This is a genomic window from Streptomyces sp. NPDC001270 (genome assembly GCF_042896695.1).
Lineage (GTDB): Bacteria > Actinomycetota > Actinomycetes > Streptomycetales > Streptomycetaceae > Streptomyces.
Map to the genome: position 1 here is coordinate 155651 of NZ_JBIAXM010000012.1, position 115343 is coordinate 270993.

General features: G+C 71.0%; 96 protein-coding genes, 1 tRNA gene and 1 pseudogene (2 of these 98 running past the window's edge). 55 read left to right on the top strand and 43 right to left on the bottom strand.

The genetic code is table 11. The features are described from left to right. The 6 genes in view from ACFY2B_RS21710 to ACFY2B_RS21735 are tightly spaced (at most 47 nt apart) and all read left to right on the top strand, a layout consistent with a single transcriptional unit that may run on beyond the window. A protein-coding gene (locus ACFY2B_RS21710) for a DUF881 domain-containing protein (RefSeq protein WP_390764716.1) crosses the window boundary here: on the top strand, positions 1-547 show its 3' portion. The gene continues 260 nt to the left of window position 1, outside the view; only the last 547 of its 807 coding nucleotides appear in the window; its start codon lies off the left edge, out of view; its stop codon occupies positions 545-547. A gap of 45 nt (positions 548-592) precedes the next feature. After that, a complete protein-coding gene (locus tag ACFY2B_RS21715; RefSeq protein ID WP_390764717.1) occupies positions 593-1288 on the top strand; it encodes a class E sortase in 696 nt (231 codons plus the stop codon). A 16-nt stretch (positions 1289-1304) separates the two neighbouring features. Beyond that, a complete protein-coding gene (locus tag ACFY2B_RS21720) occupies positions 1305-1502 on the top strand; it encodes a hypothetical protein (RefSeq protein WP_376525650.1) in 198 nt (65 codons plus the stop codon). Further along, positions 1499-2173: an aminodeoxychorismate/anthranilate synthase component II gene (locus tag ACFY2B_RS21725; protein WP_390764718.1), complete on the top strand. Its 675-nt coding sequence runs from the start codon at positions 1499-1501 to the stop codon at positions 2171-2173. Before ACFY2B_RS21720 ends, ACFY2B_RS21725 begins: the two co-directional genes overlap by 4 nt. Continuing rightward, positions 2170-3291: a class E sortase gene (locus ACFY2B_RS21730; RefSeq protein ID WP_390764719.1), complete on the top strand. Its 1122-nt coding sequence runs from the start codon at positions 2170-2172 to the stop codon at positions 3289-3291. The genes ACFY2B_RS21725 and ACFY2B_RS21730 overlap by 4 nt, the downstream gene beginning before the upstream one ends. A 47-nt stretch (positions 3292-3338) precedes the next feature. Next, positions 3339-4052, top strand: a complete 714-nt coding sequence (locus ACFY2B_RS21735) for a class E sortase (RefSeq protein ID WP_390764802.1) — start codon at positions 3339-3341, stop codon at positions 4050-4052. Between the two features lie 310 nt (positions 4053-4362). On the opposite strand, the gene pknB is transcribed toward ACFY2B_RS21735, so the two are convergent. The 7 genes from pknB to ACFY2B_RS21770 all read right to left on the bottom strand — a co-directional run bounded on the left by pknB (position 4363) and on the right by ACFY2B_RS21770 (position 13314). Beyond that, positions 4363-6363, bottom strand: coding sequence for a Stk1 family PASTA domain-containing Ser/Thr kinase (gene pknB, locus ACFY2B_RS21740; RefSeq protein ID WP_390764720.1), 2001 nt, complete (start codon positions 6361-6363; stop codon positions 4363-4365). Between the two features lie 170 nt (positions 6364-6533). Continuing rightward, positions 6534-8003 (bottom strand): peptidoglycan D,D-transpeptidase FtsI family protein, encoded by a 1470-nt coding sequence (locus ACFY2B_RS21745; RefSeq protein WP_390764721.1) that lies wholly within the window; start codon positions 8001-8003, stop codon positions 6534-6536. A 270-nt stretch (positions 8004-8273) separates the two neighbouring features. Further along, positions 8274-8624: a hypothetical protein gene (locus ACFY2B_RS21750; RefSeq protein ID WP_390764722.1), complete on the bottom strand. Its 351-nt coding sequence runs from the start codon at positions 8622-8624 to the stop codon at positions 8274-8276. A 113-nt stretch (positions 8625-8737) separates the two neighbouring features. Next, a complete protein-coding gene (locus ACFY2B_RS21755) occupies positions 8738-10198 on the bottom strand; it encodes an FtsW/RodA/SpoVE family cell cycle protein (protein ID WP_390764723.1) in 1461 nt (486 codons plus the stop codon). Positions 10199-10224: 26 nt separating this feature from the next. Then, positions 10225-11775: a Stp1/IreP family PP2C-type Ser/Thr phosphatase gene (locus ACFY2B_RS21760; RefSeq protein WP_390764803.1), complete on the bottom strand. Its 1551-nt coding sequence runs from the start codon at positions 11773-11775 to the stop codon at positions 10225-10227. Between the two features lie 143 nt (positions 11776-11918). Next, entirely contained in the window at positions 11919-12443 is a 525-nt protein-coding gene (locus ACFY2B_RS21765; RefSeq protein WP_390764724.1) for an FHA domain-containing protein, read from the bottom strand. Between the two features lie 10 nt (positions 12444-12453). Then, complete coding sequence (locus ACFY2B_RS21770; protein WP_390764725.1) at positions 12454-13314, bottom strand: FhaA domain-containing protein; 861 nt, start codon at positions 13312-13314, stop codon at positions 12454-12456. 499 nt (positions 13315-13813) lie between these two features. Between ACFY2B_RS21770 and ACFY2B_RS21775 the strand changes: the two genes are divergently transcribed. The 3 genes from ACFY2B_RS21775 to ACFY2B_RS21785 all read left to right on the top strand — a co-directional run bounded on the left by ACFY2B_RS21775 (position 13814) and on the right by ACFY2B_RS21785 (position 16687). Continuing rightward, a tRNA-Leu gene (locus tag ACFY2B_RS21775) sits at positions 13814-13897 on the top strand. A gap of 884 nt (positions 13898-14781) precedes the next feature. Next, positions 14782-15468, top strand: coding sequence for an SDR family oxidoreductase (locus ACFY2B_RS21780; protein WP_390764726.1), 687 nt, complete (start codon positions 14782-14784; stop codon positions 15466-15468). A gap of 394 nt (positions 15469-15862) precedes the next feature. After that, positions 15863-16687: an enoyl-CoA hydratase/isomerase family protein gene (locus ACFY2B_RS21785; protein WP_390764727.1), complete on the top strand. Its 825-nt coding sequence runs from the start codon at positions 15863-15865 to the stop codon at positions 16685-16687. A gap of 198 nt (positions 16688-16885) precedes the next feature. On the opposite strand, the gene ACFY2B_RS21790 is transcribed toward ACFY2B_RS21785, so the two are convergent. The 4 genes from ACFY2B_RS21790 to ACFY2B_RS21805 all read right to left on the bottom strand — a co-directional run bounded on the left by ACFY2B_RS21790 (position 16886) and on the right by ACFY2B_RS21805 (position 21707). Further along, entirely contained in the window at positions 16886-17476 is a 591-nt protein-coding gene (locus ACFY2B_RS21790; protein WP_390764728.1) for a TetR/AcrR family transcriptional regulator, read from the bottom strand. A gap of 225 nt (positions 17477-17701) precedes the next feature. Then, complete coding sequence (locus ACFY2B_RS21795; RefSeq protein WP_390764729.1) at positions 17702-18142, bottom strand: winged helix-turn-helix transcriptional regulator; 441 nt, start codon at positions 18140-18142, stop codon at positions 17702-17704. Positions 18143-18405: 263 nt separating this feature from the next. Beyond that, positions 18406-20976, bottom strand: a complete 2571-nt coding sequence (locus ACFY2B_RS21800) for an FtsX-like permease family protein (RefSeq protein ID WP_390764730.1) — start codon at positions 20974-20976, stop codon at positions 18406-18408. Beyond that, entirely contained in the window at positions 20970-21707 is a 738-nt protein-coding gene (locus ACFY2B_RS21805; protein ID WP_390764731.1) for an ABC transporter ATP-binding protein, read from the bottom strand. The genes ACFY2B_RS21800 and ACFY2B_RS21805 overlap by 7 nt, the downstream gene beginning before the upstream one ends. A gap of 475 nt (positions 21708-22182) precedes the next feature. Between ACFY2B_RS21805 and ACFY2B_RS21810 the strand changes: the two genes are divergently transcribed. From ACFY2B_RS21810 to ACFY2B_RS21830, 5 genes are all read left to right on the top strand, one after another. Then, entirely contained in the window at positions 22183-23343 is a 1161-nt protein-coding gene (locus ACFY2B_RS21810) for a sensor histidine kinase (protein ID WP_390764732.1), read from the top strand. Next, positions 23343-23975: a response regulator gene (locus tag ACFY2B_RS21815; RefSeq protein WP_390764804.1), complete on the top strand. Its 633-nt coding sequence runs from the start codon at positions 23343-23345 to the stop codon at positions 23973-23975. Before ACFY2B_RS21810 ends, ACFY2B_RS21815 begins: the two co-directional genes overlap by 1 nt. Positions 23976-24311: 336 nt before the next feature. Beyond that, positions 24312-25754, top strand: a complete 1443-nt coding sequence (locus tag ACFY2B_RS21820) for a DUF2252 domain-containing protein (RefSeq protein ID WP_390764733.1) — start codon at positions 24312-24314, stop codon at positions 25752-25754. A gap of 193 nt (positions 25755-25947) precedes the next feature. Next, complete coding sequence (locus tag ACFY2B_RS21825) at positions 25948-26760, top strand: hypothetical protein (RefSeq protein WP_390764734.1); 813 nt, start codon at positions 25948-25950, stop codon at positions 26758-26760. A 227-nt stretch (positions 26761-26987) separates the two neighbouring features. After that, positions 26988-27317 (top strand): rhodanese-like domain-containing protein, encoded by a 330-nt coding sequence (locus ACFY2B_RS21830; protein WP_390764805.1) that lies wholly within the window; start codon positions 26988-26990, stop codon positions 27315-27317. A 31-nt stretch (positions 27318-27348) separates the two neighbouring features. Here the strand turns inward: ACFY2B_RS21830 and ACFY2B_RS21835 are convergent, their stop codons facing one another. From ACFY2B_RS21835 to paaA, 6 genes are all read right to left on the bottom strand, one after another. Continuing rightward, entirely contained in the window at positions 27349-28482 is a 1134-nt protein-coding gene (locus ACFY2B_RS21835) for an acyl-CoA dehydrogenase family protein (RefSeq protein WP_390764735.1), read from the bottom strand. A gap of 288 nt (positions 28483-28770) precedes the next feature. Next, positions 28771-29835, bottom strand: a complete 1065-nt coding sequence (locus ACFY2B_RS21840; protein ID WP_390764736.1) for a 2Fe-2S iron-sulfur cluster-binding protein — start codon at positions 29833-29835, stop codon at positions 28771-28773. Further along, positions 29835-30458 carry a 1,2-phenylacetyl-CoA epoxidase subunit PaaD gene (paaD, locus tag ACFY2B_RS21845; RefSeq protein WP_390764737.1) on the bottom strand — a complete coding sequence of 208 codons (624 nt, stop codon included), beginning with the start codon at positions 30456-30458 and terminating at the stop codon, positions 29835-29837. The genes ACFY2B_RS21840 and paaD overlap by 1 nt, the downstream gene beginning before the upstream one ends. Next, positions 30452-31189 carry a 1,2-phenylacetyl-CoA epoxidase subunit PaaC gene (gene paaC / locus ACFY2B_RS21850; protein WP_390764806.1) on the bottom strand — a complete coding sequence of 246 codons (738 nt, stop codon included), beginning with the start codon at positions 31187-31189 and terminating at the stop codon, positions 30452-30454. Before paaC ends, paaD begins: the two co-directional genes overlap by 7 nt. A 38-nt stretch (positions 31190-31227) precedes the next feature. Next, complete coding sequence (gene paaB / locus ACFY2B_RS21855) at positions 31228-31515, bottom strand: 1,2-phenylacetyl-CoA epoxidase subunit PaaB (protein WP_094218582.1); 288 nt, start codon at positions 31513-31515, stop codon at positions 31228-31230. Next, on the bottom strand, positions 31512-32534 hold the full coding sequence (paaA, locus tag ACFY2B_RS21860; protein WP_390764738.1) for a 1,2-phenylacetyl-CoA epoxidase subunit PaaA: 1023 nt from the start codon (positions 32532-32534) through the stop codon (positions 31512-31514). The genes paaB and paaA overlap by 4 nt, the downstream gene beginning before the upstream one ends. A 437-nt stretch (positions 32535-32971) precedes the next feature. Here paaA and ACFY2B_RS21865 point away from each other — a divergent pair, with 437 nt between their 5' ends. From ACFY2B_RS21865 to ACFY2B_RS21875, 3 genes are all read left to right on the top strand, one after another. Beyond that, a complete protein-coding gene (locus ACFY2B_RS21865; RefSeq protein WP_390764739.1) occupies positions 32972-34102 on the top strand; it encodes a DUF5819 family protein in 1131 nt (376 codons plus the stop codon). Next, positions 34099-35427 carry an HTTM domain-containing protein gene (locus ACFY2B_RS21870; RefSeq protein WP_390764740.1) on the top strand — a complete coding sequence of 443 codons (1329 nt, stop codon included), beginning with the start codon at positions 34099-34101 and terminating at the stop codon, positions 35425-35427. The genes ACFY2B_RS21865 and ACFY2B_RS21870 overlap by 4 nt, the downstream gene beginning before the upstream one ends. A gap of 257 nt (positions 35428-35684) precedes the next feature. Beyond that, entirely contained in the window at positions 35685-36440 is a 756-nt protein-coding gene (locus ACFY2B_RS21875; protein ID WP_390764741.1) for a TrmH family RNA methyltransferase, read from the top strand. Between the two features lie 228 nt (positions 36441-36668). Here the strand turns inward: ACFY2B_RS21875 and paaN are convergent, their stop codons facing one another. After that, the gene (gene paaN / locus ACFY2B_RS21880; protein WP_390764742.1) at positions 36669-38360 is read right to left on the bottom strand and encodes a phenylacetic acid degradation protein PaaN; all 1692 of its coding nucleotides are present in this window, start codon (positions 38358-38360) and stop codon (positions 36669-36671) included. Positions 38361-38520: 160 nt separating this feature from the next. Between paaN and ACFY2B_RS21885 the strand changes: the two genes are divergently transcribed. Both ACFY2B_RS21885 and ACFY2B_RS21890 read left to right on the top strand, forming a co-directional pair. Continuing rightward, positions 38521-40038: a 3-hydroxyacyl-CoA dehydrogenase gene (locus ACFY2B_RS21885; RefSeq protein ID WP_390764743.1), complete on the top strand. Its 1518-nt coding sequence runs from the start codon at positions 38521-38523 to the stop codon at positions 40036-40038. Continuing rightward, the gene (locus ACFY2B_RS21890; protein ID WP_390764744.1) at positions 40035-40622 is read left to right on the top strand and encodes a TetR/AcrR family transcriptional regulator; all 588 of its coding nucleotides are present in this window, start codon (positions 40035-40037) and stop codon (positions 40620-40622) included. The genes ACFY2B_RS21885 and ACFY2B_RS21890 overlap by 4 nt, the downstream gene beginning before the upstream one ends. A gap of 2 nt (positions 40623-40624) precedes the next feature. Here ACFY2B_RS21890 and ACFY2B_RS21895 read toward each other — a convergent pair whose 3' ends face one another. After that, complete coding sequence (locus ACFY2B_RS21895; protein WP_376525642.1) at positions 40625-41110, bottom strand: Lrp/AsnC family transcriptional regulator; 486 nt, start codon at positions 41108-41110, stop codon at positions 40625-40627. Between the two features lie 190 nt (positions 41111-41300). On the opposite strand from ACFY2B_RS21895, the gene pdhA (ACFY2B_RS21900) reads away from it, so the two are divergent. The 5 genes from pdhA (ACFY2B_RS21900) to ACFY2B_RS21920 all read left to right on the top strand — a co-directional run bounded on the left by pdhA (ACFY2B_RS21900) (position 41301) and on the right by ACFY2B_RS21920 (position 47326). After that, on the top strand, positions 41301-42449 hold the full coding sequence (gene pdhA / locus ACFY2B_RS21900) for a pyruvate dehydrogenase (acetyl-transferring) E1 component subunit alpha (protein WP_390764745.1): 1149 nt from the start codon (positions 41301-41303) through the stop codon (positions 42447-42449). Continuing rightward, a complete protein-coding gene (locus ACFY2B_RS21905; RefSeq protein WP_390764746.1) occupies positions 42446-43450 on the top strand; it encodes an alpha-ketoacid dehydrogenase subunit beta in 1005 nt (334 codons plus the stop codon). Before pdhA (ACFY2B_RS21900) ends, ACFY2B_RS21905 begins: the two co-directional genes overlap by 4 nt. Further along, the gene (locus ACFY2B_RS21910) at positions 43450-44874 is read left to right on the top strand and encodes a dihydrolipoamide acetyltransferase family protein (RefSeq protein WP_390764747.1); all 1425 of its coding nucleotides are present in this window, start codon (positions 43450-43452) and stop codon (positions 44872-44874) included. Before ACFY2B_RS21905 ends, ACFY2B_RS21910 begins: the two co-directional genes overlap by 1 nt. A 119-nt stretch (positions 44875-44993) precedes the next feature. Beyond that, positions 44994-45959 carry an NTP transferase domain-containing protein gene (locus tag ACFY2B_RS21915; protein WP_390764748.1) on the top strand — a complete coding sequence of 322 codons (966 nt, stop codon included), beginning with the start codon at positions 44994-44996 and terminating at the stop codon, positions 45957-45959. Next, the gene (locus tag ACFY2B_RS21920) at positions 45956-47326 is read left to right on the top strand and encodes a molybdopterin molybdotransferase MoeA (RefSeq protein ID WP_390764749.1); all 1371 of its coding nucleotides are present in this window, start codon (positions 45956-45958) and stop codon (positions 47324-47326) included. Before ACFY2B_RS21915 ends, ACFY2B_RS21920 begins: the two co-directional genes overlap by 4 nt. 106 nt (positions 47327-47432) lie before the next feature. Here ACFY2B_RS21920 and ACFY2B_RS21925 read toward each other — a convergent pair whose 3' ends face one another. Further along, on the bottom strand, positions 47433-48524 hold the full coding sequence (locus ACFY2B_RS21925; protein WP_390764750.1) for a potassium channel family protein: 1092 nt from the start codon (positions 48522-48524) through the stop codon (positions 47433-47435). Positions 48525-48961: 437 nt separating this feature from the next. Between ACFY2B_RS21925 and ACFY2B_RS21930 the strand changes: the two are divergent. Then, positions 48962-49654: pseudogene (locus tag ACFY2B_RS21930) on the top strand (potassium channel family protein); the annotation flags it as partial. Between the two features lie 160 nt (positions 49655-49814). Further along, complete coding sequence (locus ACFY2B_RS21935) at positions 49815-50798, top strand: NAD(P)H-quinone oxidoreductase (RefSeq protein ID WP_390764751.1); 984 nt, start codon at positions 49815-49817, stop codon at positions 50796-50798. Positions 50799-51167: 369 nt separating this feature from the next. On the opposite strand, the gene ACFY2B_RS21940 is transcribed toward ACFY2B_RS21935, so the two are convergent. Then, entirely contained in the window at positions 51168-51803 is a 636-nt protein-coding gene (locus ACFY2B_RS21940; RefSeq protein WP_390764752.1) for a hypothetical protein, read from the bottom strand. A 132-nt stretch (positions 51804-51935) separates the two neighbouring features. On the opposite strand from ACFY2B_RS21940, the gene ACFY2B_RS21945 reads away from it, so the two are divergent. Beyond that, entirely contained in the window at positions 51936-52478 is a 543-nt protein-coding gene (locus tag ACFY2B_RS21945; protein WP_376525470.1) for a bacterial proteasome activator family protein, read from the top strand. Positions 52479-52571: 93 nt separating this feature from the next. Here the strand turns inward: ACFY2B_RS21945 and ACFY2B_RS21950 are convergent, their stop codons facing one another. Continuing rightward, entirely contained in the window at positions 52572-54218 is a 1647-nt protein-coding gene (locus tag ACFY2B_RS21950; protein ID WP_390764753.1) for a protein kinase, read from the bottom strand. A gap of 329 nt (positions 54219-54547) precedes the next feature. Here ACFY2B_RS21950 and ACFY2B_RS21955 point away from each other — a divergent pair, with 329 nt between their 5' ends. After that, the gene (locus ACFY2B_RS21955; protein WP_390764754.1) at positions 54548-56128 is read left to right on the top strand and encodes a protein kinase; all 1581 of its coding nucleotides are present in this window, start codon (positions 54548-54550) and stop codon (positions 56126-56128) included. A gap of 185 nt (positions 56129-56313) precedes the next feature. Here the strand turns inward: ACFY2B_RS21955 and ACFY2B_RS21960 are convergent, their stop codons facing one another. Together ACFY2B_RS21960 and ACFY2B_RS21965 are read right to left on the bottom strand one after the other, a co-directional pair. Then, the gene (locus ACFY2B_RS21960) at positions 56314-57330 is read right to left on the bottom strand and encodes a phosphotransferase (protein ID WP_390764755.1); all 1017 of its coding nucleotides are present in this window, start codon (positions 57328-57330) and stop codon (positions 56314-56316) included. Positions 57331-57495: 165 nt separating this feature from the next. Next, complete coding sequence (locus tag ACFY2B_RS21965; RefSeq protein WP_390764756.1) at positions 57496-58155, bottom strand: response regulator; 660 nt, start codon at positions 58153-58155, stop codon at positions 57496-57498. Between the two features lie 324 nt (positions 58156-58479). On the opposite strand from ACFY2B_RS21965, the gene pdhA (ACFY2B_RS21970) reads away from it, so the two are divergent. The 3 genes from pdhA (ACFY2B_RS21970) to ACFY2B_RS21980 are packed head-to-tail and all read left to right on the top strand — an operon-like array spanning position 58480 to position 62145. After that, positions 58480-59703, top strand: a complete 1224-nt coding sequence (pdhA, locus tag ACFY2B_RS21970; RefSeq protein WP_390764757.1) for a pyruvate dehydrogenase (acetyl-transferring) E1 component subunit alpha — start codon at positions 58480-58482, stop codon at positions 59701-59703. A 2-nt stretch (positions 59704-59705) separates the two neighbouring features. Continuing rightward, positions 59706-60701, top strand: a complete 996-nt coding sequence (locus ACFY2B_RS21975) for an alpha-ketoacid dehydrogenase subunit beta (protein ID WP_376525481.1) — start codon at positions 59706-59708, stop codon at positions 60699-60701. Between the two features lie 10 nt (positions 60702-60711). Next, a complete protein-coding gene (locus ACFY2B_RS21980; RefSeq protein WP_390764758.1) occupies positions 60712-62145 on the top strand; it encodes a dihydrolipoamide acetyltransferase family protein in 1434 nt (477 codons plus the stop codon). A gap of 122 nt (positions 62146-62267) precedes the next feature. Here the strand turns inward: ACFY2B_RS21980 and ACFY2B_RS21985 are convergent, their stop codons facing one another. Beyond that, positions 62268-63143 carry a D-alanyl-D-alanine carboxypeptidase family protein gene (locus ACFY2B_RS21985; RefSeq protein ID WP_376525485.1) on the bottom strand — a complete coding sequence of 292 codons (876 nt, stop codon included), beginning with the start codon at positions 63141-63143 and terminating at the stop codon, positions 62268-62270. Between the two features lie 421 nt (positions 63144-63564). Here ACFY2B_RS21985 and ACFY2B_RS21990 point away from each other — a divergent pair, with 421 nt between their 5' ends. From ACFY2B_RS21990 to ACFY2B_RS22000, 3 genes are all read left to right on the top strand, one after another. Further along, positions 63565-64236: a GntR family transcriptional regulator gene (locus ACFY2B_RS21990; RefSeq protein WP_390764759.1), complete on the top strand. Its 672-nt coding sequence runs from the start codon at positions 63565-63567 to the stop codon at positions 64234-64236. Further along, positions 64233-65528 carry a nitrate/nitrite transporter gene (locus tag ACFY2B_RS21995; protein ID WP_390764760.1) on the top strand — a complete coding sequence of 432 codons (1296 nt, stop codon included), beginning with the start codon at positions 64233-64235 and terminating at the stop codon, positions 65526-65528. The genes ACFY2B_RS21990 and ACFY2B_RS21995 overlap by 4 nt, the downstream gene beginning before the upstream one ends. A gap of 243 nt (positions 65529-65771) precedes the next feature. Continuing rightward, positions 65772-66332 (top strand): hypothetical protein, encoded by a 561-nt coding sequence (locus ACFY2B_RS22000; protein ID WP_390764761.1) that lies wholly within the window; start codon positions 65772-65774, stop codon positions 66330-66332. Positions 66333-66386: 54 nt separating this feature from the next. On the opposite strand, the gene ACFY2B_RS22005 is transcribed toward ACFY2B_RS22000, so the two are convergent. Both ACFY2B_RS22005 and ACFY2B_RS22010 read right to left on the bottom strand, forming a co-directional pair. Then, complete coding sequence (locus ACFY2B_RS22005) at positions 66387-67238, bottom strand: SAM-dependent methyltransferase (protein WP_390764762.1); 852 nt, start codon at positions 67236-67238, stop codon at positions 66387-66389. Between the two features lie 355 nt (positions 67239-67593). Further along, positions 67594-68418, bottom strand: a complete 825-nt coding sequence (locus ACFY2B_RS22010) for a maleylpyruvate isomerase family mycothiol-dependent enzyme (RefSeq protein WP_390764763.1) — start codon at positions 68416-68418, stop codon at positions 67594-67596. 218 nt (positions 68419-68636) lie between these two features. Between ACFY2B_RS22010 and ACFY2B_RS22015 the strand changes: the two genes are divergently transcribed. Beyond that, positions 68637-69443 (top strand): carbon-nitrogen family hydrolase, encoded by an 807-nt coding sequence (locus tag ACFY2B_RS22015; protein WP_390764764.1) that lies wholly within the window; start codon positions 68637-68639, stop codon positions 69441-69443. Positions 69444-69552: 109 nt separating this feature from the next. Here ACFY2B_RS22015 and ACFY2B_RS22020 read toward each other — a convergent pair whose 3' ends face one another. Continuing rightward, the gene (locus ACFY2B_RS22020) at positions 69553-70047 is read right to left on the bottom strand and encodes an LURP-one-related/scramblase family protein (protein WP_390764765.1); all 495 of its coding nucleotides are present in this window, start codon (positions 70045-70047) and stop codon (positions 69553-69555) included. A 128-nt stretch (positions 70048-70175) separates the two neighbouring features. On the opposite strand from ACFY2B_RS22020, the gene ACFY2B_RS22025 reads away from it, so the two are divergent. Next, positions 70176-72002, top strand: coding sequence for a thioredoxin-like domain-containing protein (locus tag ACFY2B_RS22025; protein ID WP_390764766.1), 1827 nt, complete (start codon positions 70176-70178; stop codon positions 72000-72002). Positions 72003-72246: 244 nt separating this feature from the next. Here ACFY2B_RS22025 and ACFY2B_RS22030 read toward each other — a convergent pair whose 3' ends face one another. Further along, positions 72247-73500 carry a M18 family aminopeptidase gene (locus ACFY2B_RS22030; RefSeq protein ID WP_390764807.1) on the bottom strand — a complete coding sequence of 418 codons (1254 nt, stop codon included), beginning with the start codon at positions 73498-73500 and terminating at the stop codon, positions 72247-72249. 202 nt (positions 73501-73702) lie between these two features. Next, entirely contained in the window at positions 73703-75529 is a 1827-nt protein-coding gene (locus tag ACFY2B_RS22035) for an acyl-CoA dehydrogenase (protein WP_390764767.1), read from the bottom strand. Between the two features lie 295 nt (positions 75530-75824). On the opposite strand from ACFY2B_RS22035, the gene ACFY2B_RS22040 reads away from it, so the two are divergent. The 3 genes from ACFY2B_RS22040 to ACFY2B_RS22050 all read left to right on the top strand — a co-directional run bounded on the left by ACFY2B_RS22040 (position 75825) and on the right by ACFY2B_RS22050 (position 78879). Continuing rightward, entirely contained in the window at positions 75825-76298 is a 474-nt protein-coding gene (locus ACFY2B_RS22040) for an SseB family protein (RefSeq protein WP_376525502.1), read from the top strand. 292 nt (positions 76299-76590) lie between these two features. Beyond that, positions 76591-77562 carry a pirin family protein gene (locus ACFY2B_RS22045; protein ID WP_390764768.1) on the top strand — a complete coding sequence of 324 codons (972 nt, stop codon included), beginning with the start codon at positions 76591-76593 and terminating at the stop codon, positions 77560-77562. 282 nt (positions 77563-77844) lie between these two features. Further along, entirely contained in the window at positions 77845-78879 is a 1035-nt protein-coding gene (locus tag ACFY2B_RS22050; protein WP_390764769.1) for an AI-2E family transporter, read from the top strand. 15 nt (positions 78880-78894) lie between these two features. Here the strand turns inward: ACFY2B_RS22050 and ACFY2B_RS22055 are convergent, their stop codons facing one another. After that, complete coding sequence (locus tag ACFY2B_RS22055; protein WP_390764770.1) at positions 78895-81030, bottom strand: SpoIIE family protein phosphatase; 2136 nt, start codon at positions 81028-81030, stop codon at positions 78895-78897. Positions 81031-81176: 146 nt separating this feature from the next. On the opposite strand from ACFY2B_RS22055, the gene aspS reads away from it, so the two are divergent. After that, positions 81177-82940 (top strand): aspartate--tRNA ligase, encoded by a 1764-nt coding sequence (aspS, locus tag ACFY2B_RS22060; protein ID WP_390764771.1) that lies wholly within the window; start codon positions 81177-81179, stop codon positions 82938-82940. Between the two features lie 112 nt (positions 82941-83052). On the opposite strand, the gene ACFY2B_RS22065 is transcribed toward aspS, so the two are convergent. The 3 genes from ACFY2B_RS22065 to ACFY2B_RS22075 all read right to left on the bottom strand — a co-directional run bounded on the left by ACFY2B_RS22065 (position 83053) and on the right by ACFY2B_RS22075 (position 88234). Further along, entirely contained in the window at positions 83053-83589 is a 537-nt protein-coding gene (locus ACFY2B_RS22065) for a hypothetical protein (RefSeq protein ID WP_390764772.1), read from the bottom strand. A 471-nt stretch (positions 83590-84060) separates the two neighbouring features. Then, a complete protein-coding gene (gene metG / locus ACFY2B_RS22070; protein WP_390764773.1) occupies positions 84061-85776 on the bottom strand; it encodes a methionine--tRNA ligase in 1716 nt (571 codons plus the stop codon). Between the two features lie 214 nt (positions 85777-85990). Next, positions 85991-88234 (bottom strand): VWA domain-containing protein, encoded by a 2244-nt coding sequence (locus ACFY2B_RS22075; protein WP_390764774.1) that lies wholly within the window; start codon positions 88232-88234, stop codon positions 85991-85993. A gap of 254 nt (positions 88235-88488) precedes the next feature. On the opposite strand from ACFY2B_RS22075, the gene ACFY2B_RS22080 reads away from it, so the two are divergent. After that, on the top strand, positions 88489-90555 hold the full coding sequence (locus ACFY2B_RS22080) for a PhoX family protein (RefSeq protein WP_390764775.1): 2067 nt from the start codon (positions 88489-88491) through the stop codon (positions 90553-90555). Between the two features lie 215 nt (positions 90556-90770). Here ACFY2B_RS22080 and ACFY2B_RS22085 read toward each other — a convergent pair whose 3' ends face one another. Both ACFY2B_RS22085 and ACFY2B_RS22090 read right to left on the bottom strand, forming a co-directional pair. After that, positions 90771-91781 (bottom strand): hypothetical protein, encoded by a 1011-nt coding sequence (locus ACFY2B_RS22085; protein ID WP_390764776.1) that lies wholly within the window; start codon positions 91779-91781, stop codon positions 90771-90773. 176 nt (positions 91782-91957) lie between these two features. After that, the gene (locus ACFY2B_RS22090) at positions 91958-92440 is read right to left on the bottom strand and encodes a hypothetical protein (RefSeq protein WP_390764777.1); all 483 of its coding nucleotides are present in this window, start codon (positions 92438-92440) and stop codon (positions 91958-91960) included. Positions 92441-92636: 196 nt separating this feature from the next. On the opposite strand from ACFY2B_RS22090, the gene ACFY2B_RS22095 reads away from it, so the two are divergent. Both ACFY2B_RS22095 and ACFY2B_RS22100 read left to right on the top strand, forming a co-directional pair. Continuing rightward, on the top strand, positions 92637-93803 hold the full coding sequence (locus tag ACFY2B_RS22095) for a PP2C family protein-serine/threonine phosphatase (protein WP_390764778.1): 1167 nt from the start codon (positions 92637-92639) through the stop codon (positions 93801-93803). 62 nt (positions 93804-93865) lie between these two features. After that, positions 93866-94924 (top strand): hypothetical protein, encoded by a 1059-nt coding sequence (locus ACFY2B_RS22100; protein ID WP_390764779.1) that lies wholly within the window; start codon positions 93866-93868, stop codon positions 94922-94924. A 108-nt stretch (positions 94925-95032) separates the two neighbouring features. Here the strand turns inward: ACFY2B_RS22100 and ACFY2B_RS22105 are convergent, their stop codons facing one another. Both ACFY2B_RS22105 and ACFY2B_RS22110 read right to left on the bottom strand, forming a co-directional pair. Then, on the bottom strand, positions 95033-96997 hold the full coding sequence (locus ACFY2B_RS22105; protein WP_390764780.1) for an Ig-like domain repeat protein: 1965 nt from the start codon (positions 96995-96997) through the stop codon (positions 95033-95035). Between the two features lie 138 nt (positions 96998-97135). After that, positions 97136-98401 (bottom strand): amidohydrolase, encoded by a 1266-nt coding sequence (locus tag ACFY2B_RS22110; protein WP_390764781.1) that lies wholly within the window; start codon positions 98399-98401, stop codon positions 97136-97138. A 122-nt stretch (positions 98402-98523) separates the two neighbouring features. On the opposite strand from ACFY2B_RS22110, the gene ACFY2B_RS22115 reads away from it, so the two are divergent. The 3 genes from ACFY2B_RS22115 (at position 98524) to ACFY2B_RS22125 (ending at position 100512) form a co-directional block, all read left to right on the top strand. Further along, positions 98524-99372: a Scr1 family TA system antitoxin-like transcriptional regulator gene (locus ACFY2B_RS22115; RefSeq protein ID WP_390764782.1), complete on the top strand. Its 849-nt coding sequence runs from the start codon at positions 98524-98526 to the stop codon at positions 99370-99372. After that, positions 99350-99523 carry a DUF397 domain-containing protein gene (locus tag ACFY2B_RS22120; protein WP_390764783.1) on the top strand — a complete coding sequence of 58 codons (174 nt, stop codon included), beginning with the start codon at positions 99350-99352 and terminating at the stop codon, positions 99521-99523. The genes ACFY2B_RS22115 and ACFY2B_RS22120 overlap by 23 nt, the downstream gene beginning before the upstream one ends. Before the next feature lie 272 nt (positions 99524-99795). Beyond that, the gene (locus ACFY2B_RS22125; protein WP_390764784.1) at positions 99796-100512 is read left to right on the top strand and encodes a DUF4232 domain-containing protein; all 717 of its coding nucleotides are present in this window, start codon (positions 99796-99798) and stop codon (positions 100510-100512) included. Between the two features lie 14 nt (positions 100513-100526). Here ACFY2B_RS22125 and ACFY2B_RS22130 read toward each other — a convergent pair whose 3' ends face one another. Next, positions 100527-100733, bottom strand: coding sequence for a hypothetical protein (locus ACFY2B_RS22130; RefSeq protein ID WP_390764785.1), 207 nt, complete (start codon positions 100731-100733; stop codon positions 100527-100529). A gap of 110 nt (positions 100734-100843) precedes the next feature. Between ACFY2B_RS22130 and ACFY2B_RS22135 the strand changes: the two genes are divergently transcribed. Then, positions 100844-102187, top strand: a complete 1344-nt coding sequence (locus tag ACFY2B_RS22135; protein WP_390764786.1) for a tetratricopeptide repeat protein — start codon at positions 100844-100846, stop codon at positions 102185-102187. 21 nt (positions 102188-102208) lie between these two features. On the opposite strand, the gene ACFY2B_RS22140 is transcribed toward ACFY2B_RS22135, so the two are convergent. The 3 genes from ACFY2B_RS22140 to ACFY2B_RS22150 form a co-directional block, all read right to left on the bottom strand. Continuing rightward, a complete protein-coding gene (locus ACFY2B_RS22140) occupies positions 102209-103012 on the bottom strand; it encodes a hypothetical protein (RefSeq protein WP_390764787.1) in 804 nt (267 codons plus the stop codon). Between the two features lie 1062 nt (positions 103013-104074). Further along, complete coding sequence (locus ACFY2B_RS22145) at positions 104075-104416, bottom strand: transposase (protein WP_376525545.1); 342 nt, start codon at positions 104414-104416, stop codon at positions 104075-104077. Between the two features lie 266 nt (positions 104417-104682). Next, positions 104683-106029: a transcriptional regulator gene (locus tag ACFY2B_RS22150; protein WP_390764788.1), complete on the bottom strand. Its 1347-nt coding sequence runs from the start codon at positions 106027-106029 to the stop codon at positions 104683-104685. Positions 106030-106207: 178 nt separating this feature from the next. On the opposite strand from ACFY2B_RS22150, the gene ACFY2B_RS22155 reads away from it, so the two are divergent. The 8 genes from ACFY2B_RS22155 to ACFY2B_RS22190 all read left to right on the top strand — a co-directional run bounded on the left by ACFY2B_RS22155 (position 106208) and on the right by ACFY2B_RS22190 (position 115045). Next, the gene (locus tag ACFY2B_RS22155; RefSeq protein WP_390764789.1) at positions 106208-106834 is read left to right on the top strand and encodes an ATP-binding protein; all 627 of its coding nucleotides are present in this window, start codon (positions 106208-106210) and stop codon (positions 106832-106834) included. A gap of 308 nt (positions 106835-107142) precedes the next feature. Beyond that, positions 107143-108237: a radical SAM protein gene (locus tag ACFY2B_RS22160; protein ID WP_390764790.1), complete on the top strand. Its 1095-nt coding sequence runs from the start codon at positions 107143-107145 to the stop codon at positions 108235-108237. A 21-nt stretch (positions 108238-108258) separates the two neighbouring features. Further along, a complete protein-coding gene (locus ACFY2B_RS22165) occupies positions 108259-108804 on the top strand; it encodes a class IV adenylate cyclase (RefSeq protein WP_390764791.1) in 546 nt (181 codons plus the stop codon). Positions 108805-109312: 508 nt separating this feature from the next. Continuing rightward, the gene (gene thrS / locus ACFY2B_RS22170) at positions 109313-110644 is read left to right on the top strand and encodes a threonine--tRNA ligase (RefSeq protein ID WP_390764792.1); all 1332 of its coding nucleotides are present in this window, start codon (positions 109313-109315) and stop codon (positions 110642-110644) included. Between the two features lie 218 nt (positions 110645-110862). After that, entirely contained in the window at positions 110863-111849 is a 987-nt protein-coding gene (locus ACFY2B_RS22175) for a nucleoside hydrolase (protein ID WP_390764793.1), read from the top strand. Positions 111850-112140: 291 nt separating this feature from the next. Next, the gene (locus tag ACFY2B_RS22180) at positions 112141-113793 is read left to right on the top strand and encodes a glycoside hydrolase family 13 protein (RefSeq protein WP_390764794.1); all 1653 of its coding nucleotides are present in this window, start codon (positions 112141-112143) and stop codon (positions 113791-113793) included. A gap of 100 nt (positions 113794-113893) precedes the next feature. Beyond that, on the top strand, positions 113894-114580 hold the full coding sequence (locus tag ACFY2B_RS22185; RefSeq protein ID WP_390764795.1) for a DUF6445 family protein: 687 nt from the start codon (positions 113894-113896) through the stop codon (positions 114578-114580). A gap of 291 nt (positions 114581-114871) precedes the next feature. Continuing rightward, positions 114872-115045, top strand: coding sequence for a hypothetical protein (locus ACFY2B_RS22190; protein WP_390764808.1), 174 nt, complete (start codon positions 114872-114874; stop codon positions 115043-115045). Positions 115046-115148: 103 nt separating this feature from the next. On the opposite strand, the gene tnpA is transcribed toward ACFY2B_RS22190, so the two are convergent. Further along, positions 115149-115343, bottom strand: the end of a protein-coding gene (tnpA, locus tag ACFY2B_RS22195; protein ID WP_390764796.1) for an IS200/IS605 family transposase. The gene runs 234 nt beyond the window's last position; 195 of the gene's 429 nt are visible here — the last part of the coding sequence; its start codon lies beyond the right edge, outside the window; it ends in the stop codon at positions 115149-115151.

Sequence of the window (115343 nt, forward strand, 5' to 3'; positions counted from 1 at the left end):
GGGAGCGCACGACGAGATCGAGGCGCTGGCCGAGCGCGACGACGGCAGCAGCAAGGCGCAGGACGATCGGCTCTCCGGGCTGGAGAAGGACACGGGCACCCAGAAGCTCACCGGCAAGGCGGTCACGGTGACGCTCAACGACGCCCCGCCCAACGCCACCGCCAGGCTTCCCGGCTACCCGGAGCCGCAGCCGGACTACCTGGTCATCCACCAGCAGGACCTGCAAGCCGTGGTGAACGCCCTGTGGCAGGGCGGCGCCGAAGGGATCAAGGTCATGGACCAGCGGCTGATCGCCACCAGCGCCGTGCGCTGCGTGGGCAACACGCTGATCCTCCAGGGCCGCGTCTACTCACCCCCGTACAAGATCACGGCGGTGGGCGATCCGGCGAAGCTGCGCAAGGCGCTCACCGATTCCCCGGCCATCCAGAACTACCTGGTGTACGTCAACGTCTACGGCCTCGGCTGGAAAGTCACCGACGACGGGGCGGTGACTCTGCCGGGTTACTCGGGCACAGTGGATCTGCACTACGCGAAACCCGTCGAGTAGGAGCCCGCCGATCAGTACGTGAGGGCGTCCGTACAGGAGCTGCCGGTGCGCGTGATCGTGAGAACCGTCAGCGAGCTGTGCATCACCGTCGGTGCCTTGATCGTCCTCTTCGTCGCGTACGTGCTGTTCTGGACCGGGGTGAAGGCCGACAGTGCCATGAGCGCCCAGATCGACCGGCTCCAGCAGCAGTGGTCGCAGGGCGCCGTGCACGAGCCGGCGGACCCCAAAACCGCCACGGGCACCGCCCCACCCGCCCGGCCCGCCCCGTACCGCGACGGCAAGGCTTTCGCGATCATGTACATCCCGCGGTTCGGTTTCACGTGGAACAAGCCGGTGCTGGAGGGCACCGGCACGGACGTCCTGAAGGAAGGACTGGGCCACTACGCGAGCACCGCTCAGCTGGGCGGGACGGGTAACTTCTCGGTCGCCGGGCACCGGCGCACCTACGGAGATCCGTTCAAGGACTTCCCCGAACTGCGGCGCGGGGACGCGGTGGTGCTCACGGACGGGACCACTTGGTTCACCTATCGGATCGACAAAGGCCCCTACAAAACACTTCCGACCGATGTCGCGGTGATCGACCCGGTGCCGCGTATGTCCGGATACTCTCGTCCGGGCCGCTATCTGACGCTGACCACGTGTGATCCCGAATGGGGCCACAGTCACCGGTTGATCGTCTGGGCGCATTTGGACTCCACACAGCCCGTGGAGGCAGGCAAACCGAAGGCGCTGCGCCGTTAGTCTGGTGGCGTACGGCGTGAGTCTGGTGCCGTGGCGCTACGGAAGGGGCGGCATGTACGGCTGGATCTGGCGGCATCTGCCGGGCAACGCGTGGGTGAAGGCGATGATCTCCCTCGTGTTGGTCGTGGCCGTGGTCTACGTCTTGTTCCAGTACGTCTTTCCCTGGGCCGAACCGCTGCTGCCCTTCAACGATGTGACGGTGGACAACCAGTGAGTGCGCGGATTCTCGTCGTCGACAACTACGACAGCTTCGTCTTCAACCTGGTCCAGTACCTGTACCAGCTGGGCGCCGAGTGCGAGGTGCTGCGCAACGACGAGGTGTCGACGGCGCACGTCCCCGGGGGCACCTCCCGCTTCCGCTCGGCCGGGAGCGGGGGAGGATTCGACGGCGTCCTGCTGTCGCCCGGCCCCGGCACTCCCGAGGACGCCGGGGTCTGCGTCGAGATGGTCCGGCACTGCGCCGCCACCGGCGTCCCGGTCTTCGGCGTCTGTCTCGGCATGCAGTCGATGCAGGTGGCGTACGGCGGTGTCGTGGACCGCGCGCCCGAACTGCTGCACGGCAAGACCTCACCGGTCGAGCACGGGGGCAAGGGAGTCTTCGCCGGGTTGCCCTCCCCCTTCACGGCGACCCGGTACCACTCGCTGGCCGCCGAGCCGGCCACCGTCCCGCCGGAGCTGGAGGTCACGGCCCGCACCCACGACGGCATCATCATGGGCCTGCGGCACCGGGAACTGCCCGTCGAGGGCGTGCAGTTCCACCCCGAGTCGGTGCTGACCGAGCACGGCCACCGGATGCTCGCCAACTGGCTGGTGGAGTGCGGGGACCAGGGCGCGGTGGCGAGGTCGGCGGGGCTCGCCCCGGTGGTGGGCAGGGCCACGGCGTGACCGCGCTGCGCCCGGAGCGCGAGACCGACGCCTCGTACGGGGATCAGTCGTACGAGGTTTCCGGCGCTCCCGCGGACCGGCGCGATCAGGGCGAGCGGGAGGCGCCGTACCTGCCCCCGGCCGACGAGCCGGGCATGTCCCCGGCCGGGCGGGAGGAGACCTACCTGCCCCCGGCCGACGACGAGACGGTCGCGCTGCGGATACCGCCTCCGCTGTTGGCTGCCGACGGGTCCACGGCCGCCGCTGAATCGCCTTCTGGCGCCTTTCCCGGCTCATCGGCCACGGGACCCGAGCCGGGCGGCCGTGCGGCCCGCAGAAAGGCCGCCAAACGGCGCGGCGGGCGTCACGGCGGCGGCGCCAGAGCGGCCGAGCCGGCGCCGCAGGGGGACGAGCCCAGGGCGCCGCTGTCCCGGGTCGAGGCCCGGCGGCAGGCCCGGCTGCGCAGACCGAGCCCGGCCGTGGTCGCGAGCCGGGTGATAGGCGAGGCGTTCATCACCACCGGTGTGCTGATGCTGCTGTTCGTCACCTACCAGCTGTGGTGGACGAACGTCCGGGCGCACGCACAGGCCGGCAACGAGGCCAACAACCTCCAGCAGGACTGGGAGAGCGGCAAGCGGGCACCGGGGGTGTTCGCGCCGGGACAGGGCTTCGCCATCCTGCACATCCCGAAACTGGACGTCGTGGTCCCGATCGCCGAGGGCGTCAGCAACAAGAAGGTCCTCGACAAGGGCATGGTCGGGCACTACTCCGAGGAACCGCTGAAGACCGCGATGCCGTCCGACAAGACCGGCAACTTCGGGCTCGCGGGCCACCGCAACACCCATGGCGAACCGTTCAGGTACATCAACAAGCTCACGCCCGGTGACGATGTCGTGGTCGAGACGCAGGAGGAGTACTTCGTGTACAAGGTGGCGTCGACCCTGCCGGTGACGTCGCCGTCGAACACGAGCGTGCTGAACCCGATACCGAACGGGTCGGGTCTCACCGCGCCGGGCCGCTACATCACCCTGACCACCTGCACGCCGGAGTTCACCAGCAAGTACCGGTTGATCGTCTGGGGCAAGATGGTCGAGGAACGGCCGCGCAGCAAGGGCAAGCCGGATGCACTCGTCCAGTAAAGGACAGATGAACTGTGTCAGCGACCGCCGACGACACCCAGGACCAGATGTCCGCACCCGGGGCGGTGCCGGAGCCGGGACGCCGGAGGACGGGCCGGATCGCCCTGGCGATCAGCGTCTTCGGTGAACTCCTCATCACCGCGGGCCTGGTGCTCGCCCTGTTCGTCGCCTACTCCCTGTGGTGGACGAACGTCGTCGCCGACCGCGCGGCCGGCAAACAGTCCGACAAGGTCCGCGACCACTGGGCCAAGGACACCGGACCCGGCGCGCTGGACACCAAGGACGGCATCGGCTTCCTGCACGTGCCCGCGATGAAGAACGGGGAGGTGCTGGTCGAGAAGGGCACGTCGACGGAGGTCCTGAACGACGGCGTGGCGGGTTACTACACCGACCCGGCCAAGGCTGTCCTCCCCATGACCGGCAAGACGGGCAACTTCACCCTCGCCGCCCACCGCGACGGCCACGGCGCCAAGTTCCACAACATCGACAAGATGAAGAAGGGCGACCCGATCGTCTTCGAGACGAAGGACGACTGGTACGTCTACCGGACGTACGCCGTCCTCCCCGAGACCTCGAAGTACAACGTCGAGGTCCTCGACCAGGTCCCCGAGGAGTCCGGCAAGAAGAAGCCCGGCCACTACATCACCCTGACGACCTGCACCCCGGTCTACACGAGCCAGTACCGCTACGTGGTGTGGGGTGAACTGGTCCGTGTGGACAAGGTCGACAGCAAGCGGACACCGCCGAAGGAACTGCGCTGAGCGCCGGGCCGCCCTGAGGGCCGGCCGTTCCGTTCACGCCTGCCACGGCCGCCGTGACGCTGACGGCAGGCCGGTCCTCTCCCAGCTCAAGCCGATGCTGCCGCGCCTGCTGCTGGAGCCGTCGTGCATTGCGCCGGCCCCCGCCCGCAGGGCGATCAACTCCCTGCGGTGTTCGCCCGACGTCGCGATGAGCGCGTCCGACACGATTGGCGCGGTGACCGCCGCGCGGCCGTTCCGGGACGGAAAAGGCGTGGGCCCCCGCCGGGAAGTCCCGGCAGGGGCCCTGAGCCGTTGCGGCGTCACGGGCGGATCAGCCGTGCTCCATGCCCCAGAAGCCGCCGTTGCCGTTGCCGCCGTTGCCGTTTCCGTTGCCGCCCGCGGTCGTCAGCGTGATCACGGTGCCGCCGGGATCGCCGACCGGCGAACCCGGGTTCGGGCTCACGCCGGTGACGAGCGCACCGTCACTCTGGTCGCTGCCGTTCGCGAACTGGATGTTGGTGAAGCCGGCGGCGTTCAGCGTCTGCTTGGCCTGCGCCACCGTCCCGCCGCGGACCTCCGGAACCGTCGTCTGCTGGGCGGCCTTGCCGATCTGGATCTGGACCGAGGTGCCCTTCTTGACCTGCTGTCCCGCCGCGGGGTTGGTCTGGACGACCTTGCCGACCATGTTCGGGTCGGTGGTGTCCACCTCGGTGCAGGAGCCCGGCGTGAGCTGGTTGTCCTGCAACTGCTTCTGGGCGGCCTCACAGGTCTGGTTCCGCACGTCCGGCACGGCCACCGTCTCCGGTGCCTTGGCGACCGTCAGCGTGATCACGGTGCCCTTCTGCTTGTCCGTGCCGCCCTCGGGGTCCTGGCTGATGACGACATCGGGGGTCCGGTCGGACTCCTGGGTCTTCTGCTCGACCCTGAAGCCCTTCTCCTCAAGCTGGGACTTCGCCTCGTCGAAGGCCACGCCCCGCACGTCCGGCACCGTGACCTTCGGGGCGCCGGTCGAGATCACCAGGGTGACGGTCTCACCCTTCTTGATCTCCGTCGAGGCGACCGGGTCCTGCGAGCAGACATTGCCCTTCGGCTGGTTCTCGCAGGTCTTGCTGGTCGTGGTCACGGACAGGCCGACGTTGTCGGCCATCTTCCGGGCGTTCTTCTCGGTCTCGCCGACGAAGTGCGGGGTGGGGATCTTGCCGCCGCCCACGTCGCCGTCCCCGCTGACCAGGTACTTTCCGATCAGGATCGCGCCGACCAGGACCAGGATGCCCGCGACCACCAGGAGGATCGTCGAGGTGTGGTTCTTCTTCTGCGGCTGGCGGCGCCGGTCGGGGCGTTCGTCGTAGCCGTAGCCGCCGTCGTCCGGGTTCATCGGCGGCAGCATCGTCGTCGCCGGTGCCCCGCCGTCCGCGCGCAGCGCGGTCGTGGGCTGGTCGTCCGGGTAGCCGCCGTAGCCGACCGCGCCCATCGCCGCCGTCGCCGCGACCGGCTGGCCGTCGAGGCACGCCTCGATGTCCGCGCGCATCTCGTCCGCGGACTGGTAGCGGTAGTTCGGGTCCTTGACCAGCGCGCGCAGCACGATCGCGTCCATCTCGGGCGTGATCTCGGGGTCGAAGACCGACGGCGCCTGCGGTTCCTCGCGGACGTGCTGGTAGGCGACCGCGACCGGGGAGTCGCCGACGAACGGCGGGCGTACCGTCAGCAGCTCGTAGAGGAGGCAGCCCGTCGAGTACAGGTCGGAGCGGGCGTCGACCTGCTCGCCCTTGGCCTGCTCCGGCGAGAGGTACTGCGCGGTGCCGATGACCGCCGCGGTCTGCGTCATCGTCATGCCGGCATCGCCCATGGCGCGGGCGATGCCGAAGTCCATGACCTTGACCTGGCCGTTGCGGGTCAGCATCACGTTGGCGGGCTTGATGTCACGGTGGACGATGCCACTGCGGTGCGCGTACTCCAGGCCCTGGAGGATGCCGACGGTCATCTCCATCGCACGCTCCGGCAGCAGCTTGCGGCCGCTGTGCAGCAGCTCACGGAGCGTGGAGCCGTCGACGTACTCCATGACGATGTACGGGATCGAGACCCCGTCGATGTAGTCCTCGCCCGTGTCGTAGACCGCCACGATCGCGGGATGGTTGAGCGAGGCGGCGGACTGGGCCTCCCGGCGGAACCGGGCCTGGAAGGACGGGTCGCGCGCGAGGTCGGCGCGCAGCGTCTTCACCGCCACGGTGCGGCCGAGCCGGGTGTCATGCGCGAGGTAGACCTCCGCCATGCCACCACGGCCGAGCACCTGGCCCAGCTCGTACCGGCCGCCGAGGCGACGCGGCTCTTCCATAGCTACCTACCAGCCCTCTCCGTCGGTCCCGGCCGGCGCGGTGTGCGCGGCCGGAGGCTGCCGTCCGGGCCTACCGTACCCGGCTCGCTCTGTGTGACCTGGCCAAGCCCGTAACCCGATACAGGACCGGTATCGCACCGTGCGCCGATGTGAAGGGGATGTGACGGCGGTCACTGCTTGGAGTTGATGACCGCCTCCATGACGTTCTTGGCGATCGGCGCGGCGAGACCGCCACCGGAGATGTCGTCGCGGTTGGCTTTGTCGTCCTCGACGACCACGGCCACGGCAACCGGTGAGCTGCCGTCGGGGAGCTTGGCATACGAGACGAACCAGGCGTACGGCTTCTCGCTGTTGTCGACACCGTGCTGGGCGGTACCGGTCTTGCCGCCCACGGTGACGCCGGGGATCTGCGCGTTCGTACCGGTACCGCTCTTGACGACCGTCTCCATCATCGACTGGAGGATCTGCGCGTTGTCGGAGGACAGCGGCTGGCTCAGCTCCTCGGGCTTGGTCTGCTCGATGGTGTCCAGGCTCGACGACTGGAGCTTGTCGACCATGTAGGGCTTCATCAGCTTGCCGTCGTTGGCGACCGCCGAGGCGACCATGGCCATCTGCAGCGGGGTGGCGGCGGTGTTGTACTGGCCGATCGAGGACTGCGCGGTCTGCGACTGGTTCATGTTGTCGTCGAACACGGAGGCGGCGGAGCGGGTCGGGATGAACTGCTCAGCGTCGAAGCCGAACTTCTTCGCCTCGTCCAGCATCTTCTGGTTGCCGAGATCGGAGCCGATCTTGCCGAAGACGCTGTTGCAGGACACCCGCAGCGCCTCGCGCATGGTGGCGTCCTTGCAGGGGAGGTTGCCCTCGTTCCGCAGCGGCATGGTCGTGCCGGGCATGATCCACGGCAGCGGCGAGTCCGTCTTCTCGTCGGCCGAGGTGTACAGCCCGTTCTCCAGAGCCGCCGCCGCGGTGACCAACTTGAACGTGGAGCCCGGCGGGTAGGTCTCGCGCAGCGCCCGGTTCAGCAACGGCTCGGCCTTGTCGGCCCTCAGCGTGTTCCAGGACTTGGCATCGGTGTCGGAAGAACCCGCCAGCGACGACGGGTCGAACGACGGGTAGGAGGCCAGCGCCAGGATCTTGCCGGTGGACGGGTCGAGGGCGACGACCGCGCCCTTGCCGCCCTGCGCCTTCAGACCGTCGTACGCCGCCTTCTGTGCGGCCTCACTGAGCGTGGTGACGACGTTGCCGCCCTGCTTCGGCTTCCCTGTGACCATGTCGAGGGTGTTCTTGAAGAACAGCCGGTCGTCGTCGCCGGTGAGGATGCTGTCCTCGACGCCCTCAAGGAAGGTGCCGCCGAATGCCTGGGAAGAGTAGCCGGTGACCGGGGCCCACATGGGTCCGTTCTGGTACGTGCGCTTGTACTTGAAGTCGCCGTGCTTGGTCTCGGCGGAGCCGGTTACCGGGTCGCCGTCGACGACGATGTCACCGCGCGGAACGGAATAGCGGGCGATATTGACGCGGCGGTTCAGCGGGTCGGTCTTGAGGCTGTCGGCCTTGACGTACTGGAGCCAGTTGTCCCTGAGCAGTAGCGTGAGGACGAGGAGGCCGCAGAAGATCGCGATCCGGCGCAATGGCTTGTTCACATCCGGCCTTTCCACAAGCTGACAGGTGCGCCTGTTGCATCAGTCTGTCGGTGTCGGTGTCAATGCCGATGGTGCTGGCGCTCATTCTCGGCCGCCCACAGTTTAGGGGCACGGACTGTGGCTCCCGGGCGGGGTGGTCCGCAACGACTGATGTGACTGCTCAAGAGACGAGTCTCGGGCGCGGTGGGTTCCGGAAAACCGTGAACGGCTTCCGGTGGCGGCGGACGCCGGTTCCGGAAGCCGTCCATCAGCCAGGCTCTGAGCAGTTGTTCAGCACTTCGGCGGCTTGCCGCCGGTCACGTTGAAGTAGTAGTCGGAGGTGTAGCCCCAGACATTCGCGCTGGAGTTCAGGTTCTTTACGTACCACCAGGTGGTGTTGCCGTAGACACCCTCGCCGTTGACCCAGCACTTCACTCCGGCGGCATCGCCCTTGTAGCCGCGGTCCACGATCGCCAGGTCGGTGCTGGGGCCCTTGCGGATCTTGACGTCGTCCGTGTTCCAGCTGCCCCCGTATGAAGCGGCCTGCGCGCTGGTGGCGCTGGTCACCGTGAACAGTGCGGCGCCGAGCGCGGCAGCCGTGCCAAAGGCGATGCGCTTGCCGCGTGAACCTAAGCGAAGCATGAGATCCCCGTTTGTTGGTCGATCCGTCCCGTGGTCAAGGGACGGCGATGATCAACCGTCAGCCTAGCGATGGCGTACCTGAAATAAAATAATCTTGATGATGGTGATCGGAATCACTCGACGGGACTGACGCTGCCGGGGCGGACCACCTGGGTCATCTCGGCGTCGGAATTGGTGGCCGGGGCCGGGGCCGGGCGGCGCGCGGTGTCGCTGATGCGGATCAGCACGCCGATGAGTGCCCAGTTCGCGATGACGGACGAACCACCGTAGGCGAGGAACGGCATCGTCATACCGGTCAGCGGGATGAGGCCCATCACACCGCCGGCCACGACGAACACCTGGAGCGCGAAGGCGCCGGAGAGGCCGACGGCGAGCAGCTTGCCGAAGGGGTCGCGGGCGGCGAGGGCGGTGCGGACACCGCGCTCCACGATCAGGCCGTAGAGCAGCAGGATCGCCATGAGGCCGGCCAGGCCCAGCTCCTCGCCGAAGGTGGCCAGGATGAAGTCCGAGTTGGCGGCGAACCGGATGAGGTCGGAGTGGCCCTGGCCGAGGCCGGTACCGAGGGTGCCGCCGGAGCCGAAGGCCCACAGCGCCTGCATCGACTGCTCGGAGTGGCCGAGCACGCCCTGCTGGCTGAGCTTGTACTCGTGCAGCGGGTTGAGCCAGGCCTGGACACGCTGCTGGACGTGCGGTTCGAAGCTCGCGACACCGACGGCGCCCACCGCGGACATCAGCAGACCGAAGACGATCCAGCTGGTCCGCTCGGTGGCGACGTACAGCATGATGACGAACATGCCGAAGAACAGCAGCGAGGTGCCGAGGTCCGTCTCGAAGACCAGGATGAGGATCGACATGGCCCAGACGACCAGGATGGGTCCGAGGTCGCGGCCGCGGGGCAGGTAGAGGCCCATGAAGCGGCGGCTGGCGAGGGCCAGCGCGTCACGCTTCACCATCAGGTACCCGGCGAAGAAGATGGCGAGGGCGATCTTCGCGAACTCGCCGGGCTGGAGCGAGCCCAGGCCGGGGATGTTGATCCAGATCTTGGCGCCGTAGATGTTGGCGCCGAGGCCGGGCACCAGCGGCAGCAGGAGCAGCACCAGCGCGCCGAACATCGAGATGTAGGTGTAGCGCTGCAGGACGCGGTGGTCCTTGAGGAAGATCAGCACGACGATGAACAGAGCGATGCCCATCGCGGTGTACAACAGCTGGCGGGGCGCCGCGTTGCCGGCCTGGTTGATGGACCGCAGCAGCTTCGACTGGTCGAGCCGCCAGATGACGACGAGTCCGAGGCCGTTGAGGAGCGTGGCCAGGGGCAGCAGCAGCGGATCGGCGTACGGCGCGAACTTCCGTACGGCCAGGTGGCCGACGCCCGCGATGAGGCCGAGCCCGCAGCCGTAGCTGAGCAGGCCCGGCGGGACCTGGTCGTTGATGGCGAGGCCCACGTTGGCGTAGGCGAACACCGGGATGGCGACGGCGAACAGCAGCAGCGCGAGCTCGGTGTTGCGCCGGCTCGGCGCGCCGATGGAGCCGATCGTGGACGTGTGGTGCGTCGACGTGTTGGTAGAACTGCTCATCGTGTGACGGGGCCTCTCACGGCTGCCTACTGCTTACCGCACAGCGAGACGACCTTCTGCTCATCCTCCGAGAGGGTGGGGCCGGGGCTGGGGGGCGCGGACGGGGTCGTGGTCGTGGACTTCGGCGAGGACGAGGAAGTCCCCGGGGAAGCCGACGGGTTCGGTGACTGCGAGGTCTTGGACGTGAGGGAGGTGTGGCTGGTTCCGGCGGTGCCGCCGCTCGCGCCCTTGCCCGTCTTGGCGTTGCTGCCGCCCTGGACGGTCTGCCGCTCCGTCTCCTTCTTGCAGGCGGAGGCCTGCACCGCCAGCTCCTGGACCTTCGACCGGGCGTCCCCCAGACCGCCCTCGGCGATCGTGGCCTTCACCTGCTTCTGCTGGTAGGGCGGCAGGTACTTGAGTTCGATCTCGGGGTGGTCCTGCTCCACCTTCGACAGCGACACCCAGGCCAGGTCCTGGCTGATGCCCTGGTACAGCGCGACGTGCTCGTCCTTGACGCCGACGAAGTACTGGGTCTGGGTCCAGCGGTAGGCGCCGTAGAGGCCGCTGCCGATGACGACGAGGGCGAGACCGCCGAACAGGGACCGCTTCAGCCACCTGCGGCCCTTGCGCGGCTTGATGAAGTCGTCGTCGCCGTAGTCGCCGAAGCCGTCGGCCGGTACGTAGCCGGTGGTGTCGCCGCTGCCGGGCGGGCCGAACTCGCCGCCGCCCTGGCCGGGCGCCTGGCGGCCGAGGTGGGATGCGCGGCCCGCCGGGGTCTGCATGATCCCGTTGTCGTGCAGGTGGAGCTGGTTCTCGGCGACCGCGCCGACCACCACGGGGGTGTCGGACAGCTGGGCGGCGGGGGTGTCACCGGTGTCCAGGTCGAGGACGTCGGCGATGATGACGGTGATGTTGTCGGGGCCGCCGCCGCGCAGCGCGAGCTGGATCAGCTCCTGCACGGTCTCCTGCGGGCCCTGGTAGCTGGCGAGGGTCTCCTCCATCGTCTGGTGGGAGACCACGCCGGACAGGCCGTCGGAGCAGATCAGATAGCGGTCGCCGGCCCGGACCTCGCGGATCGACAGGTCGGGTTCGACGTGCTCGCTGCTGCCTAGCGCACGCATCAGCAGCGAACGCTGCGGATGGGTGGTGGCCTCCTCCTCGGTGATCCGGCCCTCGTCGACGAGCCGCTGCACCCAGGTGTGGTCCTGGGTGATCTGGGTGAGGACGCCGTCCCGCAGGAGGTAGGCGCGGGAGTCGCCGACGTGCACGAGACCGAGGCGCTGGCCGGTCCACAGCAGGGCGGTGAGCGTGGTGCCCATGCCCTCCAGCTGCGCATCTTCCTCGACGAGGGCGCGCAGCTGGTCGTTGGCGCGCTGCACGGCGGCGCCGAGGGAGGTCAGGATGTCGGAGCCGGGCACGTCGTCGTCGAGGGTGACCAGCGTGGAGATCACCTCGGAGGAGGCGACCTCGCCGGCCGCCTGGCCGCCCATGCCGTCGGCGATGGCGAGCAACCGGGGACCGGCGTAACCGGAGTCCTCGTTGCCCTCCCGGATCATGCCTTTGTGCGATCCGGCGGCGAAGCGCAGTGACAGACTCATGCGCACCTCGCCGGTCGGCTGCTCCGGGTACAGCCGGTCGTGTCGAGCCACCCTGCCCACCCTCCGGTCGGGAGCGCGCCCGGGACCGCACCGCGGTCCGCCGTTGCGTGCTCGCTCCGCTCGCGCTCACTCATGATGTAGCACTACTTCCGCAGCTCGATGACGGTCTTGCCGATGCGGATCGGCCCGCCCAGCGGGATCGGCGTGGGCGTCGTCAGCCGGGACCGGTCCAGGTACGTGCCGTTGGTGGACCCCAGGTCCTCGACGATCCACTGGCCGTCGCGGTCCGGGTAGATCCTGGCATGGCGGCTGGAGGCGTAGTCGTCGTCCAGCACGATCGTGGAGTCGTGCGCCCGGCCCAGGGTGATCGTCTGGCCCTGCAACGCGACCGTGGTCCCGGTCAGTGTGCCTTCGGTCACCACCAGCTTGGTGGGGGCGTTGCGGCGCTGACGGCCGCCGCTCTGCTGGCCGCGCTGCTGACGTTGCTGCTGTTGCTGCGGCGGGGCCTGCCGGGCGGCCTGCTGGCGCCCGGCGTCCCTGCGGGACCCGCGCTGGGTGACGCGCGTACCGAACAGGTCGCTGCGGATGACCTGCACGGCCACGATCACGAACAGCCACAGTACGGCCAGAAAGCCCAGCCGCATGACCGTGAGGGTCAGCTCTGACATTGCCCCCGCTTCACCCTTCGGCTTGCCGGTAAATGATGGTGGTGCTGCCCACGACGATCCGCGAGCCGTCGCGGAGCGTAGCGCGGGTGGTGTGCTGCCCGTCCACCACGATGCCGTTGGTGGAGCCGAGATCCTGGATCGTCGAGGGCGTTCCGGTCCGGATCTCACAGTGCCGGCGGGAGACGCCGGGGTCGTCGATCCGCACGTCGGCTTCGGTGCTGCGGCCCAGCACCAGCGTCGGGCGGGAGATCTGATGGCGGGTGCCGTTGATCTCGATCCAGTGGCGGGTGCGGCCGCCGCCCGCCGGGGCGGCCGGGGGCCGCCGGCCCGCGGGCTGCGGGTAGCCGTAGCCGCCGGGACGGGCGCCGGGCGGCGGCGACGAGGGCATGGGGGGCGCTCCCGCGGGCGTGGCGGGCTGCGGGTACCCGTAGCCGCCCGGAGCGGCGCCGGTGCCGGGCCGCCCGGCCGCCGAGGGCGCCGGACCCTGCTGGTCGCTGGAGGAGGCGAGGGTGCGGCTGCGGACCCGGTACAGGCCGGTGTCCAGGTCGTCCGCCTTCTCCAGGTTGACCTTGATCGGGCCCATGAAGGTGTAGCGCTGCTGCTTGGCGTAGTCGCGCACCATGCCGGCCAGCTCGTCGCCGAGCTGGCCCGAGTAGGGGCTGAGCCGCTCGAAGTCCGGGGCGCTCAGTTCCACGATGAAGTCGTTGGGGACGACGGTCCGGTCCCGGTTCCAGATGGTGGCGTTGTTGTCGCACTCCCGCTGGAGCGCTCCGGCGATCTCCACGGGCTGGACCTCGGACTTGAACACCTTGGCGAAGGTGCCGTTGACCAGACCTTCGAGACGCTGCTCGAACTTCTTCAGGACTCCCATGGGGCACCTCCTCCGTCGTTGCCGTTCTTCCCTGCCGCGCTGCCGCTACCGCTGCCGCGACAGTCACTATTACTACTGCTGCTGCTACTGCCGCACTTGCCTGGTCCTGCCGAGCGGTCCCGGAACCGCCCGCCCGTCCTGGTACTGCTTACTGATCGTATCCACGCGCCCGCCGATCGACCGGTTCCCCGGACGGCCGCCCTGCGAACTCCTCCTGTCAAGGATCGTAGAGGCGAGTGGGGACAAGTGTCCCGCACCCGGCTGTGGACCCGGCCCTCCTCATGAAGAGATGGCCCGGACCGGTACGAGGTTGATACGCGAACCAGGACAGCTTGATACGCGATGCGGTTCCCGGGGTGCCGGAGGGGCCCTGGAGCGAGGTCGGGGGCGGCTGGAGGGCGGTCAGAAGTGATGTGAACCCACCCTGTCCGGCGTGCTAATCTTCTGCATGTCGGAAGGCGCCAGCCCAAAAGGGTCAGAACCGGAAGACACACCCAATGCGCGGGTGGCGGAATAGGCAGACGCGCTGGATTCAGGTTCCAGTGCCCGCAAGGGCGTGGGGGTTCAACTCCCCCCTCGCGCACCGAGAAGTAGCGACGGAACGGGTCCCCGCCGGTGACGGAAGTCAACGGCAGGGACCCTTTCTCGTTGTGCGACGTTGTGCGACGCGGCCGGCGGTTGTGAGGCATCGCACAGCCTGTGGACGGGTGCCGCCGGCGTCGCCGGTGACCTATCTCACGGCCGGGACCGGCCCGGCCGGTGCGTGAGTGGCGGATCTTCGTGCGTCGGCGGTGGAGCGTCGCGGGCCGACCGGGCGGACGGGGAGTTGCCACTCGTCGGGTCCGGGCCGTGGAAGGCGCGGGCGCCGACGGGGAATTCGGGTTCCGTGTCCGCGTGCGCACAGTCCGGTCGAGGATCTTCGGACTCGGCGGCCCGTGGCGGGGTCGTACGCAGGCGGCGAGCGGGAACTCGGTGAACAGGGCGGAACGCCGGTCCCGTTCGGGGGAATCGCCGACGTCCGTGGCCGCCGCTCCCGTGCTCGTCCTCTGTCGTCGGTCTCGTACCGGTCCGTTGTCGTCGCTCCCGTGCTCGTCCCCTGTCGCCGGTCCCGCATCGGTCCGCTGCCGTCGGTCCCGTGCCCGGTGCTGCCCGGCGGCGGGCGGCAGCGGCGGCGTGATGCGCAGCCGTGGGGTTCGGTGCAGGCTGGCAGGGGAGGACACACGTTCCGCGGGGGCGGTTGTGCGACTGCCCGTCCGTCCGGCGTCGCCCCGGAACGGCGGTGCGAGATCCAGGCCCGGCCAGGCCGGGGTGTCCCTTTCCGCGCACGTCGCGCACGCGCACCGGCATGGCCTGCGCGGTGCGGCCGGGGCGAGCCGGTCGCGGGGACGTCACCTGCCCGCGGTGCCGCTCGGGCGGAGCCAGACCGCGGTGCCGCTCGCGGAGCAGACACTGACAGGAGGAAGCGCGATGGAGATCAAGGGATCCGTCGCCCTGGTGACCGGGGCCAACCGCGGTATCGGCCGTGAGTTCGCTCGTGCGCTGCTCGCCCGCGGAGCGGACAAGGTCTACGCCGGTGTCCGCGACCCGGCGAGCGTGCGCGACAAGAACCTGTCCCCGCTGCGTCTGGACGTCACGGATCCGGAGGAGGTCGTCGCGGCCGCCGTCGCCGCGGGTGACGTCACCATCGTGATCAACAACGCGGGCGTCGGAGGCTTCAGTACCAAGCTCTGGGAGGGCTCGTTGGACGGCGCACGGCAGGCGATGGAGGTCAACTACTTCGGCACCTGGGCCGTCTCCCGTGCCTTCGCCCCCGTCCTGGCCCGCAACGGCGGCGGTGCGCTGGTGAACATGCTGTCGACCGCCTCCTGGGCCTCGCGGCCGGACTACCCCGGCTACGCGGCATCCAAGGCGGCCCAGTGGTCGCTGACGGGCGCGCTGCGGGAAGGCATGCGTGCACAGGGGACGCTCGTGATCGGCGTGCACGCCAGTTTCGTGGAGACGGAACTCAGCTCCTTCACGGACGCACCGAAGATCGGCGCGGCCGACGTCGCCGAGCAGACCATGGAAGCCCTGGAGAACGACCGGGTCGAGGTCCTCACCGACGAGCGGACCAGGCAGGTCAAGAGCGCCCTGTCGCAACCGCTCGACCACTGAGGGGGCCATGGCAGGCGCCGGCGTCCGAATCGGTCAGCCGCCGGGGCCGGCCGGTCGTCCGCCGGAGCCCGCGGCGCCGTCCTGGATGCCGGCCGCTCCGCCGATCGCCAGGACGGGAAGGGTAGTGGCGGGCGGCCATTCAGGATGATGAGTAACATCCTGAATGGCCGGGACAGGATGGCATTGCTGGATTTGTTTTTGCAAGTCTGATGGTGGACGCTGTCGTGTCCGGCGGGGGTGGTGACGCTCGTAATCGTCCTGATGTGCCGCGTGCAATGCCGTTCTGGCTGCTGGCTGCTGGCTGCTGGCTGTCGGTGCCGGGCGGCTGTGCGGAGGTGTAGTGCAGTGCAGTCCGATCTAGCTTTAAAAAAAGGAGTCAGATACTCTCTCGCGTATGAGTGACGAACCGCAGTTTCATGTGAGCGAAGTGTCGCCGTCCTACTGGCGGGTGACCTTCTCCAATGGCCCGATCAACCTCATCGACGTGGACACCATCGAGCAGCTTGCCGCTCTGGTGGACCGCATCGAGCGGGCTCCGGATCTGACCGTGGTGGTCTTCCGGAGCGCCAACCCCGACTTCTTCATGGCGCACTTCGACTTCCTGGCGGACAGGGCGCGTATCGCCGCCATGAAGCCCGGTCCCACAGGACTTCACCCGTACGCGGACAACCTCGTCCGCCTCGGCAGGGTCCCGGCCGTCACGATCTCCGCGATCGAGGGGCGTGCCCGAGGGGCGGGAAGCGAGTTCGCGCTGGCGACGGACATCCGCTTCGCCGGGCCGGACGCCGTCCTGGGCCAGTTCGAAGTCGGTGTCGGGGCCGTGCCCGGCGGTAACCCGTCGGGGCGCCTCGGCAGGTTGGTGGGCCGCGGCCGGGCGATGGAGATTCTGCTGGGGGCGGACGACTTCCCGGCACGGCTGGCCGCTGAGTACGGCTACGTCAACCGCGTCCTTCCCGAGGGCGAACTGGACGACTTCGTCGATGCCTTCGCCCGTCGCATTGCGGGTTTCGACAAGGTCGCCGTCTCCGAGACCAAGGCACTGGTCGACGCGAGCACCCGCATGCCCGATGAAGAGTTCGGTTCCGCACTCTCCGCGTACTTTCGTACGGCGGGGCGGCCGGAGAACGAACACCGGGTACGGCGCCTCTTCGAGCGCGGCCTGCAGCAGCCGGACGGCGTCGAGCTGGACCTGGGCGAGCAGGTCGCGGAGCGGCACTGAGCGCCCGGACCCGAGCGCCTCCCCTCGGGGGGAAATCGGGGAGACCCCCGCCGGGGCGGGGCCGTGGTGTCACGGCCCCGCCCCGGCGGCATCGGAAGCGGTCAGGCCCTGGCCGTGGTGCGGCAGGTCGGCCGGCGCCGGCACTGGCACTGGCACCGGCGATGTCGGGCAGTGGGGGGTGTTGGGCTGCGGGGAATGTCAGGCGGCGGGGGGCGCGGCCGGTGACCCGTGCTGCTTGAGCTGGTCGGCGACCTTGCCGAGCAGTTCGTCGGAGAGGGCGGGGTCGGCGACGGCCCGGGACATGAGAGAGGCGCCGACCAGGGCGCTGAGGGTGAGCATGGCCTCGGCCCTGGCCTCCTCCGCGTTCTCGCCGAGACCGGCGATCAGGTCCAGATAGGCGCGGACCTGCTTCTCGTATGCCTCCTTGAAGTCCCTGTCCCCGCGTCCGGCCGCGGCGCCGAGCGTGACCAGGGCGCAGCCGGTGGCCGGTGCGTCGCGGTGCCGTTTGCCGAGGTAGGCGTCGATGAGGCCGGTGCGCGGTTCCTGCTCGTTCTTGCGGGCGGCCTGCTCCATCTTCGCCGTGCCCTCGGACAGCGCCGTGGTCACGGCCTGGGCGACGAGATCGTCACGCGAGGCGAAGTGCTTGTAGAAGCCGCCGTGCGTCAGGCCCGCCTCCTGCATCAGTTCGGCGATGCCGGGGCGGGTGACGCCCTCCGCGCGGACCTTGCGGGCCGCGATCCGCAGCACCCGCTCACGGGACGCCGCCTTCTCCGCCTGTGAGTGCCCCACGTCGGGCCTCCCTTCGCACAGCGGCATCGACCGCTCGGAAACTAGATGACGCCCATCATACATACAGGGCAATAAACCGGCCCTGAGCTGGCCATATTCGCCTTCGAGGATGACAGGACACATCTTCAAATTGGGTGTTGTGCGTCATCTTGGATGGTGTGCGTCATGGGGATCGGTGTCGGCCCACGCGCCCGCGCACCGTTCCCCGGATCGGCGCACCGTTCCCTAGACCAGGTCGACGTCCGAAGCGGCGACCTCACGCGCGTCGTCGTCGGCGATGAAACCGACGTGGACCGGCCGCCCCGTGGACCGCTGGCGCCGCAGGGCGAAGGGGCCCGAGGGGCGTGGCCGGTGGCGGTCCCCCCATTGCTGGAGCGCGGCGAGGATCACCTGGAGTTCCTCACCGGCCGGGGTCAGGTGGTAGCTGTCGCGGGGCCGGCTGCCCGGCACCTGGTACGTCCGTGTGCGCAGGACTCCCGCGCCGACCAGCGTCTTCAGCCGTGTGCTGAGCAGGTTCGGCGCGATGCCCAGCGAGTCCTGGATCTCCGCGAAGCGGTGCTTTCCGGTGTAGATCTCCCGGATGATCAGCAGCGTCCAGCGTTCGCCCAGCACTTGCAGACTGCGTTCGATGGAGCAGGACGGCTCGTCGTGCGCGGCTTCAGGCACAGTGGCTCCCTCTCCCTGCATCGCTTTCATCTGCCTGCGTCGCGTACGGCGTGTACGTCGCGTACGGCGTGTACGTCGCGTACGGCGTGTACGGCGCGCCAATCGCAGGCTGTTGTCAGCCTAGCTTGCACTTCGTTGGTCAGCCCACCTCTGGTGCGGTCGACATGGCTGGGGTGTCTGCGAGAACAACCCCAGGTCTCACATTTGTTTTTCAAGTCACGTCGAGAGCTTCCCGGAGTGCGTCGAAAACGGAGGGGTCGGGGTCACTCCCGTACGCCCGACAGTTCCACGGCCCGGCGGCGCAGGGCGAACCCGGCGGGCGCGACGGCCGAGAGGACGGCGAGCGCCGTGCAGGCGGCGACGGTCGCGCCGATCGCGGCCCAGGGGAGTTCGATCGTGGTCCGCCCCGACAGCAGGGCCAGCGCGCCCCACATGCCCGCCAGGTTGAGGCCGGTCACCGCCAGTCCGAGCAGTGCGCCCACCGCGACCACCAGCAGCGCCTCGGCGCCCACCAGTCGCAGCACCTGCCGGCGGGTGGCACCGGCGAGCCGCAGCACGGCCAGGTCGCGCGCCCGGTCGGACGCCGCCATGACCATGGTGTTGGCCACGGAGAGGCCCGTGCAGAGGAGGGCGATGCCGAGGACCAGCAGCAGGCCGAGCCGGGTGGTGCGGTCGGTCTCCGGGTGGGTGGCCCGCACCCAGTCGGCCGCGGTACGCACCTGCCCGCCCGAGCCCCGTACCGCCTCGCGCAGTCCGGCGGCCACGGCGGCCACGGTGGTCGCGGTGGTCGTGACGTCCGTGTCGGCACTGTCGGTGAGGGCGACGTCGACCCGGTCGGCACGCGCGCCGGGGGCGTTGCGCGGGGTGACGTAGACGCCGTTGCCGCCGGTGCCGGTGGTCATCACGGCGGCGATCCGCAGCGTCCGCTTGGTGCCGTCGCCGAGCCACACCCGCACGTGTTGCCCCACGCTGTGCCGCTGCCATTCCTCGTTGACGATGATCGAGCCGTCGTCGAGGTCGCTCACCTTCCCGGCGGCGAGCGGCAGCCGGGCGGTGGCCGTGAGCGGACCGGGCTCGGCCGCACGGGCCGCGGACTCGACGACGGCCACCCCGTCCTCCAGGACGTAGACGGCGCTGGAGTAGGTCACCGACACCTCGGCACCGGGCACCTCACGCAGCGCGGCCAGCGTCGCCGGGTCAAAACCGGACTCGTCCGCCGGGGTGACGACGAACGCGGCGGAGGTCCGCTCCCGCGCCTCGGCGGCCCGCGCCCGGTGCAGCGTGGCGGTCGCGCCCAGCAGCGATCCGGTGAGGGCGACCGTGACCAGGACGGGCGCCGCGACCGCCGCGGTACGCCGCAGTCCGGCGACGGCGTTCTCGCCCGCCACCATGCCCACGGCGCCGGGCAGCCGGGCCGGCAACCAGGCCAGCAGCCGGACCAGCGGGCGTACCACGACCGGCGCGAGCAGCGCGACCGCGGTGATCAGCACCATCGGCCGACTCACGTAGGACTTGCGGTGCAGCAGCTCACCCGGGTCGCCGGCCAGCGCCAGGCACAGCGTGACGGCGGCGGTCAGCAGCAGCGCCGTACCGGACAGCAGGCGGCCCGGGGTCATCGGCCCGCCGTCCACGGACGCCTCGCGCAACGCCTGGGCGGGGCCGGTCCGGCCGGCCCGCCAGGAGGCGGCGACCGCGCCGCACAGGGCGACGAACAGACCGGTCCAGAAGGCCATGAGGTACGGCCAGACGTGATCGCCGATGGTGAACCAGCCCGGCGCGAGCCCGCCGTCGACCACCAGGTCGGCCAGCAGTGGCGCCCCGCAGCGGCCGAGCAGACAGCCCGCGGTGGCGGCGAGCACGCCCACCACCAGTGCCTCGGCGAGGACCGTGCGCCGTAGTTGCCCCGGGGTCGCCCCGGCGATGCTGAGCAGCCCGAACTCCCGGCGTCGTCGGGCGACCGAGAACGCGAACGTGGACGCCACCACGAACGCCGACACGAAGGCAGTGACGCCGCCGGCCGTGCCGAACATGGCGTTCATCGCGGTGACGGCCTCGGAGTCGCGGTCGGGGTCGGGGTCGGCGAAGCGGCGCGCGTCACCGGTCAGGACCTGCACGTCGGAACCGGGGTCGGGGGCGGGGTCGATCTCAGTCCCGGTGCCGGTGCCGGTGCCGATTCCGGCGTGGGTGCTGTCGGCGTCGCTCTGGGTGGTGTCGCGTACCGCCTCGCGTACGGCCGCCGGGTTCGCGCGTACGGCCACCTGGACGCAGACGGTGGACAGTTCGGCGGCCCGCGCGTCGGTGTAGAAGACGGCGTTCTCGAAGCCGCGGTCGGCGACGGTGCCGACGACCCGCACGGTGCCACGATCCGTCCGGACCCGTGCGCCCGGCTCCACCCGGTCGCCGCTGACCACGACCTCGTCGGCGGCCGTCGGAGCCCGCCCCGCGGTGATCCCGTACGGCGCGAAGGCGGCGGTGGACCAGGGGTGACCCACCAGGTCGGCGGGCCCGTCCGCGACGCGCACCGCGAACGTCCGGTCCTCGACGACGGTCCCGAGTTCCCTGAGCCGCGCGACGGTGCCGGCGGGCAGGGCGCGCGGGTGGGCGAGCTTGTGGAGGCGGTCACCGGCCGGGGTGGGCACCCGCAGGGTGTCCGACGCCCTGACCACGACCGGCGCGGTGGCGAACCGCTCCGGTCCCCGGCCGGGCGCGTCCAGCGAGGAGGCGAGGGCCAGTCCCATCACGGCGAGCAGCGCGACGCCGAGTGAGAGCGCGACGAAACTGCCCACGAAGGTGACCCAGCGGGTGCGCACGGTGCACAGGGCGACGCTCAGCACGGCACGGCCCCCAGTTCGGCCATCCGTGCGGCGATGCCGTCGGCGCCCGCACCGGCCAGTTCGCCGGCCACCCGCCCGTCGACGAGGAAGACCACGCGGTCGGCACAGGAGGCGGCCACCGGGTCGTGGGTGACCATGACGACGGTCTGGCCCTCGTGATCGGCCATGCCGCGCAGCAGAGCCAGCACCGCGCGACCGGTCTGCGAGTCCAGCGCACCGGTCGGCTCGTCGCCGAACAGCACCTCGGGCCGGGTGATCAGGGCACGGGCCAGGGCGACGCGCTGCTGCTGGCCGCCGGACAACTCCGCCGGCCGGTGCCGGGCCCGCTCGCCGAGACCGACCTGGCGGAGCGCGTCGTGCACCCGCGCCCTGGGGACACGGCGGCCGGCCAGCCGTAGCGGCAGTGCCACGTTCTGCTCGGCCGTCAGGGACGGCAGGAGATTGAACGCCTGGAAGACAAAACCGATGCGCTCACGGCGCAGCAGGGTCACCTCGGTCTCGCTCAGCCCGGTCAGTTCCCTCCCGCCCACGGTGACCGAACCGGACGTGGGCCGGTCGAGACCCGCGGCGCATTGCAGCAGCGTCGACTTGCCGGAACCGGACGGACCCATCACGGCGGTGAACGTCCCCTTGGGGAAGGAGAGCGAGACCTCGTAGAGCGCGGTCACGACACCGTCGCCGGACCCGTACCGCCTGCTGACGGAGCGCAACTGGATTGCGTCGTGGTTCATCTTCCCCCGCTTGGTGAATGGTTTCGGTGCGTCGGCCCCACCGGCGTCCGGTTCTTCTGGAGTCCGGTTCTTACGGTGTCCGGTTCTTACGGTGTCCGGTTCTTACGGTGTCCGGTTCTTCCGGTGCCGGGCCCTTTCGGTGTCCGGTCCTTTCGGTGCCCGGCCCCACCACGAAATCGCGCGGAGGCGCCCCGGCGCAGTGCGGCAGGACCGAGAACCGGTGGTCACGATCCCCACCAGGGTGACGGCGCCGCACACCGCGCCGGAGAGCAGGTACGCGGCCGAGCGCCACGGCCACGGTGACAGCACGAAGCCGGTGCGGGACATGGCCTGCCACACGTTCCGGGGGTGCGGCTGCCCCAGGTTCCGGGGGTGCAGGTGCCGCACATTCCGAGGGTGCATGGGGAGCACGGTAGGAGGTCCGCCGGTGCCGGGCCATCGGGCCTGTGGGCGGACCCGGGGTAGGTCTGGCCCTATGGTGGGCGGCGCACTCGCCATCGTGCTGATGGGGCTGCCTCTCCTCGTTCTCACCACCCTGGCCGGCATCCCGGTGGCCCGGCTGGAACGCCGCAGGCTGCGCCTCGTCGACCTGGACCCGGCACCCGGCCGGTACACCGCTCCCGCCGCCACGGGCCTGCGGGCCTGGCTGACGACCCGGTTGCGTGAGCGGACGACCTGGCGGGAACTCGGCCACGCCCTGCTGTTCGCGGGCCTGCTCTGGCCGGTCGACGCCCTCGCGCTCACGGTCGGGCTGCTCTTTCCGCTGTCCGTGGCCGCGACGCCGCTGCTGCTGGCCACGGTCGGCGACGGCCAGGAGACCAAGGTGCTCAAACAGTGGACGGTCACCACCTGGCCGGCCGCCTTCGCCGTCGCCGTGCTCGGGCTCGCCCTCCTGGGCGTCGGCGCCTACGTCCTGGGGCTGACGGCCGGCGCCCGCGCCGAACTGACCCGGCTGCTGATCGCACCACGAGACGGCGACCTGGGCGCCAAGGTGGTCGAACTCACCCGCTCCCGCGCACGACTGGTGGACGCCTTCGAGGCGGAACGGCGCCGCATCGAACGCGACCTGCACGACGGAGCCCAACAACGCCTCGTCGCCCTGACGATGACACTCGGACTGGCCCGCCTGGACGCACCGCCCGGTCCACTCGCGGACCAACTCGCCAAGGCACACGGCGAAGCCGGCCGAGCCCTCGCCGAACTGCGCGAACTCATCCACGGCATCCACCCCCAGGTGCTCGCCGACTACGGCCTGGAAGCCGCCGTCGCCGACGCCGCGGACCGCTCCCCGATCCCCGTGGACGTCGCCCTCGAACTCCCCGGACGCCTGCCCCGGTCCGTCGAGGCGGCCGCGTACTTCGTCGTCTGCGAGGCCCTCTCCAACATCGCCAAGCACAGCGGCGCGACCCACGCCGAGGTGAGCGGCGGCCACCACGACGGACGGCTGCACCTACGGGTGCGCGACGACGGCCGAGGCGGCGCCGACGCCACCGCCGGCACCGGCCTCACCGGACTCGCGGACCGGGTGTCGGTCCTCGATGGCAGACTTTCCCTGTCCAGTCCGCCGGCCGGACCGACCCTGCTGAGTGTGGAGTTTCCTTGCGAACCCTGCGGGCCGAGCGGCCACTGCGCATAGTGCTCGCCGAGGACAGCGTCCTGCTGCGCGAAGGACTCGCCGGCCTGCTCGGCCGCTTCGGCCACGACGTCGTCGCGGCGGTCGGCGACGCCGGTGCACTGGTCACCGCGACCGAGGAACACTCCCCCGACATCGTCGTGACCGACGTCCGTATGCCCCCCGGATTCCAGGACGAGGGCCTGCACGCGGCGGTACGCCTGCGGGAGGCCACCCCCGCCCTGCCCGTCCTCGTCCTCAGCCAGTACGTGCAGCACAGATACGCCGCCGAACTCCTCGACTCCGGAGCCGGATCGGGCATCGGATACCTGCTCAAGGACCGTGTCGGTCAGGTCGAGGAGTTCGTGGAGGCCCTGTGCGAGGTCGCCGCCGGCGGCACGGTCGTCGACCCGGAGGTCGTACGACAACTGCTGCGCCGCCGCCGCGACCCGCTGGAGCGGCTCACACCACGCGAACGAGAAGTCCTCGCCCTGGTCGCGGAGGGCAGGTCGAACGGCGCGATCGCCCGCGAACTCGTGGTGACCGAGGCCGCTGTGGGCAAGCACATCGGCGGCATCCTCACCAAACTGGACCTCCCCCCGGCGGACGACACCCACCGCAGAGTGCTGGCGGTGCTGGCCTATCTGAGGGCCTGAGCCCCCGGTCCCGGCAGGCCGCCGGCGCAGTTGTCCACAACCGCGTGCTTGTCCACAGGGCCTGACGCGGCCCCGGCCACCGGCGGTACGGTCGGCACAAGTTGATGTTCGTACATGCGCGGGAGGGCGGTCGCGGTGACCGAGGCGGGGGCGGAAGTGACGGATACGGATACGAGTACGGATGCGGGTACGGGTACCGCGAACGGGGCGGCAGCGGCGGGCACTGTGACTGGGAGCGGGGCGGGAGCGACGGGCCCGGCGACCGGTGACGGGGCGCGAGCCAGGGGCCCGGCGACCGGGAACGGAGCCGGGGTCGGGGTCGGTACCGGGGTCACGGTGGCGAGTACCGCGCCCGGGGCCGGGGCGCAAGCGGCCGGCACCGCGACCGGAGCGGGACGCAGGCTTCCCCGGGTGCGCGGCTTCGCCCCGTGGCCGTCGCCGGGCTCACCCAAAGCGGAAGGCAAGGCACTGCGGGCGAGCGTCCCACGGCACACACACAGCGCCCTCGACCTGGACGCCGCCCGCCCCGACGCGCTGAGCGCCGTCGAGGAGTCCAACCGGGGCCGCATACCCGACCTCACACCGATACGCGTGGGCAGGATGGCGGCGACGCCCTTCGCCTTCCTGCGCGGCTCGGCCGGCCTCATGGCCTACGACCTGGCCCGCACCCCCACCACCAGGATCGCCGCCCAGCTCTGCGGCGACGCGCACGCGGCCAACTTCGGCCTGTACGGCGACGCCCGCGGCAGCCTCGTCATCGACCTGAACGACTTCGACGAGACGATCCACGGCCCCTGGGAATGGGACCTCAAACGGCTCGCCGCCTCGCTGGTGCTGGCCGGCCGCGAGGCGGGCGCCGACGAGGACACCTGCCGCGCCGCGGCGCACGACACGGTGGGCGCGTACCGGCGCACCATGCGGCTGCTGGCCAAACTGCCGGTCCTGGACGCCTGGAACGCGATCGCGGACGAGGAACTGGTCTCCCACACCGACGCCCACGACCTGCTGGGCACACTGGAGCGGGTCTCGGAGAAGGCCCGCGCCAACACCAGCGGGCGGTTCGCGGCGCGGTCCACCGAAGCCGTCGACGAGGGCGGGCGCCGGTTCGTCGACGCATCACCCGTGCTGCGCCGCATACCGGACGCCGAGGCGGCGAAGGTGGCGGCGTCCCTGGAGACCTATGTGACCACCCTCTCCGAGGACCGACTGCCACTGCTCGCCCGGCACGCGGTGCACGACGTGGCGTTCCGGGTGGTCGGCACGGGCAGCGTGGGCACCCGCTCCTACGTCGTCCTGCTCCTGGACCACCGGGGCGAGCCGCTGGTCCTGCAGGTGAAGGAGGCCCGCCCCTCGGCGCTGGTCCCGCACCTGGCCACGGCCGGCTTCGAGACGCCGTCCGTCGACCACGAGGGCCGGCGGGTCGTGCTGGGGCAGAAGCGCATGCAGGTGGTCAGCGACATCCTGCTGGGCTGGACGACGGTGGACGGCCGTCCCTTCCAGGTCCGTCAGTTCCGCAACCGCAAGGGCAGCGTCGACCCCGCCGCGCTCGCCCCCGACCAGATCGACGACTACGGCCGTATGACCGGTGCCCTGCTGGCCCGCGCCCACTCCCACAGCGCCGACCCGCGCCTGATCGCGGGCTACTGCGGCAAGAACGAGGAACTGGACGAGGCGATAGCCGGATTCGCGGTCGCCTACGCCGACCGCACCGAGGCGGACCACGCGGAACTGGTGGCGGCGGTAAGGACAGGACGCATCGCCGCTGACAGCGGGGTGTGAGGAGGGGGGCGGGTTTTTGGGGTGGGCGGGGGATGGGGGTGGGGAGGGGGGAGGGGGGAGGGGAGGGGGCGAAGGGTGGTGGGGCCCGTACGGAAGGTGTGCGGTGCGGCAGCCCGGATGCCTGGTTCCCGGTGGTGAGCGCGGGATCGGTGCTCGGGTCCCGACGGTTGCGGGTGTGGCCTAGGCTGGCCCGGTGACGACCCCGGAAGCTGAGCAGTCCCAGGAGCCCCGGCCCGAGGAGCGGCTGGAACGGGCCGTACGGGCTGCTGAGCAAGCGCTGATCGAGTTCGAGATCGCGGTGGAGACCTTCCGCATCGAGGTCGAGAACTTCTCCCGGCTGCACGAGCAGAAGCTGGGCCCGATGTATGCCCGGCTGGAGGAGCTGGAGGCCCGGATCGCCGAGGCCAGAGCCGCCCGGTCCGGTGATCCCGAGGACCTGCGCGCTGCCGAGGAGGCCCGTGCCCGGGTCATGCCCATGCCCGGCGTGGAGGATCTGCTGCACGGCTGGATGGACGGGACCGGTCTTTTCCCGGAGGCCGCCGCGATGCTCACCGACCAGGCGGTCCGGCCCCCGCAGCGGGTACGTCCCAGCGAGGAGGCCCGCCGCCTCTACCGCGAGCTGGCCCGCAAGGCCCACCCGGATCTCGCGCAGGAGAAGGACGAGCGGGAGCGGCGGGAGGAGTTCATCACCCGCGTCAACACCGCCTACGCCCGCGGCGACGAGGCGCTGCTGCGTGAGCTGGCCGAGGAGTGGGCCGCGGGCCCGGCGCCCGCCGATCCGGTCCCGAGCCGCAGCGAGGAGCTGTACGCCCGGCTGGAGTGGCTGGACCAGCGCAAGGAACTGCTCACCATGGTCGCCCGTGAGCTGGAGGACGGCGCGATCGCGGCCATGCTCCGGCTGGCCCCCGACAACCCCGACGCCCTGCTGGAGGAGATCGCCGAGCGGCTTCGGGGCGATGTGGCCCGACGGGAGGCGGAGCTGGCGGAACTCCTTGCGCAGGGATAGCCCGCCCGGCCCCGTCCCGACGGCCTGCGTAATCTCCGACGGCCTTCGTACCTCCCGACCGGCCTTCGTACTTCCCGACGGCCTTCGTACTTCCCGGCGCTCGTGCTTCCTGATGGACGTGCTTCCTGATGGGCGTCGTGCTTCCCGACAGCTTTCGGAATCCCCTGTGTCCTTCGGGTCCCCGATGCCCTTCGGGTAGCGTCGGTGGCATGAGTTTCGGAGCTGGTGTGCCCACGGTCGGGGTCGCGGACCTCAAGAGCGACGACTTCCTGCTGGACGTCCGCGAGGACGACGAGTGGCAGGCGGGCCATGCCGAGGGAGCACTGCACATTCCCATCAGCGACTTCGTGGCCCGGTACGGGGAACTGACCGAGGCCGCCCCGCAGGACGGCCGGGTCCATGTGATCTGTCGTTCCGGAGGGCGCTCGGCCCAGGTCACCATGTATCTGGTGCAGCAGGGCATCGACGCCGTGAACGTCGACGGCGGCATGCAGGTCTGGCAGGCCGCCGGCCGCCCGGTCGTCACCGACGGGGGTCAGCCCGGTCACGTGCTGTAGACGGCGTGGGCGGCGGGTGCGCGGGCGCTCGTCAGCTCAGTGGGTACGCCGCCAGCAGGTCGCCCAGCGCCTCCTCGTGGGCCGCCGCCGGGCCGAGCGAGAGTTCCAGGTGCTTGGCCCAGGCGTGGTAGCGGTGCAGGGAGTAGTCGGTGTCGGCGCCGAACCCGCCGTGCAGGTGCTGTGCCGTCTGCACCACCCGCCGGACGCCTTCCGATGCCCAGATCTTCGCCACGGCGATGTCCCCGTTGACGGGCAGCGGACCCGGCGCCCCGGAACTGATCCGCCAGGCGGCCTGCCACAGCGTGGCCTCCATGGCACGCAGGTCGATGAAGCGGTCGGCGGCCTGGACGGCGACGGCCTGGAAGGTCGCAATCGGGTGCCCGAACTGCTCGCGCTTGCTCGCGTACGTGCTGGTCATCTCAAGGACCCGCTCGCCCAGCCCGAGCGCGAGCGCACACGTCCCGGTGGTCAGCAGCCCGCGCAGCCACTCCCATGCCCCGTCGGTGTCGATGACGTGGCGCGCCGTGATCCGCGTGGCTTTCAGGCGCAGTTCGCCGAGCCGCTCTCCGTTGGTGGAGAACTGCTCGGTGAGGGAGACTCCGTCGTGGGCGCGGGGGACCAGCGCGAGGACGGTGCGGCCGGCCTCGGAGCGCGCGGGGACCAGAATGAGATCGGCGCTGTACGCCCATGGCACCGCCGTCTGCACCCCGTCCAGCACCCATGCGTCGCCGTCCGGCCGTGCGGTGACGGCCAGTTCGGCCGGGTCGTGGCCGCTGCGCCCGTTCGCGGCGACGGTGAGGACGAGGGCGCCGCGTCCGGCCTGCGGCAGCAGTTCGGCCGCCAACTCCTTTCCGCCGTAGATCTGTACGGCCGCGGCGGCGGCGCTGCTCTCCAGCAGGGGTACCCGCGCGAGGACTTTCGCGGATTCCCGCAGCACCAGGCACAGGGCGATGGCGTCCAGACCTGCCCCGTCGTGTTCCGCGTCGAGCAGCAGGCTCAGCAGGTCCGCCTCGGCCAGCCGGGTCCACAGCGGCCGGTCGAAGTCCTCGGCGACGGCGCCCGTGGTGAGCGCGGGGCTCGGCACCGCGTCCGGCGCCACCCCGGCGAACACCCCAGCGGCGGCTTCGGCCGCCGCCAGTTGTTCCTCAGTGAAGGTGAAGTCCACGGTTCTGTCCTCCCGGCGGCTCCGCTCATCTGACGGACCGTCAAGATAGAACAGGTTCTAGGAGAAGGGAACGGTCCGCCGTCGGTCCGTCCGCCGGTCCGCCGGTCTGTCGGTCTGTCGGTCTGTCGGGCGCAGCTTCGCCGGGCAGTGGCCGGCGTCACAGGTCGGTGTCACCGGTCGGCGTCACCGGTCCGGGCCGCCGGTCAGCGTCACCGGCCGGCGTGACCGGTCCGGGCCGCCTCGGTGGGCAGGAAGGCCGGACGGCAGGTGGTGGTGGGGGCGTGGCGGTCAGCGGTCGAAGTCCAGTTCCACCTCTTCCGTCACCGGATGCGACTGGCAGGCCAGCACGTATCCGGCCGCTGTCTCCTCCGACTCCAGGGCGAAGTTGCGGTCCATGCGGACCTCGCCCGAGACCAGGAAGGCCCGGCAGGTCCCGCACACGCCGCCCTTGCAGGCGTAGGGCGCGTCGGGCCGGTTGCGCAGCACCGTCTCCAGCAGTGACTCCCCGTCCCGGACCGGCCAGCTTCCGCCGCGTCCGTCGAGCCGGGCGGTCACGGTGCTGTGAGCGGGGGCCGAGACGGTCACCTTTGGTGCCGGAGCCGCGTCCACGTGGAAGATCTCTTCGTGGATTCGCGCCCGGTCCACTCCGAGATCCCGCAACGCTCGCTCCGCGCCCTGTACCAACCCGTACGGACCGCACAGGAACCATCCGGCCACCGCGTCCACCGGCAGCAGCGCGGGCAGCAGCCCTGTCAGCCGTTCCCGGTCCAGCCGCCCGGAGGGCAGGCCCGCCTGCTGCTCCTCCCGTGAGAGCACCGTCACCAGGTGCATCCGCTGCGGATAGCGGTCCTTCAGGTCGGCGACCTCCTCCAGGAACATCGTCGAGGCGGCCGTACGGTCGCTGCGTATCAGGCAGAACCGGGCGTTCGGTTCGCGTGCCAGCAGCGTCGAGGCGATCGACAGCACCGGGGTGATGCCGCTGCCGCCGACGACTGCCGCGTAGAGTCCCGGGGCCGGTTCCAGGGTGAAGCGTCCGGCCGGAGTCATCACCTCCAGCTCGTCGCCGACGTTGATTTCTTTCAGCGCGTACGCCGAGAAGGTGCCGCCCTCCACCAGCCGCACCCCGACCCGCAGGGTGGACGGGCCTTCGTCGCCGGGTGCGGGAGCGGGGGAGCAGATCGAGTAGGTCCGCCGGATGTCCAGCCCGTCGGCCCGGCGGCGCAGGGCGAGGTGCTGGCCGGGTGTGTGCCGGTATTCCTCGCGCAGTCCTGGCGGTACGGCGAGGGTGAGGGCCACGGAGTCGTCGGTGAGCCGGTCGACCGCGGCCACCGGGAGCGGGTGGAAGCGGGCCATCACAACTCCTTGAAGTGGTCGAACGGTTCACGGCAGGCCAGGCAGCGGCGCAGCGCCTTGCAGGCGGTGGAGGAGAACCGGCTCAGCAGTTCGGTGTCGGCCGATCCGCAGTGCGGACAGCGGATGGCGGCCGGTGCGTCGGGTGTGGCGGTTGAGTTCGCGTCCTCCGGAGTTCCCAGCGTTTCCAGTGTTTCCGGTGCTTTTGGCGCCTCTGGTGCCTTCGATGTGCCGGTGTGTGTCCGGGTCGGGGCGAGGGTGAGGGGTACCGGACCGGAGCCGTGCCGCACGCGCGGGGGAGCGATGCCGGACTCGTGCAGCTTGCGCCGCCCTTCGTCCGTGATGTCGTCGGTCGACCAGGCGGGCGTGAGCACCGTGCGCACGGTGACCTGGCGCATGCCGTGGTCGCGGAGTATCCGCTCGATGTCGACGGACATGGTCTCCATGGCGGGGCAGCCGGTGTAGGTGGGGGTCAGCTCCACCTCGACGGCGTCCGTGCCCCGCAGGTGCACGGCTCGCACTACACCAAGCTCGCGGAGGGTGAGCACGGGCAGTTCGGGGTCGGGCACCGAGCCCGCGAGGTCGAGGAGTTCCGCTTCCAGCGGTGTTGCCGTCGTCGTCACCATGACGCCCCCGGGTGGCTGCGGTGCAGGTGCTGCATCTCGGCGAGCATCCGCCCGAACGGCTCGGTGTGCAGGCCCTGCCGGCCCGCACCCGCCGACCAGGCGCCGGTGCGCGGCCCCTCGGGGACCCTGAGGGTGGCCCGGCGCAGCACGTCCTGGACGGATTCCAGCCAGGCCGCCTCCATGGCGGTTCGGTCGGTGTCCAGGCCCGCCACCGGCTGGAACATCTCCCCGGTGAACCGCCACAGGGCATCACATGCGCGTGTCATCCGCTCATGGCTGACCTCGGTACCGTCGCCGAGCCGCACGGTCCACTGCTCGGCGTGGTCGCGGTGGTAGGCGACCTCCTTGACGGCCTTGGCGGCGAGGGGCGCGAACGGACCGTCGCCGACGGCCAGTTCCGTGTACAGCAGGTGCTGGTAGGTGGAGAAGTACAGCTGGCGGACGATGGTGTGGGCGAAGTCGCCGTTGGGCTGTTCGACCAACTGGAGGTTGCGGAAGGCGCGCTCCTCGCGCAGGTAGGCGAGTTCGTCCTCGTCGCCCGCCATCGACAGCAGCACGCGGGCCTGACCGAGCAGGTCGAGCGCGATGTTGGCGAGTGCGACCTCCTCCTCCAGGACGGGCGCGTGGCCCGCCCACTCCCCCAGGCGGTGCGAGAGCACCAGGGCGTCGTCCCCGAGCGCGAGCGCGGCGGCCAGGGGCGTGGTGGGACCGGGCCCGGGTGCGGTGGTCACGGTGGGCGCGGACTCGGTGGGCGTGGGCTCGGTGGTGGTCACAGGTGCTTCACCCCCTCCGGGATCTCGTAGAAGGTGGGGTGCCGGTAGGGCTTGTCCGCGGCGGGTTCGAAGAAGGGGTCCTTCTCGTCGGGCGAGGACGCGGTGATCGCGGCTGCCGGGACGACCCAGATGGAGACGCCCTCGCCGCGCCGGGTGTACAGGTCGCGGGCGTTGCGCAGGGCCAGTTCCGCGTCCGGGGCGTGCAGGCTGCCGGCGTGGGTGTGGGAGAGCCCGCGGCGGGAGCGTACGAAGACCTCCCACAGGGGCCAGTCGGTGTTCGTCATGCCCGCGCTCCTCCGCTCCGGCCGGACGCAGCCGTGCCGCTGTGCTTCGCGGCATGGGCCGCGGCTGCCTCCCGTACCCACGCGCCTTCGTCGTGTGCCTGGCGGCGTTGGGTGATCCGTTGTTCGTTGCACGGGCCGTTGCCCTTGAGGACCTCCCAGAACTCCGTCCAGTCGATCGCGCCGAAGTCGTGGTGCCCCCGTTCCTCGTTCCACCGCAGGTCCGGGTCGGGGAGGGTGAGGCCGAGGGATTCGGCCTGCGGGACGCAGATGTCGACGAAGCGCTGCCGAAGCTCGTCGTTCGAATGGCGCTTGATCTTCCAGGCCATCGACTGCGCCGAGTGCTGGGACGCGTCATCGGGCGGGCCGAACATCATCAGGGACGGCCACCACCAGCGGTCCACCGCGTCCTGGGCCATCGCGTGCTGCTCGGGAGTGCCGTTGCTGAGGGCCATCAGCAGTTCGTATCCCTGGCGTTGGTGGAAGGACTCCTCCTTGCAGATGCGGACCATCGCCCGTGCGTAAGGGCCGTAGGAGCAGCGGCACAGCGGTACCTGGTTGGTGATGGCCGCGCCGTCCACCAGCCAGCCGATCGCGCCGACGTCCGCCCAGGTCAGCGTGGGGTAGTTGAAGATCGAGGAGTACTTCTGGCGGCCGGTGTGCAGTTTGTCGAGCAGTTCGTCGCGGCCGGTGCCGAGGGTTTCGGCGGCGCTGTACAGGTACAGGCCGTGGCCTGCCTCGTCCTGGACCTTGGCCATCAGGATGGCCTTGCGGCGCAGGGAAGGGGCGCGGGTGATCCAGTTGGCCTCGGGCTGCATGCCGATGATCTCGGAGTGGGCGTGCTGGGCGATCTGCCGGACCAGCGTCGCGCGATAGGCGTCGGGCATCCAGTCACGGGGCTCGATGCGCTCGTCCGCGGCCACTGCGGCGTCGAAGGCACGCTGGTACACCGTCGTGTCGGCGGCGCCCTCGGTGTCGTACGCCTCGGCGCGGGCTGTGCGCCGGGCGGCTGCTGTGGCCATGCGGTCCCCCTGACCTCGGGCTCTTTCGGAAATTTGGAACCGACCGATCGTTCGGTCCGTGCGATTCCATGGTGGGCGAGCCGCCGTGAGGTGTCAACCGCTGTGGACAACTCCGCCGATGCCCACGCCGCAGCCGATGCCCACACCGACGAAGCGCACGCCGCGGTCTGCGGACCAGAACCTGTGGACAACTCTCTGTGGACAACCGAGGACCGTGGGTCTGCGCGAGGCGGCTCCGGTCCCGTGCCGGGCCGACTGGGCCCGGTACGGGCGTGGCAGTGGCGACGGCCATGCCCGCGAGCTGTGCCTCGGGGCTGCGCCGAACGGGTGGGGCTGAGTACCGTTCCGTGCGAGCGCCGAGCAAGTAGGGTTCGCCGGGCGGCGCGGTGACCCGCGGCGACGGCCGGACGACGAAGCGGGATGGGGAACGGGGCGGAATGGACGCGTACGACAAGGACTCGCACGCCCAGCAGGGGCCGGACGGGTCGGGCGAGGCGCGTCGGGCGGAAGGTCCGGGCGGCCCCGGCGACCCCGCGTCGTACAGCCCCGAAGCCGAAGCCGAAGCCGAAGCCGAAGCCGAGGCCGAGGCCGAGGCCGAGGTGCAGGCCGGAGCCCTGGCCGGAGTCGGGAACCTCAGGGCCGATACCGATACCGAGACCGGAGGCTTCGGGACCAGAGACTTCGGGACCGGGACTGGAGCCGAAGGAGCCCGGGCCGGAGCCGAAGGAGCCGAGGCCGGGGTCCGTGTCGACGGTGCCGTGGGAAATGCCGGAGGTGCGGTCGTGGTGCGGCCGCGGTCCGGGTGGGACGGGCCGCCGGGCGCGAGACGACCGGACGGCTCCCCCGGAGACGGCGGCGCGCCCTCCTTCGGAGTCGGCGCGGTCTCCTCGGACGACAGTTCCTCGCCCCCGGCCGTCCCGCGTACCGGAGTAGCCGCGCTCTCCCCGCGGTACCAGATCGGTGCCGCGCTGGCTCTCGCGATCGTCGCCCTCGCCGCGTGCGTGCATCTCGGAATGGTGTTCCTGAGCCTCGCGCCCGCCAACACCGTGACGAAGCAGCACGGCGAGGCGATACAGGACTGGGTCCTTCCGGAGTTCGAGCAGAACTGGAAGCTGTTCGCGCCGAACCCGTTGCAGCAGAACATCGCCGTCCAGGTCCGCGCGGAGACCCGCACGGCCGACGGTGACACCGCGACGACCGGCTGGTACGACCTGTCCGCACAGGACGGCCGGGCCATCGACGGCAACCTGCTGCCCAGCCACACCCAGCAGAACGAACTCCGCAGGGCCTGGGACTTCTTCGTCGCCACGCACGACGGCGACAACCGTCCCGTAGGACTTCGTGGCGCGCTCTCCGAGCAGTACGTACGGCGGATAGCGGTGCTGCGTCTGCAGCGGCAGGACGCGGCGGGCCGCGCGGGGTCCATAGAGATGATCCAGATCCGCTCGCGCACCACCAGCGTGCCCCCGCCCCAGTGGAGCGACGAGCAAGTCTCCGACAAACCCGTCTACCGCGTGCTGCCCTGGTGGACGGTCACGACCGACGAGGCCGCGGGGGGTGTGCGGTGAACCGTCTCGTGCCGTCGGTCTCGCGCGCGATCGCGCAGGTCACCGGATCCTCGCTCGGCCCCTACCAGTCCGCAGTCATCCGCATCGGCTTCTCGGCGACCTGGCTGCTGTTCCTGCTGCGTGAGTTCCCGCACCGCCAGGAACTGTACGGGCCCGACGGCCCCTGGAGCTGGTCCCTGGGCAAGCAACTGACCGCGGACAACGGTGCCTTCTCGGCGCTGCTGTGGTCGAACGGGCAGCTCTGGTTCGAGGTCAGCTACCTGCTCGCCGTCGTCTCCAGCGTGCTCCTGCTGCTCGGCTGGCGCTCGCGCACGTCGTCGGTGCTGTTCATGGTCGGCGTGCTCTCGTTGCAGAACCGCAGCGTCTTCGTCGGCGACGGCGGCGACAACGTGCTGCACCTGATGGCCATCTACCTGGTGTTCACGCGGTGCGCTCAGGTGTGGTCCCTCGACGCCCGGCGGGCGGCGCGCGAACGTGCGGCACGCGCGCGTGGGGAGCGGGTGACCGACCGGCTGGGACCGGTCCTGTGGGTGGGTCTCGGTCTGGTACTGGCCGCCGTGACCCTGGGCGGCCGGTTCGACACCGGCTGGCTGGTGCCCGCGCTGCTGTGGACGGTGTGGGCGGTGCTGGGGCTGTGGTGGCTGGTGGGACGGTTCGGGCCGACGTCCGAGCCCCGGACCCTGCTGGACGTGATCGCCAACATCGTGCACAACGGCGCCCTGCTCGTGATCATGGTCGAGGCGTGCCTGATCTATGCCACGGCCGGCTGGTACAAGATCCAGGGTTCACGCTGGCAGGACGGCACCGCGGTCTACTACCCGCTGCAACTCGACTACTTCTCGCCCTGGCCCGCCCTCGCCAACCTGCTGTCAGCCAGCGGCGTCCTGGTCATGGTGGTGACGTACGGGACGGTCATGGTGCAGGTCGCCTTCCCGTTCACGCTGTTCAACCGGCGGGTCAAGAACGTCCTCCTGGTCGCGATGATGATCGAGCACCTGGCGATCGCCGTCCTCCTGGGGCTGCCGTTCTTCTCGCTGGCGATGATCGCCGCGGACTCGGTCTTCCTGCCGACGTCGTTCCTGCGCCGACTCGGCGGCTGGGTGGCACGCGCACCCTTCGTCCGCCTTGGCGGCACCGCCCGCGCCAAGCCGAATCCCGCACCGGAATCGGTGCCAGTGCCGGTGGCGGTATCGATGTCGGAGGCGGAGCCGGTATCGATGTCGGAGTCGGAGTCGGCACCGGACCCCGGACCGGAACCGAGGCCCCAATCCCCCTCGGAGCAGGAACCGCAGTCGCAGTTGCCGTCACCGTCGCCGTCGCCGTAGGAACCGGAGCGGGCCGCCGGGGCCCGGTGACGCCGGCCGCGCCCGGACCGGACCGCCGTGACCCCCCGCGCACGCCGGCCGCCGTCGGCGCGGTCCATCTGACGAAGCCGGCAACCTGTCGTAGCCGGCAACCTGTCGTAGCCGGCTGCCAGTCGCCGCGGGCCGCCTGTCGGTGCAGGCCACCACGCCTCGCCTGCCTCCCCTCGTCGTGGCCCGCGCCCCGGAGGCGCCGTGCCGGCACGCGTAGGCTTCCCGGCATGACCGACCCCGTGACCCTGTGGCGCGAGCACGCCGGCGGTGCCGTGCTGCTCGACGGCTTCCACGCCCTCAAGCACGCCCTGCGCTTCGGGGCCGAGGTTCCGGTGGCCGTCACCACGGACCGGCGGGCGGCGCTGGCGCTGGCCGAGGAGTTGGCCGCGGACGTGCGGGAGGCGCTGGACGCCCTGCTGGCCGAGGTGCCGGAGGGGACGTACGCGTCCCTGGTCCCGCGTCCGCATCCGACCGCGGTCGCCGCCCTGGCCGTACGGCCGTCCCGGGAGGCGGGTGTGCGGACGCTCGCCCGCACACCCCGTCGGGCGCCCGTCGTGGTGCTCGACAACCCGCGCAACCTCGGCAACACGGGGGCCGTGATCCGGCTCGCCGCCGGTTTCGGGGCCACCGGGGTCGTCACCACCGGCACCCTCGACCCCTGGCATCCCACCGTCGTGCGCGGCGGCGCGGGCCTGCACTTCGCGACCGTGGTGGAGCGGCTGGCCGTCGAGGAGCTGCCGCCCGGACCGCTGTTCGCCCTCGATCCCGAGGGCGAGGACATCCGGGGTACGAAGCTGCCGGACGACGCCGTGCTGGCCTTCGGGTCGGAGCGCAGCGGGCTGTCCGCCGAACTGCGCGCGCGTGCCGACCGGTTGCTGGCCCTGCCGATGCGCCCCCAGGTCTCCAGTTACAACCTCGCCACCAGCGTGGCGATGACGCTGTACCACTGGAGCGCCGCCGGGGGCGCGTCGCCGTCCGCCTGAGCGCGCACCGCCGGACGGGCCGTGGCGCCGCCCGAAAGGTCCCTGCGTGCCAGGAGGCGTGCGTGCCAGGACACGTGCGCGTCAGGCCCGGGGGCGCAGGCCCCGGCCGAACCGTCGGCCGTCCCCGCTACCGCTACCGCCGTGGTCGGGGCCGGTCGCGAGCGCACCCCTCTACGAGGTGGGGCGCACCCGCTCCGGCCCGGCGGGTCTCGGGTCTCCCGACGGCTCTCAGACCTCTTGGCGCACCTCCACCACCCGGAAGCGGCCCGCCACGAACGCGCCGTCGCACAGCGCCGCGTTGGCCGCCGGGTTGCCGCCGGAGCCGTGGAAGTCGGAGAAGGCGGCGGTCTGGTTGACGTACACCCCGCCGGTGAGGTTGAAGGACAGCTGGGCGGCCTCCTCCAGGCAGACCTCCTGGACGGCCTCCTCGACCTCCGGGTCGGTCGAGTACGCGCCGACGGTCATCGCGCCCTTGTCGCGGATGGTGCGCCGCAGCAACTCGACCGCGTCGGCCGCCGAGTCGACGGCGACGGCGAAGGAGACGGGCCCGAAGCACTCGCTCATGTAGGCGGCCTCGTCGTCCGGCTTGGCGCCGTCCAGCTTGACGATCACGGGGGTGCGGACGATCGCCTGCGGGAAGTCGGGGTTGTCGATCTCGCGGGAGGCGAGGGCGACCTCGCCGAGTCCGGCGGCGGCCTCCAGGCGGGCCTTGACGTCGGGGTTGACGATGGCGCCGAGCAGGGCGTTCGCGCGGGCGTCGTCGCCGAGCAGGCCGTCGACCGCGCGGGCGAGGTCGGCGACCACCTCGTCGAAGGTCTTGGGGCCCTCGTCGGTGCGGATGCCGTCCCGGGGGATGAGCAGGTTCTGCGGGGTGGTGCACATCTGGCCGCTGTACAGGGACAGCGAGAACGCCAGGTTGGACAGCATGCCCCGGTAGGTGTCGGTCGACTCGACGAGGACCGTGTTGACGCCGGCCTTCTCCGTGTAGACCTGCGCCTGGCGGGCGTTGGCCTCCAGCCAGTCGCCGAACGAGGTGGAGCCCGTGTAGTCGATGATCCTGATCTCCGGGCGGGTGGCCAGGGTCTTCGCGATGCCCTCGCCGGGGCGCTCGGCGGCCAGTGCCACCAGGTTCGGGTCGAAGCCCGCCTCGGCCAGCACCTCGCGGGCGACCTGCACGGTGAGCGCGAGCGGCAGTACCGCGCGCGGGTGCGGTTTCACCAGGACCGCGTTGCCGGTGGCGAGGGAGGCGAACAGGCCCGGGTAGCCGTTCCAGGTGGGGAAGGTGTTGCAGCCGACGACCAGCGCGATGCCGCGCGGGACCGGGGTGAACCGCTTGGTCAGCTTGAGCGGGTCGCGCTTGCCCTGGGGCTTGGTCCACTCGGCCGTGCCGGGTGTGCGGACCTGTTCCGCGTACGCGTACGCCACCGCCTCCAGGCCGCGGTCCTGGGCGTGTGGGCCGCCCGCCTGGAACGCCATCATGAACGCCTGGCCGCTGGTGTGCATCACCGCGTGCGCGAACTCGTGGGTCCGGGCGCTGATGCGCGCGAGGATCTCCAGGCAGACCACCGCACGGGTCTCGGGGCCCGCGTCCCGCCACGCGCGCTGACCGGCCTTCATCGCGGGCAGCAGCGTGTCGAGGTCCGGGTGCGGGTAGGTCACGCCCAGCTCGATGCCGTACGGCGAGACCTCGCCGCCGGCCCAGTCGTCGGTGCCGGGCTGGCCGAGGTCGAGGCGGGTGCCGCGGACGGCGTCGAAGGCGGCCTTGCCCGCGGCCGCGTCCAGGCTGCCGTGCTCGCCGTACGCCTTGGGGTGCTCGGGGTGCGGGGACCAGTACGCGCGCGTGCGGATGGCCTCCAGCGCCTGGTCGAGGGTGGGCCGGTGCTTGGCGGTCAGTGCGTGCTCGGTCGGTTGGGCGGCCATGCGGGACCAACTCCTCGTCTCAAGAGCTCGTCGTCGAGCTCATGACCTGTGCGGAAACATGGGCAGGGACGCTCCGTCAGGGTTAGAGTAACCGAACGATCGGTCGGGACAAGGGGGTCCGCCGCATCTGTGGAAAACGTCGTGCGGGAGGATCGCGCACATGACAGGACTCGACCTCAGCAGCCCCGTGGCCGTCGTCGGCACCGGCACCATGGGCCAGGGCATCGCCCAGGTCGCGCTGGTCGCGGGCCACCTGGTACGGCTGTACGACGCCGTCCCCGGGCGGGCCGGGGAAGCGGCCGCCGCGATCGGTGCCCGCCTCGACCGGCTCGTCGAGAAGGACCGGCTCACCGGGGCCGAGCGGGACGCGGCCCGGGCCCGGCTGCTGCCCGCCGAGAGCCCGGCTGAACTCGCCGACTGCGGGCTGATCGTCGAGGCCGTGCTGGAGCGCCTGGACGTCAAGCAGGACCTGCTGCGCGAACTGGAGAACATCGTCACCGAGGACTGCCTGCTCGCCACCAACACCTCGTCCCTGTCGGTGACGGCCATCGGCGGCGCCCTGCGCGCCCCCGGACGCCTGGTGGGCCTGCACTTCTTCAACCCGGCCCCGCTGCTGCCGCTGGTCGAGGTCGTCTCCGGGTTCGCCACCGACGTCTCCTCGGCCACGCGCGCGTACGAGATGGCACGCGCCTGGGGCAAGACTCCGGTGGCCTGCGCGGACACCCCGGGCTTCATCGTCAACCGGATAGCCAGGCCCTTCTACGCCGAGGCGTTCGCGGTCCACGAGGCGCAGGCCGCCGACCCCGCCACCATCGACGCCGTCCTGCGCGAGTGCGGCGGCTTCCGGATGGGCGCCTTCGAGCTGACCGATCTCATCGGCCAGGACGTCAACGAGTCCGTCTCGCACTCCGTGTGGCAGTCGTTCTTCCAGGACGTGCGTTTCACGCCCTCGCTCGCGCAGCGCCGGCTCGTCGAGTCCGGACGGCTCGGCCGCAAGTCGGGGCACGGCTGGTACGAGTACGGCGCGGACGCCGAGCGTCCCGAGCCGCACACCGCCGAGCCGCGGCGGGCGCCCGCGTACGTCGTCGCCGAGGGCGACCTGGGCCCGGCGGCCGAACTGCTCGGGCTGATCCACGAGGCCGGCATCCAGGTCCGCCAGGAGGACGAGGACCACGGCAGCCGCCTGGTGCTGCCCGGCGGTGGCCAGCTGGCCCTCGCCGACGGCCAGACCTCGGTGGAGTTCCGGGACGTCGTCTACTTCGACCTCGCGCTGGACTACCGCAACGCCACCCGCATCGCCCTGTCCGCCTCCCAGGACACCTCCCCGCAGACCGTCGCCGAGGCCATCGGCCTCTTCCAGGCGCTCGGCAAGACCGTCAGTGTCATCGGTGACGTGCCCGGCATGATCGTCGCCCGTGCGGTGGCGCGGATCATCGACCTCGCGCACGACGCCGTGGCCAAGGGCGTCGCCACCGAGGAGGACATCGACACCGCGATGCGTCTCGGCGTCAACTACCCCCTCGGCCCCTTCGAATGGAGCCGCAGGCTCGGCCGCAGCTGGGCCTACGACCTCCTGGACGACCTGCACCTGCGCGACCCCTCCGGCCGCTACGCGCCGTCCCTCGCGCTCTACCGCCACGCGTACGCCACCGACAAGCGGGAGGGCAGCACCTCATGACCACCGTCAGGCGTGACACGTACACCCCCGAGACCCTGCTCTCCGTGGCCGTCCAGGTGTTCAACGAGCGCGGCTACGACGGCACGTCGATGGAGCACCTGTCCAAGGCGGCCGGCATCTCCAAGTCGTCGATCTACCACCACGTCGCGGGCAAGGAAGAACTGCTGCGGCGCGCGGTCAGCCGGGCGCTCGACGGCCTCTTCGGCATCCTCGACGAGGAGCACGCGCGCGTGGGGCGGGCCGTGGAGCGCCTGGAGCACGTCGTACGGCGCATGGTCGAGGTCCTCATAGCCGAGCTGCCTTATGTGACGCTGCTGCTGCGCGTGCGCGGCAACACCGCCACCGAGCGCTGGGCCCTGGAGCGGCGCCGCGACTTCGACCACCGGGTGGCCGCGCTGCTGAAGGCCGCCGCCGACGAAGGCGACGTGCGCGAGGACGTGGACGTGCGGCTCGCGACCCGGCTGGTCTTCGGAATGATCAACTCGATCGTGGAGTGGTACCGGCCCGACGGGCGCGGCGTCGCCGAGCGGGAGGTGGCCGACGCGGTGGTGCGCCTGGTCTTCTCCGGGCTGCGCCGCGACTGACGTCAGCCGCTCGGCTCCAGGTCCTCCTCCTCGAACACCAGCAGCGTGCGTGTGCTCAGCACCTCCGGGATCGCCTGGAGCCGGGTGAGCACCAGCTCGCGCAGCGCCCTGTTGTCCGGCGTGTGCACCAGGAGCAGTACGTCGAAATCGCCGCCCACCAGCGCGATGTGGGAGGCGCCGGGCAGCTCGCGCAACTGCTCGCGCACCGTGCGCCAGGAGTTCTGCACGATCGTCAGGGTGATGTACGCCGATGTGCCCTGACCTGCCCGTTCGTGGTCGACGCGGGCGCCGAAGCCACGGATGACACCGTCCTCGATGAGGCGGTTGATACGGGCGTAGGCGTTGGCGCGCGAGACGTGGACGCGTTCGGCGACGGACCGTATCGACGCCCGGCCGTCCGACTGGAGGATCCGCAGGATGTCCTGATCGATGGCGTCCAGCGGGCGCGGGGGCGGCAGCGCGGCACCGGCCTCGGGGCCCTCGGCCATTTGTTCAGGTGCCATGTCCCCCTGCCTCCCTAGCATGGACGTACTGCGTTCATTGCAAGTTGTGGAGAACCGTTTGTCCACAGCCTGAAGCCGCCTGTAGCCAAAATGTGTCGACGACCGAACAATCGGTAGGTGAGGCGGGTCACCGACGACACGCCTCCCGTAGCCGCTCCCACGAGGAGGTGCCGTCATGACGGTGATGGAGCAGCGGGGCGCGTACCGGCCCTCGCCGCCGCCCGCCTGGCAGCCCCGTCTGGACCCCGCACCGCTGCTGCCCGACGCCGAGCCCCACCGCGTCCTCAGTACCGAGGCGGCCGCCCGGACCGATCCCGAACTGCTCCTTCGGCTGTACGCCCTGCTGGTGCGCGGCCGCCGCTACAACACCCAGGCCACCGCCCTCACCAAGCAGGGCCGACTCGCCGTCTACCCCTCCAGCACCGGCCAGGAGGCATGCGAGGTCGCCGCCGCGCTGGTCCTGGAGGACCGCGACTGGCTCTTCCCCAGCTACCGCGACACCCTCGCCGTCGTCGCCCGCGGTGTCGACCCCGTCGAGGCCCTCACCCTGCTGCGCGGCGACTGGCACACCGGCTACGACCCCTACGCGCACCGTGTGGCCCCGCTGAGCACCCCGCTCGCCACCCAGCTGCCGCACGCGGTCGGCCTCGCTCACGCCGCCCGCCTCAAGGGCGACGACGTGGTCGCGCTCGCCATGGTCGGCGACGGCGGCACCAGCGAGGGCGACTTCCACGAGGCGCTGAACTTCGCCGCCGTCTGGCAGGCGCCGGTCGTCTTCCTGGTCCAGAACAACGGCTTCGCGATCTCCGTCCCGCTCGCCAAGCAGACCGCCGCGCCCTCCCTGGCCCACAAGGCCGTCGGGTACGGCATGCCGGGCCGGCTGGTCGACGGCAACGACGCCGCCGCCGTGCATCAGGTCCTCGCCGACGCCGTACGGCACGCGCGTGAGGGCGGCGGCCCGACGCTCGTCGAGGCGGTCACCTACCGCATCGACGCCCACACCAACGCCGACGACGCGACCCGCTACCGCGGCGACGCCGACGTCGAGGCATGGCGCGACCACGACCCGGTCCTGCTCCTTGAGCGGGAGCTGACCGGCCGCGGGCTGCTCGACGAGGACGCTGTCACGGCCGCCCGCGAGGACGCCGAGGCGATGGCCGCCGACCTGCGCGAACGCATGAACCAGGACCCCACGCTCGACCCCATGGACCTGTTCGCCCACGTCCACGCGACGCCCACCCCGCAACTGCGCGAGCAGCAGGCCCTCCTGCGGGCCGAACTGGACGCCGAGGCGGGCGCCGGGCCGGAAGGCGGTGACCGATGACCACCGTCGCGGTCAAACCCGCCACCATGGCGCAGGCCCTCACGCGCGCGTTGCGCGACGCGATGGCCGCCGACCCCGCGGTGCACGTCATGGGCGAGGACGTCGGCACGCTCGGCGGAGTCTTCCGGGTCACCGACGGGCTCGCCCGGGAGTTCGGCGACGAGCGCTGCACGGACACCCCGCTGGCCGAGGCCGGCATCCTCGGCGCGGCCGTCGGCATGGCGATGTACGGGCTGCGTCCGGTCGTGGAGATGCAGTTCGACGCCTTCGCCTACCCGGCGTTCGAACAGCTCGTCAGTCATGTGGCCCGGATGCGCAACCGCACCCGCGGGGCGATGCCCCTGCCGATCACCGTCCGCATCCCCTACGGCGGCGGCATCGGCGGGGTCGAGCACCACAGCGACTCCTCCGAGGCGTACTACATGGCGACTCCGGGGCTCCATGTCGTCACGCCCGCCACCGTCGCCGACGCCTACGGGCTGCTGCGCGCCGCCATCGCCTCCGACGACCCGGTCGTCTTCCTCGAACCCAAGCGGCTGTACTGGGCCAAGGACACCTGGAACCCGGAGCGGCCCACGGCCGTCGAACCACTGGGCCGCGCGGTGGTGCGCCGCCCCGGCCGCACCGCCACGCTGATCACGTACGGGCCGTCCGTGCCGGTCTGCCTGGAGGCCGCGGAGGCGGCGCGGGCGGAGGGCTGGGACCTCGAAGTCGTCGACCTGCGCTCGCTGGTGCCGTTCGACGACGAGACGGTCTGCGCCTCGGTCCGGCGGACCGGGCGCGCGGTCGTGGTGCACGAGTCGGGCGGGTACGGCGGGCCGGGCGGGGAGATCGCGGCGCGGGTCACCGAGCGCTGCTTCCACCATCTGGAGGCGCCGGTGCTGCGCGTGGCCGGGTTCGACATCCCCTACCCGCCGCCGATGCTGGAGCGGTACCACCTGCCCGGTGTCGACCGGATCCTGGACGCCGTGGCACGGCTGCAATGGGAGGCCGAAGGCTGATGGCACAGGTGTTGGAGTTCAAGCTCCCCGACCTCGGGGAGGGGCTGACCGAGGCGGAGGTCGTCCGCTGGCTGGTCGAGGTCGGTGACGTGGTCGTCGTCGACCAGCCGGTCGTCGAGGTCGAGACGGCCAAGGCGATGGTCGAGGTGCCGTGCCCGTACGGCGGTGTGGTCACGGCCCGCTTCGGCGAGGAGGGTGCCGAACTGCCCGTGGGGGCGCCGTTGCTGATGGTCGCGGTGGGGCCGGACTCCGCCGACGCTCCGGGCGGCGAGCCGGAGGGCTCGGGAAACGTCCTGGTCGGCTACGGCACGGGGGCGCCTCCGGCACGGCGGCGCAGGGTACGGTCGGCGCTCGGCGGGACGGCGGCGCCCGGTGCGGCGGCGCCCACGACGGCCGCCGGTACCGGTGCGGTGGCCACGGCACCCGCGCGCGGTGCCGTACGGCCCGCCGAGGGCCCCGTACCCGTGATCTCCCCCCTGGTCCGCCGGCTCGCCCGGGACAACGGGGTGGATCTGCGGCGGCTGACCGGCTCCGGTCCCGACGGGCTGATCCTGCGGGCGGACGTCGAGCAGGCGCTCCGCGCCGCCGCGACGGGCGGCGCGCCCACCGCGGGTGTGACGACCGGCCTGCCCACCGCGGCCCCGGCCGCCGCAGCCGCCCCGGCATCGGCCGCGCCGGACGCCCTCGCTCCGGTCGCCCCGGGGGCGACCGGGCCTGCCCCGGCGACGGCCGCCGCGGCCACCCGCATCCCTCTCAAGGGCATGCGCGGAGCCGTCGCCGACAAGCTGGCCCGCAGTCGCCGGGAGATCCCGGACGCGACCTGCTGGGTGGACGCGGACGCGACCGAACTCCTCGGCGCGCGGGCGGCGATGAACGCGGCGGGTGGGCCGAAGATCTCCCTCCTCGCGCTCCTCGCCCGGATCTGCACCGCCGCCCTGGCCCGGTTCCCCGAGCTGAACTCCACCGTCGACGCCGAGGCCCGGGAGATCGTCCGGCTCGACCGCGTCCACCTGGGATTCGCCGCACAGACCGAGCGCGGCCTGGTCGTGCCCGTCGTACGCGACGCGCACGCGCGGGACGCCGAAGGACTGACGGCGGAATTCGCCCGGCTGACCGAGGCCGCCCGTTCCGGCACGCTGACCCCCGGAGAGCTGACCGGCGGCACCTTCACGCTGAACAACTACGGAGTGTTCGGCGTCGACGGCTCCACACCGATCATCAACCACCCCGAGGCGGCCATGCTGGGCGTAGGCCGCATCGCCGCCAAGCCCTGGGTGCACGAGGGCGAGCTGGCCGTGCGGCAGGTCGTCCAGCTCTCGTTCACCTTCGACCACCGGGTCTGCGACGGCGGCACCGCGGGCGGCTTCCTGCGGTACGTCGCGGACTGCGTGGAACAGCCGGCGGTGCTGCTGCGGACGCTGTGATCATGCGGTGATCCAGGCAGCACCCCCGGCCGTCCCCGCGCAAGCCACCAGGCGCTCCCCGCGGATCACGTCCGCCCGGATCGGTTCCCTGTGATCAGCGCGGCACGCATACTCGGGGGGTGACCGACAACGCCCCCGCCGCCGGGACGACAGTGCCGTACGACGCCGTCGTCCTGGCGGGCGGTGCCGCCCGGCGGCTCGGCGGGGTCGACAAACCCGGCCTGCGGGTCGGCGGGCGGCCCCTGCTCGACCGGGTGCTGGCCGCTTGCGCCACGGCCCGCACGACCGTCGTCGTGGCCGATCCCCGCCCCACCGCGCGCCCCGTGCGCTGGGTGCGCGAGGAACCCCCGGGCGCCGGACCGGTCGCCGCGCTCGACGCCGGGCTGCGGCACACCGAAGCGGAGTACGCGGTCGTCCTCTCCGCCGACCTGCCGTTCCTCGCAGCGGCCACGGTGGGCGGGCTGCTGAAAGCACTCGTGTCCTGCGGCACCGAGGGGGCGCTGGTCACCGACGCGGACGGCCGCGACCAGCCGCTCGTGGCCGCCTACCGCACGAGCGCGCTGCGCCGCGGACTCGCGGCGCTCGCCGACGCGCACGGCAGCCTCACCGGGCTGCCGCTGCGCAGGCTCATCGGCGCGCTCGACCTCACCCGAGTCCCGGAACCGCTCGCGTCCTTCGACTGCGACACCTGGGACGACATCGCCACCGCCAGGGCACGGATCAGGGAGCATGGGCACGTGTTGGATGAATGGATTTCCGCAGTCAAGGACGAGCTGGGCATCGACCTGGACGTCGACACCGGCGTACTGCTCGACCTGGCCCGTGACGCCGCCCACGGCGTGGCCCGCCCCGCCGCCCCGCTGACCACCTTCCTCGTCGGCTACGCCGCCGCCCAGGGCAAGGGCGGCCCCGAGGCGGTCGCCGACGCCGCCCGCAAGGCCGCCGCGCTGGCGCTGCGCTGGGAGGAAGAGGCCGAGCAGTCGGAGGCCGCGCGGGCAGCCGAACCGGCGGAACGGAACGACGCCGCGCGGGCCGAGGCACCGCGCCCCGCCGACCAGCCCGATCCGGGCTCGCACACCGGATGACCGCCCGCGGCATCCGGGCCGACGGGCCCGCCGAGGACACCGACGACCTCGACGTCGAGGAGGCGCTCGCCCTCGTGAGGGAACACAGGCAACCCAGCAGACCCGGTGACGGCCATGGCTCCGCCTCCGCAGGCCAGGTGCCCGTACCCGCCCCGACGCACGAGCACCGGGCCACCCCCTGGCTGCGGGCCCGGGAGATCGCCGCGCGCGCCGCCCGGTCCGGCACCCGCCGCACCCCTGTCCCGGTGCCGCTCGCCGGTGCCCTCGGCCTGGTGCTCGCCGCCCCGCTCGACGCGCTCAGCGACCTCCCCTCCTTCGACACGTCTGCGATGGACGGCTGGGCGGTCGCCGGGCCCGGCCCCTGGTCCGTCCGGGACGAGGGCGTTCTGGCCGGCCAGGCACAGCCCGAACCGCTGACCGACGGCGAAGCGGTGCGCATCGCCACCGGCGCCCGCGTCCCGGCGGACACGACCGCGGTCCTGCGCTCCGAACACGGCCGCACCGACCCCAAGGGGCGCCTGTACGCCGGCCGCGAGGTGGGCCACGGCCAGGACATCCGCCCGCGCGGCCAGGAATGCCGTACCGGAGACCAGCTGCTGCCCGTCGGCACCCTGATCACCCCCGCGGTCCTGGGCCTCGCGGCCGCCGCCGGATACGACACCGTCACCGTTGTCCCCCGCCCGCGGGCCGAGGTGTTCGTCCTGGGCGACGAACTGCTCACCAAAGGACTGCCGCACGACGGTCTGATCCGTGACGCGCTCGGTCCGATGGTGCCGCCCTGGCTCCAGGCCCTCGGCGCCGAGGTGATCGCCGTGCGGCGGCTGGGGGACGACGCCCAGGCACTCCGGAAGGCCATCGCCCTCTCCGACGCGGACCTCGTGGTCACCACCGGCGGCACCGCGGCCGGCCCGGTCGACCATGTCCACCCCACCCTGGCCCGCATCGGCGCCGAACTCCTCGTCGACGGGGTCAAAGTGCGCCCCGGCCACCCCATGCTGCTGGCCCGCACCAAGGAGAACCAACACCTCGTCGGTCTCCCCGGAAACCCTCTTGCGGCTGTCTCGGGCCTGCTCACCCTGGCCGAGCCCCTGGTGCGCACCCTGGCCGTCCACCCCGCTCCCGAGCCGTATGCGCTGCCCTTGTGGGAGGCGGTGCACGGGCATCCGTACGACACCCGGCTGGTCCCCGTCGTGGTGCGCGGCGACCGTGCCGTGCCGCTGCACTACAGCGGTCCGGCCATGCTGCGCGGTATCGCCGCCGCCGACGCGCTGGCGGTCGTGCCGCCGGGCGGGGCGGAACGGGGCCAGGAGACGGAACTGCTCGACCTGCCGTGGGCATCCGCGGGGATCGGGGTGTGTTTCACGTGAAACGTCCAGGCCGCGGCGTCATGGCCTGACGATCCTCGTCCGCGCCCCGTCAGCCCTCGTCCTTGCCCTACTCGTCCTCGCCCCGCTTGCCTTGGTCCTCACCCCGTCAGTAGCTCGGCACGGCACGCTGGATGGTGATCAGCCGGTCCCCGTGCTCAAGGGTCTCCAGCCTCGGATCGGCGTAGTCCAGCACCTCTTTGCCGCGCACGACGGCTACGACGAGATCGGCGCTCCGGCGTGGTGAGACTCCCACCTCCTCCGAGGTCACCGCTCGCTCGATCAGGTCCAGTCCGTTGCCGGAGGTCATGAGGTCTTCCAGGACGTCGGCGCTGTGCGGGCTGGACATGGCCACTCCGAGCAGCTTGCCGGCGGAACTGGAGCTGGTGATCACCGTGGTGGCGCCGCTCTGTTTGAGAAGGGGCACGTTCTCGTCCTCGCGGACGGCCACGACGATGGCCGCCCGTTTGTTGAGCTGCCGTGCCGTGAGGGTGACCAGGGCGGCGGTGTCGTCGCGCTGGGGAGTGATGATGACTTGGGCCGCCCTCTGCAACTCCGCCTTCAGCAGGGTGTCGGTACGGGTGGCGTCACCGTGCACGGAGAAGAGGCCGTCACTGCTGGCGGCGTCCACCGCCTTCTCCTGCGGGTCGACCACGACGATCTGGTCCTTCGGGGTTCCCTGCCCCAGCAGCGTCTCCACGGCGTGCCGGCCTTTGGTGCCGTAGCCGACAACGACGACATGGCCGCGGGTGCGTGCGCGCCACCGTTCGATCCGGACGTGCTGCCGGGTGCGCTCGGCGAGGACTTCGAGGGTCGTACCGATCAAAATGATCAGGAAGAGTACCCGCAGGGGCGTGATGACGAAGATGTTCGTGATGCGGGCGCCGTGGGTCACCGGGGTGATGTCGCCGTAGCCGGTGGTGGAAAGGGTGACGGTCGCGTAGTACGCGGCGTCGATGAAGTCGACGTTGCCGTCCGCGTTGTCCCGGTATCCCGCCTGGTCGAGCCAGACCACCAGTGTGGTGACGACGAGCACCAGCAGCGCCATCGCCAAGCGGCGGAGGACCTGTTGGAGGGGCGGCGCCGTGACGCCGGCCGGCGATCTGACGGATTGGTCTTCCTCGGCCCGTGACCAGTAGCGGAGGGACCGCAGGATCGGAAGGCGACCCCGGCCGGATCCTGGCTGCCTGGGAGAACTCATCCAGTGCTTCCTCTGCGGTCGACGTCGCGGATCTAGAGGACCATGTTCCGTGCGGGAGCGGAAAAAAACATACTCGTCCGCCCCGGCCGAACCGTCGACCGTTGTCCACATGACGGGGGTGACCCTGTCACATGGGGGCAGCCGTGGGCAGACATGAGCCGGTTGCGGGTTGCGGGTTGCGGGTTGGCGGTTGCAGGTTGCCGGCCGTCGGCCGGGGTCGTCGGGCCATCGGCGGGAACAGGGGCCTGGTGTCTGTGGCGGCGGTAGCGTCGCCCGCAGCGGCAGCGCGGCTCTCGTCGACTCGAAGGGCGGGCGAACCGGTCCGATCCGGTCCGGTCGGTCCGGTCGGTCCCTCCCCGACATCTCGACGGACGTGCTGCACGAGGCCGTTGTCCATGTCCTCGGGGCAGTTTGCCCTCGGGGCATTTTCGGGAAAGCGCTGGAGGGCCACCTTGCGGGAGCACACCGTCGTCATCGGTTTTGGCACGAAGGGGCGGTCGGCGATTCGGACCGTCTGCGCGACCGGTCTGAACAAGGACCAGGTCGTCGTGGTCGATCCCAGCTCCAAGGCGGTCGAGGCGGCGACCGCCGAGGGATACGCGGGCGTCGCCGGCGACGGCACGCGCAGCGAGGTGCTGAAGCGGGCCGAGGTGCACAAGGCCCGGCAGATCATCGTCGCCCCGCAGCGTGACGACACGTCCGTCCTCGTCACGCTGACGGCCCGGCAGCTCAACCCAGGCGCCAAGATCGTGGCCGCGGTGCGCGAGGAGGAGAACGCGCCGCTGCTCAAGCAGTCGGGCGCCGACGCCGTCATCACCAGCGCCAGCGCGGCCGGCCGTCTGCTCGGCCTGTCCGTGCTCAGTCCCGCCGCGGGCATGGTCATGGAGGACCTCATCCAGCAGGGCATCGGGCTCGACATCGTCGAACGCCCGGTGGTCAAGGCCGAGGTCGGCAAGAGCCCGCGGCAGACGGACGACCTGGTGGTGAGCGTCGTACGCGGGCACCGGGTGCTCGGCTACGACGATCCGTCCGTCGGAGCCCTCCAGCTGACCGACCGTCTGATCACGATCGTCCGAGCGTCGCCGACGGCACGGGTCACGCCCGGCATCCACCACCTGCCCCGGGCCTGAGCCCGGGGCTCCGGGTCCAGGACCGGTCTCGGTCGGTCGGACGGGCGGACGGCCGGTCCCGGCTCGATCGCGAGGCCGGCTCATCGCCGTACACGGCGGATTTTTTCCGTGCCCCTGTTGTCCGGGACCTCGCCCAGGGCGGAGGAGTAGCGTCCGGGGCATGCATGCGATCACGATTCCCGAACCTGGTGGCCCCGAAGCGCTGGTGTGGAGCGAGGTGCCCGATCCGGCACCGCCCGGCGAAGGCGAAGTGCTGGTCGACGTGGTGGCGGGGGCCGTCAACCGCGCCGATGTCCTCCAGCGGCAGGGCTTCTACAACCCGCCGCCCGGGGCCTCCCCCTACCCCGGTCTGGAGTGCTCCGGCCGGATCGCGGCGATCGGGCCCGGCGTCACCGGCTGGGCCGTCGGCGACGAGGTGTGCGCGCTGCTGGCGGGCGGCGGCTACGCGGAACGGGTCGTCGTCCCGGTGGGGCAGCTGCTGCCGGTCCCCGAGGGCGTCGACCTCAAGCAGGCCGCCGCGCTGCCCGAGGTGGTCTGCACGGTCTGGTCCAACGTCTTCATGATCGCCCAGCTGCGGCCGGGCGAGGTGCTGCTCGTGCACGGCGGGTCCAGCGGCATCGGCACGATGGCGATCCAGCTGGCCAAGTCGGTGGGCGCCAAGGTCGCCGTCACCGCGGGCAGCAAGGAGAAGCTGGAACGGTGCGCCGAACTGGGCGCGGACATCCTGATCAACTACCGCGAGCAGGACTTCGTGGCCGAGCTGGAGCGGGCCACGGACGGCGCGGGCGCGGACGTCATCCTCGACAACATGGGTGCCAAGTACCTGGAGCGCAATGTGCGGGCGCTCGCCGTCAACGGGCGGCTCGCCGTGATCGGCCTGCAAGGCGGCAGCAAGGGCGAGCTGAACCTGGGCGCGCTGCTGGCCAAGCGGGCGGCGGTCAGCGCGACCTCGCTGCGGGCCCGCCCGCTCGCCGAGAAGGCGGCCATCGTGGCGGCCGTACGCGAGCATGTGTGGCCGTTGTTCGCCTCGGGCCAGGTCCGCCCGGTCGTCGACCGCGAACTGCCGATGTCGCAGGCCGCCGAGGCCCACCGGGTACTGGAGGCCAGCGGCCACATCGGCAAGGTGCTGCTGGTCACGCCGTAACCCGGCCGCCGGGCCCTCGCCGTACGCGGCGGGCACCGTTCGACCGATTGCGGGAGCGCCGTGGCCGGGCGTGCCCACCGGGTCTCACCCACCGGGTTTTGCCCGCCGGGTCGCGCCCACCGGGTCTTGCCCACAGGTCATGCCGGCCAGGGGCACGTCCGAAGCCGGCCGCGACGCTCCCGGCCGGCAGGTGCAGCACGCCCGGAGCCGGCAGCGGCTACGCACCCGACCTCCCAGCCGCGCCACACCGCCCCCCCTCAACCTCAACGCCGTACCCGACCTCTCAGCCGCGCCACCCCGACCCCTCAACCAGGCCGCACCCGCCGCACCCGACCCCTCAACCAGGTCGCACCCGCCGTACCCGCCCCCTCAGCCGCGCCGCACCCGTAGCCCCAGGAAGGCGAGGCCGAGGCCCAGGCCGATGAGGACCAGTCCGCTGCCCAGGGGCAGCAGCCGCATGGCGGGCCCGGTGGCGGTCTCCTGGTCGTCGCGGTCGAGGTCCGGGTTCGCGGCGTCGGCCGACGGGGTCGCGGACGGGAGCTGAGCGGCTGCCTGGGGCGACTCGGAACCGGTGGGGTCCGCGAGACCGTCGCCGTCGTCGTCCTCGTTCGGAGTCCGCGGGCCGGTCCGCCGCGGCGAGGTGTCGTCGTCCTCCTCGCCCTCGCCTTCCCCGATCTCCTCGTCGGTGCCGTCCGCGTCGTTCGTGCGGTCCGTGTCCTCCTTGCCCTCGGTACGGTCCGCGTCTTCCTTGCCCTCGGTGCGGGCCGCGGGCCCGTCCGGGTGAGCCGGCTGTGGCCGCGCCCCGCCCGGACGGCTCCCGGCCGGGGACGGCGCGGCGGAGGACGAGGGGGCCGCGGAGTCCGACGGCGCGGCTTCGGGTTCGTACGCGGTGGCCGTGCCGCACGGCACCAGGACCGCCGCAAGCACCAGCAGTAGTCGCGCGAGACGGAGCGTGAAACGCAGCCATGGAGCCACGTCGGTGACCTCCCGGAACCCAGTCGCCAAGATCAACACAGTCAAGCCTCACATGTGCCGTCATTCCCGGCATTCCGTACTCCGCCGACAGGTCTAACGGGCGGATCAGGCAGATCAGGGGGCACAGGGCCGTGTGCTGCGGGCGTGCGAGAGAATGGCGGTATGGAGATGCCGAGGAACGAAAGGTCGCCCGAGAACCCCCAGATCCTGGTCGTGGGCCAGGACGGCATGGCGCTCGGTGGCGGCGGAGACGACGACTCGCGCGAGATCCCGGTGACGGAGCAGGTCGAGCAGCCCGCCAAGGTCATGCGGATCGGGAGCATGATCAAGCAGCTGCTTGAGGAGGTGCGCGTCGCTCCCCTGGACGAGGCGAGCCGTGCCCGGCTCAAGGAGATCCACCGCAGCTCGGTGAAGGAGCTGGAGGACGGTCTCGCCCCGGAGCTGGTCGAGGAGCTGGAGCGGCTCTCCCTCCCCTTCACCGACGGGGCGACGCCCAGCGACGCCGAACTGCGCATCGCGCAGGCCCAGCTGGTGGGCTGGCTCGAAGGTCTGTTCCACGGGATCCAGACGACGCTGTTCGCCCAGCAGATGGCCGCTCGCGCCCAGCTGGAGCAGATGCGCCGGGCGCTGCCGCCGGGCGTGGGCGGCCACGACGGCGCCGAGGACAAGCAGCCGGGCGGCCGGGCGGGCGGACCGTACCTGTAGACCACCGCTCCGCGAAGGGCCCGGCGGCACGTCGCCGGGCCCTCGGCCTGTACCGGCTCGTACGGGCCCGCACGTTCTGCTGGGCCGCGGGCCTCAGCCGGTCGCCGGATCGCCCGTGGAGATCTTGAGCTGGATCGTGGGCATGTCCCCGGGGTCGACGTCCGTGCCGGCGGCGGGGAACTGGTCCATGACCGTGCCCTCGCCGTAGGTGTTCTCGTCGACCTCGATCTCCTGCATCTTCCAGCCCGCGCTCTGGAAGCAGGCTTTCACCGACTTGACGTACTTGAACTTGAAGCTGGGCACCTGGATCTTGTCCGGGTCCGCGTAGGACTCCCGCGGTTCCGAGCACTCGGTCGCGTCGATCGTCTTCGACGGGTCCGGGCCGCGGTGGCCCACCGCCTGCGACGCGGAGACCGAGGCACCGGTACCGCGGCCCTTGGCAGCGGCGTCGTCACCGCTTCCGTTGTTCAGTATCAGCGCGACGACCAGGGCGACGACCGCGACGAGGGACACCGCGATCGAGCCGATGACCACCCGTCTGTTCCCCTTGCCGCCGTCCGGACCCGGTGACGGGTGCGCGGACGGGGGCGCCAGGTCGTACGGCGGCGGGGTCGGATACGCCTGCCGGCCGTACCCGGGCGGAGTGGGCGCCTGGTAGCCGCCCTGCTGCGGGTGGCCGTACGCCGGGGAGGGGGCCGGGGCGCCGCCGTACGGGTTCGGTGCCGGGGCCGGCTGATAGGGCGTCGGCACCGGGCCGGCGGGCGCCGGGCCCGTCCGGTCGACCGGCGGGAACACCGCGGAGCCGACACCGGCGCCGCTCTGCGGCGGGGTCCCCGGGACGATGCTCGGCGGGGCCGCCTGGCCGGCCGCGGCGACCCGCAGGCACTCGTCGCGCATGGACTCGGCGGTCGGGAAGCGTTCGTTGGGGTTCTTCCTCAGCGCGCGGGAGACCAGCGCGTCCACCGCGGGCGGCAGCGCGCGGTTGACCGCGGAGGGGACGGGCGGTTCCTCCTGCACGTGCGCGTAGGCGATCGCGAGCGGCGAGTCCGCGTCGAACGGCAGTCGCCCGGTGACCAGTTGGAACAGCATGATGCCGACCGAGTACAGGTCGGAGCGGGCGTCCACGGCGCGGCCCAGCGCCTGCTCGGGGGAGAGGTACTGCGGGGTGCCGACGACCATGCCGGTCTGCGTCATGGAGGTGACACCGGACTGCATGGCACGGGCGATCCCGAAGTCCATCACCTTGACGACGCCGCGCTTGGTCATCATCACGTTGCCGGGCTTGATGTCGCGGTGGACCAGTCCCATCTCGTGGCTGATCTCCAGCGCCGCCAGCACGTCCGCGGTGACCTTCAGCGCCTTGTCGGTGGGCATCGCGCCCTGCCGCCGTACGTCCTCCTCCAGCACCGATCCCAGCGGGCGGCCCTCGACGTACTCCATGACGATGTACGGCGTGGTCACGCCGTCCACGTCGTCCTCGCCGGTGTCGAAGACGGAGACGACGTTGGTGTGCGTGAGCTTCGCCACGGCCTGTGCCTCGCGGCGGAAGCGCTCGCGGAACGCCGGTTCCCGGCCCAGCTCGGTGTGCAGCGTCTTGATCGCGACCTGGCGGTCCAGCACGGTGTCGTACGCGAGGTGCACGGAGGCCATGCCGCCCTGGCCGAGCAAGTCGCGCAGCTGGTAGCGGCCGCCGGCCAGGGCCCGCCCCGCATACCGGCCCCGCGGGCCGTCCTGGCTCATCTTTCCGCGTCCCCCACCGCGCCGTCGGGCGCCCCGTTGATCGAATGTGCCATGCGCGGCCAAGTCTGCCGAAGGGCACTGACACGTCAAGGTCGGTGCCCGTTCCGTGACCGTACGCGAAAGAAGCGTCGCGGAAGCGTTACCGCAGTTGTACGACCGGCGCACGGAATTTGCACGACGGTATGGTCAACCGGTTTCATGGCCGGTCCGTCCTCGGGCCGGTCGGGGCAGCGGTCCGGGGCCGGAGGCTTGCGCGGAGGCTGTAGCGTGGCCGACGGAGACCGTGACAACACCGCGCGCACCGCGGGCAGAAACGACGGCGAGGACCGATGGCACAGACGCACAGCGCCCAGGGCCCGTCCGACCCCGAGGCGACTGGCGGCGGCATGTCAGACGCGCCGGAGATGTGGGGCAACGGAGGGCTCGTCGGCGATGGCCGGTACCGGTTGACCCACAGACTCGGGCGGGGCGGCATGGCCGAGGTGTTCGCCGCCGAGGACGTGCGCCTCGGGCGCACCGTCGCGGTCAAGCTGCTCCGCTCCGACCTGGCCGAGGACCCGGTCTCCAAGGCCCGTTTCACGCGCGAGGCGCAGTCGGTGGCCGGGCTCAACCACCATGCGATCGTCGCCGTGTACGACTCCGGCGAGGACGCCGTGGGCGGCCAGTCCGTGCCGTACATCGTGATGGAGCTGGTCGAGGGCCGCACCATCCGCGACCTGCTGATCAGCGCCGAGGCGCCCGGTCCCGAGCAGGCCCTGATCATTGTCTCCGGGGTCCTGGAGGCGCTGGCCTACTCGCACCAGCACGGCATCGTGCACCGCGACATCAAACCGGCCAACGTCATCATCACCGACAACGGCGCCGTCAAGGTGATGGACTTCGGCATCGCCCGCGCCCTGCACGGCGCGTCGACGACGATGACGCAGACCGGCATGGTCATGGGCACCCCGCAGTACCTGTCGCCGGAGCAGGCGCTCGGCAAGGCGGTCGACCATCGCTCCGACCTGTACGCGACTGGCTGCCTGCTGTACGAACTCCTCGCGCTGCGGCCCCCGTTCATCGGCGAGACCCCGCTCTCGGTGGTCTACCAGCACGTCCAGGACCTGCCGACGCCCCCGTCACAGATCACCGCCGGCTCGCCGCCGGAGCTGGACGGCCTGGTGGTGCGCTCGCTGGCCAAGGAGCCGGACGACCGTTTCCAGACGGCCGAGGAGATGCGCGGACTGATTCAGTACGGCCTGCAGATGCTGTACGAGCAGGGCAGCCACACGGGCACCTGGAACACCGGCCCGGTGGAGCTGCACGAGGGCCGGCACACCCCGCCGGGCGGCTTCGCGGGCACGACCGCGATGCAGCACCCCGGCCAGTACGGCGCAGGCACCGCGCAGATCCCGCAGCCGATCCTGCCCTCCGGGTACGGAGACGGCGACGAGGGCGGTTTCGAGGGGCACGGCAACAAGGGCAGCGGCCGGGGCAAGCTGTGGATCCTGGCCGTGCTCGCGGTGATCGCCATCGCGGCGGGCGTGGCGCTGGCGATGAACCACTCCGGCGGCGGCGGCGGTCAGGGCGGTACGGACACCACGCAGTCGCCGACCACCTCGCCGACCACTGAGCACGAGTCGGCCAGCAAGGGGCCGAGCGAGGAGGCGACCGACCAGACGGGCGACGCTCCTACGAACGACTCGACCGACTCGGGCAGCGGTTCCGGCTACCCCCCGCCGTCCACACCGACGTTCAGCCCGTCCGAGAGCACGAGCAGCGAATCGAGCCCGCCGCCCACGAACCAGCAGACCAGCCAGCAGCCGACGAACCCGGGGACCCCGACGCAGCCGGAGCCGTCGGAGACGGCGACCGACCCGGGCGGCACGACGGAGGGGGACACCGCCGGCCTGCCGGGCGGGGGTCCCTGAAAGGCGAACGACCCGGGTGCCTCGCGTGCCGTCGCGTCCGCGTCGGCCGCGCCGTTCCGGGCGGCCTCCCCGCGCGCGTGAGAGCGGAACGACGCTCCACGCGCGCGTAGCGTCCGCCGGGTTCGCCGGGTTCGCCGGGCCAGTCGGGTTCGCGGCGTCCGTGTCCGCGCGGCGTCGGATTCCGCTCATGCCACGAAGGCGTCGCACACGGCGTCGTACTCCCGTGTCCACCACACCGCCAGTGCCGAGGCGGCCGGGAACTGGGGGTCGGCGCGGGTGTCGCCGCGCTCGTAGTGCCAGCGCAGCATCCAGAAGTCGTTGAGCCTCTCCCACCACACGCGGTGCACGGCCGCGGCGAGCTGCGAGGGCGTGGCCCCGGCCGCCCGCCGGTACGCGCGCGCGTACGCCCGCACCTTCGGCAGGTCCAGGGTGCCCGCGGGCCGGACGAAGAAGATCGCCGCGGCGCGGACGGCCTCCTCGGCGCGGGGCTGCACACCGAGCCGGTCCCAGTCGACGATCGCGGCGGGCGCGTCCCCCTTGTAGAGCAGGTTGAACGGATGGAAGTCACCGTGCACCCAGCCCACCGAGCCGCCGCGCGGCGGCCGCCGGTCGGCGTGCTGTTCGAGCAGCGCGCGCCGCTCCAGGAGGCGGTGCCTGGCCAGTTCGTCGAAGGCGTCGGACGGGCGGTGGCGGCGCACCTGGGCGAGCAGGTCGTCGATGAGGCTGAAGGTGGCGGCGGGGTCGGCGCTCTCCACCGGATGCGGGCTGGTGGCGGGCCGGGTGCCCGCCTTGGGCGGCATCACGCGCTCCAGGCAGGCGTGTACGGCGCCGAGGAGCGCCCCGAGCCGGGTGCACTGGCCGCGGGTGAGCTGGCCGCCGTGCCGGTGCCTGCCGTCGATCCAGGGGTGCAGGGCGTAGGCGTGGCCGCCGACCACGGCGACCGTGCGGCCCTCGCGGTGGGCGAGCGGCGGGGCGACCGGGACGCCGAGGTCGGCCAGGCGCTGGGTGGCCCGGTGCCGGCGCTCGATGGCGGCCGGGTCGGCGGTGTCGGGGTCGAAGTGGTGCTTGAGGAAGTAGCGGCCGCGGGTGGTGCGCAGGCGGTAGCCGCGGTTGAGGAGGCCCTGGTCGACGGGCTCGCAGGTGAGGGCCGAACCGGCGGAGTACAGGCGCAGCAGGGCGCCCAGCGGGGGCGCGTGGGGCACGAGGGGTGGTACACATGAGCGCGGCACGCGCCAGATGCTAGGGCACAAAAAGGGCCGGTGAGCTGGGCCTTGTCACACGCAGTCGCATTCGTTCACAGTACGTGCTCGAAGTGACGTTCTCCGTACGCGCGGGCGTCCCGCGCGCGGATGCCCGGCGGGCGGATGTCAGTTTCTTTGTGCCTGCATCCGGGCCACGTACGCGGCGGCCTGGGAGCGCCGGCGCATGCCGAGCTTGGCGAGCAGGCTCGACACATAGTTTTTGATCGTCTTCTCGGCGAGGTGCAGCCGCTCGCCGATCTGGCGGTTGGTGAGGCCCTCGCCGATCAGGTCGAGGATCCGGCGCTCCTGGTCGGTCAGGCGGGCGAGCCGGTCGTCGGCGCGGGCCGTGCCGCCGCCGCGCAGCCGCTCCAGGACCCGTGCGGTGGCGACGGGGTCCAGCAGGGACTTCCCCGCGGCGACGTCCCGCACGGCGGCCGGCAGCTCATGGCCGCGGATCGCCTTGAGGACGTATCCGGAGGCGCCCGCCATGATCGCGTCGAACAGGGCCTCGTCGTCGGCGAACGAGGTCAGCATCAGGCAGCTGACGGATTCGTCCCGGGACCGGATCTCGCGGCACACCTCGACACCGCTGCCGTCCGGGAGCCGCACGTCGAGGACCGCCACGTCGGGCCGGGTGACCGCGATCCGGGCCGGCGCGTCGGCCGCCGTGCCGGCCTCGCCGACCACCACGATGTCGTCCTCGGCCGAGAGCAGTTCGTGCACCCCGCGGCGGACCACCTCATGATCGTCCAAGAGAAATACCCTGATTTTTCCCTCTTCGCGCACGGGGTCAGTCTCACACACGAAGTCTTCCCGTGGGCCGGGTGGCCGGGATAACGTGCCGTTGCTCCGGCCTCCTGCAAGGCTGTGACCAGCGACCTTCCAGTCCGCGCCGATTTACTTGGATATCCAAGCAAAAACGCAGGTCAGGAGGGGTTTCACAGATATGTGGCGCACTGGGTAACGTGACTTTTGCGGGGCGCTCGCCGGGGCACCTGTCCCGCCTGTTCCCGGCCGAGCGGCACCCACCCCGTGCCCGGTGGTCTGGAATCGGTGAGCCGCACTGGTTACCCGGCAACCCCGGGAGCCGGACCGACGGAGGAGCAACACGTGACCGTGGACAGCAGTGCCGCGCGCAAGCCGCGACGCAGCGCCGCACGCAAGGCCGGCACCACCGGCACCACCCGAACCGCCAGCACCGCCGCACAGCAGAGCACCGATCCCGAACTGGTACAGCTGCTGACCCCCGAGGGCAAGCGCGTCAAGTTCGCGAAGAACACCCAGAACGCGAAGAATGCCAAGAGCGCGGAATTCGCCGGGTACGTGGCCGACATCACCCCCGAGGAGCTGCGCGGCCTGTACCGCGACATGGTCCTCACCCGCCGCTTCGACGCCGAGGCCACCGCCCTCCAGCGCCAGGGCGAACTGGGACTGTGGGCCTCGCTGCTGGGCCAGGAGGCCGCCCAGATCGGCTCCGGCCGGGCCACCCGGCCGGCGGACTACGTCTTCCCGACCTACCGCGAGCACGGCGTGGCCTGGTGCCGCGGCGTCGACCCGACCAACCTGCTCGGCATGTTCCGCGGCGTCAACAACGGCGGCTGGGACCCGAACAGCAACAACTTCCACCTCTACACCATCGTCATCGGCTCCCAGACCCTGCACGCCACCGGCTACGCGATGGGCGTCGCCAAGGACGGCGCGGACAGCGCGGTGATCGCCTACTTCGGCGACGGCGCCTCCAGCCAGGGCGACGTGGCCGAATCGTTCACCTTCGCCGCGGTCTACAACGCCCCGGTGGTGTTCTTCTGCCAGAACAACCAGTGGGCGATCTCCGAGCCGACCGAGAAGCAGACCCGCGTCCCGCTCTACCAGCGCGCCCAGGGCTACGGCTTCCCGGGCATCCGGGTGGACGGCAACGACGTGCTGGCCTGCCTCGCGGTCACCCGGTGGGCGCTGGAGCGCGCCCGCAACGGCGAGGGCCCGACGCTGGTCGAGGCGTACACCTACCGGATGGGCGCCCACACCACCTCCGACGACCCGACCCGCTACCGGCACGACGACGAGCGCGCCGCGTGGGAGGCGAAGGACCCGATCCTGCGCCTTCGCCGCTATCTGGAGGCTTCAAACCACGCGGACGAGGGATTCTTCACGGAACTCGACGCGGAGAGCGAAGCGTTGGGCAAACGAGTACGCGAAGTGGTCCGCGCCATGCCGGACCCGGACACCTTCGCCATCTTCGAGAACGTGTACGCGGACGGGCATGCGCTCGTCGACGAGGAGCGAGCCCAGTTCGCCGCCTACCAGGCGTCGTTCGCGGACTCAGAGGGGGTCTGATCATGGCAGTGGAGACCACGGCCACCAGGAACGTGCCGCTGGCCAAGGCGATCAACGAATCGCTGCGCCGCGCCCTGGAGGCGGACCCCAAGGTCATCGTCATGGGCGAGGACGTCGGCAAGCTCGGCGGTGTCTTCCGGGTCACCGACGGCCTGCAGAAGGACTTCGGCGAGAGCCGCGTCATCGACACCCCGCTGGCCGAGTCGGGCATCGTCGGCACCGCGATCGGTCTGGCCCTGCGGGGCTACCGCCCGGTGGTGGAGATCCAGTTCGACGGCTTCGTCTTCCCGGCCTACGACCAGATCGTCACGCAGCTCGCGAAGATGCACGCGCGCTCGCTGGGCAAGGTCAAGCTCCCCGTCGTCGTCCGCATCCCCTACGGCGGCGGCATCGGCGCGGTCGAGCACCACTCCGAATCCCCCGAGGCCCTGTTCGCCCACGTGGCGGGCCTGAAGATCGTCTCCCCGTCGAACGCCTCGGACGCCTACTGGATGCTCCAGCAGGCCATCCAGAGCGACGACCCGGTGATCTACTTCGAGCCCAAGCGGCGTTACTGGGAGAAGGCCGAGGTCAACACCGAGGCGATCCCGGACCCGCTGCACAAGGCCCGTGTGGCGCGCGAGGGCACCGATCTGACCCTCGCCGCGTACGGGCCGATGGTGAAGCTCTGCCACGAGGCCGCCGCGGCCGCCGCCGAGGAGGGCAAGTCCCTGGAGGTCCTCGACCTGCGCTCGGTGTCCCCCCTGGACTTCGACTCGATCCAGGCGTCGGTCGAGAAGACCCGCCGGCTGGTCGTGGTGCACGAGGCGCCGGTGTTCTTCGGCTCGGGAGCGGAGATCGCCGCCCGGATCACGGAGCGCTGCTTCTACCACCTGGAGGCCCCGGTCCTTCGCGTGGGTGGCTACCACTCCCCGTATCCGCCGGCGCGCCTGGAGGAGTCGTACCTTCCGGACCTGGACCGGGTGCTCGACGCCGTCGACCGTGCCCTGGCGTACTGAGGAGAGGGTCGTGACGACGATGACGGACGCGTCCGTACGCGAGTTCAAGATGCCCGATGTGGGCGAGGGACTCACCGAGGCCGAGATCCTGAAGTGGTACGTCCAGCCGGGTGACTCGGTGACCGACGGCCAGGTGGTGTGCGAGGTCGAGACCGCCAAGGCGGCCGTCGAACTCCCCATCCCCTACGACGGTGTGGTCCGCGAGCTGCGCTTCCCCGAGGGCAGCACGGTCGACGTGGGCACCGCGATCATCACGGTGGACGTGTCGGGCGGCGCGGCCGTGCCGGCCCCCGCCGTCCCGCAGGAGGCGGAGCGGGCCGCCGCACCCGAGGCGGAGCCGCAGGAACCGGCCCGCAAACCGGTCCTCGTCGGCTACGGCGTCGCGGTGTCCGCCACCAAGCGCCGTCCGCGCAAGGGCACCGAGACCGCCGCGCAGGAGGCAGCCGCCCAGGCCATCCAGAACGAACTGAACGGCCACGGCGCCGCGCCCGCCGCGCCGGCCACGCTCGCCGCACCCGCCGTGCCGCCGCGCCCGCTGGCCAAGCCTCCGGTGCGCAAACTCGCGAGGGACCTCGGCGTCGACCTCGCGACGGTGACCCCGACCGGCCCGGACGGCGTCGTCACCCGCGAGGACGTGCACGCGGCGGTGGCCGTCACGGCACCCGCCCCCGCCCCCGCAGCCGCGCCCCTGCCCACGGCGCCCGTGCCCGCCCCCGCCGCCCCGGTGGTGAGCTACGACGGCGCACGCGAGACCCGCATCCCGGTCAAGGGTGTGCGCAAGGCGACCGCGCAGGCCATGGTGGGCTCGGCGTTCACGGCACCGCATGTCACGGAGTTCGTGACGGTGGACGTGACCCGCACGATGAAACTGGTGGAGGAGCTGCGCCAGGACAAGGAGTTCGAGGGGCTGCGGGTCAATCCGCTGCTGCTGGTCGTCAAGGCCCTCCTGGTCGCCGTCAAGCGCAACCCCGACATCAACGCCACCTGGGACGAGGCGGCCCAGGAGATCGTCCTCAAGCACTATGTGAACCTGGGCATCGCGGCGGCCACCCCGCGTGGTCTGATCGTCCCGAACATCAAGGACGCGCACCTCAAGACCCTTCCGCAGCTGGCGGCGGCGCTGGGTGAGCTGGTGTCGACGGCCCGCGAGGGACGGACCGCTCCGGCCGCGATGCAGGGCGGCACGGTGACGATCACCAACGTCGGTGTCTTCGGCATCGACACCGGTACGCCGATCCTCAACCCCGGTGAGTCCGCGATCCTCGCGATCGGCGCGATCAAGCTCCAGCCGTGGGTGCACAAGGGCAAGGTGAAGCCGCGGCAGGTCACCACCCTGGCCCTGAGCTTCGACCACCGCCTGGTCGACGGCGAACTGGGCTCCAAGGTGCTGGCCGACGTGGCGGCCGTCCTGGAAGAGCCGAAACGCCTGATCACCTGGGCGTGACCCGGCCGGTCACCCGGGCGTGACGTGTCCGGCCGGTTCCGGAACGACGAAGGCCCGCCGCTGGTGGCGGCGGGCCCCTTCGTCCGGTCCTCGGGCATCGGCCCATGTCCGGTGGTCGCGTATCAGCCCAGCCGGGCGAAACCGTAGTTGAGGAGCTTGGTGGCGTCCGTGCTGCGCTGGGTGGCGCTGGTGGAGGCGAGGACGGTGCCGATGACCGTCTTGCCGTTCCGGGTGGCCGCGAAGACCAGGCAGTACTTGGCCTCGGGACCCGAGCCGGTCTTCACGCCGATCGTGCCGCTGTAGCTGTTGAGCAGCGTGTTCGTGTTGGTCCACGTTCCCATCGTGCGGGTTCCGCCGGTCTTGGTGACCGTCTTCGCCGTGTACGTCTTCGTCTTGACGACCGTGCGGAACATGGAGTTCTTCATCGCGCTGCTGGCGAGCTTCGTCAGATCGCGCGGCGTCGAGTAGTTGGAGCCGCTGCCGATGCCGTCGAACGAGTCGAAGTGCGTGTTCGTCAGGCCGAGGCTCTTGGCGGACGAGTTCATCTTGCCGATGAACGACTTCACGCGCGCGTCCCGGGTCGAGCCCGAACCGAACTTGTCGGCGAGCGCGTAGGCGGCGTCGCAGCCGGACGGCAGCATGAGGCCGTACAGCAGCTGGCGCACGGTGACCTTGTCACCGACGATCAGGTGCGCCGAGGAGGCGTTCTTCGACACGATGTAGTCGCTGTACGCCTTCTGGATCGTGACCTTCGCGTCCAGGTTCAGGTTCGACTGCGCGAGCACGACCTTGGCGGTCATTATCTTCGTCGTGGAACCCGTCGAACGCCTGGTGTCCGCTGTCTTGCTGAGCAGCGTCTTGCCGTTCGAGTTGTCCATGATGTAGCCGCCCTTGGCCACGATCGAGGGCGCGGTGACGGCCTGTGCGGGTGCCGCGGTGAGGGCTCCGGTGGCAAGCATGGCGCCGGACGTGACGGCGACGGCGACGGCTTTGCGCATGCGGACGCCCTTGGTGCCGTTTATCAAGTTAGGTACCCCGATTGTAGTGAATACGCCTGATATACGGCCTGATTGGAGTGGCGCGAGTAAAAGGCCGCACGTGTATGACACCTCGATGGTGCAGAAGGTTGTGCCCTGACGCCGAGATTTTTGGGTGGTTTCTGTGAAGAGGGGGTGTGTGGCAGGCGGTCGAGGTGTGACCACGGGCGCTCCCGGGTGCGGCTGTGGCGCTCTCCGGGGTGCGGCTCCAGGGCCGTTCGGGATATGGCTGCCGGGCCGTACGGGGTGAGGGGTCCGGGGCGGTTGCCGTGGGCCGGGTGTGCCGGGGCGGGGTGTATGGGGGCGTGCGGGGCGGCCGGTGCGATGGTCCGCATGGTGGACGCGACGTGTCATGCGTACGTGATGTATCTATTCTGTGCGCATGCCTTCAGCGCCGCCCGCCCCGTCCGCTCCCGTGAAACAGCCTCCCGCCGCCGACCGCGTCTACGCCCACGTCAAACAGGGCGTCCTCGACCGCCGCTACGAGGGCGGCACACTGCTCACCGAGGGCGAACTGGCCGAGGCCACCGGGGTCTCCCGCACCCCGGTGCGCGAGGCGCTGCTGCGGCTCGAAGTGGAAGGTCTCATCAGGCTCTACCCGAAGAAGGGCGCCCTGGTGCTGCCCGTCTCCGCGCAGGAGATCGCCGACGTCGTGGAGACCCGGCTGCTGGTGGAGGAGTACGCGGCGCGCAAGGCCGTACCCGCTCCGCCCGGTCTGGTCGAGCGGCTGTCCGACCTGCTCACGCGGCAGAAGGAACAGGCGGCAGCCGGTGACCTGGCCGCCGCCGCGGTCACCGACCGCAACTTCCACGCCGAGATCGTGCGCAGCGGCGGCAACGAGATCCTCTCCCGCCTCTACGACCAGCTCCGCGACCGCCAACTGCGGATGGGCGTCGCGGTGCTGCACTCCCACCCGGACCGGATCGCCAAGACCCTCGCCGAGCACGGGGAGATCCTGGACGCGCTGCGCATGGGGGACGCGGAGGCGGCCGTCGGGATCGTGCACCGGCATGTGAGCTGGGTCTCGCACCTCGCCCGGGGTGAGGTGCGGTGAGCAACGCCACCCTCCCGGGCGACCCGCCCGGCGGTCGCCGCGCGATAGCGGTCTGGTGCATAGGCGTCACGGTCTACTTCGTCGCCGTGATCTTCCGTACGTCCCTGGGCGTCGCCGGTCTGGACGCGGCCGACCGCTTCCATGTGAACGCCTCCGCCCTGTCGACGTTCTCGATCCTCCAACTCCTCGTCTACGCGGGCATGCAGATACCCGTGGGCCTGCTGGTCGACCGGCTCGGCACCAAGAAGGTGCTGGGCATCGGCGCCGTGCTGTTCACGGCGGGCCAGCTGGGCTTCGCCCTGTCACCGTCGTACGGCACCGCGCTCGCCTCGCGCGCGCTGCTCGGCTGCGGTGACGCGATGACCTTCATCAGCGTGCTGCGGCTGGGCACCCGCTGGTTCCCGGCCCGCCGCGGTCCCATGGTCGCCCAGCTCGCCGGACTGGTCGGGATGGCGGGCAACCTGGTCTCCACGCTGGTGCTCGCCCGGCTGCTGCACAGCGTCGGCTGGACCGCGGCGTTCGCGGGCAGCTCCGCGGCCGGCGCCGTCGCCTTCGTACTGGTGCTGCTGTTCCTGAAGGACCATCCGGAGGGCCATGAGCCGGAACCCTTCCCGCACCAGGGCTCTGCCTACGTGCGCCGCCAGATCGCCGCGTCCTGGCAGGAACCCGGGACCCGGCTGGGCCTGTGGGTGCACTTCACCACCCAGTTCCCCGCGATGGTGTTCCTGCTGCTGTGGGGCCTGCCCTTCCTCGTCGAGGCGCAGGGGCTCAGCCGTGCCACCGCCGGTGAACTGCTGACCCTCGTCGTCCTGTCCAACATGGTGGTCGGGCTGGTCTACGGTCAGATCGTCGCCCGGCACCACGCGGCACGGCTGCCGCTGGCCCTCGGCACGGTTGCCGCGACCGCCGTCGTCTGGGCGGCGACCCTCCTCTACCCGGCCGACCGGGCGCCGATGTGGCTGCTGGTGGTGCTGTGCACGGTGCTGGGCGCCTGCGGCCCCGCCTCGATGATCGGCTTCGACTTCGCCCGGCCCGCCAACCCGCCGGAGCGGCAGGGCACGGCGTCCGGGATCACCAACATGGGCGGCTTCGTGGCCTCGATGACCACCCTGTTCGCCATCGGTGTCCTGCTCGACGCCACCGACGACAACTTCACCGCCGCCTTCTCGGTCGTGTTCGTCCTCCAGGCGGTCGGCCTGAGCCAGATACTGCGGCTGCGCAGGCGGGCGGCGCGCCGGGAGCGGGAGCGGCTGGTCGCCAGCCGGGTGGAGACGGTGCACGTTCCCGCCTGAGACGGATCGCCCGGCCGCGAACAGCGCAGCCCGTATTTCACGGCACGCGACGCCGTGACCCATGACCCGAAATTCGTGACCGCAAAACTCGTCATCCCAAAACTCATAAACCTATGAAATTCACCGCAGCGGCTTTCCGTGCATTCAGCGGCCGGACATGCCCTCTGTCAGCCTATTCACGCCGTTCCGGACAACGGGCCACCTAAGGTATTTCCAGGTCCGAGCGACGTTGGAGGCAGAGCGATGAAGAAAAAACTGATCGGCGCCGGCGTGACGGCTCTCGCGACAATGGTCGCGGCAACCGCCGGAGTGGCGTCCGCCCACGCGGAAGATACGGCCGACGGCCCGCGGCCCTGCATCATCCAGCACGCGGGCCACAACAACATCAACGCCTGCCGTGACGTTCTGAACGGAAGCGGACATGTAGCCGGAAATCAGCACAGTATTAATTCCACGGGAGACGAGGTCAGTCTGCCCGATCCGGCATTGCCGTTCTTTCGCGTAGGCAGTACGACCACTGCTTACAAGATCACTCTCACCGAGAAGATCGGCGACTTCGACCCGTCCCCGGACACCCAAACGGTTTTGAACGGCAATGGCCAATTGTTCTGGCCCACCCTCGGCTTGACCGGGGCCATCTACTCCATCACCGACAGTTCGAACACGTTCCGGGGGAACGCGTCCCTCACGTTCGATGTGCGAAACCCCCAGGACATCATCTGGCGGTGCGAGACCTCCGCGGACTCTCCCGTCTCCTGCTCGTCCCCGTCCGGCGGTCAGCTCGACACGATCAAGCTCTCCTAGGCGGGGGTGGCGCCGATACGCACCCTTCTTCCTGGGGGTCCGCGTCCTTGCGGGTCAGCGGACCGGTACGAGGGTGAGATAGGCGATCCCCAGGATGCCCCGGTAGGCCATCCACTGGGCGCGGTGCCGGTCGAGCCGGTCCCGGGTCTCGGCCGCCGACGGATGGCCGGGGTGGGCGGCGAGCCACACTTCGGTGTCCGCCTGGTAGGCCGATTCGAACTCGTCCCATTCGTCGGTGTTCGCGGTCTCCGTCCACTCCGGGCGGAACCCGGCCGCCACGGCGAGATCGAGGAGCCGGCCGAGGCTGTGGTGGTCGTCGGCCGAGGCGTCCGGCCACATGCCGGACAGCTCCGCGGCCGTCGGGGGCCGCTCCCAGAAGCCCTCGCCGAGCAGCACCCGGCCGTCGGCCGCGACCAGTCGGCGCAGTTCACGCAGCGACTCGGCGGTGTGCGCGGGCGGTTCGGCCGTGCTCAGCGCCTGGCTGGCGCCCAGACACAGCACCAGGTCGGCGGGCCCGCGCCCGGTCCCGGTGGCCGACTCCTCGATGAACTCGGCCCGGTGCGCGAGCCCGCGCGCCGCGGCGTTGCGCCGCCCGCGGGCCAGGTCCTCGCCGCGGAGGTCGAGCCCGACGCCACGGGCGTCCGGTACGGCGGCCAGCACCCGGAGCAGCAATTCGCCCCACCCGCAGCCGATGTCGAGCACGGTCGCGGGTGCCGTCCGGGCGAGCCGCGCCACCATCCCGCCGGCCCGCGCCTCGGAGAGGGGACCGTGGAAGGTGAGCCGGGACAGCCGGGGCGGGCGGGGCGACTGGTCGTCCGCAGCGACGTCACCGTCGGCCCGGCGGCCGTCGCCGTGCCCGCGGCCGTCGTCCCGGGCGTCATCGGAGCTGTGCTGGGTGTCGGTCATGCCGCGCACGCTATGTCGCCGGGTCCGCGCGAGGACACCGAATATCGGCGGTGACGCGGACGGGCACCGGGCGCGCGGGTGGTGGCGCGGACGGCCACCGGTGCGCGAGCGGTGGGTGGCAGGCGGTGGGCGTTCCAGCCGTCATGCCCGACGTCGTGCACCACACCATGCGCGGGGACGTGCACCACACCATGCGCGGGGACGTGTGCGACATTGGTTGCGTGGACGTGTGCGACATCGGTCGCGTGGACGTGTGCGCGGTGTCATGCGCGACAACGTGCGCGCGGTGCCGTGCGGAGGACGGCCGTCCGGGGCCACGACCGTACGTTCCCCGTGCGGTGCGCATGTCAGGGGGCTACGGCGTCACCGCGAAGTTGCGCAGGATGGCCGTCGTCAGCTCGGGGTCGCCCTCCGTCTTCACCCGGTCCGCGACCGCCTCGGGGGCGATCCGGCCGCAGGCCAGACGGAAGTAGGTCTCCCAGTCCAGCGTGAGGGTGGCGGCGGGGCCGAGGGCGGGGGCGGTCTCCAGGGTGCCGCGGCCCTGGATGTCGACGCGGATGGTGCGCAGGAACTCGATGGGTCCGTGCACGTCGAAGACGATCGCCGAGCTGCGCGGGGCGCCCGCGTCGTGGGCGACGATCTTCGGCAGGGCGGCGAGCAGCACGTCCCGGACGACCTGGGCGCCCGGCGAGTCGAGGTTGCCGGGCCGGCCGAGCGCGGTGCGCAGATCCTGCTCGTGCGTCCATACGTCGAACGCCCGGTTCCGCATGGCGTCTTCGAGTGTGATCTCCGCGCCGAGCGGGCCGCGCACCATGGTGCCCGGTTGCCGGGACTCGTTCCGCAGCTGCCGGTTGCGGCGGATGATCGTGTACTCCAGCTCGGCGGTCATCTCCGGCGCCGTGTGGTGCCGGCGCACATCGACCTGCATCTCCATGTAGCGCTGGTGCTCGTTGGTGACGTGGAAGAGGTCGCGGGGCAGGGAGTGGATGGGGCGCGGGTCCCCGAGCATCTCGCAGTCCAGGCCGATCACATGCGACACGACGTCACGGACCGACCAGCCGGGGCAGGGTGTCCGCCGATTCCACTCGCCCTCGACAAGGGGCTGCACCAGCTCGGATATCGCTTCGATGGAGTGCGTCCAGGCGTCGGCGTAGGGCTGGAGGGTGGGATGCAGACTCACGGGAACGGGACCCCTCGGCGGTCGGTACACGGGTGGTGGATGGCGGGGTTGCCTGTGGGAGGTGGCGGTCGGCGGGTGTCTCGGGACTCCCCCAAGCTATCGGCTTCACTCGAACAGGGGGGACCCCCAAGTTACGCTGCTGTGAGGCACCCCGGCAGTGCTTTCGTGTGACGATCGTAGGCCCGTGTGGACGGCTCGAATGCCAGGACGGTGGTAGTGTGCGCGCCTCGCTGATCCAGATCGCCGTAGAAGAGGGCGAACCGGTCGAATCCCGTCGGCGGCGGGTGGCCGCGCTGGTACGGGACCAGTCGGCGTCGGACCTCGTCGTGCTCCCCGAACTGTGGACGACCGGCGCCTTCGCGTACGAGGAGTTCGCGGCCGAGGCCGAACCGCTCGACGGACCGACCTTCGAGGTGATGGCGAAGGCCGCGAGCGACGCGGGCGTCTGGCTGCACGCGGGCTCCGTTCCGGAACGGGACCCCGAGGGCCCCCTCTACAACACGTCGCTCGTCTTCTCCCCCTCCGGTGACCTGGCCGCGGCTTACCGCAAGATCCACCGCTTCGGCTTCGACAAGGGCGAGGCCGTGCTGATGGGCGCCGGCCGGGAGCCGGTGACGGTCCGGCTGCCGCAGACGGTCCTCGGCCTGGCCACCTGCTACGACCTCCGCTTCCCCGAACTCTTCCGCGCGCTGGTGGACGCCGGTGCCGAGACCCTGGTGATCCCGGCGGGCTGGCCCGAGCGCCGCCGCGCGCACTGGACGCTGCTGGCTCAGGCGCGGGCGGTCGAGAACCAGGCGTTCGTCCTCGCGTGTGGAACGGCCGGGACGCACGCGGGAGTTCCCCAGGCGGGTCACTCGATCGTGGTGGACCCGTGGGGCGAGGTGCTGGCGGAGGCGGGCGCCGGTGAGCAGGTCCTCACCGTGGACATCGACCCGGCGAAGGTGGGCACGACCAGGGAGCAGTTCCCGGCGCTGAAGGACCGGGTCCTCGGCCTCGAACCGCCCAGGCACCCTCCGCTGACCTGACCTGACCTGACCTGACCTGACCTGACCTGACCGGCCCGCACCCGCCCGGCCCTCGCGCGCCCACCCTGACGGCCGCGCCCGCCCGGCCCAGCCGTTGCGCGCCCGCCCCCTAACCGTCCTCCCGTTCCTTCTCCGCGAGGTGGATCACGCACACCGTGACCGCGATCAGCAGCGCCGGGTCCGCGTCCTCGCGCACCACGTCGACGCCGTAGGTCTCCCGCAGGTGCAGCCACCGCCGGGAGATCACCGCGAGCAGTTCGCCGTCGTACTCGACGACGAACTCCCGGTCCAGGATCTTGCCGCTGACGTCGAGTTCCGTGCCGTCCACCAGGGCCACCCGGTAGTGGTTGCGCAGCAGGGACAGCCGTTTGCGCTTGATGGTCGCCAGCGGTTCACCGTCCCGCTCGATGACTATCGTGTCCCTGATCGCGAGCATCTTCTGCCGGATGTCGATGAGGACGCGCCCCTGCCTGTCCTTCAGCTCGAAGGTGTCTCTCAGGCGCATCGCCTTGCCGTCGACGAGGAACACCTTGGAGCCGTGCTCGTCCTCGATCCAGTAGTCGTCACCGATGCCGAGGAGCCGGTCGCGTACGAGAAATCTCATGTCCCTACGGCTTCCCCGGCGACGCCGCCCGAACGCCGCCGGTAGGCCGACGGGCTGAGCCGGTGCCCCCGGCGGGCCGGTCCGCACCGCCGGGAACAGCGCGGACGGCGGTGTGGTTGGGTTGGAGCATGGTCAAGCGTGCACGTGTCCGCGCCCCCGAACTGGTCGGTAAGGGCGGCTGGATCAATACCGGCGACAAGGAGCTGAGCCTCACCGGGCTCCGCGGACGCATCGTAATCGTTGATTTCTGGACATTTTGCTGCGTGAACTGTCTGCACGTCCTCGACGAGCTGCGCGAGCTGGAGGAGAAGCACCGGGACACGGTGGTGATCATCGGCATGCACTCGCCGAAGTTCGTGCACGAGGCCGAGCACCAGGCGGTCGTCGACGCCGTCGAGCGGTACGGCGTCGAGCACCCGGTTCTCGACGACCCGGACCTCACCACCTGGAAGCAGTACGCCGTGCGCGCGTGGCCGACCCTGGTCGTCATCGACCCCGAGGGGTACGTCGTCGCGCAGCACGCCGGTGAGGGGCACGCGCACGCCATCGAACGGCTCGTGGCGGAACTGGAGGCCGAGCACGCGGCCAAGGGGACCCTCCGCCGCGGCGACGGACCCTACGTGCCGCCCGAGCCCGAGCCGACGGTGCTCCGCTTCCCCGGCAAGGCGCTGCCGCTGCCCGGCGGGACCTTCCTGGTCAGCGACACCACCCGGCACCAACTGGTGGAGCTGGCCGAGGACGCCGAGACCGTCGTCCGCCGGATCGGCTCCGGCGCGCGCGGCTTCGCCGACGGCGCCGCCGGGGCCGCCTCCTTCAACGAGCCGCAGGGCCTCGCCCTGCTCGACGAGTCCTCCGTGGTCGTCGCGGACACTGTGAACCACGCGCTGCGCCGCCTCGACCTGGCCTCCGGCGCGGTCACCACCCTCGCGGGCACCGGGAAGCAGTGGTGGCAGGGCTCGGCGACCACCGGCCCGGCACGCGAGGTCGATCTGTCCTCCCCCTGGGACGTGGCGCTGTTCGGCGGCAAGGTGTGGATCGCCATGGCCGGTGTGCACCAGCTGTGGGTGTACGACCCGGCCGCGGACACCGTCGCCGTCGCAGCCGGCACCACCAACGAGGGCCTGGTCGACGGGCCGGGCGAGCAGGCTTGGTTCGCCCAGCCGTCCGGGCTCGCCGCGACCGCGGACCGGCTCTGGGTCGCCGACTCCGAGACCTCGGCGCTGCGCTGGGTGGACCTCGACGGGCAGGTGCACACCGCGGTCGGCACCGGTTTGTTCGACTTCGGCCATCGCGACGGGGCCGCCGGACAGGCGTTGTTCCAGCACCCGTTGGGTGTCGCGGCGCTCCCCGACGGTTCGGTGGCGGTCGCCGACACCTACAACCACGCCCTGCGCCGCTACGACCCGGCGACCGGCGAGGTGACCACCCTCGCCACCGACCTGCGGGAGCCGAGCGACGCGGTCCTGGCCGGCGCGGACGGCGCGGACATCCTGGTCGTGGAGTCGGCCCGGCACCGGCTGACCCGGCTGCGGCTGCCGGAGGAGGCGGTGCGGGTGGCGGGCGTCGCGCACCGCACCCAGCGCGCGGCCACTGATGTCGCGCCCGGCGAACTCCGGCTGGACGTCGTCTTCCAGGCCCCCGCGGGCCAGAAACTGGACACCCGGTACGGCCCCTCGACCCGGCTCCTGGTCTCCGCGACCCCGCCCGAACTGCTGCTCAAGGGCGCGGGCGCGGACCCGGAGCTGTCCCGCGCGCTGGAGCTGAACCCGGCCGTGCCGGAGGGCGTCCTGCATGTCTCCGCGATGGCCGCGTCCTGCGACGACGATCCCGAGAACCCCTATCCGGCCTGCCATGTGCACCAGCAGGACTGGGGCGTTCCGGTCCGCCTCACCGAGGCGGGCGCGGACCGGCTGCCGCTGGTCCTGGCGGGCATGGACGAGGCGCCGACCTCGTAGCCGCGACGGCGCTCGGCAGCCGGCGGTCGGCAGCCGGCGGTCACCGGCCGGGTGATCTGCGGTCGCCGGTCGCCGGTCGGGTGATCTGCGGTCGCCGGTCGGTGATCTGCGGTCGGCGTCAGGCGCCAGGCGCTCTGTGTAGAGCTGATCGCGGAGAGCGTGGCTCCCCGACCGAGGTCTCCCCGCCGAGGCCACCCCTTCGCCGAGGCCCCCGCCATGGCCCCCGCCAAGACCCCCGCCGAGGTCACCCCTCCAGGAACGCCCCCAGCGCGTTCGCCAGCAGATACGGGTCGTCCGCGCCGCACAGTTCCCGGGCGCTGTGCATCGACAGGATCGCCACGCCGATGTCCACGGTCCTGATGCCGTGCCGGGCCGCCGTGATGGGCCCGATCGTGGTGCCGCAGGGCATCGAGTTGTTGGAGACGAAGGACTGGAAGGGCACGCCGGCCTTGTCGCAGGCGGCGGCGAAGATCGCGCGGCCCGAACCGTCCGTGGCGTAGCGGTTGTTGACGTTGACCTTGAGGAGCGGGCCGCCGTTGACGCGCGGGTGGTGCGTCGGGTCGTGGCGCTCCGCGTAGTTGGGGTGGACGGCGTGGCCCGTGTCGGAGGACAGGCAGACGGTGCCGGCGAAGGACCGGGCGCGGTCCTCGTAGCTGCCGCCGCGGGCGAACACGGAACGCTCCAGTACCGAACCGAGCAGCGGCCCGTCCGCGCCGGTGTCCGACTGGGAGCCGTTCTCCTCGTGGTCGAAGGCGGCGAGGACCGGGATGTGGGGCAGGGCGCTCCCGGAGGTGGTGACGGCGGCGAGGGCCGCCGTGCCCGCGTGCACGGACAGCAGGTTGTCCATCCGCGGACCCGCGACCAGTTCGCGGTCCCGGCCCAGGTACGCCGCCGGTTCCACGGAGTGCGTCATCAGGTCCCAGCCGGTCACCGCACCGGCCGCGAGCCCGCACTCCTGCTCCAGGAAGGCGATCAGATCGCCGTCGCGCACGGTGTCGCTGAGGCCCCAGACCGGCTGGAGGTGGCGCTGCTTGTCGAGTTTGAGCCCGTCCGCGGTCACCGTGCGGTCGAGGTGGATGGCCAGTTGCGGCACCCGCAGCAGCGGACGGTCGACGTTGACGAGACGGGTCGAGCCGTCCCGCAGCGTCAGCCGTCCCGCGATGCCGAGGTCGCGGTCGAGCCAGGAGTTCAGCAGCGGGCCGCCGTAGATCTCCACCGCCACCTGGCGCCAGCCGTGCGCGCCGCTGTCCGGCAGCGGCTTGACCCGCAGGTTGGGTGAGTCGGTGTGCGCGCCGACGATCCGGAACGGCGTGTGCGGCGCGACGCCCTCGGGGACGTACCAGGCCACGATCGCCCCGCCGCGCACCACGTACTTGCCGCCGCTCGTCCCGTCCCAGGCGTCCGTCTCGCCGACCTGCCGGAACCCGGCCTTCTCCAGCCGCGCGGCGGTGTTCGCCACGGCGTGGTACGGCGACGGGCTCGCCGTGAGGAAGGCCATCAGGTCGTCGGTGTGGCCGCGGCCGAAGGTGGCGGAGGTGTTCGAAGCGCTCCGTGGAGCGGCGGCAGACGGGCGGGACGGTTGGCTCATGGCTTCACCTTAACTACGTGTGTGGGCCTGACCCCCTGGTCGGGAGATCAGGCCCACACCCGGCGCCGGGACGGCGGCCCGTGCCCCGGCGGGCGATGTCCGCCCCGTCGCGCTAGAACGCGGCCTCGTCCAGCTCCATCAGGTCCAGGTCGGTGTTCTCCGCGACCTTGCGGGCCAGGGTGACGCCGGGCAGGACGTCGGCCGCGAAGAACTTCGCCGCCGCGATCTTGCCCGTGTAGAACGCCCTGTCCTTGCCGGTCGCCGTCTCCAGTTTCTCGGCGGCCACCGCGGCACCGCGCAGCAGCAGGTAGCCGACGATCACGTCGCCGGAGGCGAGCAGCAGCCGGGTGGTGTTCAGTCCGACCTTGTAGATGTTCTTGACGTCCTGCTCGGTGGCCGCGAGATCGGTCAGCATCAGACCGACGATGGCCTCCAGCTCGACGGCGGCCTTGGCCAGGTACTCGCGGGCGCCGGCCAGTTCCTCGCCGCCGGTGCCGAGGGCCAGGAACTTCTTGATGTCCTCGGCGAGCGAGTTCAGCGCGGCGCCCTGGTTGCGGACGATCTTCCGGAAGAAGAAGTCCTGGCCCTGGATCGCCGTGGTGCCCTCGTACAGGGTGTCGATCTTGGAGTCCCGGATGTACTGCTCGATCGGGTACTCCTGGAGGAAGCCGGAGCCGCCGAAGATCTGGAGGGACTGGGCGAGCTGCTCGTAGCCCTTCTCGGAGCCGTAGCCCTTGACGATCGGCAGCAGCAGGTCGTTGAGCGCGTGCTCGACGGAGGCGTCCTCGCCGCGTGCCTCCTTGACGGCGATGGCGTCCTGCACGGAGGCGGTGTGCAGGACCAGGGCGCGCATGCCCTCCGCGTACGCCTTCTGCGTCATCAGTGAGCGGCGCACGTCGGGGTGGTGGGTGATGGTGACCTTGGGCGCGGTCTTGTCCATGAAACCGGCGAGGTCCGGACCCTGGACGCGCTCCTTGGCGTATTCGAGGGCGTTGAGGTAGCCGGTGGACAGGGTCGAGATCGCCTTCGTGCCGACCATCATGCGGGCGAATTCGATGATGCGGAACATCTGCCGGATGCCGTCGTGCTTGTCGCCGATCAGCCAGCCCTTGGCCGGGTGGCGGTCGCCGAAGGTCAGCTCGCAGGTGTTGGACGCCTTGAGGCCCATCTTGTGCTCGACGTTCGTCGCGTAGACGCCGTTGCGCTCGCCCAGTTCGCCGGTCTCGAAGTCGAAGAGGTACTTCGGGACGAGGAAGAGGGACAGGCCCTTGGTGCCAGGACCGGCACCCTCCGGCCGGGCGAGCACGTAGTGGAGGATGTTCTCCTCCATGTCGTGCTCACCGGAGGTGATGAAGCGCTTGACGCCCTCGATGTGCCAGGAGCCGTCCTCCTGCTGGAGAGCCCTGGTCCGGCCGGCGCCGACGTCGGAGCCCGCGTCGGGCTCGGTGAGCACCATGGTGGAGCCCCAGGTCCTCTCGACCGCGAGCGTGGCGATCTTCTGCTGCTCCTCGGTGCCCTCCTCGAAGAGGATGCGGGCGAACGCCGGGCCGGAGGCGTACATCCAGATCGCCGGGTTCGCGCCGAGGACCAGCTCGGCGTACGACCAGATCAGCGACGGGGGCGCCGGGGTGCCGCCGATCTCCGCGGGCAGGCCCAGGCGCCAGTACTCCGCGTCCATGAGGGCCTTGTAGCTCTTCTTGAAGGAGGCCGGGACCGGGGCGGAGCCGGTCTCCGGGTCGAAGACCGGCGGGTTGCGGTCGGCGTCCGCGAAGGACTCGGCCAGCTCGTTCTCGGCGAGGCGGGTCAGCTCCGCCAGGATGCTCTTGGCGGTGTCCGTGTCCAGCTCGGCGAACGGGCCGGTTCCGTACAGCTTGTCGCGCCCGAGCACTTCGAACAGGTTGAATTCGATGTCGCGGAGGTTCGACTTGTAGTGCCCCATGGTGACGGCTCCGTATCGGACTGGGCGAGGCACTGACTCCTCGCATCTGGTTCACATACCAACTAGTAGCTACGATGATGCTACCCGTCGGTAATAAGAAGCAACCCCGGCTGGGCCAAGTGTGAGAAGGCTCAATTCGGCGGGGCGCGCACGACGGCGCACCCAGGTCCGCGGGCGTGCCCGCCGCGGGCCCGCGCGTCCGACCGACGCGGGCCCGTGGGGAGGCGGCCGGGAACGGCCGCAGAACCCGCCGCGGACCTCCTCCGGGCCGGGTGGTCTCGGTACGCTTACGCCCATGTACGGATACGGCCAGCCGATGGACGGGAGCGCCGGGCAGCAGCAGTACGCCCAGCCGCAGCAGCAGATGCCCGGCGGGTACGGCCAGCAGCCGCCGCTCTACCCGGAGCCGTCCCCGCCCTCGCTCGCGGACGCGGTACGCGCGTTCACCACCGGCCAGATGTCCGCCGAGGACTTCCAGCAGGTCTTCGCCACGTCCAAGGTCTACTGCCCGCGCGGCGACAACCCCGGCTTCCTCGCCCTGCACAACACCCAGCAGCCGGTGATCCCGATGTTCACCTCGCTGAAGGAACTGCGCCGCTACGCGGGCAAGGAGTCCAAGTACTTCGTGATCACCGGCGCCGAGGTGATCGACCTGCTGCCGACCGGCTACGGCTTCGTCCTGGACATGGAGGGCGAGCACCGGATGGTCTTCGACGCGAAGGCGGTCGAGCAGATGGTCGAGTTCGCCATGCGCAGGATGTACGGCTGACCGGGATCCCGTATCCCGTGGTCACGGTCGTGCGGCGTCGTGTGGTCACTGTTGCGCCACGTCCTGTGGTCGCTGCCGTGCCGTGTCGTGTGGTCGCTGCCGTGCCAGGTTCCGTGGCCACGGTCGTGCCGCATCCCGTGGCCACGGTCGTGCCGTGTCCTGTGGTCACGGTCGTGCCGCGGCCACTCCCCGGCGAGTGGCGGCCCGGAGGGAATTCCCTCCGGGCCTTCTCTGTTTGGGGTGGCAAGAAGTTCAACGGTCAACTATTCTGAGTGCAGAAGGAGGTACCGACATGCCTGCAGTGACCGTCGAGAACCCGTTGACGCTGCCCCGTGTGGCCGCGCCCGCCGACGCCGTGGCCCGCCCGGTGCTCACCGTGACGACCGCGCCGAGCGGTTTCGAGGGTGAGGGTTTCCCGGTGCGCCGGGCGTTCGCGGGGATCAACTACCGCCACCTGGATCCGTTCATCATGATGGATCAGATGGGTGAAGTGGAGTATCAGCCCGGGGAGCCGAAAGGGACCCCGTGGCATCCGCACCGTGGCTTCGAGACCGTCACCTACATCATCGACGGCATCTTCGACCACCAGGACTCCAACGGCGGTGGCGGCACCATCACCAACGGTGACACCCAGTGGATGACGGCGGGTGCCGGTCTGCTGCACATCGAGGCACCGCCGGAGCACCTCGTCACGTCGGGCGGCCTCTTCCACGGCCTCCAGCTGTGGGTGAACCTGCCGGCCAAGGACAAGATGATGGCGCCGCGCTACCAGGACATCCGCGGCGGCAACGTCCAGCTGCTCACCACCCCCGACGGCGGCGCGCTGCTGCGGGTCATCGCCGGTGAGCTGGGCGGCCACGCCGGTCCCGGTATCACGCACACGCCGATCACCATGATCCACGCGACGCTGGCGCCGGGTGCGGAGGTCACACTGCCGTGGCGCGAGGACTTCAACGGTCTCGCGTACGTCCTCGCCGGGCGTGGCACGGCCGGTGCCGAGCGGCGTCCGGTCCACGTGGGGCAGACCGCCGTCTTCGGCGCGGGTTCCTCGCTGACCGTCCGCGCGGACGAGAAGCAGGACTCGAACACGCCGGACCTGGAGGTCGTCCTCCTCGGTGGCCGGCCGATCCGTGAGCCGATGGCGCACTACGGGCCGTTCGTCATGAACACCCGCGAGGAGTTGCAGCAGGCGTTCGAGGACTTCCAGAAGGGCCGGCTGGGGACGGTCCCGGCCGTGCACGGGATGTCCGAGGGCGGGCTGTAAGGCTCGACGGCACGCCCGTGGGCGGGTCCGGCCCTGATCAGGGACCGGACCCGCCCGCGTCTCGGCATGCACGACGCACCCGAGCGCTACGAGGCCGACGCGGCGTTCCCCCGGCGGAGGCGGTCGTAGCGGTCGGCGATCAGGTCGGCCACCAGGTCCGCGCGCCCCGGGCGACGCCGCTCCACCCGCCTGACGGGTCCCCGGCGGGTGCCCCCGGGCCGGTGTCACCCGGCCGGGTCGGCGCGGCAGGACAGCCCGGCGTGCGCGTGATCCGCTGGACCGGTGCAGTTGCTTCCGGAAGCCGTTCGCCGTCTCGCCGCGTGGTGCGTGGTGATCCTGCTCGTCTCCGGTGTGGTCTACGTCGTGATCCGGCTGTGCGTGGCGTTCCGCACGGCCGTCACACCCGTGCTGCTCGCGCTGCTGGGCACCGCCCTGCTGCGGCCGCTGTACCGGCGGCTCGTGACGGCCGGGGTGCACCGGTCGCTGGCCGCCGGGCTCACCTGCGTCGCGGTCGTCGCCGTGGTCGGCGGCGCCGTGTACGTCGTGGTCGCCGCGCTCATCGACAACGGCGACCAGATCATCGCCTCGCTGCGGGAGGCCGGCAAGTCCCTCGCCCGGCACCTCGGGGCGGCCGGCACCTCGGTCGACGATCTCGCCACCAACGCGAGGAAACTGCTGGCCAAGTTCGGCGGGACGGCCGCCTCCAACGTCATCAGCGGGGTCAGCGTGGTCGGCGAGTCCATCGCCATGGCCGTCCTCGCGCTGCTGCTCGTCTTCTTCTTCCTGCGCGACTCGCACCGCGTCGCCGTGACCATCCGGTCCGTCGCGCCGCGAGGCACCGCGGACACCCTGGAGGCGATGGCGCGGCGGGCCTTCGGCGCCGTCGAGGGGTTCATGCGCGGGACCACGGTGATCGCGCTGATCGACGCCGCCTGCATCACCGCCGGACTGCTCGTCCTGCGGGTGCCGGGCGCGCCCGGACTGGGTGCGCTCGTCTTCGTCGGCGCCTACATCCCCTACCTCGGCGCGTTCCTGTCCGGCGCGGTGGCGATCCTGGTCGCGCTCGCCGACCGGGGCGTCGTGATCGCGCTGTGGGCGCTGGGGGTGGTGCTCGCGGTGCAACTGCTGGAGGGGCATGTGCTCCAGCCGGTCATCCAGAGCCGGACCGTGCAGATGCACCCGGCGGTGGTGCTGCTGGCGATCACCGCGGGGGCGTCCGTCGCGGGGATCGTGGGAATGCTGCTCGCGGTGCCGCTGACCGCCGCCGCCTTCGGCATCGCCCACGAACTCCGGTACCGGTACGCGGCGGCACCGTAGACCCGGCCCGCCGTGTCACTTCTGCTCGTGAAGTTGCTCGTGCAGTTCGAACCAGACGCACTTGCCCTCGCCCCGTGGGTCCACGCCCCATGCGTCGGCGAGCCGCTCGATCAGGAGCAGGCCGCGGCCGGAGGAGGCCAGTTCGCCGGTGCGGCGCCGGTGCGGGAGGGTGTCGCCGGAGTCGGTGACCTCCACCCGCAGCCGGCGCCGCCCCGGCGCGCCGCTGATCTCGGCGAGCAGCAGCGCGTCCGTGTCGGTGTGCAGCAGGACGTTGGTGACCGTCTCGGAGATCAGCAGCACCGCGGAGTCGACCTGGTCGGCCGAGGTCCAGTCGTGCAGCAGCGCGCGCAGGAGCTGCCGGGCTTCGGCGACCCGCTCCGGCTCGGTCTGTGCCACGTTCAGCGCGGTGCGGCGTGCCCGACATCGCCGGGCCGGGGCGCCGTCCACGGCGTTCTGCGCCGTCCGGCACATGAGCAGCACGGCGATGTCGTCCTCGCGCCGGTCGGCCAGCGGGCCGGGCATGTGGTACGAGGAGGGGCCGTGCACGCCCTGGACCAGGGCGTCGGCGAGCGTCTCCAGATCGCCGTCGTGCTGCTCCAGGATCGTCCGGATGCGTTTCCAGCCGCTCTCCAGGTCGTGGCCGCCGGTCTCGATCAGGCCGTCGGTGCAGATCATCAACGTCTCGCCCGGCTCCAGCACGAACCGGGTCGTCGGATAGTCGGCGTCCGGGTCAATGCCCAGCGGCAGCCCGCCCGTGGTCGGCCGCTCCAGCACCGTTCCGTCCGGCATGCGTATCGCCGGGTTCGGATGCCCTGCGCGGGCCACCTCCAGCGCCCCGGACTCCGGTTCCGCCGCGACGTACAGGCAGGTCGCGAAGCGCGGGTCGTGGCCGGCGGTGATGCCGTGCAGGAAGCGGGAGGTCCGGGTGAGGACCGCGTCGGGGCGGTGTCCCTCGGCGGCATAGGCGCGCAGCGCGATCCGCAGTTGTCCCATGAGTCCGGCGGCCGTCACGTCATGGCCCTGGACGTCCCCGATGACCAGCGCGTATCTGCCGCCCGCGGGCCGGGTCCGGGAGACGGGGCCGGGCAGCGGGATGAGGTCGTACCAGTCGCCGCCGACCTGGAGCCCGCCGCCGGTCGGGACGTAGCGGGCGGCCATGGCCATGCCGGGCACCGCCGGGCCCAGCCGGGGCAGCATGGACCGTTGCAGGCCATCGGTCAGTTCCCGGGCCGACTCGGCGGCCTCGGCCCGGGACAGCGCCTGGGCGAGCATCCGGGCCACGGTGGTCAGCACGGACCGCTCGTCGGGCGTGAAGGCGACCGGGTACGTGAAGGCCGCCAGCCAGGCACCCTTCGTGCGACCGCCTGCCGTCAGCGGCAGGAACGCCCAGGAGTGCCGCCCGAACGGCTTGGCGAGCGGCCAGGTCAGCGGGTAGCGGGAGCTGTACTCCTCGGGCGAGGACAGATAGACGGCACGGCCGGTCCGCACCACGTCCACGGCCGGGTAGTCGGTGTCCAGCGGCATGTTGAAGAAGGGTGCCTCGTCGGTCAGGTGCTGCCCGTGGTGGCCGATGATCGTCAGGCGATCGCCCACCAAGGCGAACACCGCGAGCCCGTCCGGTGAGAAGCCCGGCATCGACAGGCCGGCCGCCACCCGCAGCACCTCCTCCGTGGACCGCGCCTCGGCGAGCGCCCGGCCCGCGTCCAGCAGGAACGCCTCCCGGGAGCGCCGCCAGTCGCCGTGTACCGCGCTCCGTCCCGCCGGGGTGCCCGGCACCGGTTCGGCGACCTCCTGGAGGGTGCCGATGGCGTCGTACGTCCTGTGCTCGCGGTCGACCGTGGGCTTGGACCTGCTGCGTACGGTGCGCAGGACGTGGCCCTGTTCGTCCACGATCCGGATCCGCGCCTCGGCGACCGTGCCTTCGGCCGCGGCGAGCTGGACGATCCCGGCGACCTCGTTCCAGTCGACCGGATGCATCCGGGCCCGGACCTGTGCCTCGGTGAAGGTCGACGGCTCGGCGGGATATCCGAGCAGGCGGGCGGCCTCCGCGTCCACGGTGACCAGCCCGCTCGCGGTGTCCCAGTGCCACAGGCCCGTCGCCACGGCGGCGAGGACGTCGTCCACCGTGGGCAAGGGCTCACCAGTGCGCATTGCCCTACTTTAAGAAGATTTGAGAGAAAGATGCCACTGGTCAGGGAGGTGGAAACAGGGGGCGGCCGGTCTTGGGGTGCCCGGTAGGCTTGGGGAGGGTTTCACGTGAAACCCTCCCCCGATCCGCGAAGGCTGGATGAACGACGATGCATCGGTACAGGTCCCACACCTGCGGCGAGCTCCGCGCTTCTGACGTCGGCACCGACGTCCGGCTGAGTGGCTGGCTGCACAATCGGCGCGACCTGGGCGGCATCCTCTTCATCGATCTGCGTGATCACTACGGCATCACCCAGCTCGTCGCCCGCCCCGGCACGGAGTCGTACGAGGCGCTCGACAGGCTCTCCAAGGAGACGGTGGTCCGGGTCGACGGCAAGGTCGTCTCGCGCGGCACCGAGAACGTGAACCCGGAGCTGCCGACCGGCGAGGTCGAGATCGAGGTCGGTGCGGTCGAGGTGCTGGGCGCGGCGGCCCCCCTCCCCTTCACCATCAACGCCGAGGACGGGGTCAACGAGGAGCGGCGGCTGGAGTACCGCTTCCTGGACCTGCGCCGCGAGCGCATGCACCGCAACATCATGCTCCGTACGTCGGTCATCGCGGCGATCCGGCAGAAGATGGTCGCGATGGGCTTCAACGAGATGGCGACGCCGATCCTGTCCGCCACCTCCCCCGAGGGCGCCCGCGACTTCGTCGTCCCCTCGCGTCTGCACCCGGGCAAGTTCTACGCCCTGCCGCAGGCGCCCCAGCAGTTCAAGCAGCTGCTGATGATCTCCGGCTTCGACCGCTACTTCCAGATCGCGCCGTGCTTCCGGGACGAGGACGCCCGCGCGGACCGCTCGCCGGGCGAGTTCTACCAGCTCGACGTCGAGATGAGCTTCGTCGAGCAGGAGGACGTCTTCCAGCCGATCGAGAAGCTGATGACGGAGCTGTTCGAGGAGTTCGGCGGCGGTCGTCACGTCACCTCTCCCTTCCCGCGCATCCCGTTCCGCGAGGCGATGCTCAAGTACGGCTCCGACAAGCCGGACCTGCGCGCCAAGCTGGAACTGGTCGACCTCACCGATGTCTTCGAGGGCTCGGAGTTCAAGGCGTTCGCGGGCAAGCACGTGCGTGCCCTGCCAGTGCCGGACGTGGCCGCGCAGCCCCGCAAGTTCTTCGACCAGCTCGGCGACTTCGCCGTCGCGCAGGGCGCCAAGGGTCTGGCCTGGGTGCGGGTCGCCGAGGACGGGTCGCTGTCCGGTCCGATCGCGAAGTTCCTCACCGAGGAGAACGTCACCGAGCTGACCAAGCGGCTCTCGCTGGCGGCCGGTCACGCCGTGTTCTTCGGCGCGGGCGAGTTCGACGAGGTCTCGAAGATCATGGGCGCGGTGCGGGTCGAGGCCGCCAAGCGCGCCGGGCAGTTCGAGCAGAACGTCTTCCGCTTCTGCTGGATCGTCGACTTCCCGATGTACGAGAAGGACGAGGAGACCGGCGCGATCGACTTCTCGCACAACCCGTTCTCCATGCCGCAGGGCGGCCTGGAGGCCCTGGAGACCCAGGACCCGCTGGACATCCTGGGATGGCAGTACGACATCGTCTGCAACGGCGTCGAGCTGTCGTCCGGTGCCATCCGGAACCACGAGCCGGACATCATGCTCAAGGCGTTCGAGATCGCGGGCTATGCGCGGGAGACGGTGGAGGAGAAGTTCGCGGGCATGCTCCGCGCCTTCCGCTTCGGCGCCCCGCCGCACGGCGGCATCGCCCCGGGCGTCGACCGCATCGTCATGCTGCTCGCGGACGAGCCGAACATCCGCGAGACGATCTCCTTCCCGCTCAACGGCAACGCGCTGGACCTGATGATGGGCGCGCCGACGGAGCTGGAGGAGACCCGGCTGAAGGAACTGCACCTGTCGGTGCGCAAGCCGCAGCCGAAGTAGCTACAGGAGTCGCAGTCGTCGCAGGCGTCACACGACGCGAGGGGCCGGGAACCACCACGGTTTCCGGCCCTTCTCGCTGTCCCGCCACGACCCGGCCGCCGAGCGGGTGATGTCAGCGCTGGTCGCTGTCCTGGCCCGGGTAGCGAGGCAGCGCCTGGGTCGAGATGGTCCAGTCGCCGATGGTGACGTCCTCGCCGTAGACGAAGTCCTTGCGGGTGGCGTAGCGGGGACCGTCGGGGGTGGGGTGGATGTCGGTGAGGACGGCGCCGGTACCGGTGCGGGGGTCGAAGACCGCGTAACGGCCGCCGTCGACGCGTTGGCGGGTACGGCGGAGGTAGCCGTGGTCCTGGAGTTCGTTGAGGGCGGCGGCGATACGGGTCGGGCCCTCGGGGAAACGGGCGGCGAGCGTCTTGATGTCGACCGGGGCGCCGGTGGGGAGGGACTGGATGTGGCATGCCAGTCCGATGGCGAGCAGGGACAGCTCGCGGTGCTGGGTCAGGTGGTTGACGATCACCGTGAAGTGGGTGGAATGGCGGGCGTTGTCGTGGATGACTCCGCCGGGGCGCCCATTCCGGTGCCGGTCCGGGTGGTTTTTGCCCGGGATACGGGACTCGGAGTGCGGGGGCGCGCTAGGGTTTTCAGTGTCCATCAGGAAGGTGTCTCTTCCTCGGTGGTCAGGCCCTCGCCGTGGGATGCCAGTCCCGGCGGGGGCCGTCGCATGTGTCCGGTCGTTCTGATGTGTGGTTGCTCTGTCGTGCGGTCGTTCCGTGTCGCTTGCGCTGAGCCTAGGGCAGGCAACCGGGCCCGAATCCAGCCGAGTTGGACATATTCACTCTCGGGAGTGAGTTTGCGCGGCGGGTGTGCGAGCGGGCGTGCGGGAGGGAGGGGTGGGGCTTGGCGGGGTTTCTTTCTCCCGTGTTTCTTGGGAAGAGCGCCGGTCGCACCGGAACGCGGTCCGCCGTGTTCCGGTACGGAGAGTCCGAGTCCGGCACGGTCGGGCGAGGGCGAGGTGGTGAGCGCCGTGCCTCAGGTGGGGGCGGGGCCGGCCGTGTGTCTCAGCAGGCACAGCGAAGCCCGGTGGGTCAGGTGACGCCACCGGGCCTTTTCGCCTGTCTGGAGGTTATGCGGGCTCGCCGCCGAAGCGCTCCTTGTAGGTCTCCAGGTCGTCGTCCGTCAGCTTGGCGAACAGGACCGGCGGGACCGTGAAGGGGGTGCCCGCGGGGACCGAGGTGAGGGAACGGGCCTCGTCCGCGGTGACCCAGGCCGCCGTGTCGTCCGTCAGGGAGAAGGCCGAGCGCATGGCGGCCGACGCCGACGGGATGATCGGCTCCGAGACCACCGCGTACAGGTGGATCAGGTTCATCGCCGTGCGCAGCGTCAGGGCCGCGCCGTCCTGGTCGGTCTTGATCTCCAGCCAGGGGGCCTTCTCCTCCAGGTAGGAGTTGCCGGCCGACCACAGTGCGCGCAGGGCGGCCGCCGCCTTGCGGAACTGGAGGGATTCCATCTGCTGCTCGTACTCCGCGAGCAGCCGGGCGATCTCCTCGCCCAGTTTCGCCTCCGCCTCGCCCGGCTCGCCGCCCGCCGGGACCTGTTCGCCGAAGCGCTTCTTCGAGAAGGACAGCACACGGTTGACGAAGTTGCCGAGGGTGTCGGCCAGGTCCTTGTTCACCGTGGCCGTGAAGTGCTCCCAGGTGAAGGACGAGTCGTCCGACTCGGGGGCGTTGGCGATCAGGAAGTAGCGCCAGTAGTCGGCCGGGAGGATCTCCAGGGCCTGGTCCGTGAAGACGCCCCGCTTCTGCGAGGTGGAGAACTTGCCGCCGTAGTACGTCAGCCAGTTGAACGCCTTGACGTAGTCGACCTTCTTCCACGGCTCACGGACGCCGAGTTCGGTGGCCGGGAACATCACCGTGTGGAAGGGGACGTTGTCCTTCGCCATGAACTCCGTGTAGCGGACGTCGGTGTCGACGTCGTACCACCACGCCTTCCAGTCGCGGTTCTCCGGGTCCCGGTCCGCCCACTCCTTCGTCGCGCCGAGGTACTCGATCGGGGCGTCGAACCAGACGTAGAAGACCTTGCCCTCCGCCGCCAGCTCCGGCCAGGTGTCGGCCGGCACCGGGACGCCCCAGTCCAGGTCGCGGGTGATCGCGCGGTCGTGCAGGCCCTCGGTCAGCCACTTGTGGGCGATGGAGGACGCCAGCTGCGGCCAGTCCTTGTCGTGCCGGGCCACCCACTCGCGGACCTCGTTCTCCAGCTTCGACTGGAGGAGGAAGAGGTGCTTGGTCTCGCGGACCTCCAGGTCCGTGGAGCCCGAGATCGCCGAGCGGGGGTTGATCAGGTCGGTCGGGTCGAGCACCCGGGTGCAGTTCTCGCACTGGTCGCCGCGGGCCTTGTCGTAGCCGCAGTGGGGGCAGGTGCCCTCGACATAGCGGTCGGGGAGGAAACGGCCGTCGGCGGGCGAGTAGACCTGGCGGATCGACCGCTCCTCGATGAACCCGTTCTCGTTGAGGCGGCGGGCGAAGTGCTGGGTGATCTCCCGGTTCTGGACGCTGGAGCTGCGGCCGAAATAGTCGAAGGACAGCCCGAAACCGTCGTAGACCGCTTTCTGGGCGTCATGCGCCTGCGCGCAGAACTCGGCCACCGGGATGCCCTGCTCCTTGGCGGCCAGCTCCGCGGGGGTGCCGTGCTCGTCGGTCGCGCAGATGTAGAGGACGTCGTGGCCGCGCCGGCGCAGGTAGCGGGAGTACACGTCCGCCGGGAGCATGGACCCCACCATGTTGCCCAGGTGCTTGATCCCGTTGATGTACGGAAGGGCGCTGGTGATGAGGTGTCGAGCCATCGCGGGCTGCTCCCAAGTCGCTACGTGGGGTGACGGATGGTCGTTTCTCCGGCCGTCTCCGTCTGTTTACGAACCTTGAAATCGTAGCCGACACGCGTACGCCGCCCGCCTCCCGTTTCTACGGGTGGGAGGCGGGCGGCGTCGGGTGATCGCGGAAGGGTGGCTCCGGGGCGGTCCGGTCCGTGGCGGTCCGGGGGCCCACTCCGGTCCGGGGCTACGGCCGCCAGGTGGCCAGTACGCCCTCGTACAGCTCCGTGTCCGTCAGCTCGCGGGGGGTGGGGCCGGCGTGGAAGAAGGACGCGTTGCCGGTCTTCAGCTTGCGGAGATAGTCGAACGCCTTGTTGTCGTGCTCACCGAAGGCGACGAAGGAGAAGAAGACGGAGGGGTGGTTCGTCGCCGCCGCCGCGAGCGACTGGGTCGCGGGGGTCTTGGCGTCGGGGGCGCCGTCCGTCTGGAACACGACCAGCGCGGGGAGGGGTGCGTCGGTGCCGGTGGCCGCGGCTGCCTGTGTGGCCTTCTCGTGGTGGGCGAGCACGGCCTCCACGGCGGCGTGGTAGCTGGTACGGCCCATCCGGCCGAGGGTGCCGTGGACCTCGTCGATCCGGTTCTCGAACTCGGTGAGGGTGAGGTCGGTGGTGCCGTCCACCTCCGTGGAGAAGAAGACGACGTGGACCGTGGCCTCGGGGTCGAGGTGGGCGGCGAGTGCGAGGGTCTGCTCGGCGATGGCCTGGGCGGAGCCGTCCTTGTAGTACGGGCGCATGGAGGCGGAGCGGTCGAGTACGAGGTAGAGCTTCGCTCGGGTGCCGGTGAGGTCGGTTTTGGTGAGGGTTTCCGCGGCGGAGCGGTAGGCGGTGGCCAGGCTCGGGGCGATGGTGACTGCGTCGGCTTGGGGGGTGGACGCCTCGGCTTCGCCCTCGCCGGCCCCGTGCCCACCCGCACCATCCGTGGCGGGTTCGTCGTCGGGTGCGGGTGACGCCAGTGGGGCGGTCTCACCGTCGGCGGCTGCGGGGTCGGCCGCCTCCGGCTCCTCCGGGTGGTCCGAGTCGGCCGGGTTCTCCGGGTGGTCCGAGTCGTTCGAGACGTTCGCGTCGTGCGGTACGTCGTTCTGGGTGGCCGTCGGTTCGTCGGCCGAGGTGGTGGCCGGTGCCGCGACCGGGGCGGTGGCCGGGGTCGGGACGGTGGCCGGGGGCGCGTCGTCCGGTTCGGGGGCGGGGGTCGCCTCCGCCGCCGCGGGTTCGGGTTCGGGCGTGGGTTCGGGCTCGGGTTCCGGCTCGGATGTGGGTGCGGGGGCGGGTGCGGCCTGGGGTGCGGTCGCCGGCTCCGGTTCCGGTGCCTGGGCTGCCTCGGGCTCGGGCTCGGGTGCCTGCTCTGCCTGGGGCTCGGGGGCCGGTGCCTGTTCTGCCTGGGGCTCGGGGGCGGGCGCCTGCTCCGGGGCGGGCTCCGTGGTCGTCGCGGCGACCGGCGCGGGCTCGGCTGTCGGCTCGGCTGTCGGCTCCGCCGGGGTGTCGACCGCGTCGGCTGTGGCCTGTGCGTCGGGGGTGGCCTGCGTGTCCTGTGCGTCGTGGGTGGCCAGGGCATCGTCCGTGGCGGCCGTGGCAGGGGTGTTCTCTGCATCGTCCGTGCCGGCCGGGGCAGGAGTGTCCTCTGCGCCGACCGCTTCGGCCGTGGCCTGCGTCGCCTCGGATTCCGTGTCCTGCGCGTCGACCGTGGACGCGGTGTCGTCCGCGCCGACCGTCTCCGGCGTGGCCTGCGTGTCCTGCGCGGTGGTTTCGGCTTCCGTGGCCTGCGCGTCGGGGGTGACCGGGGCATCGTCCACGTCGACCGCGTTCTGCGTGGCTTCGGCTGCCGTGTCCGGCTCGTCCTGCTCGTCCTGCTCGTCCTGCGCGTCGACCGTGGTCGGGGCATCGTCCGCGTCGGCCGTGGCCGGGGCGGTCTCCGCGTCGGTGGTCGGCTCCGGTTCGGCGGTCGCCCGTTCTGCCTGGGGCGCTGCCTCGGGCTGCGGCGCGGGCTCCGTAACCGGCGTTTCCACAACCGGCGTTTCCACGGCCGTCGGCGGCTCGGGGGCCGGTTCCGTTTCTTCTGCCGGGCGGGCCGGGCGGGGGACCGTGACGTGGTCGAAGGCCGCTGCCACCAGGTCGTGTTCCGACGGTTCCGACGTTTCCGACGGTTCCGGCTGACGCGGTTCCGGGACCTGGGCCGTGACCGGGGCAGGGGCGGAGGCAGCGGAAGGAGCAGCGGAAGAGTCGGGAGAAGAGTCGGGAGAAGAGTCCGTGGAAGCAGCCGCAGAAGAAGCCGTGGCAGGCTGTTCCGGCTTCGGCTCCTGTGGGGGGATCCGCTCCGCCTGCCCGGCGGCCCGGTCCTCATCCCGTGAAGGCAGTTGCTCTGCACCCTCTGCCTCGGCCGCGCGCCCCTTGCGTGATCGGCCGAATGCGTTCCGCAGGAGAGTGAGAATGCCCATGTGCGCAACCCTTCGCGTGAGTTATGCCCGTCAATCCCTGGCCAGGACGGACACGTAAGGTTAGCGGGCCGGGGTGGTGATCTTGGGAAGGGGCGAGGGGGACGCCGGCGTCCCTGTCAACGCTTCCGCACCCACCCGCGCAACGCCCTTTCGGGCCCACGGGGTTCACCCATCGTTCATCCAGCGGCTGTCCATCCGCACACACATCCCCATACCGTCACGCCCATACCAAAGGCTTGCAAGGGGAGAGTAAAGTGCGCAATCTGCTGCCGGTCATCAGCTCGCATCCGGGTGGGCGGTCCGCCATGACCTGCCGTTTCCGGTGTGGTGACGCCTGCTTCCACGAGGTGCCCAACACCAGCTCCAACGAGTACGTCGGCGATGTCATCGCCGGTGCCCTGAGCCGTCGTGGCGCGCTGCGGGCCGCCGCCGCGGTGACCGTGGCCGCCGCGGCCGGTTCCGCCGTCGTCGGCGGTGCCCCGCAGGCCGCCGCCGCGGAGGCGCAGCACGGCACACCCGGCAAGCCGGGCAAGCCCCAGCAGGGAGCCCGCGGGCTGCGGTTCACCCCGGTCGCCCCGAACACCGCCGACGCCGTCACCGTGCCCGACGACTACCAGCAGAACGTCGTCATCCGTTGGGGAGAACCGATTCTGCGCGGCGCGCCCGCCTTCGACCCGGAGCACCAGACGGCCGCCGCGCAGGCCGGGCAGTTCGGGTACAACAACGACTTCCTCGCCCTGCTGCCGGTTCCCGGCGAGCACGACCGGCAGCTGCTCGTGGCCAACCACGAGTACACGGACGAGGTACTGATGTTCCGCGGGTACGACGCCGCCAACCCCACCCGGCAGCAGGTCGAGGTCGCCTGGGCGGCGCACGGGCTGTCGGCCGTCGTCGTGGCGGAGGACCGCAGGAGCGGGAAGCTCACCGTCGTGAGCCGGCACCACCTCAACCGGCGGATCACCGCGACCAGCGAGTTCAAGCTCACCGGCCCTGCCGCCGGGTCGAGCCTGCTGAAGACCTCCGCCGACCCGACCGGCCGCAAGGTGCTCGGCACCCTCAACAACTGCTCCGGCGGCACCACCCCGTGGGGCACCACGCTGCACGGCGAGGAGAACTTCAACCAGTACTTCGCGAACGCGGGCCGGACCACGGACGCGCGCTACGGCATCGGCACCGGCGCCACCGAGCGCAAGTGGGAGCGGTTCGACAAGCGGTTCGACATCGCGCAGGAGCCCAACGAGGTCCACCGGTTCGGGTACGTCGTCGAGTTCGACCCGTACGACCCCACCTCCACGCCCCGCAAGCACACCGCGCTCGGCCGGTTCAAGCACGAGGCGGCGACCGTGCGGATGACGTCGGACGGCCGTCCCGTCGTGTACACGGGCGACGACGAACGCTTCGACTACTTCTACAAGTTCGTCGGCAGCAAGCGGATGAAGCACGGCAACAGCCGCTCCGCGCGCGAGCACAACCTCACGCTGCTGGACGAGGGCACCCTGTACGTCGCGAGGCTCACCGGCGACTCGCCCGCGAGCGACATCGACGGCACCGGCAAGCTCCCCGCCGACGGCGAGTTCGACGGCAGCGGGACCTGGATCCCGCTGGTCACCGCCACCGAGCACGGCGCCGTCTCGCACGTCGAGGGCATGACCGTGGAGGAGGTCCTGGTCTTCACGCGGCTGGCCGGTGACAAGGTGGGCGCCACCAAGATGGACCGCCCGGAGGACATCGAGCCGTCGCCGCAGTCCGGCAAGGTGTACGTCGCGCTCACCAACAACACCAACCGCGGCAAGGCCGGTTACGCGGCGCCCGACGAGGCCAACCCGCGCACCAACAACAAGCACGGGCACATCCTCGAACTCACCGAGAAGAGCAACCGCGCGGACGCCACGTCCTTCGCCTGGTCGGTGTTCCTGGTCGCCGGTGACCCGGCCGACCCGGCCACTTACTTCGCGGGCTTCCCGAAGGACAAGGTCAGCCCGATCTCCTGCCCGGACAACGTGGCCTTCGACCCGCACGGCAACCTGTGGATCTCCACCGACGGCAACGCGCTCGGCACCCACGACGGCCTGTTCGGCGTCGCCACCAAGGGCGACCGGCGCGGTGAGCTGAAGCAGTTCCTGACCATGCCGAACGGCGCCGAGACCTGCGGTCCGATCGTGCAGGACCGGCGCGTCCTGGTCGCCGTGCAGCACCCGGGCGAGATCGACGGGGCGTCGGTGGAGAAGCCGGCGAGCGCCTGGCCGGACGGACCCGGGAAGATCACGCGGCCCGCCGTGGTCGCGGTGTGGCGCACGGACGGCGGCGACATCGGCGTCTGACCCGCACACCGGAGGGCGTGTACACCGCCAGGGCGTGCTCGCCGCCCTGGCGCACGCCCTCCGGTACGTACGGCGTGTACGGTGCGTAACGTCCCGTGATTCCCTCCGCCTGGCCGCCTGGCCGCCTGGCCGCCTGGCCGCTGGGCGTCGGCCGCCGACCGCCTGGGTGCCGCTGTGCACCCCCGGCGTGGCGGCGGGCTCACGTCCTCATGCCCTCACGCCCCCGGTGTGGCGGTGGGCCCGCCTGGCGGCCAGCGTCCGCCGACCCCCGCTTCGGCCTGGGCGGTCTCGTCCTCGAACGGGGTCAGGGGCTCCGGGTAGCGGGTCTGCGGGCGGACCGGCAGGTCACGGGCCCGAGCGGACGGCAGCCGGACGTTCCGGGTCAGCCAGGTGACCAGGGCCACCGCGAGGCCCAGGCCCACCAGCAGCCAGGAGACCGTGCGCAGGGTGGCCGTGAGGGCGTCGTAGACGGCGCCGACGGCCGCCCGCGAGATGTCCGCGGGCACGTCGGCGAGGGTGAGGCGGCGGCCGATGGCGAGGGCGACGCCGAGCAGGGCGCCGCCCAGGGCCGTGCCGAGCGCGGTCGCGGTGATCGCGCGACGGCGGTGGACGGCGAGGGCGATCCCGGCGACGGCGAAGGCGACGGCCGCGACGGGGAGCCAGAAGCCGGCGACTTCGAGCACGTGGAATCCCTTCCGGAGGGGGGCCAGTTCCTGTGCGGGGAGTACGGCGAACGTGGTGTGCTCGACCGGGATCCGGTTGGCGAGCGGCATGTGGTCCTCGGCGAGCTGTCGTTTGACCTGGGCGGTGACGGGCGCGAGATCGACGGTGACCGGTTCGTCGAGGTAGTCGTCCTCGGTCTCCTCGCCGCGCAGGGCGCGCAGCACCGCGTCATGGGTGGCCCGGTTGCCCTCTTCCCAGGCGAGTCGGAAGGCGCGGGTCTGGGTGAAGGAGTGCACCGCGTCGTGCACGAAGGGTCCGACGGCGCCCCGCACCGGGCGGACGTCGAGTTTCTGGTCGACCTCACGCATGATTCCGGCGCCGACGGTGTCCGCGACCGCGTTGCGCACGTCAGGGTCGGCGGCGAGCGGCGCCATCGTCGTGACGTACCGGCCGGTGTCGGCGAGTCCGTACGCCGCCCAGGCCGCCAGTGCGCCGAACGGCACGAGCAGGCAGGACAGGGCGATCAGCGCCGCCGACAGGGCGTTCCTGAGACGTGGGGGCACTCTGCCAGCCAACGGCCTTCGGGCGCGGGTCGCGAGCGGTAAGCCGCCATTCGGGTGGTGTTCGGAGCGTACGGGGGGTCTTTCGGCGGCCCAGCGGATGTGGGTCACCGGATGCCGTTGCGCCCAGGTGCGGAGGCGCGGATACGGAGGTGCGGGTGCCGTTGCGCGCATGCCGTTCAGCGGATGCGGTGCCCCTGGGCGTCCTCGTGTGTGTAGTACCGGTAGAAGATGATGATGAACGCGACCGCCGCGATGATCAGTGACAGACCGGCGCTGCGCAGCACGGACGGCGCGGACGCGGACTGGTTGAACAGGAAGCCGAAGGCGATGCCGGTGAAGGCGGCCCACAGCAGTGCGTGCAGTTCCCGCCGCAGGCGCGGGGCGAGGGCCTGGACGCCCAGGTACACCAGGATGAAGGCGATCGCGGTCACGAAGCCGAACAGGATGTTCCAGCCGGTGATGGGTCCGCCGAAGCGCCGGTTGGCCGCGGCCCAGTAGCCGTAAGCGAGTCCGAGCAGCACGGGGAAGGCCAGCCGGGCCAGTGCGTGGGTGTGCCCGCTGAAGATGTCGGGTGTCCGGTGGGTCTGGGGTTCGTGGGCCTGGGGTCCGTGGGCCGCCGCCTGGGACCTGTCCCCGGGCGCGGATGCCGCATGAGCCATGAGAGCGCTCCTTTCCTCTCCACCCCCGTATCTCTCCACCCCTCCGTAACTCCCCACCCCTCCTTTCTCTCCTTCACCCCCTGCTGTCCAGGGCACACCTGGGTCGACGGCCCGGCAAGTCGTGCGGACCGGGTGCCCGGATGCGGTCGGTGCCCGCTCATGTTTCGCTGAAACCCATGAAAGGCGGGCCGGGCGCGTGACCGACGAGGAGCTACCGCCGCGGCAACTGCTGCGGATCCGCGGGTACAGCGTCGCGTGGCTGCTGCCGCTCCTGCTGCTGGTCCTGATCATCCTGGGTGACGTCTACACCCACCAGCGGTTCCGGATCATCACCTGGATCGTCCTCGTGCCCGGGACGGCCGCCGCGATCTGCGGGGTGTGGACCACGGCCGGCTTCGCCGTCGTCGCGCTGCTCGCCTACTTCCTCGTGGACATCGCCTGGCCGCTCCAGTACCGGGCGGGCCTGGCGGATTTCGTGCTGGTCGCCGTCGGTGGCGGCCTGGCCACGCTGGCGTGCGCGTTCCGGCTGGGCGTCGAGCGCCGGATGCTGCACATGCGGGACGTCGTCGAGATCACCCGCCGTACCGTGCTGCGCCAGCTCCCCGCGACCTGGGCCGGGCTGGAGAACGCCGCCGTCTACCTGACCGCGGACACCGACGCCCGCGTCGGCGGCGACTTCTACGACATCCAGCCCGGCCCCTACGGCTCCCGTGTCCTGGTCGGCGATGTGCAGGGCAAGGGCCTGGGCGCGGTGGCCACGGCCGCCGCGCTGCTCAGCTCCTTCCGGGAGGCCGCGTACCACGAGCCGGGCCTCGCGGACGTCGCCGCCCGTCTGGAGACCCGGATGCAGCGCCACGGCCGGCATGCCGCCGCGCTGGGCCGGGGCGCCGACGGGGAGCGGTTCGCCACCGCCCTGCTGATCGGCTTCCCCGTCCGTGAGTCGGGTTACGTGGGGATCGTCAACTTCGGCCATGAACCCCCGCTGGCCGTCCGCGCCGGCGGGGTGCGGCTGCTGTCGCTCGGTGAGGGGCTGCCGCTCGGCATGAGCGAGTTCGCGGACGGACCGCCGCGGGTGCACCGGGTATCGCTGGCCGCCGACGAGACCCTGCTGCTGGTGACCGACGGGGTGACCGAGGCCAGGGACGGCACCGGGGCGTTCTATCCGCTGGCGACGGAGGTGGCCAGGGCGGTGGCCGAGGACCCGCGCACCGCCGATCCGGCGCGGCTGGCGGCGATGGTGCGGGACGGCACACTGCGGCACACCGGTGACCGGCTCGGCGACGACACGACGGTTTTCGCGGTGCGACGGATGGCGGGCTGGCGCCCGGAACGGCTCCCCGTAAGGGGACGATTGCGTCCCTGAGACCCTTCTTTGCACCGGTAGCGCATATCGTGCTGCCGTAGGTGATCGACAGGGGAGGGACGATGCCCGGAACCGTGCTGCTGCTCGCGGCCTCGCCGATGGGCCGGGGGCGCCTGGTCGACGCTGCCTCCGTGCTCCCCGTTCTCGCGGCCGTCGCACCCGACGTGCTCGCCGGCACGGACACCGCCAACGTGGTCGAACTCGCCGATCCGCTGGAGCCGCAGGCCGTACTGACCAGGCTGCGCGCCGCCGCGGCGGCCCCCGGCCCGCTGACCGTGTTCGTCACCGGTCAGCTCCAGCTCGACCGGCGCCAGCACCTGCCGCATCTGGCGCTGGCCCGCACCACCCCGGCGACCGTCCGCTACACGGCCTTCCCCTGGCACTGGATCCGCGAGGAGCTGCGGCTGCGCCCGTCCGGCACGACCGCCCTCGTCGTCGATCTGCACGCGGACGCCGAGACCTGGCAGCACCTGCGGTCCACGCCGCTCGACTCGGGACGCAGCAACCCGGTGCACGGCCGGATCGCGCCGCCCCCGGCCCGGCGCACTCTCGCCGCGCCGTCGTACATGAAGGCGGTGGCGACGGTGTTGCGCAGCGGGCACCGGCCGCCGCTCGACCAGTTGCACCAGGGGGTGGTGGCCCGTCTCGGGGAGGAGATGGCGGGCGACATCCTGCTGACGGCGCCGGCCGTGACGGGCGGCGATCCGCACGCCGCGATCTCCGCCGCCGTGCAGGCCGGACGGCACGCCGAGGCCGACGCGCTGGCCGCGGAGTGGGAGCAGACCGCGGTACGGGCGTACGGGCCGGGCGCCGAGGACGCGCTGCACTGGACCGAGGTCCGTGCGGACCTCGCGATGTTCGCGGGGGACCCGGTGCGCAGTTGCCGCACCTGGCTGGCCGTGGCGAGCGCCCGCCTGGCGGCCGGCCAGAGCGCCGACGCGCCCGCCGTGGAGGCGGCCGTGGACCGGGCCCACCACCAGTGGGGCCGCATCGAGGACCCGGCGCCGGCTCGTGAACTCGGGCCCGCGCTGGCGGAGTTGCGGCTGCGGGTGCCAGGGCGCAGACAGGGCGCCCTGGACCACATCCAGCAACAGCTGCGCCAGTTGCAGACACAGGGCTGAACCGGCCACCGGTCCTCGCCTGCTACAAGAAACGCTTCGTGGCCCCGCGACCATCAAGGTGGCGGGGCCACGAAGCCCAGACCTGACGTGCTGACGTGCTCAGCGGTGCTAGTTGGTGAAGGTGAAGTACTTCCAGCCGCCGTACGTCGTGGAGTTCACCGAGTCGCCCGAGCCGCCCTTGACGTAGGCCGAGCGCACCCGGAAGCGCCAGCCGACGTCCGACGCGTGGTTGCCGGTCAGGGTGATCTTGGCGACGCCGGAGGTGCCGAGCCCGAAGTACTGCGAGTCGCCCGAGTACCACCGGCCCTGGTAGTACACCTGGTAGTCCATGCGCTCGTCGCGGCCCGGGTAGTACGACATCTTCGTCGTGAACAGCGGGTTCTTGGTCTTGTGGAAGAAGTAGTAGGTGTGGCTCCACGCGCTCTTGGTCTTGTACTGGCCGCTGAGCGAACTGGACACGCTCACCCTGGCGCCGACCGTGCTCGTCACCGTCCGCGACCCGTAGCGGGCGTCGCCCGCGAACTTCGCGGTGACCTTGGCATCCCGGGTCAGGTCCAGGGTGACGGACAGGTTCCCGCTGGAGTTGACCGTGCCGGACTTCACCAGCTTGTTGGGCTTGTCCCCGCCGTACGGGTCGGCCCAGATCTCCACCTTGCGGTTCTTGTACGTCGTCCCGAGGTGCGCCGTGAACTTCACGTCGGCGCCGTACGCGAACACCTTGTGGTTGTTGTTCAGGGTCAGCGTCGGCGTGACACGGGAGACGTTGACGGCGTCCGAGCCGGAGCCGGCCGCGTGGTCGGCGTCGCCCGCGTAGGCGGCCTTGTACGTCACCTTGCCGCCGGCCGGCGGGGTGTCGGTGAAGGAGAAGGTGCCGTCGGCCTTGACCGTCACCGAGGGCAGGGTCTTGCCCTTCGGGGACTCCAGGTCGGTCCGGGTGACGGTGAGTTTGGCACCGGCCGGGAGCGCGATCGTCGAGGTCACCTTGCCGGTGACGGTCAGTTGCTTGGCGCGCGGCGCCGACGTCGGGGCGTTCACCTTGATGGTGGTGACCGCCTTGGCCGGGGCGTTGTACTCGCGCAGGGAGTACACGCCCTCGCTGTTGCGGCTCACCGCGAACAGGCGGCTGCCGTCCGGGGAGAACGCCAGACCGGCGGGGGCGACGAGGTCGGAGCCGCTGGAGTTGCCGGTGCTGGGGAGATCGTACGTCCGCACGGCCTCGCTGCGGCCCGGCCGGAAGACGTAGACGTCCGGGTCGTACGAGGCGTCGCTGCCGCCCGCGACCGTACCGTCGGGCGCGATGGCGACCGCGTTCGGGTAGGCGGTGCTGGTGTACTTGCCGTCCTCGGTGAGGTCGGCGGTCTTGAACACCTGGTGGTAGTACGGCCATCCGCTGGCCACCACGACGTCCTTGCCGTCCGGGGTCACCTTGAGGTCCCGGAGGTTGCTGCCGGCATCGGTGCCGCCCAGCCTGGTGGCGGTGCCCGAGGAGACGTCGTACGAGGTGATGGCGGACGGGCTCATGCCGGGCTGGCCCGCGACCAGGATGTCGGAGCCGGGTGCCGCGTCCAGGATCGGCGCCGAGTACGAGCTGCCCTGACCGAGGGTGACGTCATGCTGCTCGCCGGCCAGGTCGACGGAGCCGATGTTGCCCGCCGCGCCGTCGCCGTAGCCGAACCACAGCTTGCCGCCCGCGAGGGCGACGCTCAGCGGCTTGTCGCCGACCGCGTAGCGGGTGGTCTCGGTGTCGGTCGCGGTGTCGATGACGGCGATGGCGTCCAGGTCCTCCACGGCCGCGTAGAGCGTGCCGGAGTCGGCGGACAGTTCAAGGCCGTGGACACCGGAGAGGTCGGTGGTGAGCTGCTTGACGACGGTGCCCGCGTAGTCGGTGACAACGATCTTGCCGTTGCTCGGATCGCTGATGAAGACCTGCTGGTGGGCGCCGTCCACCACGATGTCACCGGTCGACTTGACCGGCAGGGTCTTGCTGGTGTCGGCATACGCCGGAGCGGCGGCGAGCGCCGCCGAGCTGAAGAGGACCGCCAGGGTGGTGGCGGCCGTGAGAGAGGTGCGCATACGCACGCTGATTCGAACCCCCCGGATCGAAAACGAAGGTGAAGGCAGGCATCTGGGCGCCACGGAGCACGGCAGCTGTGTGACTCCCCTGTGAGCCGTGTGTGGCGAATGTGAGAAGACTAGGTGGCGAAGCCTAAGTCATGCCACCGACAAAAACGCCAGCGCCCCCGACACCAGGGTCTGCACCCCGGGAGCGACCGTGGACAGGTCGGGCGCGAACCGCGGACTGTGGTTGCTCGGCACCGCCTGGAACTTCTCCGCGAAGTCCACGCCGGGCGCCTGCGCCCACACCTCGGCCGGGGTGGTGGTCACGAACCAGTACGCGTACGGGATCGAGCCGACCGCGAGCCGCCCGAAGTCCTCGCTGCCCATCGCCGGACCGGTGTCGACCACCTTCGTCGGCCCGAACACCTCACCGTGCACGGCGGCGACCAGCCGGTCGGTGTCCACGTCGTTGACCGTGGCGGGGAAGTGGTCCCCCAGGGTCACCTCCGGCTCGCGCGGGCAGCCGGCCGCCCGGCACTCCCCGTCCGCGATGCGCCGGATCGCGGCCAGCATCCGCTGCCGTACCTCCTCCGACTGCGTCCGCAGGTTCAGGGCGATGCGCGCCTCGGACGGGATGATGTTGTGCCGGGTGCCCGCCTCTATGCGGCCGACGGTCAGTACGGCCGGTTCGCCCGCGGCGATCTCCCGGGAGACCACGGTCTGCAACCGGGTGACGAGATACGCGGCCGTCACCACCGGGTCGACCGTCGTCTCCGGCCGCGAGCCGTGTCCGCCGCGCCCGTGCACCACGATGTCGACGTCCGTGGCGGCCGACAGGACCAGCCCCGGCACGTGCGGGTACAGCCCCGCGATGCCGGGCGCCGCGTGCTGCCCCAGCAGGACGTCGGGCCGGGGGAAGCGCTCGTACAGCCCGTCGGCCACCATCCGGTCGGCGCCCTGCCCGTTCTCCTCGGCGGGCTGCCCGACCGCCACCACCGTCCCCGCCCACGTCTCCCGCCCGGCGGCCAGCGCGGCGGCGGCCCCGGCCAGCCAGGTGACGTGCAGATCGTGCCCGCAGGCGTGCATCACGCCGTCGTGCCGGGACGCGTACGGCAGCCCGGTCTCCTCCTGGACGGGCAGCGCGTCCAGGTCCGCCCGCAGCAGCACGGTCGGCCCCTCCCCGTTGCGCAGCACCCCGACCACCCCGGTGCCGCCGACCCCCTCGGCCGTCTCGAACCCGGCCGCCCGCAGCCGCCCGGCCAGCTTCCTGGCGGTCCGGCGCTCCCCCAGGGACAGCTCGGGGTGCCGGTGCAGGTCCTGGTAGAAGTCCTCCAGGGCGGGGACGGGGAGGTCGGCGGTGAGGTCGCGGGTGAGCCGGGCGGCAGGGGAGGGCCCGGGAGCGCTCGCAGCGGCGGTCATGCAAGCAGCGTAGGCATTTTCCCCGTTCACGCCACTGGAGCGCAGTCGGGTGACTACTCTGGGCAACCGATCGGACACAAGGACGTGACGACGCGCGGCGTCGGCTTGGAGGTGTCTCCAGCATGGTGCATATCCGTCAACTCGACCCCGGCGCCTCGCCGTTGGACTACTTCGGCTACGAGCTGCGCAGAAAACGCGAGGAAGCGGGGCTCACACAGAAGGAGCTGGGCGGGGCCATCTTCTGCACCGGCTCACTGGTCGGCCAGATCGAGACCACACTGAAGGTACCGACGCGGGAGTTCGCCGAACGGGTCGACGCGGCCCTGATGACGGACGGGTCCTTCTCGCGGTTGGTGGGGCTGGTACTGCGCAGCCAACTGCCGCACTGGTTCCAGCCGTACGCGGAGATGGAGGCGAAGGCGGCGTATATCTCGACGTACCAGGCGCAGATGGTCTATGGCCTTCTACAGACCGAGGCGTACGCCCGCGCAGTTCTCGCGACAGGTGTGCCGGACAAGCTCGATGAGCTACTTGCCGCGAGGATGGAACGGCAGCGCATCCTGGAGTGCGAACAGCCACCCCTGACCTGGGTGATCCTGGACGAAGCGACGCTTCACAGGCCCATCGGAAGCCGTCAGATCATGCGCGAGCAACTCGCTCACCTGTTGACCTTCCTCGACCGCAAATGGGTGCGCATCCAGGTGTTGCCATTTGACGTCGGCGAACACGTGAGCCTCATCGGCTCGTTCAACGCGCTGCGCTTTGATGACCACCCGGACGTTGTGTACACCGAGGACCTGATCTCGGGGCACATGACGCCCAATCCAAGCACTGTCAGGGAAGCCGCACTCCGTTACTCTCACTTGCAGGCGTCCGCTCTCTCCGTGGAGGATTCGGCGGCACTGATCACCCGCGTGATGGAGGAACGCTATGCGGATACACCAGGACTTGACGAACGCGCGGTGGCGTAAGTCGTCGTACAGCGGCAACACCGGCGGCGATTGCGTAGAGGTCGCCGATCTCCCCGCCCACGTCGCCGTTCGTGACTCCAAGAACCCCGGGGCGGGGTCGTTCGCCGTCGCGGCGGACGTCTGGACCGCGTTTCTGCGCGATCTCAAGTGATCTTGCGCTCCACCGTCTGAACACGGTGGACAGGACGGTGGACAGGAAGGGGCACGGCCGTCGGGCCGTGCCCCTTTGTCACATATACACTCCCCTTCGTCCTGCGGTTCGCCGGAGTTGTGTCACGGGCGCGTGACAGGAGTGTCATGGGCGGGCCACTGCCCGAACTCGTGGCCGGGCGCCGACATCACAACGGTCGTCAACACGCGGCACCGAGCAACCGGCACCCCGCACCCGGCACCGCGCAAACGTCACCATGGAGGAAACCGATCATGAACCGTCGCCTGCGTACCGCCCTTGCCGCTTCCGCCGTGCTCAGCGCGGGCCTGCTGATGACAGCGTGCCAGGGCAGCGCCACCGGCTCGGCGTCGGCCGACGCGTCCAGCACCACCGCGGGCTCCTCGACGGCGGCCGACCAGAAGGACTCGACGGGTGCGCCCACCGAGAGCAAGAGCGGGGAGACCAACAGCGGGAACAGCGGTTCCGGCGCTTCGGACTCGTCCGGCAGCGGCACCGCGGGCAGCGGCTCCTCGGACGCTTCCGGTACGGGCAGCAGCGGCACCGCCGGGGACAAGAGCGGCTACGGGCAGCAGTGCGGTACCAACGACATCTCCTGGAGCGCGACCAGCGAGACCCAGGCCGGCGGCTACTTCCTGATCAAGGCCGTGGCCAAGTCCGGTATCACCTGCGTCATCCCGGCCCAGTTGCCGGTCGTGGCCTTCGGCTCGGGCGGCACGGAGGCCGCGAACGCCGAGCAGTCCGCGGGCCAGCCGATCACGCTGAAGGCAGGGGTCGCCGCCTACGCCGCCGTGAACCCGAAGACCACCAACAACAACGACGGCGTGGAGTACCAGGACCTCATCGTCAGCGTCGCGCAGAACGACCCGAACCCGGTGTCCCTGAAGGTCGGCTCCTTCGTCGAGGACAAGCCGGTCGTCAGCAGCTGGCACACGTCCCCCACCGAGGCCGCCGCCATCTTCACCAACTGACGCGGGCGAAGCGCCTAGCGCGCCGCGCCTTGGACGACCGCACGGGACGGGGCGTCCGAGGCGGCCCGCGCCGGGCCGACGTTCGCCACCGTGATCAGGACGCCCGCCGCCAGCAGGGCGGCGGCCAGGCCCCGGGCGGTGGCGGTTCTCCAGAACGAACGGAGCCGGAGGTGGGGGAATGCGGTGGGGCGTCCGTAACGCGCGGATGAACGTCCGAGCACGGCTACCTCGCAACAACAGCGACCTATTAAGCATGCTTAATCCGCCGTTTAACCTAGGGGCTGTCGGAGCCTGACGGCAAGGGTGCCCGGGGAGTTGGGGGAACGGCGGAATGCTGGAACGAGACGACCCGGAGACCGTAGGACGACGCGTGCAGCGGCTGCGCACCGCGCGCGGCCTGACCCAGCGGCAGCTGGCCGAGCCCGCCTACACGCCCGCCTACATCTCCACACTGGAAGCGGGGCGGGTGCGCGCCTCGGACGAGGCGTTGCGGCACATCGCCGGGCGGCTCGGCGTCGCCTTCGAGGAACTGGCCGCCGGGCGCCCCGCGCACCTCGCGACCGACCTGCGGCTGCGGCTCACCGGGGCGCAGCGCACCCTGGCCACCGGGGCGGCCGAGGAAGCCGCCGGCCGGTACGGCGCGCTGCTCACCGAGGCCGAGACGTACGGCCTGGTCGACGAGCAGGCCACCGCGCTGCTCGGGCTCGGCGAGTGCGCCCTGGACACCGGTGACCTGACCGAGGCGCGCGAGTACTTCGAGCGGGCCGAGAGCCGCCGGGCCGGTGAGCCGCTGCCGGTGCGGGTGCCTGCCGTGCGCGGGCGAGCCGTCGCGCACTACCTGGCCGGTGAACTCCGGTACGCCGTCTACCTGCTGGAATCCGCCCTGGACGAGCTGAACCGGGGCGGGTTGCACGATCCCGACGCCCTGCTGCTGCTCTACGCCAGCGTCATCGGGCCCTACATGGACATGGGCGCCCACGCCCGCGCCGCCCAGGCCGCCGAGTTCGCCCTCGCCCTCGCGCCGCAGGTCGCCGACCCCGCGCTCATCGCCCGGATGCACCGTTCGGTCGCCCGTACCCTGCTCGCCGAGGGCCGGGTAGCCGAGGCCGACGCCTCACTGGCCAAGGCCGCCGAACTGTACCGCCAGCTCCAGATCCGTACCGAACTCGCCAACTGCCACTGGATGCGCGGCTACGTCTACGCCCAGGACGGCGAACTGGAGCGCGCCGAGGGCGAGTTGCGGCAGGCGCTGGCGATGCTGTCCGCCAAGCGCGCCGCCCTCTACAGCAGCCAGGCCGCCGTCGAACTCGCCGACGTGCTGCACCGGCGCGGCAAGTCGGAGGAGGCGGCCGAGCTGCTGCATGAGGTGCTGGGCGACCTCTCCTCGGAGCGCGGCGCCGTCCACTCGGCCGCCGCGCACCGGCTGCTCGGCATCATCGCCGAGGACGCCCGGGACACGGAGACCGCCGAGGAACACTACGTACGCGCGCTGAGCCTGCTGGAGCGGGCCGGCGCCGCCGGTGACCTCGCCGACCTGTGCCGCCTCCTCGGTGACCTGCTGCGCCGCACCGGACGGGTGGAGGCCGCGCTGGACGCCTACCGCACCGGACTCGGCCACCGTACGGCCCCGGGCACCACCACCCTCGGACCCGCCCCGGCGCAGCCGCCGCTGTGAGCAGTGCGCGGCGGCCCGGTGTCAGGCTTGCAGCCGCCCGTCCTTCCGCACCTGGGTGAGCCGCTGGGCGCCGAGTTCCAGGGCCTGGCTGGTGGCGTCCGCCGACACGTCGCCGAGGGAGCCGTTGGAGAGGACGATCGTGTCCTCGCCGACCCGTACGGCGGCCACGTCCAGGGTGAGGGTGGTGGACTCGGCGTCCTCGGACTCGTCCTCCGACTCGGAGTCCGTCGCGGCTTCGCCGGTCAGGGTGATCCGCAGACCCTGCCGGGCGTCGCCGACCTGCGGCAGGTCGATCGCCGAGACCTGGACGTCCTGCGACCCCGCCGCCGTGGTGGAGGCGGTGAACTCGCCGCAGGTCTCCGGCAGCCCGTTCAGCCAGGACAGGGTGCGCTCCACGTCGGCCGGGCCGCGGCTGGCGACCTGGTAGCGCAGTTGCGCCCCCTCGTCCCCGTCGTCGAGCGCGGTCACCGCGTGCATTCCGGTCGCGTCGCCCAACAGTTCGTCGGTGTACAGCGCTTCCAGCAGGCGTTGGCAGTCGGGCTCGTCGGTCTCCGCCTTCAGCATCCCGTCCCGCCAGGTCGCGGCGCCCTGCGTCTGCATCCATGGCACGCCCAGGTCCGCCACGGTGATCAGCGCGGCCTGTGCCTGGGCGGCGGTGAGGGCGGACGTCCCGGTCGGGGCGGGCGGCTCGGCCGGGGGCCGCGTGGACGCGGGGGCCGCAGCCCGGCCGGATTCCCCGGTGAGACACCCGGAGGCGGTGAGCAGCACGGCGACGGTGAGGGCGAGACCTGAGGCGGCGCGGAGGCGGGCCGGGGGCAGGGACATCGCGGGCTCCTGGGGCTGCCGGGTTCGGGTGCGAGTCCGAGTTCCGACTTCCGCCGTCGCTCGACCTCGTCCGATCCTTTGATCGTTTTCCCCAAGGGATCACCTGCCGGGCCCTGCCACCAGCCCGGCGGGCCGTCCGGGTGAGCCGCATCCCGCTCACGGCGAGGCATGAGGGGGATGCGGCTCGCTGCGCTCACCGCCGGGCACCCGGTCCGCATGGTGGGCCGGAGTCGGTTTCTGCTGTGCTTCAGTCACCCCGAGGGTTGTCTCCATCTGGCAGGCGAGGAGATTCAGGGTCGGCTTGTGACGGCCTTGACGCGGGGCTTCCGGCTCAACGGCCCCGGCCGCGGGCTTTGGGCTCGGGAGCCGGGCTGGCAGACCGGCGGGGAGCCGACTGGCCGCCATCGGAGGCCGCCGGCTGTGTAGAACTGGAGGCAGCGGAGCCCGGGTTCATCCAGGCGTACTTGCGCCCGCGCGAACCCAGCAGGGCATTCGCGGTTTGATTCGCAGCCGCTACGTCCACGGGAGGTTCCGGCCGAGTACGCAGCGTTTGGGAAATTTTTTGGTTTCGCGCCTGCCTCTCCTCTGCTTTTACCCCCGCCCAATAAGTACGCAGCCCATCGGAGTGTTTCTGGACTCGCGCCTGCTGCTCCTCCTGCGACAATGAGCCCCAGCGCGCACGGGCTCTTTCGGACTGTTGCCGGTTTTGCTCCTGCCTCTGCTCTGACGTCAGCGTCCCCAGCCAAGCACGGTAACTTTCGCCTAGTCGCTGGGTTCGCGCCTCCTGCTCCTCTTGCGACAGCCCCTCCCACCAAGCACTGGACGTCTTTGACCGCTTATTACGGGGCGGCGAAGTAGGGCCGTCGGTAGCCTTACCGTCAGGAAGTCGGCGCCGTTTCTCCGGCTGCTTCGCCGAGTCTGAAGGTTCGGGCGTTGATGGAGCCATAAAAAACCACCTCATTCAAGGACTGAGCCGGGCACCGGCACCCCGAGCCGGCCACCACTACTACGACCTTCCTGCCCCCCGCGGTTCACATCAATTCGACACACTTCCCCCGTTCTTCAAGGGGGCACCGTCGCGGTGGCCCGCACCGACTGCGCGTCGATGATCCCCGCCGTGGGCTCGGCCTCACGTCCCTCATACTCACGGACCTTCCCGCGCAGCCGGTCGTGGAACTCGGCGGTCAGCCCGTGCTCGCGCCAGCGCCGGAAGAAGGCGTAAACCCGGCCCCAGCCGGAGAAGTCCACAGGCAGCGCCCGCCACGAGATCCCGCCCGCGACCAGGTAACGGATCGCATCCAGCAGTTGCCGATGACAGTAGCCCCCGAGCCGTCCGCCCCGCCCCTGAAGCCAGGCCGGCACCGGCAACAACGGCCGCACGGCCGTCCACTCCGCGTCCGTCATGTTCGACGGATACCGGCGCACCTGATCGGGATGATCGGCCGCGTTGCCGTACACGTGCGCGAGACAATCGCACGACACGACGGGCGAGTTGAAGTCAACGGCCCCGGACGCCTATAACAACAACAGGGCCTCCAGGAACTGCTCGGAATGGGATCGTACCCCCGAGCTACCAGGAGGCCCTGGCTTCATATGCGTACCGACGGAAGATCACCCGACCAGGAACTCCGTTCGACCTGCATGTTCCAAGATCGGTTGAGATACGCCTTCTAAGCGGCCAGAGCAGCGATCCGCTCGGAGACTTCCCGAACCTTCGGTTGACTTTTGACCGGGCGGAAGGCTCGACGGACGTCTTCCAGGCGTTCTACTCCGCGACGTGAGTGAATGCCTTCTTCGATGAGGCCGGCGGCCTTGTGGGTGGCGTCGAGTGCGCCGTCCAGGTCGCCAGCCTGCTGATAGGCCAACGCCAAGGTCCCGTAGCGGACCGCCTTATCCCGTGGTGCGGCCTCGGCGACCGAGCGTTCCAGCGCCGCAGTGGCCTTTTCTGCCTGCCCTGTGGTGAGGAGGAAGCGGCCTTCCGTGGAACGGAGTTGCGCCTCTCCGAACCAAGCCAGGTAAGAAGGGGTGTCTGCGGCATCGACTTGACCAAGGGCGTCAAAGGCTCGGTTGAGCGCCGCGGCGGCCTTCCGTTTGTCGCCAGCCTTGTTGTAGACGGTGGTCTGGTGGGCGGCGAGCGAGGCCCGCATGATGGCGGGAACCCGGCCCCGGACGGCTTCTGCGGAGTCCATCAGTCCGACGGCGGCGAGCTGTTCGCGGTGATTGGCTGCTTGGGTGGCCATGAAGCACAGGGTGTGCGCCCCAAGCGTGTCATCACCGGCGGTCTTGGCTGAGCGGAGAGCCGCGCTGTAGTGCTGCTGAGCAGCACTGTGAAGGCTGGCGTCGTAGCTCATCCACCCCAGGAGACAGCACACTTCGGAAGCGAGCGCGTAGAGCTTTTTCGCGGTCTCCTCCGTGTAGCGGCCGTTCTGCAACATGTGCATGATCAACCGCAAATCCGTCCGAGCGGACTCCAGGAACGCGCTGCCGCCGGTCACCTGCTCCATGCTGCGCAGGGACTCCACCCTGCCGCGCATGTGATCTACGGTGGCGGAGCTGACCCTGTCGCCGATCGCGGCTGCGGCGATAGCCGGATCAGTCGTCGCCCACTGGGTACCGAGACTGACGAGTGCCATGCCGCCGATACCGAGAAAAGCCCTCCGGTCCATAGGTTCACTCCCAGCAAGTGAGGTCAGGGACTTCAGCGTAGCCTCCTGCGTCCAAGGCGCAGCAAGGTCGAAGGCGTTGTCCCCTGCGAGCAGCCAGCGCGGCCAAGGCGCTGACCTGCGCGCGGCATCGGAGAATCGAAGTACCCGTCCGATGACCATCTGGGTGATGTCGTCAGGCGTGTGGTCGCCGCGTTCCCACTTGAACACCGTCGAGCGAGTGGTTCCCAGGTTGTATCCCAGGGCCCGACCTTCAAGACGGATCAGCTGAGCGAACTTGGTCTTGCCCAGGCCGGCCTCGACCCGCGCGTAGGACAGGGGATGGAGAAACAGCTCAGTCGAGTGCCCGGTCATCAGGTCCTCCCGTCGGCCTGGGTGCATATTCAACATACCGCTGGGGACGCTCTCCCAAGGGTGAGCTGAGCACCTTTGAAACCCCCTGAAACCTTACGAGTTGAGCTGTCGCAGGTGGAGGTTCTTGTCCTGTCCGGAGTCCCCGGACAGTGACGGACAAGGGAAGCGGCGATCCACCATGCTCGGACGACTCTCCTCACCGAGGTCATACGGATTCCAGGTGACGCCCACCAGCAGGTCGGTCACCGAAGCCCGGCGACGAATCGCGGAACGGATACGTCTCTGGCGTACAGGGATGACCTCTGACCAGGTCGAAGAGCTTTTGCTGCTGAGCAGCGAAGTGATCACCAACGCCGTCACCCATACGGGCGCGACGTGCACCGTATGCGTGCGTTGGACGGGCACGAAGGTGAGGGTCGAAGTGGCTGACACCGACCCGCAGTTCCCGCACGTCGTCAGCCCTGCCCCGATGGCGGAAAGCGGGAGGGGCTTGTGGCTCGTCGCCGAGTTGGCGACTGCCTGGGGAAAGAAGCGGGGTCCGACGGGGAAAGTGGTCTGGTTTGAGATCGCGGTCGTGACTTCACCGACTGGTGCGGCACCTGTTGCCGCCGTTGCTCAAGCACTCGGGCCCTGCGCGAAGCCCGCTCGACACGACGATCCGATGCGCCAGCCGGGGCATCCCATGCCAGGCGATGGAGTGACGGACACCCGTCTTAACCGAGTACGAGAAGGAGGGAACCGATGTGAAAGTGCTGTCGCCCACCAGGAGGCACGCCGGAATGCAAGGCGCATCCCGCCGTGGTGACGTGGTTTTCCGCTGTCTGGGATGGATGCGGGCGCTCGGTACAGGCACCGTGTTGATCTTGCTTCTCCAGGTCGCGCACAGTGACCTCGACAGGCACTTGACGGCAGGGACCACAACGGCTCAAACGCTGCCCGATGAGGCTGTCCTTCGGACCTGACTTCGCCCGCATCGTTCCTGCCCAGGAGGCGTCCCTTCTACGTAGGGGCTATGCCGCACTTCCCGGAGCCTGCCAGCTCTCAGGCCGTGGCTCCGGGGCACCAAGAGACCTCTTCACTCTCGCCCTCCAACGACGAAGGATGCAGAGAAACGTGATTGACCATCCCGCTTTAAGGAACGTCGGCAGGGAAGTTCCCGTCCGCGTCACGATGGACCGAACCCTCCGCGTCAAGGTCATCGATGCCTGCGGCATGACGTGCACTTTCTGCCACAACGAAGGAACGCCGGTCAGCGCGGACAACCACATGGACCATGTGGGAGAGTTCGGATTAGCAGGCCGCTCCGGACGGGTCTCGATCTACCTCGCCACCAACGGTGCTCGTTTCATCACCGCGCCCGTGTTCCCGGATCACACGTTTCGTGCCGCGCTCACACAGCTCCGCGAAGCGCTGGACTTCGACGAGGTCCACCTGACCGGCGGCGAGCCAACGCTCCATCCTCGCCTCGCCCAGATCGTGGCCCTCTCCCGATCCGTCGGCTACAAGGTCAGCGTCACGTCGAACGGGGAGAATGGCGCGCGCATCCTCCCCGATTGTGCTGCGGCCGGACTGGACCACGTGAACTTCTCCATCTTCGGAACTACGGCCGAAGAACTCGCCCAGGTCCAGAACTTCCGCAACCGCTCGCACTCTTTGGCAGGGCGCAAGATTGATGCGCTGGAGAAATCAATCAGCCTGTTGCTCGACCTGGGACTTGGCGCGCGGGCGAACGTCGTCATCCCGAACCGGCACCACGTCCAGCGCGTGCACCGGCTGTTGGAGAAGTACTCACCGCAGCTCTCGGTCCGCGTCCTGTCCTCTCTCGCCGACGGGCAGGAGTCGCTGGACGCCATCGACCTCCTTCTGGAGGAACTGCAAGCCCGGCCGACCGAGGTGAGGCTGATCGCTGGCACGTCGGGATTCAGAATCGGTTACCAACTCCCCAACACACGCACGCTGTTCGTGAAGCACATACGATCGCTGCGGCTACCAGAGACGTGTGTCGGCTGCCGGTTTAACCAGGGCACTGATTGCCACGAGGGCTACTACGGCGTACGGCTCTACCGTGACCCTCGTGGAGCGTTCCGCGTTGGCGTATGCATCCAGCGCATGGACCTGTGTCTGCCGCTTGAAGAGTTCATCACCAGCAACGTGTGCAGCGAGATCAGGAAGCTGCGCGAGCAGGACTACCACGACCTCACTGCATAGACCACGACCAGAGGGAGAGAGATGGCACAGCATGAGTACGAGGCCAAGTTCCTGGGCGTCGACGTGGATGCCCTGCGCGACCGTCTGAAGGGTGCCGGCGCGGAGCAGGTGTTCCCCAAGACCATGTTCACGCGCTTGATCTTCGAGAACGACGCCGTTCAAGGGCAGCAGTGGCTGCGGCTGCGTGACGAGGGAGGCAAGACCACTCTGACGCTGAAGCAGGTCACCGACGCCAGCCAGATCAACGGCACCACGGAAATCGAGGTCGAGGTCAACGACCTGGAGAAGACCGCCGAACTCCTCAAGGCCCTCGGCCTTCGCCAGATGCGCTACCAGCAGAACTACCGGGAAGAGTGGCAGCTCGACGGCGTCACTTATGACCTTGACACCTGGCCCGACCTGCCCACCTTCCTGGAAATCGAAGGCTCCTCCGAGCATGCGGTGCGCGCAGCGACAGCCGTGTTCGGCTTTGACTACACCGAAGCCCGCTTCGGCAGCATCGACCTGATCTACAAGAGCGAACTCGGCAGGGACATTCTCGCCGAGCCCACCCTCCTGTTCGCCTGAGCTTCCCCGCTCCTCCGCACCTCCAACAGTCCCACCGCTGGGGGCGTTCGCGTGTCTGACAATGCAGAGTCGGCCACCGTGCGTGCATGGCCGGCCCTGCGATGGCGAGCAGTGCTTCCCGGAAGAGTATGGCCCCGGGGACAGTAGCTGGGCGAGGCGGAGTGCTTTGGCACGTAGCCAGCGGACGGCGAGACGAACGGAGGGACCGGCCGCAGTACGTGGGTAGGAAGGGCGCCCGGCAACGGAGCCAGCGGACCCCGTGTGGACCACGAGCCCCGAGCGAGGCCGGAGGCCAGTAGGTCGTACCCGCTCCATCCCAGGTGGGACGGGCCCGGGATGGGACACCCGGGCCGCCGAGGCGCACGATCCGGAAAACCGCTCGCCCGCCCTCCGCCCCCCTTGCTACCGTCCCCGCCATGAAGCGCGCCCAGCCGCAGCCGTCGGCCACGACGACGCCGGAGTCCGTCCCGGCGCGCTGACACCTGATCTGTCCGAAGCCCCGGGGCGAGTGCCCCGGGGCTTCGTCGCGTGGTCACTCGCCCTCCGCCAAGAGGCCAAGAGCCAAAAAGCCGAAAGGCCGAAAGGCCGAAAGGCCAGGAGGCCAGAAGGCCAGGAGGAGACGACCATGCACGATCACCGCAGACTCGGCCGTGAGCTGGAGCTGTTCGACACCGATCCGCTGATGGGCGCGGGACTGCCGTACTGGCTGCCCGACGGCGCCGTCGTCCGGCACACCCTGGAGGAGTACGTCCGCGACGCCGAGCGCCGCGCCGGATACCGGCACGTGTACTCGCCCGTGCTCGGCAAGCGCGAGCTGTACGAGATCTCCGGTCACTGGGACCACTACCGCGACGACATGTACCCGCCCATGCGGCTCGGCGCGGAGGAGGTCGTGCTGCGTCCCAGCCTGTGCCCGCACCACGCCCTCGTCTACCGTTCCCGCTCCCACAGCTACCGCGAACTGCCCCTCCGTATCGCTGAGTTGGGCGTCATGTACCGGGCCGAACTGTCCGGCGTACTCGGCGGACTCACCCGCGTACGGGCCATCCACCTCAACGACGCCCATATCTTCTGCACCCTGGAGCAGGCCGCCGGAGAGGCCCGCGGCGCCCTCGAACTGATCGCCCGCGCCTACGCCGACCTCGGCATCAGCGCCGCCCGGCACCGGCTCTCGCTGCCCGGCGAGGGCGGCAAGTACGTGGCCGACCCGCGGCTGTGGCGCCGGGCCACCGCCCTGCTGCGGGACGTTCTCGCCGCGTCCGGCCTCGACTACGAGGAGGCGCCGGGCGAGGCCGCCTTCTACGGCCCGAAGATCGACGTCCAGGTCGTCGACCGCGCCGGCCGTGAGGCCACCCTCTCCACCGTCCAGATCGACTTCCACCAGCCCGCCCGTTTCGACCTGCACTACACCGGCGCCGACGGGGCCAGGCACCGGCCGGTGATGGTGCACCGCAGCATCATCGGCAGCGTGGAACGGGCCGTGGCCCACCTCGTCGAGGAGCACGGCGGGGCGCTCCCGGCGTGGCTGGCGCCGGTGCAGCTCGTCGTGCTGCCGGTCGCCGGGGAGCAGGAGGAGCCCGCCCGGGAACTGGTGGACAGGGCGCGGGCGCGTGGGCTGCGCGCCGAGTGCGCGGGACCCGAGCACGGCAGTCTCGGCGCCCGCGTCCGGGCGGCCCGCCTCGTCCCGTACCAGGCCGTGATCGGCGCGCGGGAGGCCGGCGGCGGGCTGGCGGCGCTGCGGCTGCGGGACGGGCGGCGGCCGGGGCCGCTGCCCGTCGACGACCTGCTGCACCGGGTCGCCGCCCGGGTCGGGGCCCGGGGGACCGTGCTGTGGGAGTGACGGACGGGGCGGGCGCGGCCGGTACCGGGAACGCCCGGGGCGCGTAGGGTCGGGAGGCGGGCCCACGGTTTCCCAGGCCACGGGCCCCAGGCAGCAGGCCCCAGGCGGTAGGCAGTAAGGGAAGCTGCGCGGCGAAGCAGCAGGGAAGCAGCAAGGGAAGCAGTAGGGAAGCGGCGCAGGCAGGCAGCGCTGTGAAACAGGAGCGGAGGAGCACCGCCGTGACCGACCGGAACATCCCCATCCCCGTGATCATCGACTGCGACACCGGGGTCGACGACGCCCTGGCCCTGCTGTTCGCCGTCCGCCACCCGGGTCTCGACCTGCGGGCGGTCACCTGTGTCGCCGGGAACACGGACGTGGACGGCGTGGTCCGCAACACCCTCACCGTGCTGGAGCGGGCGGGCGCCCCGGACATCCCGGTGGCGCGCGGCGCCGAACGCCCGCTGATCGAACCCGCACGCTCGGCCCGGCACGTGCACGGACAGGACGGCATGGGCGACCTCGGACTGCCCGCCCCGGCCCGCGGACCGGTCGACGTGGACGCGGTGACCCTGCTGCGCCGCGAGATCCTGGGCTCGCCCCGCCCGGTCACCCTGATCCCGACCGCGCCGCTGACCAACATCGCGCTGTTGCTGCGTACGCATCCGGAGGTCACCGGCAACATCGAGCGGATCGTGTTCATGGGCGGCGCGGCCGGCACCGGGAACGCCACGGCCGTCGCGGAGTTCAACGTCTGGCACGACCCGGAGGCGGCGGCGATCCTGCTCACCGCAGGGGTGCCGATCACCATGTACGGCCTCGACGTGTTCACCCGGGTGCTGGTCCCCGGCGCGGACATCCGGCGGCTGCGGGCGAGCACCGAACCGGGCGCCCGGCTGGCGGGCGAACTGCTGGCCCACCGTCCGGCCGGGGCCGTCCCGGGCGGCCCCGACGGCGACGAGCCGTCCGGCGGGCTCGGCGACGCGGGCGCGGTGTGCGCGGTCGCCGACCCGGACGGCCTCGGCACCCGCCGGCTGCCGGTGGAGGTCTCCCTCGCTCCCGGTCCCGCCCGCGGCCAGACGATCGTCGACCGCCGGATACGCCCCGGAGAGGCGGAGATCCACGGCGACATCCGTGAACCGGACCTGGTGGACGTTGCGTTGGACGTGGACGTCGAACGGTACGTGCGGCTGTACCTGGAGACGGTCGAAGGCACCGGGCACTAGCGTCACGTCCGGTCGAAGGCACCGGGCACCGGGCACCGAGCACCGGCGAGACGCTCACTGGGCACTGGCGTCCCTCCTGTTTCCGTGGCCTCTTCCCATGGGCGCACGACGTAGGAAGATCACCTTCCTCGGAGGCGGAGGGCGCGCTCCGCGCGCACGGTGCGCACGGTGCGCACCGGCGGCGGAAGGCCCGGCGCGAAGTTTCGCTTTCCGGACCATGTGGACAGATTTCCTGGTACCCGCGTACCCGTTTGCCCGCCGTCGACCGAGACCGCTCACAAGGGAGCTGGTGTGACCGACATTTCGTCCAGGAACCCCGACTGGTGGCGACAGGCCGTGATCTACCAGGTCTATCCCCGCAGTTTCGCCGACGCCGACGGTGACGGGCTCGGCGATCTGAAAGGCATCACCGGACGGCTGACCCACCTGAGCGCGCTCGGCGTGGACGCCCTGTGGCTCAGCCCCTTCTACCCCTCCGAACTCGCCGACGGCGGCTACGACGTCGCCGACTACCGGGACGTCGACTCGCGCCTGGGCACTCTGGACGACTTCGACGCCATGGTCGCCGAGGCCCACCGCCTGGGCCTGAAGGTGATCGTCGACATCGTCCCCAACCACACCTCGCACCAGCACCCCTGGTTCCAGGAGGCCCTGCGCGCGGGCCCCGGCTCGCCCGCCCGCGACCGCTACGTCTTCCGTCCCGGCCGCGGCGCGCACGGCGAACTCCCGCCCACCGACTGGCAGTCGGTGTTCGGCGGCAGCGCCTGGCGGCGGGTGGCCGACGGCGACTGGTACCTCCATCTCTTCGCCCCCGAGCAGCCCGACCTCGACTGGGGCGACGAGGAGGTCCGCGCCGACTTCCGCAGGACCCTGCGGTTCTGGTCCGACCGCGGCGTCGACGGCTTCCGTATCGACGTCGCCCACGCCCTGGCCAAGGACCTGACCGAGCCGCTGCGGGACATCGGCGACGTGGGCGCCACCGGGGAGGAGTCCCTGCACCGGGTGCCGCCCGGCTCGCACCCCTACTGGGACCGGGACGAGGTCCACGAGATCTACCGCGACTGGCGCAAGATCTTCGACGCCTACACCCCGCCGCGTACCGCCGTCGCCGAAGCCTGGGTGCCGGGCGCCCGCCGCGCCCTGTACGCCCGCGCCGACGAACTCGGCCAAGCCTTCAACTTCGAGTACCTGGAGGCGCGCTGGGACGCGGACGCGCTGCGCCGGCTCATCACCGACGAACTGGCCACGGCCCGCACCACGGGCGCCTCCGCCACCTGGGTCCTGTCCAACCACGACGTGATCCGGCACGCCTCCCGGCTGGTGCTGCCGCCCGGCACGGACCTCGACGCCTGGCTGCTGTCCGGCGGCCGTGCGCCCGCGGTGGACGAGGCGGCGGGCGTGCGCCGGGCACGGGCGGCGACCCTGCTCATGCTGGCGCTGCCCGGCTCCTCGTACCTCTACCAGGGTGAGGAACTGGGCCTGCCCGAGGCCGCCGACCTGCCGGAGGCGGTGCTCCAGGACCCGGTCTGGGAACAGACGGGCCATACCCGCAAGGGCCGCGACGGCTGCCGGGTGCCGCTGCCGTGGACGGTGTCGGGCCCCTCGTACGGCTTCGGTCCGGGCGCCGCCTGGCTGCCGCAGCCGGCCTCCTTCGGCGGGTACGCCGTGGAGGCCCAGGCCGGTACGGCGGGCTCCACGCTGGAGCTGTACCGGGCGGCCCTGCGGCTGCGCCGCAAGCTGCTGGAGGGCGAGACGCTGACCTGGGCGCCGGACGCCCCGCCCGGGATCCTGGACTTCGCCCGCGCGGAGGGCTGGCGGTGCGTCGTGAACCTGTCGGACGACCCGGTGCGGCTGCCGCCCGGGGAGGTCCTGCTGGGCAGCGGCCCGCTCGCGGAGAACGGCACCGTCCTGCCGCCGGACACCACGGCCTGGCTCGGTTCCTAGGGCGCTGCGGGCAAGTACCGGCAGCGCCCCCGGAGTTGGCAAAGAAGAGTTGACCTGTTCGCGGGAGAGTCGGGACTCGGGGCGGTTCTAGATTCGCCGCATGCCCCCACAGCCTCCGTCCCGGGTTCCCGGGGCGCTCCCGGTCCTGCCCTACCGCAAGCCCGCCCAGGGGCGGGACTACTGGGTGCTGGACGACGTCCTGCCCGGGATCGACGCCGTGCGCCGGCGCTGCCTGGGCCGGGACGACTGGGCCAAGGGCTATCCGTACACGGCGGAGACCTGGCCGGGGCTGCGGACCATGCCCGGTCTCGAACCCGCCGAACTCGCCCGCGTCGAGCGGCTGGTGAAGCGGGCGACGGGGGCCAGGGAGCTGTGGGTGCAGCGGGCGCCCGGCGGCGGCACGCTCAACCACAACTGCGTGCAGGTCGTCGGCGAGGGCGAGAGCGACCCGCGCCCGCACACCGACTCGCGTGCGCTGTGCCGGTACGCCGCCGTGCTCTACCTCAATCCCGCCGTGCCCCGGAACTGCGGGACGAGCTTCTTCCGGCAGTACCTGCCCGGCGGGCGGCTCGGCGGCAACGTCGTCCAGGCCCCGCACAACAACCTCGTCGAAGCCCTCGGCACGCGGTTCGTGGCGCCGGACGCCTTCACGGAGGACGTACGGGTCCCGCACCGGTACAACCGGCTGCTCCTGTACCGCGCCAACCTCGTGCACAGCGCCACCGGTTACTGGGGCGGCACGCTGGAGCAGAAGCGGATGACCGCGGTCTTCTTCTGGATGGCCTGACGCGTACCGGGGCCCGCGGGAGCGCCCGGAACGCGTCGCCGTCGTCCGCGTACCGGCGTCATCCGGACGGCGTAGCACCCGTGGTGCGGCGCGGTGCCGGGCGGGATCGTCGGAGACACGGGACGAGACGTGACGTGATGTGACGGCACGGACGGCCGGACCTGACGTGACGGTACGGACGGCCGGACCGCCCGGCAGGACACCCGGCAGCGGTCGGCCCGGCGGGACACCCGGCGGCGCCCGGCTCGGGCGGTCCGGCGCGGCCCGCGGGATCACCCACGGAGGCACGGCATGGCACAGCAGGCGCACTCGACCCCGCCGCCGAACAGCGGCTGGGTCACCGGCGGGATCGTCTTCGGGGGCGTCCTGATGCTGGTGAACGGCATCCTCGCCATCCTCCAGGGCATCTCGGCGATCTCTGCCGACGACGTGTGGGCCCGCATCGGCGACTACGTCTACCTTTGATCTTGCGCAGTGTTCCGCCCCTGCAGGGTGGAGGTGAAGCGCATCTCAGGTCCGCTCTGATCTCAGCGATGCGCATGGATCCGCACTGTTGAGGCCGGCCCGGTCATATGGGGCGCCGCTGGTTCTCGATGTACTGCTTCACCATGGTCAGCGGTGCCCCGCCGCAGCTTCCGGCGAAGTACGAGCCGGACCAGAAGTGGCCGCCCCACAGGAACCGGTGGACGTGGCTGGAGTACTCCTGGCGCAGGTACCGGGAGCTGACGCCCTTCAGTGAGTTGACCAGCTTGGAGAGCTGGAC

What these genes read in the sequence shown, in the direction of transcription:
- ACFY2B_RS21735 (WP_390764802.1), top strand. Translation starts at nt 3,339, where the DNA reads ATGTCCGCACCCGGGGCGGTGCCGGAGCCGGGACGCCGGAGGACGGGC.
- pknB (WP_390764720.1), bottom strand. Translation starts at nt 6,363, where the DNA reads ATGGAAGAGCCGCGTCGCCTCGGCGGCCGGTACGAGCTGGGCCAGGTG.
- ACFY2B_RS21750 (WP_390764722.1), bottom strand. Translation starts at nt 8,624, where the DNA reads ATGCTTCGCTTAGGTTCACGCGGCAAGCGCATCGCCTTTGGCACGGCT.
- ACFY2B_RS21755 (WP_390764723.1), bottom strand. Translation starts at nt 10,198, where the DNA reads ATGAGCAGTTCTACCAACACGTCGACGCACCACACGTCCACGATCGGC.
- ACFY2B_RS21760 (WP_390764803.1), bottom strand. Translation starts at nt 11,775, where the DNA reads ATGAGTCTGTCACTGCGCTTCGCCGCCGGATCGCACAAAGGCATGATC.
- ACFY2B_RS21765 (WP_390764724.1), bottom strand. Translation starts at nt 12,443, where the DNA reads ATGTCAGAGCTGACCCTCACGGTCATGCGGCTGGGCTTTCTGGCCGTA.
- ACFY2B_RS21770 (WP_390764725.1), bottom strand. Translation starts at nt 13,314, where the DNA reads ATGGGAGTCCTGAAGAAGTTCGAGCAGCGTCTCGAAGGTCTGGTCAAC.
- ACFY2B_RS21780 (WP_390764726.1), top strand. Translation starts at nt 14,782, where the DNA reads ATGGAGATCAAGGGATCCGTCGCCCTGGTGACCGGGGCCAACCGCGGT.
- ACFY2B_RS21785 (WP_390764727.1), top strand. Translation starts at nt 15,863, where the DNA reads ATGAGTGACGAACCGCAGTTTCATGTGAGCGAAGTGTCGCCGTCCTAC.
- ACFY2B_RS21805 (WP_390764731.1), bottom strand. Translation starts at nt 21,707, where the DNA reads ATGAACCACGACGCAATCCAGTTGCGCTCCGTCAGCAGGCGGTACGGG.
- ACFY2B_RS21810 (WP_390764732.1), top strand. Translation starts at nt 22,183, where the DNA reads ATGGTGGGCGGCGCACTCGCCATCGTGCTGATGGGGCTGCCTCTCCTC.
- ACFY2B_RS21840 (WP_390764736.1), bottom strand. Translation starts at nt 29,835, where the DNA reads ATGGCCCGCTTCCACCCGCTCCCGGTGGCCGCGGTCGACCGGCTCACC.
- paaD (WP_390764737.1), bottom strand. Translation starts at nt 30,458, where the DNA reads ATGGTGACGACGACGGCAACACCGCTGGAAGCGGAACTCCTCGACCTC.
- paaB (WP_094218582.1), bottom strand. Translation starts at nt 31,515, where the DNA reads ATGACGAACACCGACTGGCCCCTGTGGGAGGTCTTCGTACGCTCCCGC.
- paaA (WP_390764738.1), bottom strand. Translation starts at nt 32,534, where the DNA reads ATGGCCACAGCAGCCGCCCGGCGCACAGCCCGCGCCGAGGCGTACGAC.
- ACFY2B_RS21865 (WP_390764739.1), top strand. Translation starts at nt 32,972, where the DNA reads ATGGACGCGTACGACAAGGACTCGCACGCCCAGCAGGGGCCGGACGGG.
- ACFY2B_RS21875 (WP_390764741.1), top strand. Translation starts at nt 35,685, where the DNA reads ATGACCGACCCCGTGACCCTGTGGCGCGAGCACGCCGGCGGTGCCGTG.
- paaN (WP_390764742.1), bottom strand. Translation starts at nt 38,360, where the DNA reads ATGGCCGCCCAACCGACCGAGCACGCACTGACCGCCAAGCACCGGCCC.
- ACFY2B_RS21885 (WP_390764743.1), top strand. Translation starts at nt 38,521, where the DNA reads ATGACAGGACTCGACCTCAGCAGCCCCGTGGCCGTCGTCGGCACCGGC.
- ACFY2B_RS21890 (WP_390764744.1), top strand. Translation starts at nt 40,035, where the DNA reads ATGACCACCGTCAGGCGTGACACGTACACCCCCGAGACCCTGCTCTCC.
- ACFY2B_RS21895 (WP_376525642.1), bottom strand. Translation starts at nt 41,110, where the DNA reads ATGGCCGAGGGCCCCGAGGCCGGTGCCGCGCTGCCGCCCCCGCGCCCG.
- pdhA (WP_390764745.1), top strand. Translation starts at nt 41,301, where the DNA reads ATGACGGTGATGGAGCAGCGGGGCGCGTACCGGCCCTCGCCGCCGCCC.
- ACFY2B_RS21905 (WP_390764746.1), top strand. Translation starts at nt 42,446, where the DNA reads ATGACCACCGTCGCGGTCAAACCCGCCACCATGGCGCAGGCCCTCACG.
- ACFY2B_RS21910 (WP_390764747.1), top strand. Translation starts at nt 43,450, where the DNA reads ATGGCACAGGTGTTGGAGTTCAAGCTCCCCGACCTCGGGGAGGGGCTG.
- ACFY2B_RS21920 (WP_390764749.1), top strand. Translation starts at nt 45,956, where the DNA reads ATGACCGCCCGCGGCATCCGGGCCGACGGGCCCGCCGAGGACACCGAC.
- ACFY2B_RS21925 (WP_390764750.1), bottom strand. Translation starts at nt 48,524, where the DNA reads ATGAGTTCTCCCAGGCAGCCAGGATCCGGCCGGGGTCGCCTTCCGATC.
- ACFY2B_RS21935 (WP_390764751.1), top strand. Translation starts at nt 49,815, where the DNA reads ATGCATGCGATCACGATTCCCGAACCTGGTGGCCCCGAAGCGCTGGTG.
- ACFY2B_RS21945 (WP_376525470.1), top strand. Translation starts at nt 51,936, where the DNA reads ATGGAGATGCCGAGGAACGAAAGGTCGCCCGAGAACCCCCAGATCCTG.
- ACFY2B_RS21950 (WP_390764753.1), bottom strand. Translation starts at nt 54,218, where the DNA reads ATGAGCCAGGACGGCCCGCGGGGCCGGTATGCGGGGCGGGCCCTGGCC.
- ACFY2B_RS21955 (WP_390764754.1), top strand. Translation starts at nt 54,548, where the DNA reads ATGGCACAGACGCACAGCGCCCAGGGCCCGTCCGACCCCGAGGCGACT.
- ACFY2B_RS21975 (WP_376525481.1), top strand. Translation starts at nt 59,706, where the DNA reads ATGGCAGTGGAGACCACGGCCACCAGGAACGTGCCGCTGGCCAAGGCG.
- ACFY2B_RS21985 (WP_376525485.1), bottom strand. Translation starts at nt 63,143, where the DNA reads ATGCGCAAAGCCGTCGCCGTCGCCGTCACGTCCGGCGCCATGCTTGCC.
- ACFY2B_RS21990 (WP_390764759.1), top strand. Translation starts at nt 63,565, where the DNA reads ATGCCTTCAGCGCCGCCCGCCCCGTCCGCTCCCGTGAAACAGCCTCCC.
- ACFY2B_RS22000 (WP_390764761.1), top strand. Translation starts at nt 65,772, where the DNA reads ATGAAGAAAAAACTGATCGGCGCCGGCGTGACGGCTCTCGCGACAATG.
- ACFY2B_RS22005 (WP_390764762.1), bottom strand. Translation starts at nt 67,238, where the DNA reads ATGACCGACACCCAGCACAGCTCCGATGACGCCCGGGACGACGGCCGC.
- ACFY2B_RS22020 (WP_390764765.1), bottom strand. Translation starts at nt 70,047, where the DNA reads ATGAGATTTCTCGTACGCGACCGGCTCCTCGGCATCGGTGACGACTAC.
- ACFY2B_RS22025 (WP_390764766.1), top strand. Translation starts at nt 70,176, where the DNA reads ATGGTCAAGCGTGCACGTGTCCGCGCCCCCGAACTGGTCGGTAAGGGC.
- ACFY2B_RS22030 (WP_390764807.1), bottom strand. Translation starts at nt 73,500, where the DNA reads ATGGCCTTCCTCACGGCGAGCCCGTCGCCGTACCACGCCGTGGCGAAC.
- ACFY2B_RS22035 (WP_390764767.1), bottom strand. Translation starts at nt 75,529, where the DNA reads ATGGGGCACTACAAGTCGAACCTCCGCGACATCGAATTCAACCTGTTC.
- ACFY2B_RS22040 (WP_376525502.1), top strand. Translation starts at nt 75,825, where the DNA reads ATGTACGGATACGGCCAGCCGATGGACGGGAGCGCCGGGCAGCAGCAG.
- ACFY2B_RS22045 (WP_390764768.1), top strand. Translation starts at nt 76,591, where the DNA reads ATGCCTGCAGTGACCGTCGAGAACCCGTTGACGCTGCCCCGTGTGGCC.
- ACFY2B_RS22055 (WP_390764770.1), bottom strand. Translation starts at nt 81,030, where the DNA reads ATGCGCACTGGTGAGCCCTTGCCCACGGTGGACGACGTCCTCGCCGCC.
- aspS (WP_390764771.1), top strand. Translation starts at nt 81,177, where the DNA reads ATGCATCGGTACAGGTCCCACACCTGCGGCGAGCTCCGCGCTTCTGAC.
- ACFY2B_RS22065 (WP_390764772.1), bottom strand. Translation starts at nt 83,589, where the DNA reads ATGGACACTGAAAACCCTAGCGCGCCCCCGCACTCCGAGTCCCGTATC.
- metG (WP_390764773.1), bottom strand. Translation starts at nt 85,776, where the DNA reads ATGGCTCGACACCTCATCACCAGCGCCCTTCCGTACATCAACGGGATC.
- ACFY2B_RS22075 (WP_390764774.1), bottom strand. Translation starts at nt 88,234, where the DNA reads ATGGGCATTCTCACTCTCCTGCGGAACGCATTCGGCCGATCACGCAAG.
- ACFY2B_RS22090 (WP_390764777.1), bottom strand. Translation starts at nt 92,440, where the DNA reads ATGGCTCATGCGGCATCCGCGCCCGGGGACAGGTCCCAGGCGGCGGCC.
- ACFY2B_RS22100 (WP_390764779.1), top strand. Translation starts at nt 93,866, where the DNA reads ATGCCCGGAACCGTGCTGCTGCTCGCGGCCTCGCCGATGGGCCGGGGG.
- ACFY2B_RS22105 (WP_390764780.1), bottom strand. Translation starts at nt 96,997, where the DNA reads ATGCGCACCTCTCTCACGGCCGCCACCACCCTGGCGGTCCTCTTCAGC.
- ACFY2B_RS22110 (WP_390764781.1), bottom strand. Translation starts at nt 98,401, where the DNA reads ATGACCGCCGCTGCGAGCGCTCCCGGGCCCTCCCCTGCCGCCCGGCTC.
- ACFY2B_RS22115 (WP_390764782.1), top strand. Translation starts at nt 98,524, where the DNA reads ATGGTGCATATCCGTCAACTCGACCCCGGCGCCTCGCCGTTGGACTAC.
- ACFY2B_RS22125 (WP_390764784.1), top strand. Translation starts at nt 99,796, where the DNA reads ATGAACCGTCGCCTGCGTACCGCCCTTGCCGCTTCCGCCGTGCTCAGC.
- ACFY2B_RS22135 (WP_390764786.1), top strand. Translation starts at nt 100,844, where the DNA reads ATGCTGGAACGAGACGACCCGGAGACCGTAGGACGACGCGTGCAGCGG.
- ACFY2B_RS22140 (WP_390764787.1), bottom strand. Translation starts at nt 103,012, where the DNA reads ATGTCCCTGCCCCCGGCCCGCCTCCGCGCCGCCTCAGGTCTCGCCCTC.
- ACFY2B_RS22145 (WP_376525545.1), bottom strand. Translation starts at nt 104,416, where the DNA reads ATGACGGACGCGGAGTGGACGGCCGTGCGGCCGTTGTTGCCGGTGCCG.
- ACFY2B_RS22150 (WP_390764788.1), bottom strand. Translation starts at nt 106,029, where the DNA reads ATGACCGGGCACTCGACTGAGCTGTTTCTCCATCCCCTGTCCTACGCG.
- ACFY2B_RS22155 (WP_390764789.1), top strand. Translation starts at nt 106,208, where the DNA reads ATGCTCGGACGACTCTCCTCACCGAGGTCATACGGATTCCAGGTGACG.
- ACFY2B_RS22165 (WP_390764791.1), top strand. Translation starts at nt 108,259, where the DNA reads ATGGCACAGCATGAGTACGAGGCCAAGTTCCTGGGCGTCGACGTGGAT.
- ACFY2B_RS22185 (WP_390764795.1), top strand. Translation starts at nt 113,894, where the DNA reads ATGCCCCCACAGCCTCCGTCCCGGGTTCCCGGGGCGCTCCCGGTCCTG.
- ACFY2B_RS22190 (WP_390764808.1), top strand. Translation starts at nt 114,872, where the DNA reads ATGGCACAGCAGGCGCACTCGACCCCGCCGCCGAACAGCGGCTGGGTC.